At 54.1% G+C, this 115,343-nt stretch carries 103 protein-coding genes (2 of these 103 running past the window's edge); 54 read left to right on the top strand and 49 right to left on the bottom strand.

The window, feature by feature from the left end:
- Positions 1 to 808 carry the 3' portion of an NAD(P)/FAD-dependent oxidoreductase gene (locus tag DOQ08_RS06755; RefSeq protein ID WP_227537536.1) on the top strand. 302 nt of this gene lie to the left of the window's left edge, so only the last 808 of its 1,110 coding nucleotides appear in the window; the start codon falls outside the window, past its left edge; it ends in the stop codon at positions 806 to 808.
- Here DOQ08_RS06755 and DOQ08_RS06750 read toward each other — a convergent pair.
- The gene (locus tag DOQ08_RS06750) at positions 805 to 1,533 is read right to left on the bottom strand and encodes a ComF family protein (protein ID WP_114334149.1); all 729 of its coding nucleotides are present in this window, start codon (positions 1,531 to 1,533) and stop codon (positions 805 to 807) included. The two genes, DOQ08_RS06755 and DOQ08_RS06750, sit on opposite strands and share 4 nt — an antisense overlap.
- Positions 1,534 to 1,584: 51 nt before the next feature.
- On the opposite strand from DOQ08_RS06750, the gene bioB reads away from it, so the two are divergent.
- From bioB to DOQ08_RS06710, 8 genes are all read left to right on the top strand, one after another.
- Positions 1,585 to 2,643, top strand: coding sequence for a biotin synthase BioB (gene bioB / locus DOQ08_RS06745; RefSeq protein WP_114334148.1), 1,059 nt, complete (start codon positions 1,585 to 1,587; stop codon positions 2,641 to 2,643).
- A 216-nt stretch (positions 2,644 to 2,859) separates the two neighbouring features.
- Complete coding sequence (bioF, locus tag DOQ08_RS06740) at positions 2,860 to 4,047, top strand: 8-amino-7-oxononanoate synthase (protein ID WP_114334147.1); 1,188 nt, start codon at positions 2,860 to 2,862, stop codon at positions 4,045 to 4,047.
- Positions 4,044 to 4,877, top strand: a complete 834-nt coding sequence (gene bioC, locus DOQ08_RS06735) for a malonyl-ACP O-methyltransferase BioC (protein WP_114334146.1) — start codon at positions 4,044 to 4,046, stop codon at positions 4,875 to 4,877. The genes bioF and bioC overlap by 4 nt, the downstream gene beginning before the upstream one ends.
- Before the next feature lie 5 nt (positions 4,878 to 4,882).
- Complete coding sequence (gene bioD, locus DOQ08_RS06730) at positions 4,883 to 5,587, top strand: dethiobiotin synthase (RefSeq protein ID WP_114334145.1); 705 nt, start codon at positions 4,883 to 4,885, stop codon at positions 5,585 to 5,587.
- Positions 5,588 to 5,638: 51 nt separating this feature from the next.
- Positions 5,639 to 5,884, top strand: a complete 246-nt coding sequence (locus DOQ08_RS06725; RefSeq protein ID WP_114334144.1) for a flagellar basal body rod C-terminal domain-containing protein — start codon at positions 5,639 to 5,641, stop codon at positions 5,882 to 5,884.
- A 16-nt stretch (positions 5,885 to 5,900) separates the two neighbouring features.
- Positions 5,901 to 6,620, top strand: coding sequence for a putative metalloprotease CJM1_0395 family protein (locus tag DOQ08_RS06720; RefSeq protein ID WP_206074800.1), 720 nt, complete (start codon positions 5,901 to 5,903; stop codon positions 6,618 to 6,620).
- 244 nt (positions 6,621 to 6,864) lie between these two features.
- Entirely contained in the window at positions 6,865 to 8,664 is a 1,800-nt protein-coding gene (locus DOQ08_RS06715; protein WP_114334142.1) for an acyl-CoA dehydrogenase C-terminal domain-containing protein, read from the top strand.
- A gap of 227 nt (positions 8,665 to 8,891) precedes the next feature.
- A complete protein-coding gene (locus DOQ08_RS06710) occupies positions 8,892 to 10,682 on the top strand; it encodes an acyl-CoA dehydrogenase C-terminal domain-containing protein (RefSeq protein WP_114334141.1) in 1,791 nt (596 codons plus the stop codon).
- 212 nt (positions 10,683 to 10,894) lie between these two features.
- Here the strand turns inward: DOQ08_RS06710 and DOQ08_RS06705 are convergent, their stop codons facing one another.
- From DOQ08_RS06705 to leuS, 4 genes are all read right to left on the bottom strand, one after another.
- A complete protein-coding gene (locus DOQ08_RS06705) occupies positions 10,895 to 11,530 on the bottom strand; it encodes an endonuclease (protein WP_114334140.1) in 636 nt (211 codons plus the stop codon).
- A gap of 269 nt (positions 11,531 to 11,799) precedes the next feature.
- A complete protein-coding gene (gene holA, locus DOQ08_RS06700; RefSeq protein ID WP_114334139.1) occupies positions 11,800 to 12,807 on the bottom strand; it encodes a DNA polymerase III subunit delta in 1,008 nt (335 codons plus the stop codon).
- Positions 12,804 to 13,382 (bottom strand): LPS-assembly lipoprotein LptE, encoded by a 579-nt coding sequence (locus DOQ08_RS06695; RefSeq protein WP_114334138.1) that lies wholly within the window; start codon positions 13,380 to 13,382, stop codon positions 12,804 to 12,806. The genes holA and DOQ08_RS06695 overlap by 4 nt, the downstream gene beginning before the upstream one ends.
- Before the next feature lies 1 nt (position 13,383).
- Positions 13,384 to 15,969, bottom strand: a complete 2,586-nt coding sequence (gene leuS, locus DOQ08_RS06690; RefSeq protein ID WP_114334710.1) for a leucine--tRNA ligase — start codon at positions 15,967 to 15,969, stop codon at positions 13,384 to 13,386.
- A gap of 153 nt (positions 15,970 to 16,122) precedes the next feature.
- On the opposite strand from leuS, the gene DOQ08_RS06685 reads away from it, so the two are divergent.
- A complete protein-coding gene (locus DOQ08_RS06685; RefSeq protein WP_114334137.1) occupies positions 16,123 to 16,677 on the top strand; it encodes a zinc ribbon-containing protein in 555 nt (184 codons plus the stop codon).
- 3 nt (positions 16,678 to 16,680) lie between these two features.
- On the opposite strand, the gene lnt is transcribed toward DOQ08_RS06685, so the two are convergent.
- The 5 genes from lnt to miaB form a co-directional block, all read right to left on the bottom strand.
- On the bottom strand, positions 16,681 to 18,156 hold the full coding sequence (gene lnt, locus DOQ08_RS06680; RefSeq protein ID WP_406565354.1) for an apolipoprotein N-acyltransferase: 1,476 nt from the start codon (positions 18,154 to 18,156) through the stop codon (positions 16,681 to 16,683).
- 61 nt (positions 18,157 to 18,217) lie between these two features.
- Positions 18,218 to 19,063, bottom strand: a complete 846-nt coding sequence (locus DOQ08_RS06675; protein ID WP_114334135.1) for an HlyC/CorC family transporter — start codon at positions 19,061 to 19,063, stop codon at positions 18,218 to 18,220.
- Positions 19,060 to 19,533, bottom strand: a complete 474-nt coding sequence (gene ybeY, locus DOQ08_RS06670; RefSeq protein WP_114334134.1) for an rRNA maturation RNase YbeY — start codon at positions 19,531 to 19,533, stop codon at positions 19,060 to 19,062. The genes DOQ08_RS06675 and ybeY overlap by 4 nt, the downstream gene beginning before the upstream one ends.
- Entirely contained in the window at positions 19,530 to 20,516 is a 987-nt protein-coding gene (locus DOQ08_RS06665) for a PhoH family protein (RefSeq protein WP_114334133.1), read from the bottom strand. The genes ybeY and DOQ08_RS06665 overlap by 4 nt, the downstream gene beginning before the upstream one ends.
- 433 nt (positions 20,517 to 20,949) lie before the next feature.
- Positions 20,950 to 22,296 (bottom strand): tRNA (N6-isopentenyl adenosine(37)-C2)-methylthiotransferase MiaB, encoded by a 1,347-nt coding sequence (miaB, locus tag DOQ08_RS06660; protein ID WP_114334132.1) that lies wholly within the window; start codon positions 22,294 to 22,296, stop codon positions 20,950 to 20,952.
- A 346-nt stretch (positions 22,297 to 22,642) separates the two neighbouring features.
- Between miaB and trmH the strand changes: the two genes are divergently transcribed.
- The gene (gene trmH, locus DOQ08_RS06655; protein ID WP_114334131.1) at positions 22,643 to 23,377 is read left to right on the top strand and encodes a tRNA (guanosine(18)-2'-O)-methyltransferase TrmH; all 735 of its coding nucleotides are present in this window, start codon (positions 22,643 to 22,645) and stop codon (positions 23,375 to 23,377) included.
- A gap of 163 nt (positions 23,378 to 23,540) precedes the next feature.
- Here the strand turns inward: trmH and DOQ08_RS06650 are convergent, their stop codons facing one another.
- The 4 genes from DOQ08_RS06650 to DOQ08_RS06635 form a co-directional block, all read right to left on the bottom strand.
- Positions 23,541 to 24,557: a nucleoid-associated protein gene (locus tag DOQ08_RS06650; protein WP_114334130.1), complete on the bottom strand. Its 1,017-nt coding sequence runs from the start codon at positions 24,555 to 24,557 to the stop codon at positions 23,541 to 23,543.
- Between the two features lie 273 nt (positions 24,558 to 24,830).
- Complete coding sequence (gene cysN / locus DOQ08_RS06645) at positions 24,831 to 26,471, bottom strand: sulfate adenylyltransferase subunit CysN (protein WP_114334129.1); 1,641 nt, start codon at positions 26,469 to 26,471, stop codon at positions 24,831 to 24,833.
- A 1-nt stretch (position 26,472) separates the two neighbouring features.
- The gene (cysD, locus tag DOQ08_RS06640) at positions 26,473 to 27,387 is read right to left on the bottom strand and encodes a sulfate adenylyltransferase subunit CysD (protein WP_319921910.1); all 915 of its coding nucleotides are present in this window, start codon (positions 27,385 to 27,387) and stop codon (positions 26,473 to 26,475) included.
- Between the two features lie 175 nt (positions 27,388 to 27,562).
- Positions 27,563 to 27,970 carry a PilZ domain-containing protein gene (locus DOQ08_RS06635; RefSeq protein WP_114334127.1) on the bottom strand — a complete coding sequence of 136 codons (408 nt, stop codon included), beginning with the start codon at positions 27,968 to 27,970 and terminating at the stop codon, positions 27,563 to 27,565.
- Positions 27,971 to 28,273: 303 nt separating this feature from the next.
- Here DOQ08_RS06635 and rimO point away from each other — a divergent pair, with 303 nt between their 5' ends.
- Complete coding sequence (gene rimO / locus DOQ08_RS06630) at positions 28,274 to 29,614, top strand: 30S ribosomal protein S12 methylthiotransferase RimO (RefSeq protein ID WP_114334126.1); 1,341 nt, start codon at positions 28,274 to 28,276, stop codon at positions 29,612 to 29,614.
- Between the two features lie 59 nt (positions 29,615 to 29,673).
- Here the strand turns inward: rimO and DOQ08_RS06625 are convergent, their stop codons facing one another.
- From DOQ08_RS06625 to DOQ08_RS06615, 3 genes are read right to left on the bottom strand one after another with little or no spacing between them, the layout of a single operon-like run.
- The gene (locus DOQ08_RS06625) at positions 29,674 to 30,336 is read right to left on the bottom strand and encodes a carbonic anhydrase (RefSeq protein ID WP_114334125.1); all 663 of its coding nucleotides are present in this window, start codon (positions 30,334 to 30,336) and stop codon (positions 29,674 to 29,676) included.
- Positions 30,337 to 30,354: 18 nt separating this feature from the next.
- Positions 30,355 to 32,163: a sodium-extruding oxaloacetate decarboxylase subunit alpha gene (oadA, locus tag DOQ08_RS06620; protein ID WP_114334124.1), complete on the bottom strand. Its 1,809-nt coding sequence runs from the start codon at positions 32,161 to 32,163 to the stop codon at positions 30,355 to 30,357.
- Positions 32,164 to 32,180: 17 nt separating this feature from the next.
- Entirely contained in the window at positions 32,181 to 33,596 is a 1,416-nt protein-coding gene (locus tag DOQ08_RS06615) for an acetyl-CoA carboxylase biotin carboxylase subunit (RefSeq protein WP_114334123.1), read from the bottom strand.
- A gap of 132 nt (positions 33,597 to 33,728) precedes the next feature.
- Here DOQ08_RS06615 and DOQ08_RS06610 point away from each other — a divergent pair, with 132 nt between their 5' ends.
- The gene (locus tag DOQ08_RS06610; protein ID WP_114334122.1) at positions 33,729 to 34,676 is read left to right on the top strand and encodes a LysR family transcriptional regulator; all 948 of its coding nucleotides are present in this window, start codon (positions 33,729 to 33,731) and stop codon (positions 34,674 to 34,676) included.
- 435 nt (positions 34,677 to 35,111) lie between these two features.
- Here the strand turns inward: DOQ08_RS06610 and gatB are convergent, their stop codons facing one another.
- From gatB to gatC, 3 genes are all read right to left on the bottom strand, one after another.
- A complete protein-coding gene (gatB, locus tag DOQ08_RS06605) occupies positions 35,112 to 36,563 on the bottom strand; it encodes an Asp-tRNA(Asn)/Glu-tRNA(Gln) amidotransferase subunit GatB (RefSeq protein WP_114334121.1) in 1,452 nt (483 codons plus the stop codon).
- 22 nt (positions 36,564 to 36,585) lie between these two features.
- Entirely contained in the window at positions 36,586 to 38,034 is a 1,449-nt protein-coding gene (gatA, locus tag DOQ08_RS06600) for an Asp-tRNA(Asn)/Glu-tRNA(Gln) amidotransferase subunit GatA (protein ID WP_264756354.1), read from the bottom strand.
- 68 nt (positions 38,035 to 38,102) lie between these two features.
- Positions 38,103 to 38,390, bottom strand: coding sequence for an Asp-tRNA(Asn)/Glu-tRNA(Gln) amidotransferase subunit GatC (gatC, locus tag DOQ08_RS06595; RefSeq protein ID WP_114334119.1), 288 nt, complete (start codon positions 38,388 to 38,390; stop codon positions 38,103 to 38,105).
- A 394-nt stretch (positions 38,391 to 38,784) separates the two neighbouring features.
- Between gatC and DOQ08_RS06590 the strand changes: the two genes are divergently transcribed.
- Genes DOQ08_RS06590 through DOQ08_RS06560 form a run of 7 tightly spaced genes read left to right on the top strand, consistent with a single transcriptional unit; the run spans position 38,785 to position 47,900 of the window.
- On the top strand, positions 38,785 to 39,828 hold the full coding sequence (locus tag DOQ08_RS06590; protein ID WP_114334118.1) for a rod shape-determining protein: 1,044 nt from the start codon (positions 38,785 to 38,787) through the stop codon (positions 39,826 to 39,828).
- Positions 39,829 to 39,857: 29 nt separating this feature from the next.
- Positions 39,858 to 40,742, top strand: coding sequence for a rod shape-determining protein MreC (gene mreC, locus DOQ08_RS06585; protein WP_114334117.1), 885 nt, complete (start codon positions 39,858 to 39,860; stop codon positions 40,740 to 40,742).
- Positions 40,742 to 41,218 (top strand): rod shape-determining protein MreD, encoded by a 477-nt coding sequence (gene mreD / locus DOQ08_RS06580; protein ID WP_114334116.1) that lies wholly within the window; start codon positions 40,742 to 40,744, stop codon positions 41,216 to 41,218. Before mreC ends, mreD begins: the two co-directional genes overlap by 1 nt.
- A gap of 6 nt (positions 41,219 to 41,224) precedes the next feature.
- Positions 41,225 to 41,827 (top strand): Maf family protein, encoded by a 603-nt coding sequence (locus DOQ08_RS06575; protein WP_114334115.1) that lies wholly within the window; start codon positions 41,225 to 41,227, stop codon positions 41,825 to 41,827.
- Positions 41,824 to 43,305, top strand: a complete 1,482-nt coding sequence (gene rng, locus DOQ08_RS06570) for a ribonuclease G (protein WP_114334114.1) — start codon at positions 41,824 to 41,826, stop codon at positions 43,303 to 43,305. The genes DOQ08_RS06575 and rng overlap by 4 nt, the downstream gene beginning before the upstream one ends.
- 41 nt (positions 43,306 to 43,346) lie before the next feature.
- Positions 43,347 to 47,060 (top strand): YhdP family phospholipid transporter, encoded by a 3,714-nt coding sequence (locus tag DOQ08_RS06565; RefSeq protein WP_114334113.1) that lies wholly within the window; start codon positions 43,347 to 43,349, stop codon positions 47,058 to 47,060.
- 15 nt (positions 47,061 to 47,075) lie between these two features.
- Positions 47,076 to 47,900 carry a carbon-nitrogen hydrolase family protein gene (locus tag DOQ08_RS06560; protein WP_114334112.1) on the top strand — a complete coding sequence of 275 codons (825 nt, stop codon included), beginning with the start codon at positions 47,076 to 47,078 and terminating at the stop codon, positions 47,898 to 47,900.
- A 13-nt stretch (positions 47,901 to 47,913) separates the two neighbouring features.
- Here the strand turns inward: DOQ08_RS06560 and yjgA are convergent, their stop codons facing one another.
- The 12 genes from yjgA to DOQ08_RS06500 form a co-directional block, all read right to left on the bottom strand.
- Positions 47,914 to 48,441 carry a ribosome biogenesis factor YjgA gene (gene yjgA, locus DOQ08_RS06555; RefSeq protein ID WP_114334111.1) on the bottom strand — a complete coding sequence of 176 codons (528 nt, stop codon included), beginning with the start codon at positions 48,439 to 48,441 and terminating at the stop codon, positions 47,914 to 47,916.
- Positions 48,442 to 48,458: 17 nt separating this feature from the next.
- Positions 48,459 to 49,820, bottom strand: coding sequence for a magnesium transporter (gene mgtE, locus DOQ08_RS06550; RefSeq protein WP_114334110.1), 1,362 nt, complete (start codon positions 49,818 to 49,820; stop codon positions 48,459 to 48,461).
- A gap of 86 nt (positions 49,821 to 49,906) precedes the next feature.
- Positions 49,907 to 50,176 (bottom strand): HPr family phosphocarrier protein, encoded by a 270-nt coding sequence (locus tag DOQ08_RS06545; RefSeq protein ID WP_114334109.1) that lies wholly within the window; start codon positions 50,174 to 50,176, stop codon positions 49,907 to 49,909.
- 6 nt (positions 50,177 to 50,182) lie between these two features.
- Positions 50,183 to 51,067, bottom strand: coding sequence for an RNase adapter RapZ (gene rapZ / locus DOQ08_RS06540; RefSeq protein ID WP_114334108.1), 885 nt, complete (start codon positions 51,065 to 51,067; stop codon positions 50,183 to 50,185).
- 42 nt (positions 51,068 to 51,109) lie between these two features.
- Positions 51,110 to 51,580, bottom strand: coding sequence for a PTS IIA-like nitrogen regulatory protein PtsN (ptsN, locus tag DOQ08_RS06535; protein WP_114334107.1), 471 nt, complete (start codon positions 51,578 to 51,580; stop codon positions 51,110 to 51,112).
- A gap of 103 nt (positions 51,581 to 51,683) precedes the next feature.
- Positions 51,684 to 51,986, bottom strand: a complete 303-nt coding sequence (hpf, locus tag DOQ08_RS06530) for a ribosome hibernation promoting factor (protein WP_114334106.1) — start codon at positions 51,984 to 51,986, stop codon at positions 51,684 to 51,686.
- Between the two features lie 71 nt (positions 51,987 to 52,057).
- On the bottom strand, positions 52,058 to 53,593 hold the full coding sequence (locus tag DOQ08_RS06525) for an RNA polymerase factor sigma-54 (RefSeq protein WP_264756353.1): 1,536 nt from the start codon (positions 53,591 to 53,593) through the stop codon (positions 52,058 to 52,060).
- Between the two features lie 176 nt (positions 53,594 to 53,769).
- Complete coding sequence (gene lptB, locus DOQ08_RS06520; protein WP_114334105.1) at positions 53,770 to 54,495, bottom strand: LPS export ABC transporter ATP-binding protein; 726 nt, start codon at positions 54,493 to 54,495, stop codon at positions 53,770 to 53,772.
- Between the two features lie 13 nt (positions 54,496 to 54,508).
- A complete protein-coding gene (gene lptA, locus DOQ08_RS06515) occupies positions 54,509 to 55,030 on the bottom strand; it encodes a lipopolysaccharide transport periplasmic protein LptA (protein ID WP_114334104.1) in 522 nt (173 codons plus the stop codon).
- Positions 55,014 to 55,613, bottom strand: coding sequence for an LPS export ABC transporter periplasmic protein LptC (gene lptC / locus DOQ08_RS06510; protein ID WP_227537535.1), 600 nt, complete (start codon positions 55,611 to 55,613; stop codon positions 55,014 to 55,016). Before lptC ends, lptA begins: the two co-directional genes overlap by 17 nt.
- Positions 55,610 to 56,179, bottom strand: coding sequence for a 3-deoxy-manno-octulosonate-8-phosphatase KdsC (gene kdsC / locus DOQ08_RS06505; RefSeq protein ID WP_114334103.1), 570 nt, complete (start codon positions 56,177 to 56,179; stop codon positions 55,610 to 55,612). The genes lptC and kdsC overlap by 4 nt, the downstream gene beginning before the upstream one ends.
- Positions 56,179 to 57,168, bottom strand: coding sequence for a KpsF/GutQ family sugar-phosphate isomerase (locus DOQ08_RS06500; RefSeq protein ID WP_114334102.1), 990 nt, complete (start codon positions 57,166 to 57,168; stop codon positions 56,179 to 56,181). Before DOQ08_RS06500 ends, kdsC begins: the two co-directional genes overlap by 1 nt.
- Positions 57,169 to 57,371: 203 nt before the next feature.
- Here DOQ08_RS06500 and DOQ08_RS06495 point away from each other — a divergent pair, with 203 nt between their 5' ends.
- From DOQ08_RS06495 to DOQ08_RS06445, 11 genes are all read left to right on the top strand, one after another.
- Positions 57,372 to 58,184, top strand: coding sequence for an ABC transporter ATP-binding protein (locus DOQ08_RS06495; RefSeq protein ID WP_114334101.1), 813 nt, complete (start codon positions 57,372 to 57,374; stop codon positions 58,182 to 58,184).
- Positions 58,181 to 58,963, top strand: coding sequence for a lipid asymmetry maintenance ABC transporter permease subunit MlaE (gene mlaE, locus DOQ08_RS06490; RefSeq protein WP_114334100.1), 783 nt, complete (start codon positions 58,181 to 58,183; stop codon positions 58,961 to 58,963). The genes DOQ08_RS06495 and mlaE overlap by 4 nt, the downstream gene beginning before the upstream one ends.
- Before the next feature lie 21 nt (positions 58,964 to 58,984).
- A complete protein-coding gene (gene mlaD, locus DOQ08_RS06485) occupies positions 58,985 to 59,434 on the top strand; it encodes an outer membrane lipid asymmetry maintenance protein MlaD (protein WP_114334099.1) in 450 nt (149 codons plus the stop codon).
- A 24-nt stretch (positions 59,435 to 59,458) separates the two neighbouring features.
- The gene (locus DOQ08_RS06480) at positions 59,459 to 60,112 is read left to right on the top strand and encodes an MlaC/ttg2D family ABC transporter substrate-binding protein (protein WP_114334098.1); all 654 of its coding nucleotides are present in this window, start codon (positions 59,459 to 59,461) and stop codon (positions 60,110 to 60,112) included.
- Entirely contained in the window at positions 60,109 to 60,426 is a 318-nt protein-coding gene (locus DOQ08_RS06475) for an STAS domain-containing protein (RefSeq protein WP_114334097.1), read from the top strand. The genes DOQ08_RS06480 and DOQ08_RS06475 overlap by 4 nt, the downstream gene beginning before the upstream one ends.
- Positions 60,427 to 60,486: 60 nt before the next feature.
- Positions 60,487 to 60,735: a BolA family protein gene (locus DOQ08_RS06470; RefSeq protein ID WP_114334096.1), complete on the top strand. Its 249-nt coding sequence runs from the start codon at positions 60,487 to 60,489 to the stop codon at positions 60,733 to 60,735.
- A gap of 19 nt (positions 60,736 to 60,754) precedes the next feature.
- Positions 60,755 to 62,017 (top strand): UDP-N-acetylglucosamine 1-carboxyvinyltransferase, encoded by a 1,263-nt coding sequence (gene murA / locus DOQ08_RS06465; RefSeq protein WP_114334095.1) that lies wholly within the window; start codon positions 60,755 to 60,757, stop codon positions 62,015 to 62,017.
- A gap of 30 nt (positions 62,018 to 62,047) precedes the next feature.
- Positions 62,048 to 62,698 carry an ATP phosphoribosyltransferase gene (gene hisG, locus DOQ08_RS06460; RefSeq protein ID WP_114334094.1) on the top strand — a complete coding sequence of 217 codons (651 nt, stop codon included), beginning with the start codon at positions 62,048 to 62,050 and terminating at the stop codon, positions 62,696 to 62,698.
- A gap of 193 nt (positions 62,699 to 62,891) precedes the next feature.
- A complete protein-coding gene (hisD, locus tag DOQ08_RS06455) occupies positions 62,892 to 64,196 on the top strand; it encodes a histidinol dehydrogenase (RefSeq protein WP_114334093.1) in 1,305 nt (434 codons plus the stop codon).
- A gap of 250 nt (positions 64,197 to 64,446) precedes the next feature.
- Positions 64,447 to 65,508, top strand: a complete 1,062-nt coding sequence (hisC, locus tag DOQ08_RS06450; protein ID WP_114334707.1) for a histidinol-phosphate transaminase — start codon at positions 64,447 to 64,449, stop codon at positions 65,506 to 65,508.
- 302 nt (positions 65,509 to 65,810) lie between these two features.
- Positions 65,811 to 66,554, top strand: coding sequence for a Nif3-like dinuclear metal center hexameric protein (locus DOQ08_RS06445; protein WP_114334092.1), 744 nt, complete (start codon positions 65,811 to 65,813; stop codon positions 66,552 to 66,554).
- A 288-nt stretch (positions 66,555 to 66,842) separates the two neighbouring features.
- Here DOQ08_RS06445 and DOQ08_RS06440 read toward each other — a convergent pair whose 3' ends face one another.
- A complete protein-coding gene (locus DOQ08_RS06440) occupies positions 66,843 to 67,277 on the bottom strand; it encodes a YhcB family protein (RefSeq protein WP_114334091.1) in 435 nt (144 codons plus the stop codon).
- 234 nt (positions 67,278 to 67,511) lie between these two features.
- Between DOQ08_RS06440 and zapE the strand changes: the two genes are divergently transcribed.
- The 5 genes from zapE to DOQ08_RS06415 all read left to right on the top strand — a co-directional run bounded on the left by zapE (position 67,512) and on the right by DOQ08_RS06415 (position 76,436).
- Entirely contained in the window at positions 67,512 to 68,609 is a 1,098-nt protein-coding gene (gene zapE / locus DOQ08_RS06435) for a cell division protein ZapE (protein WP_206074836.1), read from the top strand.
- Positions 68,610 to 68,646: 37 nt separating this feature from the next.
- Positions 68,647 to 69,831 carry a thiolase family protein gene (locus tag DOQ08_RS06430; protein WP_114334089.1) on the top strand — a complete coding sequence of 395 codons (1,185 nt, stop codon included), beginning with the start codon at positions 68,647 to 68,649 and terminating at the stop codon, positions 69,829 to 69,831.
- Between the two features lie 465 nt (positions 69,832 to 70,296).
- Entirely contained in the window at positions 70,297 to 72,084 is a 1,788-nt protein-coding gene (locus DOQ08_RS06425) for a DUF1302 domain-containing protein (protein ID WP_114334088.1), read from the top strand.
- A gap of 33 nt (positions 72,085 to 72,117) precedes the next feature.
- Complete coding sequence (locus tag DOQ08_RS06420; protein WP_114334087.1) at positions 72,118 to 73,479, top strand: DUF1329 domain-containing protein; 1,362 nt, start codon at positions 72,118 to 72,120, stop codon at positions 73,477 to 73,479.
- 272 nt (positions 73,480 to 73,751) lie between these two features.
- Complete coding sequence (locus tag DOQ08_RS06415) at positions 73,752 to 76,436, top strand: LuxR C-terminal-related transcriptional regulator (RefSeq protein ID WP_227537534.1); 2,685 nt, start codon at positions 73,752 to 73,754, stop codon at positions 76,434 to 76,436.
- Between the two features lie 25 nt (positions 76,437 to 76,461).
- Here the strand turns inward: DOQ08_RS06415 and DOQ08_RS06410 are convergent, their stop codons facing one another.
- From DOQ08_RS06410 to pilB, 12 genes are all read right to left on the bottom strand, one after another.
- Positions 76,462 to 77,358: an acyltransferase gene (locus tag DOQ08_RS06410; RefSeq protein ID WP_114334085.1), complete on the bottom strand. Its 897-nt coding sequence runs from the start codon at positions 77,356 to 77,358 to the stop codon at positions 76,462 to 76,464.
- A 33-nt stretch (positions 77,359 to 77,391) separates the two neighbouring features.
- The gene (locus DOQ08_RS06405) at positions 77,392 to 78,306 is read right to left on the bottom strand and encodes a glucosaminidase domain-containing protein (protein ID WP_114334084.1); all 915 of its coding nucleotides are present in this window, start codon (positions 78,304 to 78,306) and stop codon (positions 77,392 to 77,394) included.
- A gap of 77 nt (positions 78,307 to 78,383) precedes the next feature.
- Positions 78,384 to 80,591 carry a hypothetical protein gene (locus DOQ08_RS06400; RefSeq protein ID WP_114334083.1) on the bottom strand — a complete coding sequence of 736 codons (2,208 nt, stop codon included), beginning with the start codon at positions 80,589 to 80,591 and terminating at the stop codon, positions 78,384 to 78,386.
- A 122-nt stretch (positions 80,592 to 80,713) separates the two neighbouring features.
- Positions 80,714 to 81,274, bottom strand: a complete 561-nt coding sequence (locus DOQ08_RS06395) for a YfaZ family outer membrane protein (protein ID WP_114334706.1) — start codon at positions 81,272 to 81,274, stop codon at positions 80,714 to 80,716.
- Positions 81,275 to 81,417: 143 nt separating this feature from the next.
- Positions 81,418 to 81,606 carry a DNA gyrase inhibitor YacG gene (gene yacG / locus DOQ08_RS06390; RefSeq protein WP_114334082.1) on the bottom strand — a complete coding sequence of 63 codons (189 nt, stop codon included), beginning with the start codon at positions 81,604 to 81,606 and terminating at the stop codon, positions 81,418 to 81,420.
- A 38-nt stretch (positions 81,607 to 81,644) separates the two neighbouring features.
- Positions 81,645 to 83,999, bottom strand: coding sequence for a response regulator (locus tag DOQ08_RS06385; RefSeq protein ID WP_114334081.1), 2,355 nt, complete (start codon positions 83,997 to 83,999; stop codon positions 81,645 to 81,647).
- A 43-nt stretch (positions 84,000 to 84,042) separates the two neighbouring features.
- Positions 84,043 to 84,792, bottom strand: coding sequence for a tRNA (N6-threonylcarbamoyladenosine(37)-N6)-methyltransferase TrmO (tsaA, locus tag DOQ08_RS06380; protein WP_114334080.1), 750 nt, complete (start codon positions 84,790 to 84,792; stop codon positions 84,043 to 84,045).
- Position 84,793: 1 nt separating this feature from the next.
- Positions 84,794 to 85,891 (bottom strand): hypothetical protein, encoded by a 1,098-nt coding sequence (locus DOQ08_RS06375; RefSeq protein ID WP_227537533.1) that lies wholly within the window; start codon positions 85,889 to 85,891, stop codon positions 84,794 to 84,796.
- Positions 85,878 to 86,477 (bottom strand): dephospho-CoA kinase, encoded by a 600-nt coding sequence (gene coaE, locus DOQ08_RS06370; protein WP_114334079.1) that lies wholly within the window; start codon positions 86,475 to 86,477, stop codon positions 85,878 to 85,880. Before coaE ends, DOQ08_RS06375 begins: the two co-directional genes overlap by 14 nt.
- A gap of 9 nt (positions 86,478 to 86,486) precedes the next feature.
- On the bottom strand, positions 86,487 to 87,362 hold the full coding sequence (locus DOQ08_RS06365; RefSeq protein ID WP_114334078.1) for a prepilin peptidase: 876 nt from the start codon (positions 87,360 to 87,362) through the stop codon (positions 86,487 to 86,489).
- Between the two features lie 122 nt (positions 87,363 to 87,484).
- The gene (locus DOQ08_RS06360; RefSeq protein ID WP_114334077.1) at positions 87,485 to 88,705 is read right to left on the bottom strand and encodes a type II secretion system F family protein; all 1,221 of its coding nucleotides are present in this window, start codon (positions 88,703 to 88,705) and stop codon (positions 87,485 to 87,487) included.
- Between the two features lie 2 nt (positions 88,706 to 88,707).
- Complete coding sequence (gene pilB, locus DOQ08_RS06355) at positions 88,708 to 90,420, bottom strand: type IV-A pilus assembly ATPase PilB (RefSeq protein ID WP_114334076.1); 1,713 nt, start codon at positions 90,418 to 90,420, stop codon at positions 88,708 to 88,710.
- Positions 90,421 to 90,815: 395 nt separating this feature from the next.
- Here pilB and DOQ08_RS06350 point away from each other — a divergent pair, with 395 nt between their 5' ends.
- The 3 genes from DOQ08_RS06350 to DOQ08_RS06340 all read left to right on the top strand — a co-directional run bounded on the left by DOQ08_RS06350 (position 90,816) and on the right by DOQ08_RS06340 (position 95,101).
- Complete coding sequence (locus DOQ08_RS06350) at positions 90,816 to 91,250, top strand: pilin (protein WP_319921909.1); 435 nt, start codon at positions 90,816 to 90,818, stop codon at positions 91,248 to 91,250.
- A 135-nt stretch (positions 91,251 to 91,385) separates the two neighbouring features.
- Positions 91,386 to 93,431 carry a sulfatase-like hydrolase/transferase gene (locus DOQ08_RS06345; RefSeq protein WP_114334075.1) on the top strand — a complete coding sequence of 682 codons (2,046 nt, stop codon included), beginning with the start codon at positions 91,386 to 91,388 and terminating at the stop codon, positions 93,429 to 93,431.
- Entirely contained in the window at positions 93,431 to 95,101 is a 1,671-nt protein-coding gene (locus DOQ08_RS06340) for an O-antigen ligase family protein (RefSeq protein ID WP_114334074.1), read from the top strand. The genes DOQ08_RS06345 and DOQ08_RS06340 overlap by 1 nt, the downstream gene beginning before the upstream one ends.
- A 13-nt stretch (positions 95,102 to 95,114) precedes the next feature.
- Here DOQ08_RS06340 and DOQ08_RS06335 read toward each other — a convergent pair whose 3' ends face one another.
- The 3 genes from DOQ08_RS06335 to DOQ08_RS06325 all read right to left on the bottom strand — a co-directional run bounded on the left by DOQ08_RS06335 (position 95,115) and on the right by DOQ08_RS06325 (position 98,429).
- Entirely contained in the window at positions 95,115 to 95,585 is a 471-nt protein-coding gene (locus tag DOQ08_RS06335) for a pilin (RefSeq protein ID WP_114334703.1), read from the bottom strand.
- A 160-nt stretch (positions 95,586 to 95,745) separates the two neighbouring features.
- Positions 95,746 to 96,132, bottom strand: coding sequence for a glutaredoxin family protein (locus DOQ08_RS06330; protein WP_114334702.1), 387 nt, complete (start codon positions 96,130 to 96,132; stop codon positions 95,746 to 95,748).
- Positions 96,133 to 96,230: 98 nt separating this feature from the next.
- Positions 96,231 to 98,429 carry a mechanosensitive ion channel family protein gene (locus DOQ08_RS06325; protein ID WP_114334073.1) on the bottom strand — a complete coding sequence of 733 codons (2,199 nt, stop codon included), beginning with the start codon at positions 98,427 to 98,429 and terminating at the stop codon, positions 96,231 to 96,233.
- A gap of 151 nt (positions 98,430 to 98,580) precedes the next feature.
- Between DOQ08_RS06325 and DOQ08_RS06320 the strand changes: the two genes are divergently transcribed.
- The gene (locus DOQ08_RS06320; protein ID WP_114334072.1) at positions 98,581 to 100,485 is read left to right on the top strand and encodes a hypothetical protein; all 1,905 of its coding nucleotides are present in this window, start codon (positions 98,581 to 98,583) and stop codon (positions 100,483 to 100,485) included.
- Positions 100,486 to 100,563: 78 nt separating this feature from the next.
- Here DOQ08_RS06320 and DOQ08_RS16225 read toward each other — a convergent pair whose 3' ends face one another.
- A complete protein-coding gene (locus DOQ08_RS16225; RefSeq protein ID WP_406565346.1) occupies positions 100,564 to 100,665 on the bottom strand; it encodes a c-type cytochrome in 102 nt (33 codons plus the stop codon).
- A gap of 113 nt (positions 100,666 to 100,778) precedes the next feature.
- On the opposite strand from DOQ08_RS16225, the gene cysQ reads away from it, so the two are divergent.
- The 14 genes from cysQ to pseI form a co-directional block, all read left to right on the top strand.
- Entirely contained in the window at positions 100,779 to 101,546 is a 768-nt protein-coding gene (cysQ, locus tag DOQ08_RS06310) for a 3'(2'),5'-bisphosphate nucleotidase CysQ (RefSeq protein WP_114334071.1), read from the top strand.
- 14 nt (positions 101,547 to 101,560) lie between these two features.
- Positions 101,561 to 102,040 carry a transcription/translation regulatory transformer protein RfaH gene (rfaH, locus tag DOQ08_RS06305; RefSeq protein ID WP_114334070.1) on the top strand — a complete coding sequence of 160 codons (480 nt, stop codon included), beginning with the start codon at positions 101,561 to 101,563 and terminating at the stop codon, positions 102,038 to 102,040.
- Between the two features lie 455 nt (positions 102,041 to 102,495).
- Complete coding sequence (locus DOQ08_RS06300; RefSeq protein WP_114334069.1) at positions 102,496 to 103,815, top strand: undecaprenyl-phosphate glucose phosphotransferase; 1,320 nt, start codon at positions 102,496 to 102,498, stop codon at positions 103,813 to 103,815.
- 17 nt (positions 103,816 to 103,832) lie between these two features.
- Complete coding sequence (locus tag DOQ08_RS06295) at positions 103,833 to 105,314, top strand: capsule assembly Wzi family protein (protein WP_114334068.1); 1,482 nt, start codon at positions 103,833 to 103,835, stop codon at positions 105,312 to 105,314.
- Between the two features lie 39 nt (positions 105,315 to 105,353).
- Positions 105,354 to 107,840, top strand: coding sequence for an SLBB domain-containing protein (locus tag DOQ08_RS06290; RefSeq protein ID WP_114334067.1), 2,487 nt, complete (start codon positions 105,354 to 105,356; stop codon positions 107,838 to 107,840).
- Positions 107,840 to 108,817, top strand: coding sequence for a Wzz/FepE/Etk N-terminal domain-containing protein (locus DOQ08_RS06285; RefSeq protein WP_114334066.1), 978 nt, complete (start codon positions 107,840 to 107,842; stop codon positions 108,815 to 108,817). The genes DOQ08_RS06290 and DOQ08_RS06285 overlap by 1 nt, the downstream gene beginning before the upstream one ends.
- On the top strand, positions 108,817 to 110,058 hold the full coding sequence (locus DOQ08_RS06280; protein WP_114334065.1) for a lipopolysaccharide biosynthesis protein: 1,242 nt from the start codon (positions 108,817 to 108,819) through the stop codon (positions 110,056 to 110,058). Before DOQ08_RS06285 ends, DOQ08_RS06280 begins: the two co-directional genes overlap by 1 nt.
- Positions 110,059 to 110,097: 39 nt before the next feature.
- Entirely contained in the window at positions 110,098 to 111,096 is a 999-nt protein-coding gene (gene pseB, locus DOQ08_RS06275) for a UDP-N-acetylglucosamine 4,6-dehydratase (inverting) (RefSeq protein WP_114334064.1), read from the top strand.
- 2 nt (positions 111,097 to 111,098) lie between these two features.
- A complete protein-coding gene (gene pseC, locus DOQ08_RS06270) occupies positions 111,099 to 112,262 on the top strand; it encodes a UDP-4-amino-4,6-dideoxy-N-acetyl-beta-L-altrosamine transaminase (RefSeq protein ID WP_114334063.1) in 1,164 nt (387 codons plus the stop codon).
- Positions 112,259 to 112,966, top strand: a complete 708-nt coding sequence (pseF, locus tag DOQ08_RS06265; RefSeq protein WP_114334062.1) for a pseudaminic acid cytidylyltransferase — start codon at positions 112,259 to 112,261, stop codon at positions 112,964 to 112,966. Before pseC ends, pseF begins: the two co-directional genes overlap by 4 nt.
- Positions 112,966 to 114,075 (top strand): UDP-2,4-diacetamido-2,4,6-trideoxy-beta-L-altropyranose hydrolase, encoded by a 1,110-nt coding sequence (gene pseG / locus DOQ08_RS06260; RefSeq protein ID WP_114334061.1) that lies wholly within the window; start codon positions 112,966 to 112,968, stop codon positions 114,073 to 114,075. The genes pseF and pseG overlap by 1 nt, the downstream gene beginning before the upstream one ends.
- A complete protein-coding gene (gene pseH, locus DOQ08_RS06255) occupies positions 114,062 to 114,601 on the top strand; it encodes a UDP-4-amino-4,6-dideoxy-N-acetyl-beta-L-altrosamine N-acetyltransferase (protein WP_114334060.1) in 540 nt (179 codons plus the stop codon). Before pseG ends, pseH begins: the two co-directional genes overlap by 14 nt.
- 9 nt (positions 114,602 to 114,610) lie before the next feature.
- Positions 114,611 to 115,294, top strand: a complete 684-nt coding sequence (locus DOQ08_RS06250; protein WP_114334059.1) for a methionyl-tRNA formyltransferase — start codon at positions 114,611 to 114,613, stop codon at positions 115,292 to 115,294.
- Between the two features lie 9 nt (positions 115,295 to 115,303).
- A protein-coding gene (gene pseI, locus DOQ08_RS06245; RefSeq protein ID WP_114334058.1) for a pseudaminic acid synthase crosses the window boundary here: on the top strand, positions 115,304 to 115,343 show its beginning. The gene runs 1,010 nt beyond the window's last position; 40 of the gene's 1,050 nt are visible here — the first part of the coding sequence; the start codon lies at positions 115,304 to 115,306; its stop codon lies beyond the right edge, outside the window.

The raw sequence follows: 115,343 nt of genomic DNA, 5'->3' as shown, positions 1-115,343 counted from the left end.
TCAGGCGGTGAAGCTGGATGCAATTTGTCGACAGGCACAGACAAATGGCGTTCGCCTACAGCAGGTGACCGGCGATGCCGTTCATGCGCAGTGCCCTGATGTGAAAGCCGCAGCGGGTTTGTGGTCTCCGGAAACCGGGATCATCGACGCTCACGGCTTGATGCTGTCGCTGCTGGGTGAGCTGGAAGATGCAGGTGGGCAGTTGGTGGTGAACAGCCCGGTGTTGGCTGTCGATAGCTCACATGGGGACCACCGTCTCACCGTAGGGGGTAAGGCGCCGGTTACCCTGATTGCCAATGAAGTGATTAATGCAACAGGGTTGGCTGCGCCGGGGCTTGCGGAGGGCTGGGGCGGGCTTTCCGGTTCAGCCAAACCGAAGCAATGGTTGGCCCGCGGCGTGTATTTCGCCTACAGCGGTACACACCCGTTCAAACATTTGATTTACCCCTTGCCCGAGCCGGGTGGGCTTGGCGTTCACCTGACGCTGGATTTAGCTGGGCAAGCCCGTTTTGGGCCGGACGTTGAATGGGTGGATTCGGAGGATTACACCGTGGATCCGAATCGGATTAGTGCTTTTGTTGAGGGCATTCGCCAGTGGTGGCCTTCAGTCGATGCGGGCCGGCTTCAGCCGGCTTATGCGGGTATTCGCCCCAAACTCGCAGGGCCCGATGGCAGCTTTGCCGACTTCCGAATTGACGGGCCCGAGGAGCATGGTCTTGCAGGGCTGGTTCATCTTTTCGGCATCGAGTCGCCGGGCCTGACTTCCTGCCTGGCAATTGCCGAATACGTTAAACAGCAGTTGAGTTAACCGGGCGTGCGGGCCAAAGCCCAGATTTGAATGTCTCGGGCACCAGCTTTCGATAATTCTTTGGCAAGTGCCCGCGTGGTTGCCCCTGTTGTCACCACGTCGTCAACAATGGCGACCCGCTCTGGAATCGGTCTACGAACCTCGAATACCGAGCTCAGATTCCGCAATCGTCCGTCTCGGCTGAGGCCCCGTTGAGCGCGCACTTTGCGTTTGCGCCGAACCGCTTGGCTTCCGACCGGGATTTTGAGGCGTCGCCCCAGGTATTCGGCAATGTCCTGTGATTGATTGAATCCGCGTTGCCATCGGCGCTGCCAGTGCATGGGCGCGGGAATCAGCAGTTCCGGCCGTTCAGAGTCGGTCAGGGTGCGATCCAGATAGTCACTGAAATCCGCGAGCAACGGCCGCGCGAACTTACGTTGGCCCTGATATTTGTAACGGCCGATCATGCTGTCTACAGGGAACTGATAACGCCAGGGAATCCGTGAGCGTGTGAAGGGTGGTGGTTGCGTAAGGCATTCGCCACAGAGCCTGACGGGGCCGGCAAAGGCGAGGGGCAGGGCGCAAGTCTCGCAATGCAATCGGTTGTGGGGAAGGTCGGCTCGACAGGGGGAGCACAGGCCTTGGAAAGCCCGTTTGTTCAAGCAAGTGACGCAGCGGCCGGTGGTCGCCTCTCTGTTAACCAAATGGTCCAATAAGGTTGACAGCGCTTTCAGTCTGTTTATCATCGTGGTTTATCCGTAAACCAAATACCTTGTGAAGGTTAACAGGACTTGAACATGACTGCTACTGCACTGCGACACGACTGGAGCCTTCAGGAGGCTCAAGAGCTTTTTAATCTCCCGTTTAATGATCTCTTGTTCCGCGCCCAGTCGGTGCATCGGGAACATTTTGATCCCAATGAGGTGCAGGTCAGTACGTTGCTGTCTATCAAGACCGGCGCCTGCCCGGAAGATTGTAAATATTGCCCCCAGAGCGGGCATTACAACACCGGCCTTGAAAAAGAAAAGTTGTTAGAGATTGAAAAGGTTGTCGCGGAGGCGCGAGCGGCGAAGCAAAAGGGCGCTTCACGGTTCTGCATGGGTGCGGCTTGGCGCAGCCCCTCAAAGAAAGATATGCCCTATGTTCTGGATATGGTTCAGCAGGTGAAGTCGCTGGGCCTGGAAACCTGTATGACGCTGGGCATGCTGAAAGAGGAAGAGGCCAAGGAACTGGCGGAAGCCGGTCTGGATTATTACAACCATAACCTGGATACCTCCGAGAAGTACTACAACCACATCATTACCACGCGTACCTACCAAGATCGCCTGGATACGCTGGATAACGTTCGCAAGGCCGGTATGAAGGTTTGCTGCGGCGGTATTCTGGGTATGGGTGAGGATGAGGATGACCGTGTGGGTCTGTTGGTTCAGTTGGCTAACTTGCCGCAGCATCCTGAGAGTGTACCGGTGAATATGTTGGTGAAGGTGAAGGGTACGCCGCTGGAAGATGTGGAAGATCTGGAGCCGTTCGATTTCATCCGGATGATTGCGGTGGCGCGTATTATGATGCCGGCTTCTCATGTTCGCCTGTCGGCCGGTCGTGAGCAGATGAATGAGCAGATGCAGTCGCTGTGTTTCCTGGCGGGTGCGAATTCGATTTTCTACGGGGAGAAGTTGCTGACAACCTCTAACCCGGAGGCGGATGCGGATATGCAGTTGTTCCGTAAGCTGGGTATTCGCCCGGAGCAGCGTGAGCAGTGTGCTACCGAGGAACAGCAGGAAGAGGAGTTGGCTGAAGCGGTTGAGTATGAGGCTACGCGGCATATGTTTTATGACGCTACTCGGGAATCTGCCTGATTTCCGGCTTTGGTGGTGTGTGAAGGTCTGACGGTGCTTTTCAGGACACGCTACGAGCACATCCATGTGCGCTTGTTTCAGGCCGTCCTTGGCCTTCAACAGTCCCGAAAAGCACCGCCAGACCTTCACGCCGAATTTGTTCGGGGAGTCAGTCGCCAAGTCTGACTCCTTTTTGTCCGGTTTATCTTTGCCCTGACCTTGTGGTGTGCCGTCTTTATGCGCGATTTTGCACTTGAGATTGAACAGCGGAAACACGCGGGACTGTATCGGACCCGTCGTTTGGTCTCTGGCCCGCAACAGCCGGAGTTAACCGCAGATGGTCAGGCGTTGTTGTCGTTTTGTAGCAACGATTATCTGGGCCTGGCCAATCACCCCGACAATATTGAAGCGCTTAAGAACGCCTTGCCCGAGACCGGGCTGGGTGGGGCTGCGTCTCATCTTGTGTGTGGTCATCACGACGCTCACCACCAATTGGAGCAACGGCTGGCCGAGTTTACCCGGCGCAGTAGCGCGTTGTTCTTTTCCACCGGTTACATGGCCAATTTGGGTGTGATTTCGGCGTTGGTGGGGCGGGGCGATACGGTTTTTTCAGATCGTCTGAATCATGCTTCGATCATCGATGGCTGCATTCTCAGCCGGGCTCGGGTTCGGCGTTATGCGCACGGGGATGTGGCGGCGTTGGAAACCATGTTGGCCGACACGTCGGGTCACAAGGTGGTGGTGACCGATGGTGTCTTCAGCATGGACGGTGATGTGGCGCCGTTGAAGGCGTTGGCTCGGGTTTGTAAGGCTCACGATGCCTTGTTGGTGGTGGATGATGCCCACGGTATCGGTGTCCTTGGTCCGCAGGGGCGGGGCAGTGTGCTGGAGGCGGGGTTGTCCGAGGACGAGGTGCCGGTTTTGATTGGTACCTTGGGTAAGGCTGTTGGCACCAGTGGTGCCTTTGTGGCTGGGCCGGAGGTGTTGATGGATTATCTGGTTCAGAAGGCCCGAACGTACATTTACACGACCGCGATGCCGCCTGCGATGGCGATTGCGACTTGTGCCAGCCTGAACTTGATTGAGTCCGACGATCAACGGCGGGCCCACTTGAATGAATTGATTGTCCGTTTTCGTGAGGGCGCGCAAGCGCTGGGGTACGAGTTGATGCCGTCTTATACGCCCATTCAGCCGATCATGATCGGGGGTAATGAGGAAGCTTTGGCTCTGAGTCAGGCTTTGGAGCAGCAGGGCGTGATGGTTACCGCCATTCGGCCGCCAACGGTACCGGAAGGGCAGGCTAGATTACGGGTGACTTTGAGTGCAGCGCATAGCCACGAGCACGTTGATCGTTTATTGGGGGCCCTTTCGGAGTGTCGGACGTTGCGGGGTTTCAGAGATTCGGAGCAGGTAGCGGCGCTATGAACATGTTTAATGACTTAACCATCGCTACTGGCGCGGATGGCGGTACCGGGACCAAAGCGTCGATTGCCTCGGGATTTGGCGGCGCGAGCCAAACGTATGACAGTGCGTCTCGATTGCAAAAGACGATGGGCGACACCATGTTGTCGCGCATTCCGGATGCTTTCAAAGCGGAGTCGATTCTTGATTTGGGTTGCGGTACCGGTTGGTTTACCCGAAAGCTGGCAACACGTTATCCCGCGGCTTGTGTAACCGGAGCTGATTTGTCTCCGGGCATGTTGGCGCAAGCGGAGGCGGCTACAGAGTTCCGTGGTGTTAACTGGCTGAATGCCGATGCGGAGCAGTTGCCGCTGGCGGACGAGAGTGTTGATTTGGTCTTCAGCAACCTGATGGTGCAGTGGAGCCAGAAGCCCGAGGCTGTGCTGGCGGAATGTAGCCGAGTGCTGCGCCCGGGCGGTTTACTGGTGATGTCTACCTTGGTGGATGGCACTTTACGAGAGCTCAAGCAAGCGTGGGCGAAAGCAGACCCGGGGCAGGCGCACGTGAATCGGTTTGTTCCGGCAGAGCAATGGCGCAGCCTGACGAGCGCGGTGCTTGCAGGGTCGGCGCTGGATTTGGCGCCGATACGTTTGCGCTATGAGACACCTATGGCGCTCAATCGGGAACTGAAGCATTTGGGAGCGGTATTCAAAGGGGAAGAGCGGCGTCGGACGGCGACCGCACCGGGCCGTTTCCGGGCTATGTGCAGGGCTTATCCGGGCGTGCGCTCTGGCCAGGTTTTCGCGACATACGAGGCCGGTTGGTTGAGCTGGCAAAAGCCCATAGCAGGATAAATACCATGGCAAAGAAAACGTATTTCGTAACGGGCACTGATACAGAGGTGGGCAAAACCATCGTCAGCGCTTCGATCCTCGAGGCCGCCAAGGCGCTGGGTAAACGCACCATTGCCATGAAACCGATTGCTTCTGGTTGTGAGCAAACACCGGAAGGGCTTCGGAACGAAGATGCGCTGATGCTGCAAGCTGCAGTCACAGAGTCCATTGCTTACGATGTGATTAATCCAGTTGCCTTGGAGCCCGCGATTGCGCCTCATGTCGCGGCGGTTCAAGCGGGTAAGCAGATCAGTGCCCAGCGTTTGATCGGTTTTTGTCGCGGTCTGCAGATGCAACCCGCGGACGTGATGCTTATCGAAGGGGCTGGAGGTTGGCGGGTGCCGTTAAATGATCGCGAAACCTACGCGTCGGTGCCCCGTGAGATGGGCTTGGGCGTGATCATGGTGGTGCCGCTGAAGCTTGGCTGTATCAATCATGCCATGCTGACGGCAGAAGCTATTCGTGCAGATGGTTTAACCGTGGCTGGTTGGGTCGCAAACCACCCCGAAGCCGATCCGATGAGTTGTGAAGAAGAGACCCTCAATTATTTGGTCACGCATCTTGAGGCGCCCTGTTTGGGTATTTTGCCCTATGTTGACGAGGTGCCGGTGGCCGATATGCCAGCCGTTTTGGCCAGATACCTAAATGTGTCTCCGTTGTTTGAAAATTGACCAGATATATGCGTTAATTGAGTCAATTGTCTGCCACGGGGACTCTCCTCCATGATCAATAACACTCTCGGTATCGGTATTCAGGGCATCCAGGACGGCATGGCCGGGATGGATAACGCCGCTCGAAAAATCGCGCGAGGTGGTGTTGATGGTCCGCAAGGCAGCGCAGAGGGCGCAGGCAATCTTGCTGAGCCCATGATTGAGCTGAATCTTTACAAGCGAAGTGTCGAGGCTTCGGCGCAAGTTGTTAAAACGGCGGATGAGACGATAGGCACTCTGCTGGACATCATGGTCTGAGCTGCGGATATTGCCCGTGAACATATCTCCCTCAGTTTCTTCTGTTTTCCCGTCTTTGGGCAGTGTCTCAGGGGCCGGGTCTGTTGGCCCTGCGGTCACGGGCTCTTCAAACGTGCCGGGGGAAGCATCCCCGAGCGGTGAAGGAGCGGCGGTGCGGGCTCCGGAGCAAACCTCCGAGGATAAATCCGCAGGCTCATCGAGCGAAAACCCAAGGCAAGAAACAGAGAATCCCCAAGGGTTGACCGAGTCCGAGCTGAAAGAGCTCTCCGAACTCAAAGCCCGCGATCGTGAGGTTCGTGCTCACGAGGCTGCGCACCAAGCGGTGGGTGGGCAGCACGCCGGAGCTATTTCCTATTCCTATGAACGTGGCCCCGATGGCGCTCAATACGCAGTCGGGGGCGAAGTGCCCATTGATGTCTCTCCGGTGGCCGGAGATCCTCAGGCAACGATCGAGAAAATGCGCGTTGTTCGTGCTGCCGCTATGGCACCAGCACAACCCTCATCACAGGATCGTGCGGTGGCCGCGCAAGCGATGCAAACCATGTTGCAGGCTCAGGTAGAGCTGAGTAGTGGTGACAACGAGAACGCCAATATCGACGGCGGTTCTGATGAGGTCGGGCAAGATCGAAATGCCCAAGACACCCCGTCGCGTCAAGCCACAGAAGCCTATCAAAATGTGTCCGCTATGCAGGGTTACGGGTTTGACTCGGATTCTGCCACTTCAATTTTTGTGTGATTCCTTCCTCACGTTAAGACCCTGAACGCGAAAGGCATATCGGGTTTTCTGATCTGTTTTTGTTACGTTTGAGAACACAAAGCACGACAAAATTGACGCAATTCTCTTGACAATTCTGTGCTCCAAAACGTATGTTTCAAACAAGTGTTTAATTAAGGCTGTGAAGCGCAAGCTTCATGGTGTCTGAGCAAACCACGGTATAGCTGCAACAACTTCAGCTGCAACCAACATTGAGGTGGATTCAATGCCTGAGTACAAAGCGCCCCTGCGTGATATCAAATTTGTAATGAACGAGCTGCTCGACAGCGAGACCCACTACGCCAATTTGGAAGGCGCTGAAGACGCAACTCCGGATATGGTTGATGCCATCATCCAGGAAGGTGCGAAGTTTGCTGAACAGGTACTGTCTCCGCTGAACGCGGTAGGTGACCGTGAAGGTTGTACCTGGAGCGAAGACGGCGTTAAAACGCCGACTGGCTTCAAAGAAGCTTACGATAAGTACGTAGAAGGCGGTTGGCCATCACTGGCGGCTGACGCTAACTACGGCGGCCAGGGCCTGCCTGATTCCCTCGGCATCGTGATGAGCGAGCTGAACGGTACCGCAAACTGGTCTTGGGGCATGTACCCGGGCCTGAGCCACGGTGCGATCAACACTCTGGAAGCGCACGGTACTGAAGAGCAGAAGCAGACTTACCTGACCAAAATGATCAGCGGTGAGTGGACCGGCACCATGTGCTTGACCGAAGCTCACTGTGGTTCTGACCTGGGCACCTTGCGTACCAAAGCAGAGCCTAACGCTGACGGTTCTTACAGCATCTCCGGCACCAAGATCTTTATCTCTGCCGGTGAGCACGACATGACCGAGAACATCGTTCACATCGTTCTGGCTCGTCTGCCGGGCGCACCTGAAGGTACCAAGGGCATCTCCCTGTTTATCGTACCCAAGTGCCTGCCGAATGAAGACGGTTCTGCCGGTGAGCGTAACGCTGTTTCTTGTGGTTCCATCGAGCACAAGATGGGTATCCACGGTAACGCGACTTGCGTGATGAACTTCGACGGTGCCAAAGGCTGGTTGATCGGACCTGAGAACAAAGGTCTGAACTGCATGTTCACCTTCATGAACACCGCCCGTATCGGTACGGCTATCCAGGGTCTGGGTGCTGCCGAGCTGGCATTCCAGGGTTCACTGGCTTACGCCAAAGACCGTCTGGCGATGCGTTCACTGAGCGGCGCGAAGAACCCGGAAGGCATTGCCGACCCGATCATCGTTCACCCTGACGTGCGTCGCATGCTGCTGACTCAGAAAGCGGTAGCTGAAGGTGCTCGTGCTCTGATTTACCTGACTGCGCAGAAGGCCGATCTGGTCGCTCGTGGCAAGACGGACGAAGAGCGCAAAACAGCCGATGAAGCGCTGGGCTTCCTGACCCCGATCGCCAAAGCGTTCCTGACCGAAATCGGTTACGAAGCTGCAAACCTGGGTATGCAGGTATTCGGTGGCCACGGTTTCATCTCCGAATGGGGCATGGAGCAGAACGTACGTGATGCCCGTATCGGCATGATTTACGAAGGCACTACCGGTATTCAGGCGCTGGACTTGTTGGGCCGTAAGGTTCTGATGACTCAGGGCGAGTCTCTGAAGACCTTCACCAAGCAGGTGCACGTATTCTGCAAAGAAAATGCCGACAACGAGCAGCTGAAGCAGTTCATCGAGCCGCTGGCAGCGATCAACAAAGAGTGGGGCGACCTGACCATGAAAGTGGGCATGGCCGCTATGAAGAACCGTGAAGAAGTGGGTTCTGCTTCCGTTGACTACCTGATGTACTCCGGCTACGCCGTGTTTGCATACCTGTGGGCCCAAATGGCCAAGGTTGCTCAGGAAAAGCTGGAAGAAGGCACCACTGAAGAAGCGTTCTACACTGCCAAGCTGCAGACTGCACGTTTCTACTTCACCCGCATGCTGCCGCGTACCAAGACTCACGCAGCAACCATGTTGGCCGGTGCAGACACTCTGCTGGATATGCCGGAAGAAAACTTCGCCCTTTAAGGCTGAGGTTGCTATCTGATTGATAGTGCAAAAAAAGCCCGTTCTCTGTGAAGAGGCGGGCTTTTTTCATGAGTTTGAGGTCGGTATTAAGGTAGAATACCCACCACAGAATAATAACCTTTATATGGACACATTGCCGATCGGGCGCATATAGCTGAGCCTTCCGCAGAAGGCCATAGTTCAAGCGTGCCCCCGAAGAGACTGACTGATTTTCTGGAGAGTTATACATGGCTGATTATCAAGCCCCCCTTCGTGATATGAGTTTCGTGCTGAACGAAATGTTTGATGCGCCTGCTTTGTGGGCCTCGCTGCCAAGAATTGCAGAAAACGTCGATCCGGAAACGGCCGATGCCATTCTGGAAGAAGCTGGCAAAATCACCAGCGGCGTTCTGGCCCCTTTAAACCGCGAAGCCGACGAGCAAGGCTGTAAGTGGGACGAAGGCGAAGTGACAAGCCCGGAAGGCTTCAAAGAAGCTTACCAAACCATCGTAGAAGGTGGATGGAACGGACTGGGCGGTAATCCGGAATTCGGCGGCATGGGCATGCCAAAAACTCTGGTCGCACAGTTTGAAGAAATGATGCAGGGTGCCAACATGGCTTTTGGCCTGGCTCCCATGCTGACAGCGGGTGCCTGCCTGGCGTTGAACGCCCACGGCAGCCAGGAACTAAAAGAAAAGTACCTGCCGAACATGTACTCCGGCGTTTGGTCTGGCGCGATGGACCTGACCGAGCCGCACGCCGGTACTGACCTGGGTATCATCCGCACCAAAGCTGAGCCAAACGACGACGGCTCCTTTAACATCACTGGCACCAAGATCTTCATCACTTGGGGCGAGCACGACATGGCGGAGAACATCATCCACCTGGTGTTGGCCAAGTTGCCGGATGCGCCTAAAGGTCCGAAGGGTATCTCCTTGTTCCTGGTTCCGAAGTTCATGGTTAACGATGACGGTTCTTTGGGTGAGCGTAACCAGTTCAGCTGTGGCTCCATTGAAAAGAAAATGGGCATCAAAGGTTCCGCGACCTGCGTCATGAACTTTGACGGCGCCAAAGGCTGGTTGGTTGGCGAAGAAAACAAAGGCCTGAACGCCATGTTCACCATGATGAACTACGAGCGTCTGGGTGTAGGTATCCAGGGTGTTGGTGCTGCGGAAGCCTCCCTGCAAAGTGCTCGTGAATACGCCAACGAGCGTATCCAGAGCCGTGCGCCGACTGGTGCCCAGCAGCCTGAAAAAGCCGCTGACCCGATTCTGGTCCACCCAGACGTGCGTCGCATGCTTTTGACCATGAAGAGCTACGTTGAAGGCGGTCGGGCTTTCTCCACCTACGTGGCCAAGTGGTTGGACATCTCCAAGTACTCCGACAACGACGAACAGCGCAAGCACGCGGAAGGCATGGTGGCTTTGCTGACACCGGTTGCCAAAGCGTTCCTGACCGACCGTGGTCTGGAAACCACCATCATCGGACAGCAAGTCTTCGGTGGCCACGGCTTCATCCGTGAGTGGGGCCAGGAGCAATTGGTTCGTGACTGCCGCATCACCCAGATCTACGAAGGCACCAACGGTATCCAGGCAATGGACCTGATGGGCCGTAAAGTTGTAGCAAGCCAGGGCAAGCTGTTCGAACTCTTCGCAGAAGATGTAAGCGCATTCATCGAAGAAAACAGCAGTGACGAAGCCTTGCGCCCCTACCTGGAGCCGCTGGCGGCTTCCTTGGAGCGACTGGCAGATACCACCGAACACGTGATCAAGCAGGCTGCTGAAAACCCCAACGCCATCGGCGCTGCGGCAGTGGACTACCTGGACATGTTCGGTTACACCGCACTGGCCTACATGTGGGCGAAAGCGGTTAAAGCAGCTGCACCGAAAGCAGAAGGCGACACTTCCGGTTTCTACACCGGCAAGCTGAAAACAGCACGTTTCTACTTCGAGCGTCTGTTGCCGAAAGCTGTGTCACTGGCTGAAGGTATCCGCAGTGGCAGCGATGCCATGATGGCGCTGGATGCTAACGAAATCTAAAACGATTTCGTAAGTTCAGAAAGTGAAAAAGCAGGCCCTGGTGGCCTGCTTTTTTTTTGTGGGCGCAAAGAACGCGGTATGGGCGAGGGTGCGAGGTACAGCTCTCCGAAACCTTGCGAAGCCATGGATGGCGAAGCAGAGCGTACAAGGACGTATTCACAGCGTGTTTCGGAGAGCTGTACCTCGTGCCCTCGCGAACTCGCAAGCTAAAATCAAAGGCGGTTGATCAGGTCCGGATTGGTCACGAACGGATTCTCATTACCCTGAATCTCTGCAACTCGACGGTGCCTAGTCAGTTCCTTATCATCTGGCGGATCAAGCTGGCTCCAGCTCTGGAACACCGGAGTCGCCCCCAGCCACGGCAAGCCGTAGGTCTCCACCATGTAAGCCATCGTGCGAGCTACATCACCCTTGATTCGCTCAGCCGGCTCAAAGAACTGATTGTTCGTGCGAATACCGCACTCATCCCTCTCGAGAGTCGTACTCAAATTCTCATAACGAGCCGTCCGCCGCTTCAACTCCACCCGGCTGCGAACCGGCACCATATTGTGTAAATCCGACGCAATCTGGCGATAGCGATTGTCGCGCTTGCACTGAGATGTCGTTCCGCAGTCCAGCGCGGTGCGAATATCCGCGAGCGGATAAATATGCCCGTCGGTCATCACAAAACCTTTGGACTTGAACGGCTCGTCACAGAAAAAAGACGAGCCGCCGTTTGCATAGAGATTGCCCCAAAACTCATTCTTCACCACCGATTCAGGGTCACTGAACCGAGTGTTTTGAGCAATCACCATGCCGGCTGAAAGGGCGATAGCAAGTGTCGTGGGTATGGCTATTGTTTTTTTCATGGTCCCTGTGCCTCACATCGTACATCGAGTGCCTGGGCCAATTGGAGAACTGGCTGATGGCTAAATGATCAGGTCGCCGAAATTATGACAGTGTGATCATTTATTAATGTGAAGTATGACACAGTGGCAGTTTGCTGGAAGCGTGTTTGGCCTGATTAATGTGTATGTTTGTTACACGTATTGCTAAGAGTGACAGCACGTTGCGGTCGGTAGTAATTCGTGACAGGGGCGTCAGAAAAGGTCGTATACCGGTGTTTTGGAAAGTGGGATCAGCTGGCGCCGGCAAGCAGAGCAGATAAATCCCTGAGGTGATGCCAGGCTGGCAAGTCTCCGTAACCCTTGGCGGCTCGGTCGGTGGTGCTGCATAGCTGAATGGCGCGGTGTAATTGCGCGAGGCTGAGCCGACGCGCGGCCTGTTGAATGGCACCGGCGCGCTTGGGCTGGAACACCCCGCGTTTTTTAAGAAAACCTGAAGGATTATCGCCGGGGGGTAAGGCTGTTTTTAGTTCGATGATCAGGTGCAGGTCACGAACCAATACGCTCAAAAGTCCCAGGGGATTTTCGCCTTCCTGTTGCAGGATGCCGATGATCTTTCCAGCATGTGCTGCTTTGCCGGCAAGCAGTTCAGTAACCAGCTCGAAACCGTTGAACCGGGCGCTGTCTTGTACCGCCATCTCGATGGTTTCTTCATCGATGGTTTTGCCATCAGACAGCAGGGTCAGTCGGTCCAGCTCTTGGCTCGCGGCAAGCAGGTTGCCTTCCAGGCGTTCGGCCAACATCGCCAAAGCGCCACGGGTAATGTGCAAGCCCTGATTGCTGGCCCGCTGTTGCAGCCACCCGGTAAATTTGTCCGAATCGACAGGCCAAACTGGCACATGCACACCATTGGCCTGTAAATCTTTGTACCACTTGCGCTTGGTTTCCGCAGCATCAAGTTTGGCGCTGATCAGCAGCAGGATAACGTCTTCAGGCGGGGACTGGAGAATCTGCTCCATCACCTTTCGGCCATCACCGAGCTTGCCTGTGGGCAAGTGGATTTCGATGCGCCGTTTCTCGGCAAACAGAGACATGGCATTGCATTCGTTAGCCACCGAGCCCCAGTCCAGTTGTTGGTCAGCGTGGTAGGTCAAGCGGTCATGAAAACCCGCACTCTTGGCGGCCTTGCGTATTTGGTCGCAGCATTCCTGAACCAACAGGGGTTCATCGCCCGAGACAAGGTAAACCGGTGCAAGACCCTTTTTTAACGTTTGAGGGAGTTGGCCGGCTTGAATCTTCATGGCGACTCGGAAGGCTTTTGGTTGGCTGCGTGAGCTTCGAGGGCCGCGTCGATGCGTTCTTGAGTCATCGGTACTAACCGGAAAATAACCTGTTGGGCGAGTCGGTCACCGAGTTGCTGTTGCAGTTCTTCTTCTTCTCGCTGCTTGGCGAGTACGTTGGTTTCATCGTAGCGATATGTTTCGCTAGCCGTCAGATCCGTCGCAGCGATGAGCGGGATTTGGTTTGCCGTGAGTAATTCGATGGTCACACTGTGGCGCAGAATGTACTCGGCGGCAGACGCCTGGGCGGTGATGGCCGAGGCCCGACGATCCTGACTGTAATCCCGAAGCGTCAGCACGTAATCCGCTGACTCTTTGGGTTGCAGCTCAATACCGCCCAATGAAAGTTGCTCGCGAACTGACTCGCAGAAACGGGCAGGTAAGGCGTTTGGACAATCAACGGCCAGCGGCTGTAACGCCGCCGGTACCGGCGAGGTGCCCCGTAGCTGAAACCCACAGCCGGAAACGACGGCGGCGGTCAGTGCCGCAAGAAGCGGCAACCGAAGCGTTTTCAGTGTCAGAGGCACCCATCTCATATCAGTTAGCTACCACGTTTACGAGCTTGCCGGGAACAACAATCACTTTACGAACGGTTTTGCCTTCCGTGAAGCGCTGTACGTTTTCGTTCTCTAGCGCCAGCTTTTCGAGATCGTCTTTGCTGATGTCGGCCGGAACGCTCTGCTTGGCGCGCACCTTGCCATTGACCTGCAGCACCACTTCGATCTCGCTGCGCACCATAGCGCTCTCGTCGGCCACCGGCCAGCTTGCGTCGACCACCGTCTCGCTATGACCAAGTGCGTGCCAGAGCTGGTGGCAGATGTGCGGTACGATCGGTGACAGTACCAGCACCGCAACATCCAGCGCTTCCTGGCGAACCGCACGACTCTGCGGTTCATCATCGCCAAGTTTGCTGACTTCGTTCAACAGTTCCATCGTTGCAGCAATGGAGGTGTTGAAGGTCAGGCGGCGGCTGATGTCATCGCTGACTTTGGCAATGGTTTCATGAGTCTTGCGGCGCAGGTCTTTCTGCGCATCCGTCAGACTCGCGACGTCCAGAGCCGGGGCTTCGCCCTTGCTGGTGTGCTCGTGAACGATACGCCAGAGGCGCTTGAGGAAGCGGTGAGCGCCTTCAACGCCACTGTCAGACCACTCCAGAGACTGTTCCGGGGGAGCCGCAAACATCATGAACAAGCGAACAGTGTCGGCGCCATGCTCATCGATGATCGACTGCGGGTCAATGCCGTTGTTCTTGGACTTGGACATCTTGGTGACGCCACCAATCTCGACCGGCTGCCCATCAGACTTCAATACCGCGCGCACTACCTGGCCTTTGCCGTCGCGTTCGACAGTGACTTCGGATGGGTTGTACCAGGACTTACCGCCGTTGTCTTCGTTGCGGTAATAGGTTTCAGCCAGCACCATGCCTTGGGTGAGCAGGCGCTTGAACGGCTCGGAGCTGTCCACCAGGCCGACATCACGCAGCAGTTTATGGAAGAAACGCGCGTATAGCAGGTGCAGGATGGCGTGTTCGATGCCGCCAATGTACTGGTCTACCGGCAGCCAGTAGTTGGCCGCGGCCGGGTCCAGCATGCCCTGATCGTAGTTGGGGCTGCAGAACCGGGCATAATACCAGGACGACTCCATGAAGGTGTCGAAGGTGTCGGTTTCCAGCGTTGCGGGCTGACCGTTGAACTCGGTCTTGCACCATTCGGTATCAGCTTTGATAGGGGACTGAACACCGTCCATTTCCACATCCTCCGGCAGGCGTACCGGCAGGCGATCGTCCGGAACCGGCATCTCGGTACCGTCTTCCAGAGTCATCATCGGAATGGGCGCGCCCCAGTAACGCTGGCGCGAAACGCCCCAATCGCGCAGGCGGTAGTTCACCGTACGCTTACCAATGTTGTTTTCTTCCAGGAAGGTCGCAATTTCTTCGAAAGCTTCGTCGCTGGTCAGGCCGCTGTATTTGCCAGAGGAAACCAGAATGCCTTTCTCTGTGTACGCTTTTTCCTGTACGTCGATCTCTTCGTGATCGCTCGGGGCGATGACTTGCTTGACCGGTAGCTTGTATTTGAGCGCGAACTCATGGTCACGCTCATCGTGCCCAGGAACCGCCATCAGGGCGCCGGTGCCGTAGTCCATCAGCACGAAGTTGGCGACCCAAACCGGAATTTCTTCCTGAGTCAGCGGATGAATGGCCTTGAACCCGGTGTCGATGCCTTTCTTTTCCATAGTGGCCATTTCAGCTTCAGCCACTTTGCTGTTACGGCATTGCTCGACAAACTCGGCCACATCCGGGTGACGCTCGCTGGCTGCTTTGGCCAGTGGGTGCTCGGCCGCAACGGCCATGTAGCTCACGCCCATCAGGGTGTCCGGACGGGTGGTGTAGACGGTCAGGCCGTCCTCACGATTTTTCAGCGGGAAAGTCAGCTCGGTACCGGTGGATTTACCGATCCAGTTGCGCTGCATGGTCTTGACCTGCTCGGGCCAGCCGTCGAGGTCGTCCATATCGTTCAGCAGCTCTTCCGCGTAATCGGTAATGCGGATGAACCACTGGGGAATTTTCTTCTGCTCAACCAGTGCACCGGAACGCCAGCCGCGGCCATCTACAACCTGCTCGTTGGCCAGTACGGTCTGGTCAACAGGGTCCCAGTTAACGGTGGACATTTTTTTGTACACCAGGCCTTTCTCGTAAAGGCGGGCAAAGAACCACTGTTCCCAGCGATAGTATTCAGGATCACAGGTGGCCAGTTCGCGGCCCCAGTCGTAACCGAAGCCCAGCTGCTTGAGCTGATTCTTCATGTATTCGATGTTCGAACGGGTCCACTTGGCAGGCGCTGTTTTGTTGGCAATGGCGGCGTTTTCAGCGGGTAGGCCGAACGCATCCCAGCCCATGGGCTGCATAACGTTTTTGCCCTGCATGCGCTGGTAGCGGGAGATCACGTCGCCGATGGTGTAGTTGCGTACATGGCCCATGTGCAGTTTGCCGCTCGGGTACGGGAACATAGACAGGCAGTAGTACTTGGGCTTGCTCGGATCTTCTACAACCTTGAAGGTTTCGTTTGTTTCCCAGAAGTCACGGGCGGTCTGTTCTACATCGCGTGGATTGTATTGCTCGTCCAGTCCTGCCATTACCAAAATTACCCTGTGTCAGAATGATGTTCGAAAAGGCCGAACATTCTAACGCACCCGCGGCTTAACAGGTAGTCTGCCAATTTGTCGTACTTGTGCCAGACTTCCTATTGTTGGGGTTTTTCCACAGATGAGAGGTCGAACATGACAGAACCAGAGCGCAATCATCTTTCCGGTAAGGCTTTAGAAGCCTATGACAGAATGCTTGAGCGTGTGCAGTCCCGTTTGCATGTGTTCCAGGAAACCTCCATGCAGACACTGGAAGAAGAGGTTCAGAAAGCCGTCGAGTTCGAATACGAACTGGAGGAAATGACTCGCGAAGAGGCCGATTTATTGGGTGCTTACCTGAAGCGAGATCTGGAGCACCTGATGCACTTTGTCGAAGAAACCGGCGAAGGCTTGAAGGAATGGCTGCAACTGGATATTTCCTTGCTGGAGCAGACCCTGACCGATCGACTGTTATCAGTGGCGGACCAGACTCTGGTGGACACCCTGGCATTGAAGCAGAAACTCGAAAACGAGGAAGTAGGGCAGTACATTGCGGGGGAAGTGGCTACGGCAGGGATGTTTCGGTGCCTGAATTGCAGTCACATGTTGTGCCTGACTAAAACCAGTCATCTTGAGCCCTGTGAGGCGTGCGACTCCCACTATTTTGAGCGGGTGACGAGCCGCTGGCCAAACAGGGCTGACAAGGACTGAGGGTCAGGTTTTCGGTATCACACGTTCACGAACGAAAACGATGAGCACCAACGCCAACGTGAGCACCGGCCAAGAGCCGGTTTGCATGTATGGGGTGCTGCCGGTGGCTGTGAACACCTCTCCAGTCAGAACGGTCCGCTTGAACTGCGGAACACGTTCCGTCATCTGGCCTTTTTCATTGATGATGGTGGTAACGCCGTTGTTGGTGCCACGGAGCATATAGCGGCCGGTTTCCAGTGCGCGCATTCGGGCTAGCTGCAAGTGTTGCAGCGGGCCGATGGAATCGCCGAACCAGCCATCGTTACTGATGGTCAGCAACAGCCCGGAGTTGCGGGCATTGAAGGCCACAAAATCCGGGTAAGCTACCTCGTAACAAATGTACGGCATCACATTGGTGCCATTGGCCTGCAACGGCGACTGGTTGTCCGGGCCGGGGGAAAAGCTGCTCATCGGGAGATCGAAAAAGCCGATCAGGCCTCTAAGCAGTCCTTCCAATGGAACATATTCCCCGAATGGCACCAGTTTCTGTTTGTGATAAATGCCTTCACCGTTACCCATCGCCATGATGCTGTTGTGGAAGGTATTGCCGGCTTTCTTTTCGCTGTAGCCATACCAGGGAATTCCAGTGATCAGTGTGCTGCTCTCGCCCAGTCGTTCCTGAATGTGGGCGATGATGGGGCCAGCCTGGTCCTGGGGGATCGGAATGGCTGTTTCGGGCCAAAGGATGATGTCGGCTTGCCAATGCTCTTCAGTCATTCCGAGGTAAGTGACGATCTGGTCCCGAAGGAAGTCCGGGTCCCATTTGATCTGTTGAGGAATGTTGCCCTGCATGGTGACAAAACTGACGGGTTCATCACCGATCTCGGTCCAATCGATTTGGTTCAGTGCGGGTGCAATACCCCAAGGCAAGATCGCAACGACGATCGTCGCTACAGCGGCTTTAGTGCGGCCGGCTCGTAGCAACCACCAGAATGCATAGGCAGCAGCGGCTGTGGCGGTTACCCAGAAGGTGATTCCGTGAACGCCGGTCAGTGGCGCGAGGCCCGCAAGAGGGCCGTCGGTGTGGGCGGTGCCCAGATAGAGCCAAGGGAAGCCGGTGAGCAGCCAGCCTCGTAACCAGTCGCCGAGCACCCAAATAGCGGGGAACAAGATCAGGCGGCGGATCAGATTTTGTTTTGCAAGCTTGCCCCAGAACCAGAACGCCAGTCCATGGAACAAGGCGAGGCCCGCTACAAACAACACCATTAAAATAACAGCGACCGGGATAGGCGTGTTGCCGTGCTCGCTGATGCTGATGTAGATCCAGCTGGCGCCGGAGCCAAACAAACCTAGCCCCACTAACCAGCCTGCGCGGAACAGTTTTTCAGACGGTTGATTCAACGCAACCAATAGAATCAGAAACGCGGACAGGGGCCCAAGCCACCAAAGATGGAACGGCGAAAACGTCAGCGTTTGAACAGCGCCGGCGATCAGAAGGATCGCCGAGCTGAACCAGGGGTTGGCTGTAAACTTGAGGTTTAGCGGGTGGCTTAGGGTTGGCTCATGAGTCACTTCGGGTTACCTGCAGCAAACGGATGACACGGTTATCGGCGTTGGCAATGGTAAACTGCAAGCCGCCGAATTCAACCGTTTCACCGCGTCTGGGCAGGTGGCCAAACTCTTTCAGAACCAATCCACCGATGGTGTCGAACTCTTCTTCGTCCATGCCGGTTTCGAAGAATTCGTTGAAATCATCAATCGGAGTAACAGCTTTTACCGCATAGGTGCCATCGCCTCGGGCCTTGATGTGGGTTTCTTCGTCGAAGTCATGCTCGTCTTCGATTTCGCCCACAATCTGCTCAAGAACATCCTCAATGGTGATCAGGCCGGCCGTTCCGCCGTACTCATCGACCACCATTGCCATGTGGTTGCGGTTTTCTTTGAACTCTTTGAGCAGCTGGTTCAGGCGCTTGCTCTCAGGCACAAAGGTTGGCGGACGAAGTATGCCGCGAATGTGGGACCAATCCAGATTATCGTCCAGGGCCAGCGGCAATAAATCTTTGGCCAGCAGTACACCGAGAACGTCATCAGGGCTTTCACCAATTACCGGAAAGCGACTGTGAGCAGAAGCGATGATATCGGGAAGGAACTCTTTGGGGTCCTGAGAGGCTTTGACGGTGATCATCTGAGAGCGTGGAATCATAATTTCTTCCACACGCATATCAATCACTTGCATCGCACCTTCAATGATACTCATTGAATCGGTATCGATGATTTCCTGGGATTCTGCATCCCTCAGGATTTCCAGTACGTCCTCTACGGACTCCGGCCCACTGGAAAAGGCCTGTGAAATACGCTCCAGCCAGGACTTGTTGCCCTGACTGCGACTCGACTGATCGTCGCTCATGAGTCTTTTTCCGTTTCCTCTGCTTCGTAAGGGTTAGCAAACCCGAGCTGCTCAAGCAGCTGGATTTCGAGGCCTTCCATAACCTCGGCGTCACTGTCTTCAATATGGTCGTAGCCCTGAAGATGCAGCATGCCGTGTATGACCATGTGAGCCCAGTGGGCCACAGGTTCTTTATGCTGCTCCCGGGCTTCTTTTTCAACAACCGGCGCACAAATAACGAGATCTCCGGCCAGAGGAAATGTTATACCCGCTGGTGCTTCAAATGGAAAGGACAAAACATTGGTGGGTTTGTCCTTTCCACGGTACTGAAAGTTCAGAGATTGGCTCTCTTCCACGTCAACGATGCGGATTGTAACCTCTGAATCCGACTCGCCCTGCCAGGCAAGCTCAGCCCAGGTTTGAAAACTGGCCTCGTTGGGCAGGCCTTCGCCTTCAAAGGCATTCTGGAAATCGACCGTCAATGAACTCATGTGCGCGGACCACTTCCATCGTTGAAGGAATCATAAGCTTCAACGATACGCTGAACCAAGGGGTGGCGAACCACGTCTTTTGATTCGAAACGGGTAAACCCGATGCCTCGCACGTTGCTCAGGACGCTGGCAGCATGAATAAGCCCCGAATCCTGACCGCGCGGCAAATCCACCTGCGTGGTATCGCCGGTGATCACCGCGGTAGAGCCAAAGCCGATACGGGTGAGGAACATTTTCATTTGTTCCCGGGTGGTGTTCTGGCTTTCATCCAGAATAATAAAAGAGTTATTGAGTGTACGGCCACGCATAAACGCCAGCGGCGCAATCTCGATCACGCTTTTCTCGATCAACCGGGTGGTTTGTTCAAACCCGAGCATTTCGTAAAGCGCGTCGTACAGCGGGCGCAGGTAAGGGTCCACCTTCTGTGCAAGATCACCCGGCAGAAAGCCCAGCTTTTCACCGGCTTCGACTGCGGGGCGTACCAGCAAAATGCGCTTAACCTGCTCATCTTTCAGCGCTTCCACGGCACAGGCAACAGCCAGCCAGGTTTTACCGGTACCTGCAGGCCCAATGCCGAAGTTGATGTCGTGGGTGCGAACGCTGTGCACATATTTCTGCTGGTTCTGGCCCCGGGGCTTGGCGGTCAGCTTGGGGGTTTTGATGACGGTAATTTGCCCTTCGTTGTATGGCACGTCATCTGGCAGTCTTTCCAGCCCGGTTTCTCGAATGAACAGGTGCACGGTATCCGGCGGGATATCGTCCACGGCTTCGGTTTCCCGGTACATATGGCGAATGACTTCGGTGGCGGCAGCAACGTTTTCAGTTGGCCCCTCAACCCGGAAGTGGTGGCCGCGACGGCCGACTTTCACCTGCAGTCGCTTTTCGATCATCTTCAGGTGTTCATCAAATTGCCCGCACAGCGTGGTGAGTCTTCGCTGGTCTACGGGGTGCAGGTCAAATTGTCTGCTGTCTTGAGTGTTCAATCTTACTCCGTATTGGTTTACTCCCTCTCGATTTTTATGGGGAGTTAGCATTTCTATGTATGTGAATTGGCTCAGGGTTGGTAAGGCTTTCCAAAAAACGCCACGTAAATACGTCCCTGTAGGGCTTCGTCGCGCCATCCTTGGCGCTCCAGATTTTTGGAAAGCCTTACCAATCCTGAACCGCTCAAATAATGTGCAGGCCCGATAGTGAAAAAACAAGTGTTGGCGGATTCAATTTTGATGAGTTTACATCGTTAATTTTCTTGAATGCCGCTGTGAAGTTAGAAGGAGGTGGGTCGGATGGGCCTCCCAAAAATTTCGTAGGCCATGGATGGCCGGAGAGAAGCGCACATGGATGTGCTCGTAGCGGTTTTTGGGAGGCCCATCCGGCCCGCCTCCCATCACCGCACTAACATCACATGGCGGCCAAAATTTAGTACATCGCCGAATCCACAGGCTTACCACGCAAAGAGTTCGCGTAGGCTTCGACAATCTCCACATCGACAAAGTGCCCAACGATCTCTGGGTTGTCGTGACGGAAGTTTACAATCCGGTTGTTTTCGGTACGGCCTGAATACTCGCCAGGATCTTTCTTCGAAAGCCCGGTAACCAGAATGCGCTGAGTGGAGCCTACCATCTTGCGGCTGATGTCCATCACCGTCTGGTTAATGCGATCCTGCAGAATCTTCAGACGCTGCTTCTTCACTTCCATCGGCGTATCGTCAGGCAGGTCGGCTGCCGGCGTACCCGGACGGGCGCTGTAAATGAAACTGAACGACATATCGAAACCGATGTCGTTGATCAGCTTCATGGTGTCCTCGAAATCTTTGTCGGTTTCGCCGGGGAAGCCAATAATGAAATCAGAAGAGAAACTGATGTCCGGGCGAATCTTTCGCAAACGGCGCAGCTTGGATTTGTACTCCAACGCGGTGTGGCCACGCTTCATGGCCGCCAGAATGCGATCGGAACCGCTTTGTACCGGCAAGTGCAGGTGGCTAACCAGCTCGGGTACCCGTTCATACACTTCGATCAGCGAATCGCTGAACTCCACCGGGTGGGAGGTGGTATATCGGATGCGGTCGATGCCATCGATGGTGGCGATCATTTCGACCAGCTCCGCCATGTCCATCACATCGCCATCGTGGGTTTCGCCGCGATAAGCATTTACGTTCTGGCCCAGCAGGTTAACCTCACGCACGCCCTGACTGGCCAGGTGAGCAACCTCTGCAATCACATCATCCACTGGGCGGCTGACTTCTTCGCCACGGGTATAAGGCACTACGCAGAAGGTGCAGTACTTGCTGCAGCCTTCCATGATAGAAACAAACGCGGACGGGCCGTCTGCGCCGGGGTCTGGCAGGTTGTCGAATTTTTCGATTTCCGGGAAGCTAACGTCAACCACGCCAACGCCATTACCTTTGGCGCGCACTTCGGTGATCATGTCTGGCAGGCGGTGCAGGGTTTGCGGGCCGAAGACCATATCGACAAAGGGAGCCCGGTCGATGATCGCCTGACCTTCCTGACTCGCTACGCAGCCACCGACGCCGATGATGGTGTCGGGTTTGTTGCTTTTGAGCTTTTTCCAACGGCCGAGTTGGTGAAATACTTTTTCCTGGGCTTTTTCCCGGATGGAGCAGGTGTTCAGCAGCAGGATGTCGGCGTCCTCTGGTGAGTCGGTCATTTCGACGGGCTCGCCAGTTTTGAGTAGGTCTGCCATGCGGGCGGAGTCGTACTCGTTCATTTGGCAGCCGTGGGTTTTGATGTACAGCTTCTTGGCCATGGGTCTCACGCGGTTTGGTGTATGTTGCGCCGGATGTGGTGTTTTTGGCGCTGGCAAAAATTGGACGGCACATTATACCGGTGTGATTAAACTTCAACCACCGTTGTCTCGGTATTCCTTACCTAACACTGTGCTATTATTTGCGGCCTTCATGTGCTGTGCATGAAGGTTTTTGGCGGAGGCTTTCCAAAAACCGCTCCTGGCGGCACATCCATGTGGCGCTTCTGCTCCGCCATCCATGGCTCCGCACATTTTTGGAAAGCCTCCGCCAAAAGCCTTCTCTAACTGTTGGAGCTGGAGTCCTTACGACATTTGATCGCTCCGTAAACTGAACGAAATTTTAAACATGACCCCCGAACGCCTCGCTCGAATCAAACACATCCTCGACACCCGCCAACCAGACCTTCGGGTGCTGACCGATCAGGTGCACAAACCCAGAAATCTCTCCGCGATTATCCGTTCCTGCGACGCCTTCGGCCTGGCCAATATGCACGTGGTATGGCCGAAAGAAGGTTTTCGGGCGTTCAGGAAAACCGCCGGTGGCAGCTATCACTGGGTCACCACCCACACCCACCCGACCATGAAAGACGCCGTGGCCGAGTTGAAAGGGCAGGGGCACAAAATCTACGCCGCGCAGCTGTCAGACCGAGCGGTTGATTTTCGGGACGTGGACTTCACCGTGCCCTGTACGATCGTGATGGGCAATGAAGTGGATGGGGTGAACCCCGTTACAGCCGAGCAGGCAGATGAACACATTGTGGTGCCGATGATGGGTATGGTGGAATCACTGAACGTATCGGCAGCTTGTTCAATCATCCTCTCCGAAGCCCAGCGGCAGCGGAAACTGGCAGGAATGTTTGACCAGCGGCGGATGCCGGAGGATGAATACAACCGCCTGCTGTTCTCCTGGTGCCAGCCCACGGTTAAACGATACTGCGACGACCGAAACCTTCCGTACCCACCGATAGACCACGAAACTGGGGATCTGATAGACGGCGTAGGCTGGATGCAAGAAGTCAGAAAACTAAGAGCCAACCGCCCCAGATGGGACGATGAAAAAGAGCCATTAACAGAAGAGTAAGCAGCAGCGAAGCCAACGCAAAAAAAGTTCTGTTTATAATATTTCTCTTTAAATCAGTATCCCAAAAAGTTCTGTCGGTGTGGGGTGAGGATTCTTTTTTCCAAGGAAAAAAGAATCCTCACCCCGCAACCCGCCCCCAAACCTTCAGGCTACAAAAAACAGATCAGTCCTCACGAGCCTCAAGATACCGCTGCAACTGCTCCCGCAAAGCCTTAGGCAAACGAGTAATCGTCAGCGCATCCTTGTCGCGGTCGTAATACACAGCCTGATTCACCAAGTCTGAAGAAAAAGAAACACTCATACCCCCGCCAGAGCCAGCAATACGCACCAACTTTTTAACCTTACGGTGGTCCGGGTGCAACACGCCGGTTTCCGGCATCTCCACAGTCTTGCTGGCGAATTCCTTAAAGCGCTCAGGCTGGCTCTCGTCTAAATAGCTGGACAAAGCCTCAATCGCCACCGGCTCACCCAAAGCGTGCTGGTCTTTGCAGAATTCGTACGCCTTGGCACGCACTTCACCGGCTTTCTCCGGCTCACTGGTTTTGGCGAAGGCTTCCACCGCATCCAGGAACGTGGTGGTTTCTTTCTCCACATCCACGCTGTTGGTAAACGCACACAAACGAATAAACAGCTCACCGGGATCACCCGTGCCACGGGCGTGCACCAGAGTCATGTAGTTATCGCCGTCTTTGCCGTCACGCCAATCGTCCAGCTCAATGCGCACAGCCAGATTCAAACGGGACAAGCTCAGAACGTCCGTAGCATCCAGCTTCTGGCTGCCATCGAAACGCATCGCGCTGTCGGTTTCCAGAACGAACAGATACACCACTTCCGAGTCGGCCAGCGCATCGTGCACAACCATCAAGTGTCCATCGAACTCTTCCTGACTGCCGTTCAGCAGCTCCTGCCACTGGCCGAACAACCGGTCAGTCATCGCCGCGAAGGTTTGCTTCTCTTCCAGATAATCTTTCAGCCAGGCACTGAACGGGCACTCCCCGACATCATCAGAGAAACGGCCGTATTTTTTCCCCGGCTTGCTGTTAAACAAACGCTTCATCTGCTTGTGCAGTGCTTCGTAATCGCCACCGGGCTCCTGCAAAGCCTCACCTGCAACAAGGCGAGCGGGTTGGCCCGGCTGGTATTGGCTGGCAAAAGCGGTGCGGAGGTGTTTGATGGCCATATTACGATCCTGTCGGTTGTACGAGATTCAGATGGCGCAGATGATGCCACGGATCGAAAAGGGATTCATTTGTAGAATGTACGGAGTAGAGCAGTTTCACAGCTGAAGCGGAAAAGGTAGACCGACGTGAACACGAGCGTTCGACGGCGCTGGGGTGGGGGGAGTTTTTTCTGCCGGAAAAAGATGTCTGAGCGAAGCGAGTTATTTTTCCAAAGAAAAAACTCCCCCCGCCTCAGCAGCCTGCCCGCCAAGGAAGGGGAATCGTGAGTTAGATCAAAGCGCCCGAAGTAATCCAGAAACCGCCTCAGTAATCTCGGCTTCGCTATCAGCCGTAACGCTGGTGTTAGCAATGTCAGTACCCAGATTCACCGCCACAGCAATCAGCCCGTGAGCGGTAAGCAACTGCGCAACACGACGGCGTTCATCCGCATCACCGGTGTTTTCTTCGGAAACCACCACCGCCGTACGCCCTTGATCGAACAAAGCGCGCTCCACAGCCAAGGCCAAGGCAGCAGCTTGCTTGCCATTACAGGCAATGATCGTCGGCTTCTGAGCCAAGCGGCGCTCGCGCTCTTCCGCAGTGACCGGGTCGAGCGATTCCAAACCATCGGCCAGACCAGCGATCATCCCCGCACCAACCGTAACGTTGGTCAAACGGTCAATCACGATGAAACTACCGGTCGCGTGATTGCGCTGGTAAGCATCAAATGCGACTGGCTGGTTCAGGGTCAGTTCACACAGGCCAATCTCGTTGAGCTGAAGCTGGCTCGGATTCGGGTTCTGCTCCAGCGAGTTTACATCGGTCTGGTGATGAATCTTCTTCACCGTGCCGGAAGTAAACGTAGGCCCAAGTTTGATGTCATACAAACGGCCGGTTTCCAGTGGCGCATCGGTCATCCAAACGATGTTAGCGTTAAAGCGGTTACCCACTTCCGGTTCATCGTCCGCTTTCACCAGCATATCGCCACGGCTGATGTCGATTTCGTCTTCCAACGTCAGCGTAACGGCCTGATCGATATAGGCTTCGTCCAGATTGCCGTCGAAGGTCACAATTTCTTTAACCTTGCTGGTACGGCGTGAGGGCAGAGCCATCACGGTTTCGCCCGGGCGGATCACGCCGGAGGCGATGGTGCCGCAGAAGCCCCGGAAGTTGAGGTTCGGGCGCGTGACGTATTGCACCGGGAAACGGAAGTGCTCCAGGTTCTTGTCTCGGGACACTTCAACGGTTTCAAGGATTTCCATCAGCGGCTGGCCGGTGAACCAGGGCGTGTTTTCGCTCCGGTTCACGACGTTGTCGCCATCCAAAGCCGAAAGAGGCACAAAACGAATGTCTTTGAGGCCCAGTTTGGAGGCAAACGCCAGGTATTCTTCGCGGATTTCGTTGAAGCGCTCTTCGCTGAAGTCCACCAAGTCCATCTTGTTCACAGCCACCACAATGTGGCGAATACCCAGTAACGAGGCAATGAACGAGTGACGGCGGGTCTGGGTCATCACGCCGTGACGGGCGTCGATCATCAGAATCGCCAGTTGGGCGGTTGACGCACCGGTGGCCATGTTGCGGGTGTACTGCTCATGGCCCGGGGTATCGGCAATGATGAACTTGCGCTTGTCGGTACTGAAGTAGCGGTAAGCCACATCAATGGTGATACCTTGCTCACGCTCGGCCTGCAAACCGTCTACCAGAAGGGCCAAATCCAGCTTCTCGCCGGTGGTGCCCATCTTGGCGCTGTCGGTTTTCAGGGTGGCCATGTGATCTTCGTAGATCATCTTGGTGTCGTGCAGCAGGCGGCCGATCAGGGTGCTTTTGCCATCATCAACGCTGCCGCACGTCAGCAAGCGCAACAGTTCTTTGTTCTCGTGCTGTTTCAGGTACGACAGAATATCGTCGGCGATCAGTTCAGACTGGTGTGACATCTTAGAAGTACCCTTCCCGCTTTTTCTGTTCCATGGAGCCAGCTGAATCGTGGTCAATGACCCGCCCCTGACGTTCAGAGCTGGTGGCTAGCAACATTTCTTGAATGATCTCTGGCAACGTATCCGCTTCGGATTCGATGGCACCGGTGAGGGGGTAACAGCCCAGCGTACGGAAGCGCACCGACTTCATCATCGGCTTCTCACCTTCTTTCAAAGGCATGCGGTCATCGTCCACCATGATCAGAGTGCCATCGCGTTCGACAACCGGGCGCACGGCTGAGTAGTACAGGGGAACGATGTCGATGTTTTCCAGATAGATGTACTGCCAGATATCCAGCTCGGTCCAGTTTGAAAGCGGGAAAACCCGAATGCTTTCGCCCTTGTTGACCTTGCCGTTATAGGTGTTCCAAAGTTCCGGGCGCTGATTTTTCGGGTCCCAGCGGTGGTGCTCATCCCGGAATGAGTAAACGCGTTCTTTGGCTCGGGATTTTTCTTCGTCCCGGCGTGCGCCACCGAAGGCCGCATCGAACTTGTACTTGTCCAAAGCCTGTTTCAGGGCCTGGGTTTTCATCACGTCAGTATGCTTTGCGCTGCCATGAGTAAAGGGCCCGACGCCTTGTTTTACGCCTTCTTCATTGGTGTGCACGATCAGGTCCAGTCCGTACCGGCTGACCTGCTTGTCGCGAAATTCGATCATCTCCCGGAATTTCCAGGTGGTGTCTACGTGCATCAGAGGGAAGGGCGGCTTGCCCGGGTAAAACGCCTTCAGGGCAAGGTGCAGCATGACAGCAGAGTCTTTGCCGACGGAATAAAGCATGACCGGGTTATCAAACTCGGCCGCGACTTCCCGGATTATGTGGATGCTTTCGGCTTCCAGCTGTTTCAGATGGGTGAGGTTGTATGTGGTCATGGTCATCCGTTGCCGCAGAGGGGCTTTTAATGGCTGTAATCAGGATGACAACTATATCAGGGCTCCATAGGGTATAAGAAGATGCTGGTTAAGACTTTTCGGTTCTAATGATATGGCGGGTGATCGAACAAAAAGGCGTTATCAAGAAGGTAACGCCTTTGATGTGGTCCGTGCGGCAGCGTCAGTTTTGCCGGGATTCGTCAAAGAGTTTGCCAATGTATTGGTCAATGTACACAAAACCGTTGCCCTCAAAGCTTCGGAACTGCAGGCCGATATGGAATTGGTCGCGGGCGATACGGCGGATATAAACGACGTTGCTTTCGGCCACAACGGTTACTGGCTGAGCAGGGATAACCGGCACCTGGAACCGGGCTGTAAGTTGAACAGGGTTTTTGGGTGCAGGTGGCACCATGTTTGGAATCAGAGCTTTGGCGGTTTGAGCATCACACTCAATCATGGCCCCGGTACGAGACAAATTAGCGATTTCACACTGAAACTGACATCCGCCTGGTTTCTCGAGAGTGATCGCGGACGATACGTCTACCCGTTGTTGATTTCTTAAATTAGGTTTTGCATCGAGAGGCTTCATATTGACTCTTCTTGCGTTGAACGTATCCAGCGAGGTTGCGTGTCCCATAATGCCTTAGATCTTGGTTTAGTGTATTCTTGTTTGATTGAAAAATGATCAAGTTCAATTGTGCCGCAGAGTGTGACACATTCGCAACACAGAATATGAACGAGGTGTCACAAATCTTTCAATCCGTACGCCTATCCGGTGTATGTCCTTTAGATAAAGTGTTGCCGGTTAAGGCTGCAGTTGGTCAGTCGCTGATGTAAAATCGCGCCCCTACATTCAACAGGAGCTTTGCTCCGGGATTCCTGAAGAAACGTTATGACCGAGAAGACAGAAAATGCCGCCCAAGGCGGAAAAGTTGGTTTTATCAGCCTTGGTTGCCCGAAGGCGCTGGTTGATTCCGAGCGCATCCTGACCCAGCTTCGTCTGGACGGTTACGATGTGGTGCCAACCTATAACGACGCTGATGTGGTCGTGGTGAATACCTGCGGGTTTATTGATGCTGCCAAGCAGGAATCTCTGGATGCGATTGGTGAAGCAATTAACGAAAACGGTAAGGTCATTGTAACCGGTTGCATGGGTGCGGAAGCCGATACGATTCGTGAAGCCCATCCCGGCGTGTTGGCGGTGTCTGGCCCTCACGCCTATGAAGAAGTAGTTGGTGCCGTGCACCAATACGTGCCCCCTAAAAAGAATCACGATCCGTTCGTGGATCTGGTGCCGCCACAAGGCGTTAAGCTTACGCCACGGCACTATGCGTATCTGAAAATTTCCGAAGGCTGCAACCACCGTTGTACCTTCTGCATCATTCCATCGATGCGCGGTGATCTTGTTAGTCGTCCGATCGGGGATGTCATGGACGAAGCCCAGCGTCTGGTGGATGCGGGCGTGAAAGAGCTGCTGGTGATTTCTCAAGATACCTCAGCCTATGGCGTGGACATCAAATACCGCACGGGTTTCTGGCAGGGCCGCCCGCTGAAAACCAAAATGCAGGCGTTGTGTGAGGCCTTGGGTGATTTGGGTGTTTGGGTGCGCTTGCATTACGTGTACCCGTATCCCCATGTAGACGACATCATTCCTCTAATGGCCGAAGGGAAGATCCTGCCGTACCTGGACATTCCGTTCCAGCACGCCAGCCCGAAAGTGCTTAAGGCCATGAAGCGCCCGGCTCACGACAGCAAAACCTTGGACCGCATCCGCAAGTGGCGTGAAATCTGTCCGGAGTTGACCATTCGCTCGACTTTCATTGTTGGTTTCCCGGGTGAAACCGAAGAAGACTTCCAGTACTTGCTGGATTGGTTGGATGAAGCGCAGCTTGATCGTGTGGGTGCGTTCACCTACAGCCCGGTTGAAGGCGCAACGGCGAACGAGCTGGAAGGTGCTGTTCCGGAAGAGGTCAAAGAAGAGCGTCTTGCGCGTTTCATGCAGAAGCAGGCTGAAATTTCAGCGGCTCGTCTGCAGGCCAAGATCGGTAAGACCATCGACGTGCTGATTGACGAGGTGGACGAAGAAGGTGCCATTGGGCGATCGAAGGCCGATGCCCCGGAAATCGATGGTATGGTTTACCTGAACGACGTTACCGATGTGGAGCCCGGTCAAATCGTGAAAGCGGTGGTTGAACACGCCGACGAGCATGATTTGTGGGCAGCGTTGGTGTGATGCGTTGAGATGATACAAAAAGGCTCCGACACGTCGGAGCCTTTTTGTTTGTGCCGGAATTATTCGCTGATTTTAGCGATGTAATCCGAGTAGTACTGATCGAAATCCTTGAATTCCATGCTGTCACGACCGCAGCAGCGAATGTTGCCGGATTTGATGTCGTAGACCCAACCGTGGATTTCGATCTTGCCGGTGGCCAGTTTGGCGGCGACCACAGGATGGGTGCGCAGGTGCTGTACTTGTTGCAGTACGTTTTCCTGAATCGCCTCGTTCAGATATTTTGCATCCACGCACTCGTCGTTCGAGATGCTGTGCCGTTCACGTACGATTTCCATCGCTGAGCGGCAGTGTCCCAACCACTCTTTGACGTGTGGTAGCCCCTTCAACGACGGAATGTCTAAAGCGCCTTTAATGGCGCCGCAATCGGTATGACCACAGACAATGATGTGGCGAACGCCAAGCACGGCAACGGCGTATTCGATCGACGCCGTCATACTCCCGGTTTCATTGCTATGGGGAGGGATAACGTTACCGGCGTTGCGGCAAATGAACAGGTCGCCCGGGTGTGAGCCGGTCACCATGTTCGGGTCGATGCGGGAATCCGAACAGGTAATAAACAGCACATCCGGATTCTGGCTGTCAGCTAAAGCGCCAAACAAATCCTTGTGCTCCGGGTAGACGTTTTTGCGGAAGTTCAGTACGCCGCGAACAATGTGATCCATAATAGTTCCTCCTGCCGGTCAGGCAATTTCGATTAATACTTCTCCAGGGGTAACCCGGTCACCCTTGCTGACGTGAATCGCTTTTACGGTGCCGTCAACGCTGGAATGAATTTCGGTTTCCATTTTCATGGCTTCAGTAATCAGGACAGCCTGGCCGGCGGTAACAGGATCGCCTTCCTGAACCAGCACATCCACAACATTACCGGGCATGGCGGTACTGACGTGGCCGGGGTCGGTGGCTCGCTTACGGCCTTTGCCGCCGGCTTCAGCCACGTATTCGTTCAGGGATTCGAACACTACTTCTTCAGGCATCCCGTCCAGTGACAGATACAACTTGCGCTTACCGGGCTCGGTGTTGCCTACGCCTGTGACGGCCACTTCGTACGTTTCACCGTGGACATCAATGCGGAATTCAGTGGCCATGGCTGAGCCCAATCGGCCTTGGCCGGATTGCTCTGCGGGTAAAAGCTCTTCCGGTTTCAGCGTGCCATCCTTGCGCTGCTGAAGGAATTCACGGCCGAGGTCCGGGAACATGGCGTATGTGAGCACATCTTCCTCGGAGTTGGCCAGACTACCAATGTCTTGTCTCAGCTTGTTGAGCTCTGGGGCAAGCAGGTCAGCGGGGCGACCTTCGTTGACCGTTTCATTGCCGATCGCTTTTTTGCGAAGGCCCTCATCGACCTCTGCGGGCGGATGACCATAGCCGCCTTGCAGGTAGCGCTTCACTTCATTGGTAATGGTTTTGTAGCGCTGCCCGGCCAGGACGTTGTATACCGCTTGGGTGCCGACAATTTGGGATGTAGGCGTGACCAGTGGTGGATAGCCAAGGTCTTTTCGAACCCGCGGAATTTCATCGAAGACCTCATTGATTTTATCGAGGGCGTTCTGCTCTTTCAGCTGATTGGCCAGGTTCGACATCATGCCGCCTGGCACTTGGTTGATCTGGACCGAGACATCCTCGCGAGTAAACTCGCTCTCGAACTGATGGTACTTCTTGCGCACTTCCCGGAAGTAGTCGGCGATCTCGCTGATCAGTTCCAGGTCCAGACCGGTGTCATATTCAGTCCCTTTCAGTGCTGCGACCTGTGATTCGGTAGCGGGATGGCTGGTGCCGCCGGCGAAGGCTGAAATCGCGGTATCGATGCGGTCTGCGCCGGCTTCGATGGCCTTGAGTTGGCACAGTGGCGCAAGCCCGGCCGTGGAGTGACTGTGGATCACCAGCGGCAGATCTACCGCAGATTTGATGGCTTTGACCAATTCGTAGGTTGCATAGGGCGTTAGTAAGCCGGCCATATCTTTAATAGCAATGGAATCGGCGCCCATGGCCTTTAGTTGCTCCGCTTGCTTCACGAACAGCGCGGGGGTGTGCACCGGGCTGGTGGTATAGCAGATGGTTCCCTGAGCATGTTTACCGGCTTTCTTGACCGCTTTCATGGCGGTTTCAAGGTTTCGAAGGTCGTTCAAGGCATCGAACACCCGGAATACATCAATGCCGTTATCTGCTGCTTTCTGCACGAAGGCTTCAACCACGTCATCTGCATAATGGCGGTAACCGAGCAGGTTTTGGCCACGAAGCAACATTTGCAAGCGGGTGTTGGGCAGCGCTTCGCGCAACTGGCGCAGGCGCTCCCATGGGTCTTCTTTCAGAAAACGCACGCAAGCGTCAAACGTAGCGCCGCCCCAGACTTCCAGCGACCAGTAACCGACCTGATCCAGCTTATCGCAAATCGGCAACATGTCCTCTGTGCGCATGCGAGTGGCAATCAGGGATTGATGTGCATCCCGCAGGATAAGGTCGGTGACTTCGATTTTTTTCGCGTTACTCATGTTCACTCTCCTCTGGATTACCAGCCAGCATGGGCTGCGATGGTGGCGGCAATCGCCAGCGCTACGGCACTGGGGTGACGTTTTTTGGAATAGTTCAGAAGTTCCGGGTGGCTGGGCACGAAGCTGGTATCAAATTTACCCGCCCGGAAATCGGGGTGGTCCAGAATCTGCTGGTAGTAATTAGCGGTGGTGGTAATGCCGTGTAGCCGCATGTCGTCCAGCGCACGTTTACCACGAGCAATCACTTCGTCCCACGTTAATGCCCACACCACGAGCTTCAGGCACATGGAGTCGTAGTAGGGCGGGATCTCGTAGCCGGTATAGATGGCGGTATCCACCCGCACACCGGGGCCGCCCGGTGCGTAGTAATGAGTCACGCGGCCGAAGCTCGGCAAGAAATCGTTCTTGGGGTCTTCGGCGTTAATCCGGAACTGCAAGGCGTAGCCGCGGTAGGAGATGTCTTCCTGTCGGTAACTCAGAGGTAAACCTGCAGCGATCCTGAGTTGCTCACGAACGATGTCTACCCCGGTAATGGCTTCGGTGATGGTGTGCTCCACCTGTACCCGTGTGTTCATCTCCATGAAGTAGACTTCATTGCCCGTTAGCAGGAACTCGACGGTGCCTGCGTTCTCGTAACCCACAGCCTTGGCCGCTTTGACCGCCAGGCCACCGATGTACTGGCGCTGCTCAGGCGTGAGTTGGGGGCTGGGTGCAATCTCGATCAGCTTTTGGTTTCGGCGCTGAATCGAACAGTCCCGCTCGAACAGGTGGATGGCGTTGCCCTGGCTGTCACCGAGTATTTGCACCTCAATGTGGCGGGGGTTGACGATGCACTTCTCCATAAACACTTCGGCTGAGCCGAAAGCTTTGGTCGCCTCGGAAATCACTCGCGGGTATTGGGTTTTCAACTCTTCGGCCGAGTCGCAACGGCGAATACCCCGCCCGCCACCGCCAGACGTGGCTTTGAGCATGACCGGGTAACCGATTTCCTCGGCAAGCTTGAGAGCTTCGTCAAGGTCCGCGAGATTGCCTTCTGAGCCGGGCGTGATCGGCACGCCGGCTGCACGCATGCTGTCCCGAGCTTGGGTTTTGTCACCCATCTTGTGGATAACGTCAGACTTGGGGCCGATAAAGGTCACCCCGTGCTGTTCGCAAAGCTGCGCGAACCGCGCGTTCTCTGACAAAAAGCCGTAACCGGGATGGATGGCGTCGCAGCCTGTTTCCAAGGCCAGATTCACGATACGGGCAGGGTCCAAATACCCTGCAATCGGATCTTCGCCAAGCGAGTAGGCTTCATCGGCTCGCTTGACGTGCAGGCCATATCGGTCCGGTTCGGTGTAGATAGCCACCGAGCGGACGCCCATCTCTGCGCAGGCGCGAACAATCCGCACTGCAATCTCGCCTCGGTTGGCGATCAAAACTTTCTTCAACATGGGAGATTCCTCGTTTCGTCGTCCCGAATGAAGGTCTTAAAAGAGTAGCGGGGATCACTGATCAGAAAAAATTGATATTATTTCGTTTGTGTATAACTAATAACTTATAGATCATCGGGAGAGGGCGAACTCATGCCGCTGAGTATCCAAAAACTGGCCAACCGGCTGACCTTTCGACAGCTTCAAGTGTTTAAAGCTGTTCACGATTTGAAGAGCTACAGCAAAGCCGGCGAGCTGCTCGGATTAACCCAGCCTGCGGTTAGTAGCCAGGTGCGCCATCTCGAGCAGGCGCTGGAAATGCCGATGTTCGAATACGTGGGGCGTAAGCTGTATTGCACGGCAGCCGGGGAGGAGATGGCGGCCTGCGTGCGCTCGGTATTTCACGAGCTGGCGGATATGCAGAATCGTCTGGCGGCCCTTGAGGGTAGGGTGGCTGGTGATCTTCGATTGGTGGCGGTGAGCACCGCTCAGTATGTGGTGCCTTATCTGCTTCGTTCGTTTCTCGAGCAGAACCCGCAGGTCAACATCTCGGTGGCGGTCGTCAACCGCGCAACTGCGTTGGAGCGATTAAATGAAAACAGCGACGACTTGGTCATCATGGGCATGGTGCCGCAAGGTAAGCCGTTAACTTCGTTGCCGTTTCTGGATAATGAGTTGGTGCCGGTTGTGCCCGCTGGTCATCCTTTTCTTGAGCAAGATTCCGTTAGCCCTGAAGAGTTTCTTGGTAGCCAGCTTCTGACGAGAGAATCCGGTTCCGGCAGTCGGTTGGCCTTAGAGGTGTATTGCCAGAAACATCGCCTGAAAATGGAGCCGGTGATGGAATTGGGCTCGAACGATGCGGTTAAACATGCGGTTCTGGCTGGCTTGGGTGTGGCGGTGATACCCAAGCTGAGTATTTTGTCGGAGTTGGCTTTGGGTTCTCTCACTGCCCTTGATATCAAGGGTTTTCCGCTGCGTCGCAGTTGGTGTGTGGTGCACCCCCAGGGACGGCATCCCACTCCGGCTATGAAGGCATTTATTGATTACATTCAGAGGAATATCGCCGAGTTCGACAGTTTGTTTCGGCGGCTGGGTTCCTGACTTTGGTGCTGTCGGTTTGGTTTTGGCCTTAGCCTGCTGGATTGGGGGATAGGTGATGTTTGGGGCCCCTTCCCAAAAACCGCTACGAGCACATCCATGTGCGCTTCTCTCCGGCCATCCATGGCCTCCGAAATTTTTGGGAAGGGGCCCCAAACACCACCATTCAGGTTTGGCAGCTATAGTCCGGGGTTGTCGAGCGAGCGGTGGCGGATGCTAGTGCGGAGTTAGAAAGCGTTGGCGGGAGGCTCCTCCCAAAAATGTGCGGAGCCATGGATGGCGGAGCAGAAGCGTCAAATGGATGTGCCGAAGGAGTGGTTTTTGGGAGGAGCCTCCCGCCAACGCGTCCCCGCAAACCTGGCAGGCCACGAGTAAGGCCGCAGCCCAAAGCTAAAAGGCTAGGGCCGGAGTATAACCCCCGACCCAAGCCGGTCCCCATTAACCACCAAGCTTACGCAGAAGAATCTCATTGAACAGCTTCGGGTTGCCCTGACCTTTTGAAGCCTTCATCAACGGGCCCATGAAGCCGCCGAGCATCTTCTTGCGCTTCTTCGGATCTTCCTCGCCCTGGAACTGAGCAACCTGATCCGGCATGCCGGCCAGAACCTCATCTACCATCGCTTCCAGTGCACCAGAATCCGACACCTGCTTCAGGCCCTTGGTATCGATGATCGCATCCACGTTATCGTTCTCGCCGGTCCAAAGTGCTTCAAACACCTTTTTGGCGCCCGACGAAGACAGCGTGTTATCGGCAATACGAGTCACCAGCGCGCCCAGTTGAGCACCAGTGATCGGAGCCTCGGCTACTGACTTCTCTTCTGCATTCAAGCGAGCAGAAAACTCACCCTGAACCCAGTTGGAAGCCAGCTTCGCGTCTTTACCATGTTCCACCGTTTCCTCGAAGAAACCGGCCAGTTTGGCATCGGCAGAGAGGATGCCTGCATCGTAATCGTTCAGGCCGTACTGCTCCTTGAAGCGAGCACGACGAGCATCGGGCAGCTCCGGCAAGCGGGCGCGGGCCTCTTCAATGAAGTTGTCGTCGATTTCGACTGGCAGCAGGTCCGGGCAAGGGAAGTAACGGTAATCGTTGGCCTCTTCCTTGCTCCGCATGGAGCGGGATTCGTCTCGGTCGCCGTTGTACAAGCGGGTTTCCTGAATGATCTCGCCGCCGTCTTCCAGAATATCCATCTGACGCTCAACTTCGTGCGCGATGGCCTGTTCCATGAAACGGAAAGAGTTCAGGTTCTTGGTTTCGGTGCGGGTGCCGAGGGTGTCAGAGCCCTTGGGTTTGAGTGAAATGTTCACGTCGAAACGCATGGAGCCCTGAGACATATCTCCGTCGCAGATACCCAGTGAGGTCACCAGGCTGTGCAGTTTCTTGGCGAAGGCGACGGCTTCCTCGGCGCTGTTCATGTCTGGCTCTGTGACCACCTCGATCAGCGGCGTTCCGGCGCGGTTCAAATCGATGCCGGACATGCCGTGGTAGTCCTCGTGCAAGGATTTACCGGCGTCTTCTTCCAGATGAGCATGGTGAATGCGTACCCGCTTGGTGCTGCCATCGGACAAGTCGATATCGACATGGCCCGGCCCCACAATTGGCTGGGCCAACTGGGTGGTCTGGTAGCCCTTGGGCAAGTCCGGGTAGAAGTAGTTCTTGCGCTCGAACACCGAGCGACGACCAATTTCCGCATTGGTGGCTAAGCCAAACATCACGGCATAGCGGAACGCCTGTTCGTTCGGAACCGGCAAAGTGCCCGGCATGGCCAGATCAACGGCGTTGGCTTGGGTGTTGGGCTCGGCGCCGAAGGCGGTGCTGGAGCCAGAGAAAATCTTGGTTTTGGTGGCAAGCTGAACGTGAATTTCCAGCCCGATCACGATATCCCACTGCATGTGTTCGTCTCCTTATCCGGGCTTATTGAGGTTCACGCTGGTGCCAATCGGTCACCTGCTGGAACTGATGGGCGGCGTTCAGCAAACGCGCTTCAGAGAAATAATCCCCGATGATCTGCAAACCAACTGGCAAACCGTCCACAAAACCGGCAGGCACAGACATAGCCGGAATACCGGCCAGGTTGATGGCGATGGTGAACACATCTTCCAGGTACATAGTCACCGGATCCGTCGTTTTCTCGCCCTGAACAAAAGCGGGTGAGGGCGATACCGGGCTCATCATCACGTCCACTTCTTTGAAAGCATTGATGAAGTCCTGCTGAATCAGGCGGCGAACCTTCTGAGCCTTCAGGTAATAGGCGTCGAAATAACCGGCTGACAACGCATAGCTGCCCACCAGAATCCTGCGCTTAACCTCGTTGCCGAAGCCTTCCGCCCGGGTGCGGGTGTACATATCCATCAGGTCTTTCGGGTTTTCGCAGCGGTAGCCATAACGTGCGCCGTCGAAACGGGACAAGTTGGCGGAGGCTTCCGCCGGTGCAATCACGTAGTAAGCGGCAATGGCGAGCTTGGCGTTTGGCAGAGAGACTTCCTTTACCGTGGCGCCCAGCTTCTCGTATTCGCGCACAGCATTGCGAACCTGCTCTTCCATAGCCGGCGACAACTGCTCGCTGAAGTACTCCTTTGGCAGGCCAATCTTCAGACCTTTCAGCGGCTCGTTCAGGGTGGCGGTGTAATCCGGCACTTCCCGGTCGATGCAGGTGGAATCCTTCGGATCAAAACCCGCCATCACATTCATCATCAAAGCCGCGTCTTCTGCCGTGCGCGTCATCGGACCGCCTTGGTCCAAGGACGAAGCAAACGCGATCATGCCGTAACGGGATACCCGGCCATAAGTCGGTTTCAAGCCAGTAATGCCACACAGCGCCGCAGGCTGGCGGATAGAGCCACCGGTGTCAGTACCCGTGGCCGCAGGCACCAAACGTGCCGCAACAGCCGCCGCCGAGCCACCAGAAGACCCACCCGGTACACGCTTATCGCCCCAAGGGTTGGTCACCGCCCCAAAGAAACTGGACTCGTTAGAAGACCCCATGGCGAACTCGTCCATGTTGGTCTTGCCCAGGCACACTGCACCGGCGGCTTTAAAGTTTGCCGTTACCGTGGCGTCGTAAGGCGGTACAAAATTCTCCAGCATCTTCGAGCCACACGTTGTGCGAACGCCGTTGGTGCAGAAAATATCTTTATGGGCAAATGGAACCCCGGTCCAGGCCGTCGCTTTACCGGCCGCACGCATCTCGTCGGCTGCCTTGGCCTCGGCCAGCGCCTGCTCATCGGAGATAGTAATGAAACTGTTGTACTTGCCGTCTTCGCTCTTCAGACGGTCGAGGAACTGTTGCGTCAGCTCCACGCTTGAAATCTTCCCGCTCTCCAGCTCTTTGGAAAGCTCTGCTACGGATTTGTTATGCATCATCAATCCTGAAAACTATGATGGTCAGAAAATTTGCCGGGTAAAGGCAGCGGCTGCTCAGTTGGGCAGGTTCAATCAATAACCTTGGGAACCAGATACAGCCCATCCTCGGTTGCGGGTGCAATCGCCTGAAACGCCTCCCGCTGATTGGTCTCGGTAACCTCATCCGCACGCAAGCGCTGAACCGCATCCAACGGATGCGCCATCGGCTCCACTGCATCGGTATCCGCAGCGCTTAATTGATCAACCAGATCCAGAATATTGCCCAGATCTTTCTCGAGAGCCGAAACCTGCTCGTCATCGACTTTGATGCGGGCGAGCACGGCAACTTTTTCAATGTCCTCGCGGGAAATGCTCATGTTGCCTCCAATAAAGCATGTGTGAATACAATTTAATGCAATGATGTTCGGACACCTAAAACGGGCTGTTTCAAGCACTCCTGCGATGTCCGGGGATGCCTTGGGGAACTGCTTTCCAAAAATTTGCGCAGCCATGGATGGCGGAGCAGAAGCGCCACATGGATGTGCCGAAGGAGCGGTTTTTGGAAAGCAGTTCCCCAAGGCATCGTTGCACCTGATGAAAACAAGCCGGATATATTAGCAGAAACCCATCAGAGATTGGCCCCGAAACAACCTATAAAATGTGCAATTAGTAAGCCGGCCACCCCGATGGCTCCTTGCCTGCACAGGGCCCCGCTGATAAAGTTGCCGCATCCTTCTTAGCAACCGCAACTCTCAGGTTGAAACAACACGAATGTTAATCAAAAGACTCCGAGGCCTATTCTCCAGCGACCTGTCCATTGACCTGGGCACCGCCAACACACTCATCTATGTGCGGGGTCGTGGCATCGTATTGGACGAACCGTCCGTGGTCGCCATCCGAACCAGCAACTCCCAGAAAATGGTGGCTGCTGTCGGCGCCGAAGCCAAGCGCATGCTGGGCCGAACGCCAGGAAACATCACCGCCATTCGGCCCATGAAAGACGGCGTGATCGCCGACTTCGTTGTCACCGAAAAAATGCTCCAGCATTTTATCCACAAAGTGCACGAAAACAGCTTCATCACACCAAGCCCGCGCGTATTGGTGTGTGTGCCGAGCAAATCAACCCAAGTAGAACGCAAGGCCATTCGCGAATCTGCCCTCGGTGCCGGTGCTCGTGAAGTCTTCCTGATTGAAGAGCCAATGGTGGCCGCCATCGGTGCCGGCCTGCCGGTAGAAGAAGCCAGCGGCTCCATGATCGTTGATATCGGCGGTGGTACCACCGAAATCGCCATCATCTCCCTGAATGGTATCGTTTACGCCGATTCCGTGCGCGTAGGCGGCGACAAGTTCGACGAAGCCATCGTTACCTACGTTCGCCGCAACTACGGCAGCCTGATCGGTGATTCAACCGCAGAACGTATCAAGCATGAAATCGGCTGCGCCTACGAAGGGCTCGAGCTGAAAGAAATTGACGTTCGCGGCCGCAATCTGGCTGAAGGCGTGCCCCGTGCATTTACGCTCAACAGCGAAGAAATTCTCGACGCGCTGCAAGAGTCGCTGGCCCAGATCGTACAGACCGTTAAAAGCGCGCTTGAGCAATCACCGCCTGAACTGGCCTCTGACATCGCCGAGCGCGGCATCGTACTGACCGGTGGCGGAGCACTGCTGGCCGGTTTGGACAAGCTGATCAGCGAAGAAACCGGACTGCCCGTAATCATTGCCGAAGACCCGCTGACCTGCGTCGCCCGTGGTGGCGGTAAAGCGCTGGAAGTGATTGATCGCAGCGGCATCGGAATGTTCTCCCAGGAGGGTTAATCCCGTGGGGGGAAGTCACCATTAAAACAATCTTCGTTCAGGGGCCGATACCCGGCTTCAGACTCCTCCTCGTCATACTGTTATCGGCAGCGTTAATCGCTGCCGATAGCCGTTCTGACAGACTGTCGATCGTACGCAGCACTATCGAGACAGGGTTGGCCCCCATCTACTGGTTTGGCAATTTGCCAGCTCGGATGGGTGATTGGCTAGACGGCTCGCTTGAAAGTCATGACGATCTGCAAAAGAAAAACGAAGAACTGCAAACCCGCCTTCTGATACTGGAACGAAGGGCACTGAAATACGCAGCCCTGGCTTCTGAAAACAACGAACTCCGCCGTTTGATGAATTCCGCCGAAGTGTTGGATGACCGAGTCATTGTCGGCGAAGTGGTGGGCATTTCACCGGATCCGTATACCCACGAAATCGTCATCAACAAAGGTCAGAGTGACGGTATTACCGTTGGGCAGGCCGTGTTGGATGCACAAGGCTTGATGGGTCAGGTGATCCAAACCAGCCAGTTTACCTCTCGCGTGTTGTTGGTGTCTGACAGCAGCCACGCCGTGCCTGTGGAAGTGCTGCGTAACGGCTTGCGTGCAATCCTGCTTGGCAGTGGCCAGCCCGATACTCTGGATCTGGTGCACGTGCCGGATACTGCGGATATTCGCGAAGGCGATGTGTTGGTCAGTTCCGGTTTAGGCGGGCGTTTCCCTTCTGGTTATCCCGTGGCTGAAATCACCGAGATTGTAAAAGAACCGGGCGAACCCTTTGTCACCATAGGCGCAGCACCGAAAGCAAGATTGAATCAGAGCCGTCTGGTGTTGGTCGTGTTCCAGCCAAAATCCCGGCAAGACGAAGCGCCGGAGGAAGAGCCAGAGAGTGAGGCGCTGGCTCAGGACGAAGGGGAGACACCCTGATGTTGTCGGTCATTAGTTATCCACTGTTTTTGATTTCAGTTCTGGTGTCGCTGGTCCTGAGTATTTCCTTGTTTCCTGTCGGTTGGTTCGAATTTCGGCCAGAGTGGTTGGGCCTGGTGGTGTTTTACTGGACCTTCCGGGCACCGGCGCAATTCGGTGTGATTCTGGCGTGGTGTCTGGGCTTGTTGCTCGATACCCTCGAGTCTACCCCGCTGGGCGTCAACGCGATGGGTATGGCGCTGATTGCCTTTTTGGTTTTGACCGTACACCAGCGCCTTCGCATGTACCCGCTGCCGCAACAATGTCTCATGGTATTTTTGCTGTTGGGCATCAACCAAATGTTGGTGCACTTCATTAAACAGCTGGTTGGCGCCGAGAACACCGGCTTCAGTTATCTGTGGCCTGCCGTAACCAGTGCCTTGATCTGGCCGTTGTTCAGCGGTGTGCTGGACCATATCAATCGAAAACTGGGATAAAACCATATGCCTGATCTGATTCTTGCCTCCGCTTCCCCCCGGCGCGCTGAATTGCTCCAACAGATAGGCTTAGATTTCCAAGTACAGCCGGCAGATATTGATGAAACGCCCGCATCACTCGAAACACCGGAGCATTACGTTGAACGTCTGGCACGGGATAAGGCGCTGAGTATCGCCCGGGAACATCCACACAAGCTGGTGCTCGGTTCTGATACGTCGGTTATCCACAATGAAGAAATTTTGGGGAAACCCGAATCCTCCGAGCAAGCCGTGAGCATGCTTCAGGCACTGTCAGGAAGCTCTCATCAGGTGTTAACGGCAGTGGCCTTGGCCAAGGGTACGGAGTGCTGGTCGCGGGTTGTGGTCACCGATGTGACCTTTCGTGAATTGGAAGCCGCTGAGATCAGTGCCTATGTTGCAAGCGGCGAACCCATGGATAAGGCAGGAAGCTACGGCATACAGGGGCTGGGCGGCATTTTTGTCAGTTCGATCAGGGGCAGTTACAGTGCGGTGGTGGGTCTTCCTCTTCAGGAAACTGCAGCATTGCTCGCTCAAGCAGGCCACCCAGTGATCCAGTTCTGGCCGAGCACTAAGGAGAGTCAACGATGAGTGAAGAAATCCTGATCAACGTAACGCCTGTGGAAACCCGGGTGGCGCTGGTCGAAAACGGCATGTTACAGGAAGCCTACATCGAGCGGACCAGCCGCAAAGGCATCGTCGGCAATATCTACAAAGGCAAAGTGGTTCGGGTGTTGCCGGGTATGGAAGCTGCATTTGTTGATATCGGGCTTGAGCGAGCGGCATTTATTCATGCCTCGGATGTCGTGGCCAGCCAACCACCAGCGGAGGACGAAGCCGACGGCCCGCGAGTGGTCCCGGATATCCGCACGCTACTGCGGGAAGGTCAGTCATTAGTGGTCCAGGTAACGAAAGACCCAATTGGCACCAAAGGCGCGCGCCTGACCACGCAACTGTCTGTGCCGTCCCGGTATTTAGTATTCATGCCGGGCGTGAAACATATTGGCATTTCCCAGCGCATCGAAGACGACACCGAACGGGCCCGTCTGAAATCCATTGTTGAAGAAGCCGCTGCAGAGCATCAGGAAGTGGATGGCGGCTACATCATCCGCACCGCAGCCGAAGGTGCGCTGGCGGAAGAACTCATCGCCGATATGGTGTATTTGCACCGGCTGAGTCAGTCGGTGCACGAACGCATCAACAAAGCGCCGGCACCGTCTGCGGTGTATCAGGACCTGCCGCTGTTTATCCGCACCATTCGCGATTTGATCCGCCCACAAACCGAGAAGGTGCGCATCGACAGCCGGGAGAGTTATCAACGGGTGATGGAGTTCGTACATGAGTTCGTCACCGAGTTTGCGAACAAAGTAGAGTATTACCCCGGCGAACGGCCCATCTTTGACCTGTACTCCGTAGAAGACGAAATTCAGAAAGCCTTGAGCCGCAAGGTACAGCTTAAATCCGGTGGCTACGTGATCATCGATCAAACCGAAGCGATGACCACGATCGACATCAACACCGGGGCTTTTGTCGGGCATCGTAATCTTGAAGAAACCATTTTCAAGACCAACCTGGAAGCGGCTCGGTCGATCAGTCGCCAGCTGAGGCTCCGCAACCTCGGTGGCATTATCATCATCGATTTCATCGACATGGATGACACAGAGCACCAAAGGCAGGTGCATCGCATGCTCGAGAAAATGCTTGAGCGCGATCATGCAAAAACCAAGATCACCGGGGTTTCAGAGCTGGGCTTGGTGGAAATGACACGAAAGCGCACCACCGAGAGCTTAGGGCAGGTGTTGTGCGAGCCGTGCCCGATCTGCGATGGCCGTGGTTTTCTGAAAACCGCTGAAACCGTCTGCTACGAAATTTTCCGGGAAATTCTTCGGGTGAACCGGGTATACGAGGCAGAGAGTTATCTGGTGATGGCATCCCAAAACGTGGTTGATCGGCTGCTCGATGAAGAATCGGACAACGTGGCGGACCTGGAGACCTTCATCAAAAAGACCATTCGATTCCAGGTTGAGCCTTTTTACAGCCAGGAACAGTATGATGTAGTACTGCTCTGATACCTGAGCGGCTGAGTATTTCAAGGGGCTGACCGATAACGATGTCGATCCGCGACGAAGGCAGTGTTCAGGCAGACCCACCACCCGGAGGACTGATAGGCCGAGTTTTGGCCGGCATTGCCTCGTGTGTGTGGTGGGCGTTGCTGGTTTTTCTGGTGTTACTCGCCTTATACGCGGGCATTGGCCGGCAACTTACCTCGAATATTGATCAATTCTCGGACCGAACCGCTCGCATCCTCTCGGAAGAAACTGGCCTGGACATCAGCATTGGCCGCCTGTCATCTTCCTGGCAGTGGCTTAACCCCTCTGTCACTGCCAATGAAATCATCGTTCGCCATCCGGAAACCGGGAAAGTGGTGGCGGATCTTGAGTATCTGAACGCCAAACTGGATTTTCTATCGTCGTTGATGCGCTTTCGCATTGTTTTCGAAGACTTCGAAGCAGACGAGCTTGTACTTACGCTGACACGATCGGCCGTTCCCGGTGATGCGAATCCCGTTGAAGAGTTACTGCAAAACCCGATGAAAGAGGGGCGCAGTCTGCAAAAGTGGCTGGATTATGCGGGTACTTGGCTGTCAGACCCGGAAGTCAGAATTACCCGGGTCAGCCTGACCGTGGATGATGGCAAAGACCATTTGCGCCACATTGATATTCCCCAGCTAGATTTGCTGTACCGCCGCGGTCTGTTTCAGGCGGCGGGCCGCGCGATGCAAAGTGGGACCGCGACGCAGTTGGCAAGCTTTGCGTTGGTCGGGCAGCACTTTTTTCGCGGTGATTTTACCGGGCAGCTTTATCTCGATGTCGATTCCGGCCGTTTGTTTGACGGGCTGGTGGATGACCTGAGCTGGAAAGGTATTCGCGTGGAAGGCTTCGATGTCGGCGGCAAGGCCTGGCTGACCTTTGAAGAAGGCGAACTGGAACAGATTCAGGGGCAAGTAGAAACACCGTATTTGCAGTTGGGTGTAAACAGTCAGTCGCTGGCACCACTGGAACACATATACGCACGGTTCGGCTGGAAGCGGAGCGAGGCACTCATGTTTCAGCAACTGCAGTGGCAGTGGGCCGGAGATGTGGTGCAACCGTTCAGTTTCAGAATTCAGCCCGAAGACTATGGCACGGCCCTCGTGGCCGATGCCTTGCCGCTCGACCCACTCCGAAGGCTGATATTGAATCTGCAGCTGTTACCGGAAGTGGCCAATCAGGCGCTGGAGCATTACCGACCTCAAGGTTATGTGGATGACATGCTGTTGCAACTGCCTGAGCAGGCCGGAGATTTCAGCTTGTCTGGGCAGCTGAGAGAAGTCAGCGCGCAGGCCTGGCAAGGTGCGCCGGGGGCAACGGGGCTTGCCGGGTATTTCGAGTTGTCCGCGCAAGGCGGTTTTGTCGAATTAGATGCCACGGATCCGGTTACTCTGGGTTTTCCTTCCTTATTCGTTGACGAATGGGCTTTTGACTCACTGACAGGGCGGGTGTCCTGGTTAACGGATGGCTCTGTAGTTCGGGTCTTCGCCGATGATCTTGAGTTCGGGTATCAGCAGGACACGGTGATCACCGGCGCGTTCGACCTGAAACTCGACGGACAGGGTGAAGACAACCTTGGTTTGCGAGTGGGTGTCAAAAACGGCACCGCTGACATGCTGGCGGCCTTTGTGCCTGCCTATGTGGTGGATGAAGGGCTTTACCAGTGGTTGTCTACCCGAATTGAAGAGGCCGATGTTCTTGCCGGTGAATATTATGGCCATGGCCGCATTAGCGCCGACGCCCCGGAGGGATCCTTCGTGTCGTCTATGTGGTATGAATTCGAAAATGGCAGGGTTCGCTACGATGATCAATGGCCGGTAGTTACCGACGCGGCTGGCAGGGTCGAGGTTCAGAATGGCGATACCTTGGTAACCCTCGAAAAGGGAATTACCGGTGGTTTAGCGGTTGACCAGGCAAAGGTGCGGGTGGTGCCCGGCCAGATGGGTGACCCTGCTCGAATTCGTATAGCAACCTCGGCGCCTGTCACTGGAGATGCCGTGTCATGGTGGCTGGACAAAAGTCCGCTTGGTGAGATGGGTGGGGAAGCGCTGGCAGATGCGGACATTCGCGGGCAGTTCCAGTTGGGCCTGAACATTGATTTACCCTTGAGCGACGCGCCACCGGTTGTTGAAGCGAACGTGCAAACCGATGGTGCCGGGTTTGCTTTGCCTCAAACCGGGTTGGCGTGGCGCAATATCACCACGAACCTGACGTACCACACCGAAGCTGGTTTCTCCGGCGGCCCGGTCAAAGCTGAGTTCTTACAGCAACCGGTCAACCTTTGGTTTGGCCACAGTGGGCAGGGCAGTGCTTTGCACATCCAACAGACTGGCCGTGTCAGGTTGCCGGATTTTTTGAAACAGTTTGATCTGGCGGGCGGCAGCTCATTGGGGTTGAGTGGATCGATGGAATACAGCGCAGGACTCACCATTGGGGAAGAGGGTGTGTCCCCGATTTCGGTATCGTCCGATCTGTTCGGATTGGCCGTTGACTGGCCGGAACCCCATGGCAAAGAGGCTTTGGACACCGCGCAACTCGATGTGCAGGTTAATCCCTTTGTGGATGAAGGCGTGCAAGTGTCCGGTGAGTGGGTGAACAGACTGGCGTTCGACATGAATCTGAGAGAAGGCGCCGTCGATCTGACCTTCGACCACTTGTACCTTGGCGACAATCGCCTTTCCGATATCCAGGTCAGCGCACTGGATTTAGGCGACCGCTGGGTGGTGAATACCGAGTCCGAACGGGCGGTGGGGCGCGTGGTTATTCCAGACAATGACGGCACGGTTGAAGTGGATCTTCAGAGCCTGACGCTGACTCGGCAGAGCGACGATGAAGAATTAGATGAGCCAGAACTTTTAACGCTTGAACAACAACTGGAAGCGTTTCGGGAACTGGATATTGGCAGCTGGCCGAACATAGACGGCCGAATAGCTGCGTTGACCGTTGGTGATAAACCGGCCGGGCGCTGGGCGTTTAAGCTTCGCCCGGAGGATCACCAGTTGAATGTCACCGAGATTGAGGGGCAAGTCGGCTCGTTAACGCTGACTGGGGATATGATTTGGCGCATTCTGGACGGTCGGGAGGTGACCCTGTTTAAGGGGCAGGTTGCAGGTGGAGCACTCAAGGATCTGGAGCCTATTACCGGTGGCTCCATTCCGTTGAACAACGATGAGACGAGCATAGAACTGGACCTGGACTGGCCCGGCAGCCCTGCGCATTTGGAGCTTGGCAAGCTCAGTGGTAACGTCAGTGTGCGGTTAGATGACGGTGTAATTCTCGAGCAAAACAACTCGGCGCAACTGTTCCGGATATTTAACCTGCTGAATACCGATACCTTATGGCGGCGCTTGAGTCTGGATTTCTCGGATCTGTATGAAGCAGGGGTTGCCTTTGATGCCATCTCGGGCAAAGCGGTTATCACCAGTGGATTGCTCAGTCTGGACCCCGAACTGCAGTTGGTAGGCCCGTCGGGCGCTTTTAAGATCAGCGGCAACACCAATATGGCGACTGAAGATCTGGATATGCGTTTGGTGATGGTATTGCCGATCACCCAAAACCTGCCCTTGGCGGCACTTTTGATGGGGGCCAGTGCGCCCATTGGGGGGGCTTTGTTTGTGTTGGATAAGATACTGGGAGACCCTCTCAGTAAACTGACCAGTGCCACCTATACTGTGACAGGTAGCTGGAGCGATCCAAAAGTTGAGTTGAAAGGTGTGTTTGATACAGGCGAGTAATTCGGGAGACTGGTTATGACGAAGGTTGCTGCAATTCAAATGGTCAGTGGTCATGATCGTGCCGTCAATCTGGCAGAAGCTGCCCGCTTGCTGAAAGAAGCTGCCGAGCGCGGCGCCAAGGTGGCGGTGTTGCCAGAGAACTTTGCGGTATTGGCCACCAGCCAAATGCGGGCCTGTGGTGAGCAAGAAGTGGGCGACAGCCCCGTGGTGAGGCGTTTTCTTGCGGAACAAGCCAGATCGCTCGGGCTTTGGATTGTCGGGGGCTCCATGCCTTTGGCCAATCGGCCGGACGGCTCGGCCATTGCGGACCGGGTGAGGGCGAGTTGTCTGGTTTACGACGACCAGGGCCGTGAAGTTGCGCGTTACGACAAAATTCATCTGTTCGATGCCATGGTCGAAGACGCCCACGGCCAATACCGGGAATCCGATGCCTTCGAACCCGGTGATCAGGTTGTCACTATTGATACGCCTGCGGGGCGATTAGGGCTGGCAATCTGCTACGACCTGCGGTTTCCGGAGTTGTTTCGTGCCCTTCGGGAGCAGGGTGTCGATTGGGTGTGTTTGCCCAGTGCATTTACCTGGCAAACCGGAGATGCCCATTGGCATGCTTTGATTCGCGCCCGCGCCATTGAGAATCAGATATGGGTGGTGGCACCGGGGCAGGGTGGTCAGAATAGTGAGCGTAGACGCACCTATGGCCACAGTCTGGTTTGCGATCCGTGGGGCAAGGAGGTTGTCGAAATCGAAGAAGGGCCGGGTGTGGCGCTGGCAGATGTTAGTCTGGAACACTTGAAACAAGTGCGGACGCGCATGCCGGTGTGGGAACACCGGCGCTTATAAAGGGCCGGCAGCGTTAGCGCTGCTCGGCTTCGTCAATCCATTCCCGAAGCGCGCGGAATAGCTTGCGAGACTGGCCGGTATTGGCTTGCTTTTCGACTTCTTTGCGAGCGTTCCGCACCAGATTGCGCAGGTGCTGAACCTCGGCGGTCGGGCAGTAGTCGATAAACTCGCCAACCACCGAATCCCCTTCCGAAATCATCTTGTCGCGCCAGCGCTCAGCCAGGTGATGGCGACGCGTATGCTCTTCGCTGCCCGCATAGAACGCATCAATGGTTTTGCTGATGGTCTCGGGATCGTCTTCTTGTCGAATGATCTTGCCAATGTATTGCAGATGCCGGCGGCGGGCTTCACGCTGAGTGATGCGGCGTGATTCCAGAATCGCCCGTTGCAGTCTGTCGCTGATCGGAAGCGTGGCCAGCTGGTCGTCATTCAGCTCCAGCATGCGCTTGCCGAGATCCTGCAGTTCGTGCATTTCTCGCTTCAATTGCGATTTACTGGGCCCCAGATATTCTGGAAGTTGGTCGTCAGTATGATCAGTCATGTTGTTTATCGGTTCTGTCAGGCGTAAAAGAGGGTGGCCAATCCCAGAAAGGCCATGAAGCCAACAACATCGGTCACCGTTGTCAGAATAACACCGCCGGCAAGGGCGGGGTCAATGTTACGGGACTTCAGAAATAGGGGCAGTAAGGTGCCAGTCACCGTGGCCGCCACCAGATTAATCACTATGGCGGCCGCTATCACACCGCCGATCATCCAGTCGCCGAACCACAGAATGGCCGCAGTGGCGACGACGCCCGCCCACAAAAGTCCGTTAAGGATACCGGAGAGCAGCTCCCGATTCAGCAACCACGCAACGTTAACGCTGCTGATTTGCCCTACAGCCATGCCGCGAATCACCAGCGTTAGCGTTTGACTGCCTGCAATGCCGCCCATACTGGCGACAATGGGCATAAGAACGGCCAGGGCAACCACCTTGGCAATGGTTTCTTCAAAGAGCCCGATCACTGCCGAGGCGGTGAATGCGGTCAACAGATTGATGCCCAGCCAGACCGCACGGCGGCGGGTGGTTTTCATCACCGGGGCGAAGGTATCTTCATCTTCATCCAGACCGGCCAGACTCATCAGAGAGTGGTCGGCATCTTCACGGATAACGTCGACCACGTCATCGATGGTGATGCGGCCCAGCAGCTTGTTTTGTTCGTTAACGACCGGAGCTGAAATCAGGTCATACCGTTCGAACAGAGTGGCCACTTTGGTGTCGGATAAGCTGACCGGAATCGGCTCAATATCTGTGTCCATGACTTCCCGGACCGTAGACGCAGGGTTCGATACCAGCATCCGGGTGATGGCAAGGGTGCCGATAAACTCGTCCCGCCGGTTAACCACGATCAGGCTATCCGTCATCGGGGGCAGGCTACGGTGGCGGCGTAAATAGCGCAGTACCACGTCGATACTGATGTCCGGGCGCACCGTAATGGTGTCCGTGTTCATCAAGCCGCCGGCGGTGTCTTCGGGATAGGACAGGACTTCTTCGACCCGTTGCCGATCCTGTTCGTCCATGGTTTCCAGGACTTCCAGAATCACCGTGTCCGGTAGCTGTTGAAGCAAATCGGCAAGGTCGTCCGATTCGAAGTCTTCAATGATGTCAGCCAGTTCCTGAGCGTTGAATTTACTCAGGAAGTAGCCTCGGATATCGTCACCGAGGTGCTGGAGAACTTCGCCTTCCAGTTGCTTATCAACCAGGTTCCACAGCAAAGCCCGCTGGCGCGGCGGAGAGGATTCAAGCAGGTGGGCGATATCGCTGGGACTGAGGCCGCCATTCAGGATGCGGGCAACCTGCTTCAGCGCGCCACTATCCAGAGCCTCACTCAGGGAGCGGAGTCTCTGGTGGGCCTGACTTTGTTCCAGAATATCAGACATGGATCCACCTACGGTCAGAAAACCTCCGTATTATAGCGGAGTTAGCGAGCGTCGGTGAGGGGGAGTTGTAGGTGAATTACGAAGAATCAGCCGCCTTCGCCGAAATAATCTGCAATCAGATCGGTGAGTGCGTCGATGGCTTCTTGTGCGTCCGGCCCGTCTGCAATGAGTTCAACGGTTGTGCCTTGGCTGGCCGCAAGCATCATGACTTGCATGATGTTTTTGGCATTTACCTTGCGGTCGTTGCGGCTGATCCAGACCTCGGATTCGTACTCGGAGGCGGTAGCGACCAGTTTCGCGGTAGCCCGGGCGTGCAACCCGAGTTTGTTGATAATTGTAACGGTGCGGCTGATCATGGCGAATCAGATTTCCCCTCGTGCCTGCAGGTGAGGCAGCTCGGAGTGACGAACCTGTACGTTACGGTACTTTTTCGCGAAGTGTTTGGTCAGTTGTTCGGAAACGTACACCGATCGATGTTGGCCGCCGGTGCAACCGATGGAGATGGTCATGTAGCTTCGGTTGCTGTCTGCAAACGAAGGCAGCCAGGAGTCCAGAAATCCGACGATGTCGCTCACCATTTTCTGGCTTAACGGTTCGCGCTCGAGGAAGTCGATGACCGGTTGGTCGATGCCCGTGTACTTTCGCAGGTTGGTGTCCCAGTAGGGGTTGGGGAGGCACCGTACATCGAATACGTAATCGGAGTCCACTGGGACACCATGCTTGAAGCCAAACGACTGAACCAGCAACGCTAATTCCTGATCTTTGCGGCCGGCGACCCGTTGCTTGACCATGTCACGCAGCTCGTACATGGACAACCCTGTGGTATTTATATACAGGTCGGCCAACCGGGACAGAGGCTCGAGTAGGGTTTTCTCGTAAGACACTGCTTCAGGAAGAGAGGTTTTGTCATCGCTGAGCGGGTGTTTGCGACGAGTCGCGTGGAAACGTTGAAGCAGGGTTTGCTCATCGGCATCCAGAAAGATGATCTCAACATCGATGCCAGTGCTCTTGAGTTGGCTGTAAATCGCCTCGAAATTCGCCAGCTCACCCGACAGGTTGCGCGCGTCAATGCTGACCGCCATTTTCCGCAGGCGAGTGGTCGCCTCCTGGGGAGCAGCTTCTTGGGTCAGGGGGAAGAGAAGCCCAATGGGGAGGTTGTCGATGCAGTAGAACCCCAAGTCTTCCAGTACATGCAAGGCGGTACTTTTACCTGAGCCTGAGCGGCCGCTGACGATGATCAGCTTCATAACAGTTTTCCTCTCATGCTGCGCGCGTTTGCTGAACCCGTATCAATTCTGATTAGAAATCATGGTCTTGTGCAGGCTGTCGGTATCCTGGCACTGGCGCAGTTTTTCGCAAAAAGAGCTTTCATTAAACTTTTCAGCGAGCTGGCTGAGTAGCTCCAGGTGTTCGCTGGTTGCCTCTTTCGGCACAATCAGGGCGAAAACAATATCCACCGGCTGGTTGTCGATGGAATCGAAATCGACCGGTTCGGCCAGTGTCATCAATACCCCAATGACTCTGTCCAGCCCGTCCAGACGGCAATGGGGGATTGCGATCCCATCGCCGATGCCGGTACTGCCCAGGCGCTCGCGCGACACCAGGTTGTTGAAAATATCTGTATCGTTGAGACTTTCATCCTGTTGGTGAATGTATTCAGCGATAAACTCCAGTACTCGCTTTTTGCTTGACGCTGCAACACGGCACAGAGTCAGTTCTGGAGCCAGAATGTTGTCGATGGTCAGGGATGAATCGCTCATAGATCGACTTCATTTCCGTAAAAAAAAGGCTGCGGCCGGATCATACTCCTGCCGCAGCACGTTTTATTGAAACGCCCGGTTCGGTTTCACGCTAAGAGGCGCGTTAACCGTTACCTTGCATCCGGGCAACTGTCTTTTCTTTATGTTTGAGGATTTGTCGGTCGAGTTTGTCGACCAGACCGTCGATGGCGGCGTACATATCCTCGTTCTCAGCCTTTGCGTGAATTTCGCCACCAATCACGTGGAGGGTAGCTTCGGCCATTTGGCGAACTTTCTCAACTTGCAACGTCACCTGACAATTACTGATGTGGTCGAAGTGTCGCTGAAGCTTATCAAACTTGGTGCTTACGTAATCCTTTAGTGCGGGAGTCAGTTCTACATGATGGCCTGAAATATTGAGTTGCATAGGCTTCTCCTGTTGTCATATAGCCGGCTTTTGCCGGACTGAGTGTCAGCACCTCTTGTACTGACGAATCCTTAAACCAAACGCTTACGCTCGTTCGAGGGAGGGATGTGCATCGCCTCTCTGTACTTGGCTACCGTACGTCGGGCAACATTGATCCCCTGTTCTCCTAGCATGGCTGCTATTTTGCTATCACTCAATGGCTTTTTTGGTGTTTCGTCCGCAATCAGTTTTTTGATCATCGCACGAATCGCCGTTGAGGAACATTCTCCACCCTCGGCAGTGCCCACGTGGCTGGAGAAAAAGTATTTAAGTTCAAAAATACCCCGCGGTGTATGCATGTACTTTTGAGTGGTGACCCGCGATATGGTCGACTCGTGCATATCTACCGCCTGGGCGATGTCCGACAGAATCAGTGGCTTCATGGCTTCGTCGCCATGATCCAGAAAGCCTTGCTGGTATTCAACAATACGGGTGGCCACTTTAAGCAAGGTCTCGTTCCGGCTCTGCAGGCTTTTGATAAACCACTTGGCTTCTTGCAGCTGGTCGCGCATGTAGGTGTTGTCTGCGCTGCTGTCTGCCCGGCGTATAAGTGAAGCATAGCTCGCGTTCACGCGAATGCGCGGGGCAATTTCCGGATTAAGTTCAACTCGCCAGCGGCCTTGGTGTTTGCGCACGATAACATCCGGAATGACATAGTCCGGTTCTGTGCGATCGATACTGTCGCCGGGTGTCGGATTCAGGCTGGTGATGAGCCCCAGCACTTCTTTCAGCTGGTCTTCTTTCAGGCGGCTACGACGAAGCAGCTGAGCGTAGTCACGATTGCCCAGCAAGTGCAGGAACTGGGTAACGACGAGCTTCGCTTGGCGTAGCCAAAGGGTGTCTGGCGGCAGCTGGTTCAGTTGGATCATCAGGCAGTCTTGCAGATCCTGGGCAAATACCCCGGGCGGATCAAAATGCTGAAGCCTGCGCAGAACCGCCTGAACTTCGTCGAGTTCCAGCGGATCGTCTTCCGAACCTTCGAATAAACCGGAGTGAATCTCTTCGATGGAAGACGTTAAGTACCCTCGGTCATCGACGGCATCGAGCAGGGCGTGTGCAATCGCCTGATCCCGTTCGCTGAGCGGTGTCAGGTTCAGCTGCCACTCAAGATGGTCGTGTAGCGTTTCACTCGGGGAATTTCGGGTTTCGAAATCGGAGTCGTGTTCGTCTTCACCCCGGCTGGCCGGGGCCGGGGCCGATTGGTAGATGTCATCCCAGGCGGTATCGACAGGCAGATCGTCAGGAATGGTATCCGGCGTTTGGTCTTCCGCCGACCAGTCGGGGGCGGCTTCCGATTCGTCCCAATCCGAACTTTGCGAGTCGGTGTTTTGCTCTTCCTGAGCCGAAGCTGTCTCGTGCTGGTCGTGGCTGTTCTCTTGCTGGTCGTTTGAGTCCGCCTGATCGTCGTCCTCGGAGGTTTCCAGCATCGGGTTGGAATCGAGTGCTTGCTGGATTTCCTGCTGCAGGTCCAACGTGGAGAGCTGCAGCAGCCGAATGGCTTGTTGCAGCTGGGGTGTCATGGTTAGGCTTTGGCCCATTTTAAGCTGTAATGAAGCTTTCATAACCATGGCTCAATATCCATAACGTGCTTGTATCCTGATCAAAAGCATTGCTTGCAAATATAAAAAATTGTTGTGCGCTGGTGACTTACAGTGCGTGGTCAACAATATAAGCAAGTACCCTGCCGAGTTTACTTGCTCGCGTTCAGCAAAACAATCAGCCCGGTTCTCAGGTCTACGATTGTCTATAGTCGGAACTCGTCTCCCAGATAAACTTCTTTCACTTGCTGGTTGGCAAGAATGGCATCTGCATTGCCCGATGCAATGATGTGGCCACCCGAGACAATGTAGGCGTTTTCGCAAATATCCAGGGTTTCGCGAACGTTGTGGTCGGTGATGAGAACCCCGATGCCTTTGTCGCGCAGGTGCCGGATGATGTGTTTAATGTCGCTGACCGAAATGGGGTCTACACCCGCAAAGGGTTCGTCCAGAAGGATGAACGCAGGTTCCATCGCCAAAGCGCGGGCAATCTCTACCCGACGGCGCTCACCGCCCGAAAGTGCCATGCCCACGCTGTCGCGAATGTGGGTGATGTGAAACTCTTCGAGGAGTTCTTCCAGTTTGGCTTCGCGATCTGCTTTAGAAAGCGATTTGCGGGTTTCCAGGATGGCCATGATGTTGTCGCGCACGGTCAGCTTGCGAAAAACAGACGCCTCTTGTGGCAAGTAGCCGATGCCTTTTCTGGCCCGTCCGTGCATGGGCAGGGGAGTAATATCATTGTTGTCGATGGTGATGCGGCCGTGGTCAGCCGGAACCAGCCCGACAATCATGTAAAAACAGGTGGTTTTACCGGCTCCGTTGGGGCCCAGCAAACCAACGATTTCGCCTGAACGAATCTCCAGAGACACGTCCAGAACCACTTTTTTCTGCTTGTAGCTTTTGGCCAGATTGCTGGCCCTGAGAACTGCCATCAGAACCTTCCTGTTATTGACCTGAGCTGCGGGGCTGAATCACCATTTCTACGCGGCCAGAGTTTGTGCCCTCAGAGCTGCCGCCTTCTGCCGTAACCACTCGATTCACGGTGTCGTAGTGAATGATGTCACCGCGGAACGTGCTGCCACCTTGTTCGATTAAGGCTTCACGTTCAAAGGTCAGTTGGCTGTCTTTGGCAGACCAGGTGATATTCAGTGCTTCGGCATTAATGACCGCCGTTTGGTCTTGGGAAGGCTGGCTGTATACGGCGGGGGAGCCGCTCGCTTCAATCCGGCTCAGGCCTTGTGGGCTGCGATACAGGACAACCCGTTCCGCGTCTAGCTTTACGTTGCCTTGCACCAGTTCTACGGCACCGGTGTAGATGGCTGTGCCAGCGCTGTCATCCAGTCGCGCTGAGTTGGCGCTGACTTTGATGGGCTCGTCGGAGTCCAGCGTGAAGGCGGCTGCCGGGGCGGCCAAAAAGGTGGCTGCCATGATCAGCGGAAAAAGAAGTCGGTTACCTGATGGGATCATAATGCCCTTCCACTTGGGAATTGAGTTCCAGAATTCGGTCGTCCAGCCAGGCTTTCATGCCTGTCGCTTTGGTGGTGCCGTGTGGTTCGGTGATGGTCACCGGTTGGTCGGTGTACACGGTACCCTCGGTATTATTCAGGGTTAGCTCGTCGGTTTTGAAGGTGGTGTCAGAGCCTTGAAACTGGCGTTGGATCACCACGTTGCCGTTCAGATTCACCAAGCCGTCATTTTGCAAAAGGCTACCTTGATCCGCTTCGATATTCCACGGTACCGGATCGCCTTCTCCGTGCAGGGTGGCGCGGGGCTGCTCCATGGCAGCGAGGTTGTTGCTTTCGAACTGTTCGATGCGCGGGCTGGTCATGCGGATTTTCGGGTTGCCCTGAGCGTCCCAGGTTCGGTAATCCGCTTGAATGATAAACCCGTCCGGTTCGGCCGGGCCGCGCAGTTCCTTGGCTTTCTCTTGACTGCCCGGCGGTTCGTCGCTTTGCCACATGAGAAATAAGGTGGCCGCAATTGTGCCGCCCAGAGCCAGTGTCCGGGCCCAAGCTTTGCCTTTTCCGGGGCTGAACAGTCTCGCGATCACGATTCGGTGCTCACATAAGGCTCGAGAATTGTCGTAAGCCGGTCTTGTGACCAGAGAATCAGGTCGCAGGCTTCTCTCACCGCGCCGCAGCCACCGGCTACTGTGGTGCAGTAATCGGCATGGTGTCTGACCAGCCAGTATCCGTTCGGCACGGTGATGCCAAGGCCGGCAAATTGTAGTGCAGGAAGGTCGGGCAGATCATCACCCATGTAAGCGATTTGCTCAGGCGTGATATCCATGTTGGCTACCAGCTCTTGCAGGGCGACTTTTTTATCTTCCCGTCCTTGCATGAGGTGAGTGATGCCCAAATCGTTCATGCGCTTTTCGGTTAGGGGAGAGCGCCTACCGGTGATCACGGCCACAGTGATACCGGCGTTCATCAGTTGCTTCAGCCCCAGGCCATCGAGGATGTTGAAAGTTTTCAGTTCATCGCCACTGGCGCTGAAGTAAAGTTTTCCATCGCTCATAATGCCGTCCACATCAAAAGCAACAAGCTTGATGGCAGAGGCTTTGGTCAGGAGTTCGTCGTTCCAGTGTTGGCTGAGGGGTGGAGTGAAATCTGGCATCAGATCACCCCCGCCCGCAACAAGTCGTGCATGTTGATGGCTCCCACCAGGTTGCCTTCGCTATCCGTCACCGGCAGGGCGTTGATTTTCAGCTCTTCCATAATGTTGAGCGCATCGGCCGCCAGTTGGTCAGCCTGAATGGTTTTGCCGTTGCGTGTCATCACCTGATCGATATTGGTCGTGTGTACGTCCACGGACTTGTCCAGCGTTCGGCGCAGGTCGCCGTCGGTAAAGATGCCGGTTAATTCGCCAGAGTCGTTTACTACGGTGGTCATGCCCAGACCTTTGCGGGTTATTTCGAGCAGTGCGCCGCTGAGGGTGGTGGTTTCAAGTACCTTGGGCACCTTATCGCCCGAGTGCATGATGTCGGAAACGCGCAGCAAAAGGCGTCGGCCAAGGCGACCGCCGGGATGGGAAAAGGCGAAATCTTCCGCGCTGAACCCGCGAGCTTCCAGTAACGCAACGGCTAAGGCGTCGCCCATAACCAAGGTGGCGGTTGTGCTGGATGTGGGGGCAAGCCCGAGCGGGCAGGCTTCACTGGCAACGCTCACATCCAGATTGGCTGCCGCTTCTTTCGCCAGTAACGATTCCGGATTGCCCGTCATGCTGATCAGGGGCGCGCCCATTCTTCGAATTAAAGGTAGAATGGTGACAACTTCGCTGGTACTGCCGCTGTTAGAGATGGCGATAACCACGTCTTGCGGGGTGATCATGCCGAGATCACCGTGACTGGCTTCCCCCGGATGCACGAAAAAAGAGGGTGTCCCGGTGCTGGCCAGAGTGGCGGCAATCTTGTTTCCGATGTGGCCGGATTTACCCATCCCGGTCACCACGACACGGCCTTTGCACGCCATGATGATGTCACAGGCACGTGTGAAGTCGCCGTTGATACGGTGTTCAAGTGCTTCGATTGCATCCCGTTCAATCTGGATGGCCCGAACGGCGGAGCTGCGGTAATCCCGGGAACTTGAAGTGTTTGAATCTGTCATCTCGGCTGGCTTTACTCGGTCGGTCTGTGAACCCGGCCCGGTTATCGGGACGGACGACTATGGCGGAAAGTATATCACTGATACCCGGTAGGGCTGCCAATGTTCAGGGGATCTGAACGTTGCCATCAGTACATTTTAATAACCTGAGATTGAGGTCCGGCGACGCTTATCTTAATGTAGGCGCTCCTCGAAAAGGATGAATTATGGAGTCATCTGCATACATAACGCTAAAGGATGTGGTGTTTTCCCGCTCCGGTCGGCGCATTTTTGACGGCATTACCCTGGACATTCCAGTGGGTAAGATCACCGCTATTATGGGGCCAAGTGGCACCGGCAAGACGACGCTGCTGCGGGTGATCGGCGGACAGCTGAAGCCGGATTCCGGTCAGGTCATCATGGCAGGCCATGACGTTCCGAAGCTTAAACGGAAGGCGCTTTATCGTCTGCGGGAAAAGATGGGCATGCTGTTCCAGAGTGGCGCACTGTTCACGGACATCAGCGTGTTCGAGAACGTGGCGTTCCCGCTGCGCGTCCACACCTCCCTGCCGGAAGACATGATCCGCGACATCGTGTTGATGAAGCTGGAAGCGGTGGGGCTGCGCGGCGCCCGGGATCTGATGCCCTCCGAACTCTCTGGCGGTATGACTCGCCGAGTTGCACTGGCCCGAAGCATCGCGCTGGACCCTGAGCTGATCATGTACGACGAACCCTTTGCCGGACAAGACCCTATCGCGATGGGTGTACTGGTTAAGTTGATCAGAGATCTCAACAGTTCGATGGGGTTAACCAGCGTGCTGGTGTCTCATGATGTGCCGGAATCCCTAAGCATCTGCCATTACGCTTGCATCATTGCCGATGGCAAGGTGATTGGCACGGGTACACCGGAAGAATTGCGTAACCATCCCTCGGAGCTTGTCCAGCAGTTTCTAAGCGGCAAGCCAGACGGCCCGGTGCCTTTTCATTACCCGGCTAGCAAACCTGTTGATGACTTTGGCATTAAAGGAGTATCGCTATGATGGATTATGTAGCGGGCTTCGGTCGAAGAAGCATGGAAGTCGTGGGCTCGTTGGGGCGCGCCACCCAGTTTTTGGTGGGTGTTCTCGTTGGTGTGCCAAAGCCGGCGACGGGCTTTCCGCTTCTCATTAAACAGCTTTACTCAGTGGGTGTTTTGTCGCTGGCGATTGTTGTGGTGTCGGGCCTGTTTATTGGCATGGTGTTGGCGCTTCAGGGCTACACTATCCTCAGTGATTATGGCTCAGAGGCCGCAATCGGTCAGATGATTGCGCTAACCTTGGTGCGAGAGTTAGGCCCCGTGGTCACCGCGCTGTTGTTCGCCGGTCGGGCAGGCTCTGCACTGACCGCAGAAATCGGTTTGATGAAGGCGACCGAGCAACTTTCCAGTATGGAAATGATGGGCGTTGATCCCCTGCGGCGCGTGGTAGCGCCCCGCCTGTGGGCCGGGTTTATTGCGATGCCGATATTGGCGATGATCTTCTCGGTAGTCGGCATCTGGGGTGGCATGCTGGTGGGTGTTGACTGGCTGGGTGTGTTCGAGGGTTCTTTCTGGGGCAACATGCAGTCATCGGTCGATTTTCTGGACGACGTGCTCAACGGTGTCATTAAGAGTGTGGTGTTCGGGTTTGTCTGCGCCTGGATTGCCGTTTATCAAGGGTACGACTGTGTGCCTACGTCAGCAGGTATCAGTTCTGCGACGACCAAAACAGTTGTGTATTCATCACTGGCGGTGCTCGGCCTCGATTTCGTGCTGACCGCTGTTATGTTTGGCGATTTCTAATAAGGATTTCAGGGCCCTGTTATGGTGCAAAGAACAACGGAAATAGTGGTAGGTTTTTTCATGATCGCCGGATTGGCAGCGCTGCTGTTTTTGGCGCTGCAGGTGAGCGGTCTGTCACCTAAGTCGGCCTCGTCGACTTACACTCTCTACGCTAACTTTAACGATGTGGGTGGGCTGACTCCGCGCGGTAAAGTTTCGATGGCGGGTGTGACGGTGGGTTCTATTGAATCCATCAATCTGGATAAAAACACGTTTCAGGCCAAAGTAACCATGGCTATTCGCTCGGATGTGGATACCATTCCGGCAGACAGTGCAGCGGTTATTCGCACGTCCGGCCTCTTGGGTGAGCAGTACATCGATATTTCAATTGGTGGGGACATGGAATCTTTGAACGAGGGTGACACGTTTTATTCCACCCAGTCTGCGATGAATCTGGAACGATTGATCAGCAATTTTGCCTCTGGCCGCTGATGCCGAACAGGACAGGAGATTAAAATGTTAATGTTCAAGCGAAAGCTGTTTGTTGTATTTGCTTTGTTGATGCTGGTTGTCGGTCAGGCGTCGGCGGGTGTCGAGGAAGATCTGGAGCAATACGTCAGCGAAAACACCCAGATGTTGGTGCAGAAACTGAACTCTGAGAAAGGTCTGTTTGAAAGAGATCCCGAAGCTTTTTACCAGAGCATGGATGATGCCCTGTCGGATTTCGTGGATTTTCGCCGGATAGCCGCCCGGGTGATGGGGCGCTATGCCCGCCAGACCACTCGTGCACAGCGCGATGAGTTTGTGGCCAAGTTCAAACGCAGCTTGTTTGATAGCTATGCCAAGGCTTTGGTGACGGCCGATGAGTTCCGGATTGAAGTGCGTGAAGCGGAGATTCTGCCGCAGAATGAAGGCCGGGCATCGGTGCAGTTGGTGGTGATTACTGCCTCGGGCAATCGTTACCCTGTGACTTACTCCATGTATAAAAACGACGATGGTCGTTGGTTGATGGAAAACGTGATCGTTGAGGGCGTTAATATCGGTTTGGCCTTCCGCGACCGTTTTGCTCAGGAAATGGAAGAAAATCGCGGGCAGGTGCAGGTTGTCATTGATGGCTGGACCGACTCGGTAAAGTCGTTGAACCTGGAAGAAGATGTTAACGCCTCATGAGCAACTCCCGTCCGGTTGTTAACCTGGAAGGCTCCGTGTTGAGCGTTGTCGGCAAGGTCGATGCAAACAGTGTTCTTGAGCTCCGCAAACAGGGTGAGAAACTTGTGAGCGGTGCTCAGGGTTCATTAACCGTTGACCTTACCCGGTTGCAAACCGCTCACTCCGCGGTGCTTTCCATGTTGATGTGTTGGCAGCGAATGGCGCAATCCAAACAGTTGGCGCTCTCTTTTGAGGGTGCCAGCGAGCGTTTACAGTCGCTGGCCGCATTAAGTAATTTAGACGCCCATCTGCCGGGATTTTCCGCGCATAGCTGACCGCTGCCCGGGAATTGGTTACAATTCCGCTCCTGATTTAAATAAAGCTGAGGATTTTTTATGGACGCCGCCCAGGTTACCGAACTTGTGAAAGAAGCTCTGCCTGATTGTGAGGTTCAGGTGCAAGTCGATGGCAACCACTACATGGTCGTTGCAGTGGGTGACGTATTCGAAGGCCTGCCTACCATTAAAAGACAGCAGATGATCAACAAGGTACTGTTCCAGCACATCATGGACGGCACCATTCACGCTCTTCACCCGAAAGCCTTCACTCCGAGCGAGTGGGCTGCGCGTCAGGCCAACGGCTAAACAGAACAGGATTACTATTGTGGATAAACTTCTGATCCGAGGCCGAAAGCCTCTGGATGGCGAGATTCGGATTTCCGGCGCCAAAAACGCGGCTCTGCCGATTCTGGCATCAACGCTGCTGGCTTCTGAACCGGTTACCGTTGGCAATCTGCCGCATCTGAATGACGTCACCACCATGATCGAGTTGCTGGGCCGAATGGGTGTCGAGCTGCTGATTGATGAAAAAATGAGTGTTGAAGTACACGCCAACACCATCGAGCACTACCACGCGCCTTACGAGCTGGTAAAAACCATGCGCGCCTCGATCTTGGTGCTGGGGCCGTTGGTCGCACACTTCGGTGAGGCACAGGTGTCTTTGCCGGGTGGTTGTGCCATTGGTACGCGGCCGGTCAACCTGCATATTCACGGCCTCGAGATGATGGGTGCGGATATCAAGGTTGAAAATGGTTACATCCACGCCAAAACCAATGGTCGCCTGAAGGGCGCACACATCTTTATGGATACCGTCACGGTTACCGGTACGGAAAACCTGTTGATGGCGGCTACCCTGGCTGAGGGTAAAACCATTCTGGAAAACGCGGCCCGTGAGCCCGAAGTGGTGGATTTGGCAGAATGCCTGATCGCCATGGGCGCAGACATCAAAGGCCACGGCACGGCAACGATTGAAATTAACGGTGTTGAGCGTTTGCACGGTTGTCACCACAACGTTCAGCCAGACCGTATTGAAACCGGTACTTATCTGGTTGCTGCTGCGGCCACTGGCGGCCGGGTGAAGCTGAAGGACACTCGCGCTGACATTCTGGAAGCGGTGCTGCTGAAGCTGGAAGAAGCGGGTGCTCACATCACTACGGGTGAGGATTGGATCGAGCTGGACATGAAGGGCAAGCGCCCGAAGGCCGTGAGCATTCGTACCGCGCCTTATCCAGCGTTTCCTACCGACATGCAGGCCCAGTTCGCGGCTATGAATGCCGTAGCGGAAGGCACCGGCACCATCGTGGAAACGGTGTTCGAAAACCGTTTCATGCACCTGCAGGAATTGATCCGTATGGGTGCTGATATCACACTGGAAGGTAACGCAGCCATCATCAAAGGTGTGGATCATTTGACTGGCGCGCCGGTTATGGCCACAGACCTTCGTGCTTCGGCCAGTTTGGTGATTGCCGGCTTGGTCGCGGAAGGCGATACCATCGTAGACCGTATCTATCACATTGACCGCGGTTACGAATGTATTGAAGAGAAGTTGCAGCTGTTGGGCGGAAGTATTCGCCGTTTGCCAGCGTAATCAAATACCAACGGGAACCCGGAAAGATCCATGACAGATTCCATCACCATCGCCTTGTCGAAGGGACGAATTCTCGAAGAGACCCTGCCGCTGCTGGCGGAAGCCGGCATTGAGCTGGTAGACGACGTGAAAAAGTCCCGCAAGCTGGTGTTCCCCACCACGGATCCGAATGTGCGCGTGCTGATCCTGCGCGCAACAGATGTGCCTACGTATGTTCAATATGGTGGCGCAGATATTGGCGTGACCGGCAAGGATGTGCTGATGGAGCACGGTGGGGAAGGGTTGTACGAGCCGCTGGATTTGAATATTTCCCGTTGTCGTTTGATGACGGCGGGTAAAAAGGGCGAGCAGCCTCCGGCCGGGCGTATTCGGGTGGCGACGAAGTTTGTGAATATTGCTCGCCGTTATTATGCGGCGCAGGGTCGGCAGGCGGATATCATCAAGCTGTATGGTGCGATGGAGTTGGCGCCGATTCTGAATCTGGCCGATGAGATTGTGGATATCGTGGATACCGGTAATACGCTGAAGGCGAATGGCCTTGAGGCGCGGGAGTTGATTGACGATATCAGTACGCGGTTGGTGGTGAATCGGGCGTCTATGAAGATGCAGCATGGGAAGATTAATCCGATCATCGAGATGATGGCGGCTGCTGTGGAGCGTCGTCGCGGTTCTTCGGAGTAAAGTTTTTTACTTTGGATGGGCAGCCATTGGGGCGGCCCTTCCAAAAACCGCTACGAGCACATCCATGTGCGCTTCTCTCCGGCCATCCATGGCCTACGACATTTTTGGAAGGGCCACCCCAATGGCTGCTTCCGGCTTTTGAGTAGGGAAGCCTCTCTACTTAATAATTTCAATCCAAAGCAGGATTTGAGTTATGACCGATAAGATCACCAGACTTAACACCACCCAAGGCGACTTTGAAAGTGCGCTGGCCAAGCTGTTGGCGTGGGATGACAGTGTGGATCATCAGGTGAACGAATCGGTGCGTCATATCCTGCATGAGGTGAAGACCCGTGGCGATGCGGCGGTTCTGGAGTTTACGGAGAAGTTTGACCGTCTGAAGGTTGGCTCTATGGCCGAGCTGGAGATGGGGCAGGATCGTTTGCAGGCGGCGCTAGCGGCGATTCCGCAAGATCAGCGTGAGGCGCTTGAGAAGGCGGCGGAGCGGGTTCGGGATTATCACGAGCGGCAGAATCAGCAGTCCTGGCAGTATCAGGATGAAGACGGAACGGTTCTGGGGCAAAAGGTAACGCCACTGGATCGCGCTGGTTTGTACGTGCCGGGTGGAAAGGCAGCATACCCGTCGTCTGTGTTGATGAACGCGATTCCAGCCAAGGTGGCGGGTGTCGGTGAGTTGATTATGGTGGTGCCTACTCCGGATGGGGTGGTGAACGATATGGTACTGGCGGCAGCCGCTATTGCCGGAGTTGACCGTGTGTTTGCCCTGGGCGGAGCGCAGGCAGTCGGTGCTTTGGCTTACGGCACGGAAACGGTGCCTGCGGTGGATAAGATTGTTGGCCCGGGTAATATTTTTGTGGCGACCGCCAAGCGGGAAGTGTTCGGTGTTGTTGGCATCGACATGATCGCCGGTCCGTCCGAGATTCTGGTTATCTGCGACGGCAAAACCGATCCGGACTGGATCGCCATGGACTTGTTCTCACAAGCTGAGCACGACGAGCAGGCCCAAAGCATTCTGGTCAGCCCGGATGCCGATTTCCTCGATGCAGTGGAAGCGAGCATCAACAAGCTTCTGCCCACCATGGAGCGTGAAGACATTATCCGCACATCCATGACAGGCCGAGGTGCACTAATCCACGTGGCTGATCTGAAAGAAGCAGCGGAAGTATCTAACCGCATCGCTCCCGAACACTTGGAGTTGTCAGTAGAAGATCCTCAAACCATGCTGGAAGACATCCGGCACGCCGGCGCGATCTTTATGGGCCGTTATACAGCAGAAGCGCTCGGCGACTATTGTGCCGGCCCGAACCACGTCTTGCCGACAAGCGGTACTGCGCGTTTCAGTTCGCCTCTGGGTGTTTACGACTTCCAGAAACGTTCGTCGCTAATCGGTTTTACTCCGGAAGGCGCGGACCGTATGGGGCGTGTGGCTTCGGTTCTTGCCCGTGGCGAAGGTTTGACTGCCCATGCTCGCTCTGCCGAGTACCGTATCAAAGACTGATTGATTGTTTCGGCAGCAAATGCCTGTCGCGGCCCATCTTAATAGTTGTGAGTTGGGTTGGTTGTACTGAAAGTCTGAAGAGTGGGGCGGGTAGTGCTTTCCAAAAATGTGCGTAGCCATGGATGGCGGAGCAGAAGCGTCACATGGACGTGCCGAAGGAGCGGTTTTTGGAAAGCACTACCCGCTCCGCGAAAACTCCCAAATCAAAACAACCAAACCGACTCCCGCACCAATCTGGAGTGCAGAAATCATGAGTAAATACTGGAGCTCACTGGTCAGCGAGTTACAGCCGTATGTGCCAGGCGAACAGCCCAAGATGGCTAACTTGATTAAACTGAATACTAATGAAAATCCCTTCGGGCCATCCCCGAAGGTGATTTCAGCCATTAAGTCGGAGCTCAACGACAACCTTCGACTGTACCCAGACCCCGAAGGCCACGCTCTGAAAGAGGCTATCGCCTCTTATTACATCGATTTTGGTATAGAAGAGAACCAAGTATTCGTTGGCAACGGTTCTGACGAAGTGCTGGCCCACATCTTCCAAGGCCTGCTGAAACAGGATAAACCAATCCTGTTCCCGGACATCACCTACAGCTTCTATCCCGTGTACTGCGGTCTGTATAAAGTTGAAAGCAATATCATCCCGTTGACTGAAAGCTTTGAAATCAACCCGGACGACTACAAACGGGACAACGGCGGCGTTATCTTCCCGAACCCGAACGCCCCCACCGGACGCTACATGGGCTTGCAGCATGTGCAGGCCATTGTAGAAGCGAATCTGGATAGTGTTGTGGTAGTGGACGAAGCCTACATCGATTTCGGTGGTGAAACTGCGATTCGCTTGGTTAACCAATACCCGAACCTGGTGGTGTGCCAAACGTTGTCAAAAGCGCGTTCGCTGGCGGGTTTGCGAGTCGGATTCGCCGTCGCCAATGCAGAGCTCATTGAAGGATTGAACCGAGTCAAAGACAGCTTCAACTCCTACCCGCTGGATCGCTTGGCGCTGGCTGGTGCCGTGGCCGCATTCGAAGATCGCCAGTGGTTCGAAGACTCCTGCAACGGCGTTATTAGAGAGCGTGAAAAAGTCACCAAAGGCCTCGAAAAACTTGGTTTCGAAGTGCTGCCTTCAAAAGCCAACTTCGTGTTTGCCCGTCACCCTGAACACAAAGGTGCCGATGTTGCTGCGGAGCTCAGAGAGCAGGGCATTATTGTCCGCCACTTCAATAAACCGAGAATCAGTGAATTCCTGCGAATCACGATTGGCACCAGTGACCAAAACAACGCGTTGATCAAAGCTTTGGATTTTCTCTAAACGCGCGAGAAATATGATCGCCAAACCAGCGCGCACCCAAGTTTAAAGGTTGGGGCTGGGCGGGCTTTCCAAAAATGTGCGTAGCCAGGGATGGCGGAGCAGAAGCGTCACATGGGTTCAGCAGAGCGTTTATGAAGCAAAAGCTTCATGCGAAAGCTGAACGACCGCAATCTGTGATTGCGGGCCGGACCCCACAGGGGTGCCGAAGGAGCGGTTTTTGGAAAGCCCGCCCAGTCCCATCCCGGCACCCCAAGTCAAAGCGCCGATCCAATCTCAAAAGTCTGAAGGAAGGGGTAGACTCCATGGCAACTCGCAACCAGATACTGACGAAAATAAACGAATGGCTTCAGCCCGAAAACTTCCAAGACTACGCCCCAAACGGCCTGCAAGTTGAAGGCAAAGAAGAAGTTCAGACCATTATCTCCGGTGTAACCGCCTCCCAAGCGCTGATCGACGCCGCAGTAAAACAAAACGCCGACATGATCCTCGTGCACCACGGTTACTTCTGGAAAGGCGAAGACCAAACCATCCGCGGAATGAAAAAACGCCGCATCAAACAGCTACTGGAAAACGACATCAACCTCGTTGCCTACCACCTGCCATTGGACGACCACCCCGACTACGGCAACAACCGCCAATTGGCCAAAGTACTAGGCATCCAAAACCCACGCCCCGTAGGCGGCTTAGTTTGGCAAGGCGAACTGGCCGAGCCCATGACCCCGGAAACCTTAGGTCGTCACATTGAAACTGCGCTTAACCGACAGCCACTCCACGTAGGCGAGGGCGCAGACCTGATTAAAACCGTCGCCTGGTGCACCGGCGGAGCTCAAGGGTTCATCACCAAAGCGCTCGAACTCGGCGTTGACGCCTACATCAGCGGCGAAATCTCCGAACCAACCACCCACACCGCTCGAGAATCCGGCATCCACTACTACGCCGCCGGCCACCACGCCACTGAGCGTTATGGTGCGAAAGCTTTGGGGGAAGCGCTAGCGAAAGAGTTCGGAGTAAAGCACCAGTTCATCGACTGTGATAACCCGGTATAATTGAACGGAATTACTGCAGAAATGGGGTAGGAGCGGGACACTCACAAGTTTGCAAGATCAGGGTGGGGCGGCTTTCCAAAAATGTGCGCAGCCATGGATGGCGAAGCAGAAGCGCCACATGGGTTCAGTCGAGCGGTTATGAAGCATAGCTTCATGCGAAAAGCTGAACGACCGCAATCTATGATTGCGGGCCGGACCCCGCAGGGGGGCCGAAGGAGCGGTTTTTGGAAAGCCGCCCCATCCTGATCTAACTGAAAGCTCTGATCAGCCTACACCGTTTTGAAAGAATCAAGCAGGCCGCTTCTCACCCTTAGGCAAACCGAAATCTTCAGAAAGCGTACCTTTCTCCTTAGGATCAGCCTTCGGTGCATAATCTCGAGGTGGCTCAGACGAATCAGAATCCGAGTGCTCAATACGCCCAGACACATCCTGCCCCAGCGACTCCGGCCACTCCTCATCATTACACAAACGATTCGCCCCACGCGCCATATGATCATTCACATCGCGATAGGCACTATTAAACCGCTCCAACAACTGCGCAGATTCCAGAAAATGCTCATTCACCTGAGCCTGATAGCGCGTAAATTCACCCCGAAGCTCATCAATCTTCTGCTCAGCCCTCCGCTGACGCAAAGAAGCACCCTGCCCAGAGCGCCCAAAAAGAACCCCAATGATAATGCCTACTACCAGCGCGACTACAGCCGCAATAATCAGGTTCGTCATATAACAATCGTCCTAGTCAGTACATGCGAGAGAGCGAAAACCTATAAAAAGAGTATACCCCTCCGAAGCACCAGCGCACATGCCGAAACACTGCGCCAATCGTCGTATTGCTCCACAGCCTAAGTAACATGGCCAAAAAGCACGAAATAAGCGACAATACCGCGCCCAGAAATCCACCCAGATGGCAGGAAAACCCTGATGACAGAAGCCGTGTCCACTGAAACTGTTGCGAACCTGACTCCTTGGCAACGTTACCAAAAGGATCTAGAGCGCCCGGATTTTCACAAGGACCCGGCGCAGGAAGATGCCGTTCGTCGCTTACAAGCACTGTACGACAAACTCGTAGAAGCTGAAAGTGAGCGTAGCAAAGGACTCAAAAAATTACGCCGCAAGCTGAAAAAAGGCAAAGAAACGCCGGTAAAAGGCCTGTACTTCTGGGGTGGGGTAGGGCGCGGAAAAACCTACCTGATGGACACCTTCTTCGAAGCTCTGCCCTTCGAGCGCAAAATGCGTGTGCACTTCCACCGCTTCATGCAGCGCGTTCACGCTGAGTTAAGAAAGCTCAAAGGCGAGAAAAACCCGCTAGAAAAAGTAGCCAAAACCTTCGCCGGCGAAACCCGGGTTATCTGCTTCGACGAATTCTTCGTATCAGACATCGGCGATGCCATGATCTTGGCAACCCTGATGGAAGAATTGTTCAGCCGGGGCGTGACCCTGGTTTGCACATCGAACATCGTACCCGACGGGCTCTATAAAGATGGCCTGCAACGAGCTCGCTTCCTGCCCGCCATCGCGCTCGTCAAGCAACACACCGACGTCGTTAACGTAGACGGTGGTGTCGATTACCGGTTGCGCACACTCGAACAGGCCGAGTTGTACTACTATCCGCTGGACGAAGGCGCGGATGCCTGCTTGCGTGAAAGCTTCGACGCGCTGGCCGTTGAAGCAGGCAAGCACAGTAAATCGATGGAAATAAACGGCAGAAAAATCCCGGCCCAAGCCCACGCCGACGACGTCGTCTGGTTTGATTTCCTGGACGTATGCGACGGCCCGCGCAGCCAAAACGATTACATCGAAATGGCCCGCCAGTTCCATGCCATCATCGTCTCCAACGTGCCGGTCATGGGCGTAGAAAAAGACGACCAGGCTCGCCGCTTCATCAACATGATCGACGAATTTTACGATCGCAACGTAAAACTCATCATCTCCGCCGAAGCACCCATCACCGAACTCTACTCCGGTGGCAGCCTGAGCTTCGAGTTTGAACGTACCGAATCCCGCTTGCTGGAAATGCAATCCCAGGAATATCTGGAAGCACCGCACAAGCCTTAAACAAAACTAGAAAGAACGAAACCAGAGAGGTCACAACATGAGCCAAGACAACGTCGTTATCGTCAGCGGTGTACGTACACCCATGGGCGGATTCATGGGCAGCCTAGCCCCGATCACCGCCCCGGAACTGGGCGCCATCTCCATCGCCGAAGCCGTCAAGCGTGCAGGCCTTCAGCCTGCTGACGTGCAAGAAGTCATCATGGGCAACGTACTGCCCGCCGGCCTGAAGCAAGGCCCGGCCCGCCAAGCAATGCGTAAGGCAGGATTGCCAGATAGCACAGGCGCAACCACCATCAACAAACTGTGCGGCTCCGGCATGAAAGCCACCATGTTCGCCCACGACCTGATCAAAGCAGGCACCAACGACATCATGGTTGCCGGCGGCATGGAAAGCATGTCCAACGCCCCGCACATCCTGCAAGGTGCCCGCCAAGGCTACCGTATGGGCCCAGGGCCTGCCCCGCAAGACCACATGTTCCTGGACGGCCTTGAAGACGCCGAAACCGGCCGCCTGATGGGCTCCTTCGCGCAGGAAGTGGCTGACAAAAAAGGTTACACCCGTGAAGAAATGGACGAATACGCCATCCGCTCATTGAACCGCGCCAAAAAAGCCATCGAAGACGGTGTCCTGAAAGACGAAATCATCCCGGTGACCGTCAAAACCCGTAAAGGCGAAGTGATTGTCGAAGACGACGAACAGCCCCACAACGCCAACATCGAAAAAATCCCAAGTCTGCGCCCCGCGTTTGCCAAAGACGGCACCGTCACCGCCGCCAACGCCTCGTCAATCTCAGACGGTGCTTCTGCACTGGTCCTGATGCGCGAATCCGAAGCCGAAAAACGCGGCCTCAAACCACTGGCCCGCATCGTCGGCCACACCACCCAGTCCCAGTTACCGGCAGAGTTCACTTGCGCACCCGTAGGTGCGATCGAAAAGCTCTTCGCCAAAACCGGCTGGACCAAAGACGACGTTGACCTGTTTGAAATCAACGAAGCCTTCGCCATGGTCGCCATGATGCCCATCAAAGAACTGGGCCTGGACCCTGAAAAAGTAAACGTCCACGGCGGCGCCTGCGCCCAAGGCCATCCTGTCGGCTCCACAGGTTCACGCCTGCTGGTCACCTTGATGTACGCCCTGCAGCGTTACGGTAAAAAGAAAGGCGTAGCGGCCCTGTGCATCGGCGGCGGCGAAGCCACGGCTATGGCTATTGAAATGATCTAACGGGATTTCTCTCGTTTTATCTGCCCGGACGTAAAGTACATAGTCTGGGCGAACAACGCGGGGCTTCTTTCTGGAAATTTCGTAGGCCATGGATGGCCGGAGACAAGCGCACAGGGACGTGCTTGTAGCGGTTTCCAGAAAGAAGCCCCGCGTTGTTTGCTTACTGCGTGCCAAAGTCTCTCGAGAGAGTTAGTTGTTCCTCGAATCCCCCTCCAAAACCCTCTAAAGCTTTAGCCTAAAACCGCCCGTCCCAAAGTGGTTGCATCCCGGAATCTTGTCTATAGTGATGAGGTGCGAGAAAGACGGCTAACGAAGAGTGATAGCAAAATCATACTTTTGACTGATCAAAGCCGCGAGAAGCCTTAGCTATAGTGCTAGCATCACGGCAATGTCTACACGGCCGACGAACACCAACCAACAGAATAATCGAGCAGCGACTCAGAACAACAACGGAGTAGCCTTCCAATGACAAGAAAAAATCAACCCTGGCAGCGCTGGACCAAGTTACCACTTGCCGTCGCCATCGCCGCCGGCGTATCCAGCCCGGCCTTTGCTATTTCGTACCCCCTAGGGGATGCCGGGCAAGTCCAGTTTAATACCACGCTATCAGCCGGGGCCACATGGCGTACTGAAGATGCCGACAAGCGCTTGCTCGCGCCACATGATGGCCGTGGCACAGCATCTACAAACAACTACGACGACGGCAACCGAAACTTTGACAAAGGCGACATGGTGTCCAACGTCGTCAAAGGCAACAGTGAACTGTTCCTGGATTACAGCGTAGATTCCGACTATCTCACTCGCGTAGGTGCCTTGGTACGTGGTCGTTATTGGTACGACTTTGAACTCAAAGACGGCGACCGTCGCTATGTTGAACTGAACGATAAAGCCAAAGACAACGCCTCGGGTGGCGAAATCCTTGATGCTTATGTGTTTACCGATTGGTACCTGGGCAACGTGCCCGTCAGTGCCCGATACGGCAAGCAAGTCCTGAGCTGGGGTGAGAGCACCTACATTCAAGGTGGCATCAACACCATCAACCCGGTAGATATTCCGGCTTTCCGTGCACCCGGTTCACAATTGAAAGATGCGTTGCTTCCGGTAGAAATGTTCTATATGTCAGCCGGTGTAACCGAAAACGTCACAATTGAAGGTTTCGTACAGACCGATTGGGAAAAGATTCGGACTGATGATTGCGGCACCTTCTTTTCAACCGTTGATTTCGTAGCGGATGGCTGTGGACCTGTGTTTGTGACAGGGGCACTCTCTGAGGCGGCTAACCAGTCAAGTGGACTTGTGATCGCGCGTGAAGGCGATAGAGAGCCAGATGCTAAAGACCAGTTTGGTGTGGCTGTGCGCTGGTACGTTCCCCAATTGAATGATTCCGAACTGGGTTTCTATTACATCAAGTACCATAGCCGACTGCCGTATATCAGTGGTCGGACCAATGATCCTTCAAATGGTAAGCCGTTCCCGAATTATTTCATTGAATACCCTGAGGCTATCGATCTGTACGGCATCAGTATCAACACAACGACACCGGGAGGCTGGTCACTGGGTGCGGAGTACAGCTACCGGGACAAAATGCCGATCCAGTGGAACGCCTTCGAATTGATTTATGGTGGATTGCAGGCTCCGTATAGCCTTCTTTATGCTCGGGATAAAGACAAAATCGCGGCAGAAAATAATGGCAATACTGACGGGGTGGCTGTATCCGGTAATGACCGCTACGGCGTATCTCAGGCTCAGATGACGTTGATTAAGTTCTTCGACCAAGTTATGGGGGCCAGCCGCATGTCCTTGGTAACTGAGATTGGAGCAACCTACATCCACGATCTGCCGGGTAAAGACGAGGCCCGTTACGGTCGGTCAGGAACCTTCGGATTGGGCGCGACTCCGGGTAGTACCGCTTGTGAGGATAACAACCTCAACCCCGAAAACTGCACAAACGACGGCTTCGTAACTTCATTCTCCTGGGGCTACCGTGCAAACCTGGCTTGGGAATACCCGAATGCGATTGCGGGTATCAATCTGACGCCCTCCGTTTTCTGGGCGCATGATGTGAAGGGGTATGCCCCTCAGCCGGGTGGCGCCTTCAACGAAGGTAGCAAGTCCATTGGTTTGTCTTTGACGGGCGTTTACCAGAACACCATCACTGGCAGCATCGATTACACCAACTATTTTGGTGGCAAACCCTATAACGAGAAGACTGACCGTGATTTCGTGAGTGCTAGTGTTTCTTACTCATTCTAAATCGGACAGAATTTGTTCAAAGAGGTAATTTAAATGAAACTGAACAAGAAACTCTTAGCTACAGGTGTTCTGGCCGCAAGCATGTTTGCTGGCCAGGCCTGGGGTGCAGTTTCTGCCGGCGAAGCGGCCAAGTTGGGTGATACATTGACCCCGATCGGTGCTGAGAAAGCCGGCAACGGCGGCGCCATCCCGGCCTGGACTGGCGGCATGACAACGCCGCCCGCAGGCTATAAGGGCGACGGAATCTACGTTAACCCGTTCCCGGATGAAAAGCCTGAATTCGTGATTGATCAGAGTAACGTTGATCAGTACGCCGACAAGTTGTCGCCGGGCCAGGTTGCGATGATTCGTCAATACGCTGATTACAAGATTCCGGTGTATCAAACCCACCGGACGGCGACTTATCCGAAAGACGTTATGGATAAAACCGTCGAAAACGCCACCACGGTAGAGCTTATTCAGAACGGTAACGGGCTTGGCAACTATGAAAGCGCTACGCCGTTTCCCGTTCCGCAGAATGGTCTAGAGGTTATCTGGAACCACATCACCCGTTATCGTGGTGGTTCGGTCGCACGTAATGTAGGGCAGGCAACGCCTACCGCGAATGGTGCTTACTCCATCGTGCGATTCCAGGACGAGATTACCTGGAACAGCGCATTGACGGATTATAAGAAGGGGCAAGACGACAACGTTCTGTTCTACTTCAAGCAGGCCATTACCGGGCCGGCACGTTTGGCGGGTAACGTACTCCTCGTCCACGAAACCATCGACCAGGTAAAAGAGCCGCGTCGTGCCTGGGTTTACAACGCGGGTCAGCGTCGTGTTCGTCGTGCGCCTCAGGTAGCCTACGACGGCCCGGGTACAGCGGCGGATGGCATGCGTACCAGTGACAACTTCGATATGTTCAACGGCGCTCCAGACCGTTACAACTGGGAGTTGCTGGGCAAGAAAGAGATGTACATTCCGTATAACTCCTACAAATTGGTTGATCGTGATCTGAACTATGATGACATCATCAAAGCCGGGCACATTAATCAGGATCTGACGCGCTATGAATTGCACCGGGTATGGCACGTTCGCGCTACTTTGAAAGAAGGTGAGCGTCACGTTTACGCTCAGCGTGACTTCTACATCGACGAGGATTCATGGCAGGCCGGGGTAATTGATCATTACGATGGCCGTGGAGAGCTGTGGCGTGTAGCCGAAGCGCACACCATGCAGTTCTACGATAAGGATGTGCCCTGGTACGCCGTCGAAGTGTTGTACGATTTGCTTTCTGGCCGCTATTTGGTGTTGGGGCTGACCAACGAAGAGAACAATCCTTACACCTTCGGTGCTGAGCGTCATTCGCGTGATTACACGCCGGCTGCTCTGCGAAGAGCTGGCACGCGTTAATTCCGCAATTAATGTGGTTGAAAAGGCGAGCCTCTGGCTCGCCTTTTTTGTGGATGTAAATATTTGCCGAAAATGTGATTCAAATCACGCGCCTATATTGCAATGTCGGAAAGGGTCATTTTTTGCTAATGGCCTGTTATTTGGTTTACCCTCTACCCTTAATCTCATACTAAAGGCGACCCCTATGTCGGGCGCCAGCGCTTAAATACCTAAGCGAATCATAGTTGTACCAGGCTGTTTGCAACCTTGCCTGGTTTTGAATGGGGCAGAGCGTGAAACCTTTAAGCGACGGCTGTGCAGCTAACGACGAATTTCAAATTGCCAATGCCGGTGTTCAGCATGGTGAATTGGTTCGTGATCTTCTTGAACATCGCCTACAACTTCCATCGATACCCGCTGACCGATTGCGTCGGCCGGAACTGGAGCAAGCCCTGCGGGAAGCGTTGAACCCGGGGCACGTGCTAAGCATTGAAGCCCCAGGTGGGTACGGCAAAACCCATGCGTTGGTCAGCGCTCTTTCTGCTTCCGCCGAAGGAACTGAGCTGGCGACCGTACGTTGGATCTCCTTGAGCACCGGTGACAACGCACCCTCGCGATTTCTATCCGTGTTAACTACGGCGTTAAAGCTCCCCGATATGGGGAAGGGAACCAGCGAAGCCTTTGAGGATCATCTCGCATTGATGTTGGTGTCTAAGGCGCGCCAATCGCCCACGCAACCGGAAGTGTTGGTTCTGGACAATCTCCAGCATGTCACCAATCCGGCCGTAATCGGACTGCTTCATTATCTGGTAACCCACATACCGGGAAATCTGGCGATTGCGCTGGTATCTCGCTTGCCGCTTCCGTTTGCCAGCCACACCTTACAACTCAATGGAAATTACCGTCGAATCGGGTCGGACCGCCTTGAACTAACGCGCTCCGAAACCTTTGAATTCTTCCAGAAGGCCAATGCCGAGAGCCAGATTACCAGCGTTTCTATTGACCATCTCTATAATATGACGGAAGGCTGGCTAACGCCGTTGGCGTTATATCGTCGGGAGCTGGAAACTTCCCAAGATCGCCGACCTATTCAGGAAAGCCCCTACGTGGAACGCTTTCTAAAAGATTCCGTATGCCAGCCGCTGACAACAACGCAAATCAAATCTCTGAAAATCGTCGCAGAACTCGATAGTTGCTGTGATGAGCTGTTTTACGCAATCGGCGGTCATGATAGCGACAATACATTAGCCCCGTCACAGGCGGTTGAGCTCGGCCTGCCCATTAAACTGATCCCGGGTCGGGGGCGGTGGTTCCGCTTCAATCCTTTGTTACAAGCCTTTTTGCAAAGCCATCCGGTGGCCGGGCGCTCAGCGCGTATGCTTCGGGCCAGCCAATGGTTTGGTCAACGAGAGCAGTTCCCGGAGGCGTTGAAGTGTGCAGTATTGGCCGGTGACAACGACGAAGTCGTGCGTATTGCATCAGAAGGCACGGAAGCGCTGCTGTTGGGCCAAGACACGGCGTCACTGCTCATGCTTCGGAAAAACCTGCCGGAATATTTACTCGAACGCAGTGCCAGATTGAGGATTGTTTACGGCTGGGTGCACGCCATCGGAGGCCAGTTTCGCCAGGCGCGCCAGTTGCTGGAAGGGTTTGCGCCGGAAGGCTGGAAAGATCACGAATCACGAATCTTCGCTCTGAAAGCATTTATCCTGAGAGGCGAAGGGTTTGTGCAGCCAGCCCTCGCAATGGCGGATAAAGCACTCAGTACCGGTGGTCTGTCTGCTCAGGCGCAACTGGTCACGTATATCTTACGTTCCAACGCTTTATGCGCCGCCGGGCGCTTTCAGGAAGCCCGGGAAGCAAACCGTCAAGCGTCGAAGCTCGCTAGAGAAGCGGGAGATTCCGGGTCGGAAGCACTTGCGGTTTATTCGCACGCTCGAATCGAGTTGAGCAAGGGCGCGTTAGGGCACGCAGAAAACTTGCTGCGCACCGGCTTGGATACATCGTTACAGGAATTGAGCCGACCCGCCCGAATTGGCGAGACTCGCTTAGAGTTAAGCTTGGTGCTGGTGCTGTGGCATCAAGGCCGATTGAAAGAGGCAGATCGCTTGCTGGTGCGTTGCACGCGTCACGCGGAGCAAACACGGGATTTGGGGCTGTTGCTTGCCATGGCGCTACGGGTGTTTATGTGTCGCAGCCAAGGCATGCTAGACGAAGCGTTTGTCTGGATTGGTCGGGCGGAGCGCACCATGCACGCCTGGCAGGTGGATGAGTCGCTATACGTTCCTGTCCTTGAAGCGCTCAAAGCCAGTTGCTGGCTGGCATGCGGCCAAATCGACAGCGCCAAACAGGCGATTGCTAAGCTGGAGCCCTATCGCCAGGACGGCTGTGTGCCTGAGTTGTTCCCTACCATGCCGGGGCTGATGGATTGCCTGCAGGTGCGGGAGGCGATTGCGTCCGGTGACCTTGTGCGGGCCAGAGAAAATCTCGAAAGCATTCACCAGCGATATGGCGACGCGCTTCCGTGGGGGTTGCAGCTTCACGTTGGCTTGCTGAATTCCGTGCTTCTGCTGTCTGAAAGAGGCGTTCAGGCGGCAAGGAAACAGCTGGAAGTGGTGGTCGTGCAAGCTTCTACAGAGCATTTCATCAGCCCATTCCTGGAGTTATTCAAAGAACTGACACCGGTAATGGATAAAGTGTTTTCGCTTTTGCCCGAAAATGAGTTTACCAAGGCGCTTGGTGAGCTGTTCGGGTGTGAGGCTGGGGCCTTGGTAGGGCAGTTGGCTGAACCGATTAGCGAGCGGGAGCACGGCGTGCTGGAATTGATTGCCAAAGGCTTGTCGAATCAGGCAATTGCCGACAAGCTGCATATTTCGTTGCATACCGTGAAAACGCACGCCCGCCGAATCAATGCCAAGCTGGATGTGAAGTCCAGAACCCAGGCCATTGTGCGAGCCAGAGAGCTGGGGCTGCTTTAAGCCCCAACTCTCTGTTGTTTGTGTATCAGCCTTCCTTCTTCAGCTGATCAATCAGGGCATCTTTCTCGGCCCAAATACCGCTGACCCAGCGCTGAAACTCTACCCGTTTTTCCCGGTCGCCTTCATAGTCCATGCCCAGGAACTGCGCCGGGACTTCGCGGGTGCGAATGTCTACGATGATCTTCTTCACCCGGCCGCACATATAGTCCCAGATCCCGGGTGTGCCGCCGGGATAGACAATTGTTACGTCCAGCATGGTGTGAATCATCTCGCCCATCGCCCCGAACACAAAGGCGGTGCCTCCGGCTTTGGGTTTCAGCAGATTATTGTAGGGCGAATTCTGGCGCTGGTGTTTCTCTGGCGTAAACCGGGTGCCTTCCATGAAGTTGAAAATTGTCACCGGCGTATAGCGGAACTTCTCGCACGCAGCTTTGGTGGCTTCAATGTCTTTGCCCTTCAGCTCAGGACGTTTGGCGAGTTGTGCTTTGGTATGGCGGTGCATGAACGGGAAATCCAGCGCCCACCAGGCAATGCCCAGCAGCGGGACCCAGATCAGTTCTTTTTTGAGGAAGAACTTCAGCAAGGGAATTTTACTGTTCAGTACGTATTGAATGGCGGTAATGTCGGCCCAGCTTTGGTGGTTGCAGGTTACGAAATACCAGTGGTCTTTGCTCAGCGTTTGGGCGCCACGGACATCCCACTCCACTCTGTGGAAAATCCGCATCAAGGTGTTGTTAAAACCAATCCAATACCACGCGATGCCGTTGATCACGATGGTGCAGCCCTTACGAATCAACATAACCGGCAAAATCAGTTTAATAATGGCAAACAGCAGCAAAAACGGCAGGAAAATAACCGTATTCAGAACGATGAGCAGCAGTACCAGAACCCCTTTGAGAGGGGCGGGCAGGAAATTAAGCATATCGCAACGTCTCTGTTGATTCAGTTTAAGGGGTTAGTGTTCAGGCGCGTTAACATCACTGGATCCGGGCAAAAGAGCTTCGGCGTTGGATGCAGTGGCCAGCTTTAGCAGGTGTTCCGGAGATCGGTCTGCAATTAGGGCCTGGAATTGTTTGTCGTAGAATTCCAGGTTGTTATAGCGGATCATCGCCCGGATTTCTTTAACGTAGTCCTCGCCGCGCTCCGAATAGCCGAGCAAACCGCTGGCCATAGCAACACCTGATAGCGGATTGCCGTTTCGACGTGCTTTTTGCCGTACATCCCGAACCCGTTGGTAAGTCGGGTGACGGTTCAGGTTGGTGATATAAGCACGAATAGAGCCATAGGGTGACGCGAACTTGGCGACCTCGTGGCTGGCTCCGGGAACTCGGCTGAGCGGCACCAACCCGCAGCCTTTCGAAAAGCACCACTGGCCGAACAGATTGTTGCCCTGGGTGGCAAAGCGTGAGGTGCCCCATGCGGATTCGTTCGCAGCTTGGGCAAGAATGAGTGAGGGGGGGATCACCCCGATACGTTTCTCTAAAAGAGCAAACTGGGCCTTGCTGCCATTTGCCTCGTCAATACGAAGCCGCGCCGCGTGTTCGGCCAGCCACTTCAATTCCGTATCGGAAAGCTTGGTATTGCTGCGCAGAGATTCAAGATACTGGCGCTCAATCAGAATACGACTGTTGGCCAATACAATGCGCGGATACAAAAAGGAAAAGAACGCTGCTTTTCGCTCGGTGGTGTCGCGAATGGTGGAGAAATCCGGAAGGGGGGTAGCGGCCCAAGAAGGCAGTTTGGGCAACGAACTGAGGGCAACGTCGGCCTCATCCTCTAGCTGACTCCCAAAGGGCGTGTAAAGCGCGCCAGCGCCGGCAAATAAAATCAGCGGAACGCAGAGTAACAATGCGCGAGAAACAGCCGTCATAAATCCCTCTCTAAAATCGATATGGAGGGAATTATAACAGGTTATAAGCCTTTTTCCGGCTTCAGGGATGTCTTGGCCTATTCAGGAATGAGCGTGGCGAACAGCAGGCCCGTGCGAGGGCTGACGGCAGATGCATCTTTAACCGTCAGGAAAATTTGGTCGGCCTCACCGGTATAGAAACCCTCCAGTTCGAGCCCCGATGTGGTGGAGATAAGTGTAATGCCGCCCTCTGGGGTGGTTGTGTAATTAAATACTTCCGAGATTTCGGAGCCTTCCGGACTACTGACCTGGCCATCGCTGACGCTATGGCTCACATTGAAGCCGGTAGCGGTGAGCTGTGCTTCGGTGTTGCTGGTGAAGGTCAGTATACCGCCATTCAGCTGCTGCAGATCATTAGAGCTGGCGGTCATCGCTAGAATAGAACCTTGAAGACGGTAGCGACTATTGGTTTGAAGGCTTGCAGAAGGCGCTTTACCGGCCACTAAAAGCCCGTCACCCCAAATGCTGTCATCAAGATTAAAGGCCAGCAGTGAGCCGTCTGGTGAAGCGGCGCCTTGGCCGGTATCAGGTTTCGTGTAGTCTGTGTCTGGGCATTCAGAACATAGGCTCAAACGGCCCATAAAACGGGTTCCGTCACTCAGTTTTGAGCGGCGGTTGGCAATCGTCAGTGCTTCAGATTCAGTGTCCGGAGCCGGGAACACTGAACCGTTCGCGGCGCGAGACACCCTAAAGGTAGTGGTAGTAATGTTGGCTGAAAGCTCGTTATTGGCTGCAGCCCCTGTACTGAGCGTGCCCACCCCCGATTCAAAGGCAACCGGATCGCTGTTGCCGAAGCTGCCAGCGAAATACACCATATTAAAGTTACCCTCGGCGTTCGATAAATCGAAATCGTTGCTGCGCAGCAAGTGCAGCTCGAATGCTGACAAGTAGTGGTTTTCCAGCGTACCGCTTCGCTTTAACTGAGTCCCCTGAGTGTTCAGGGAAATCGCCTTACCTGCCGTAAAGTAACTCGCCAGTACCCGGTCAGGACCGGTTTGCGCGTTGATGGGCTTGGTGGTAAAGGCGTCGAAATAATACGGATTTCGGGTCCAGCCAATGGTTCGACTTTCAGACGGATAGGTAATGGTTTGGTAAAGGGCCCGGCCGGCCAGCAACCGCGCGGGCTTGGGGGCATCGGCGGGCGACTTCGGGGTGAGTGTCGCTGCGCCGGGGGCGCTGGAATGGCTATTCGGTTGCCATAGTGCGGTATTAAACTGATTATCCGGCGATTGGCTTATGGTCTGCCGATGATAGGGTATGTCCGTGGCCAAAGAGGTCACGCTCAAACCAAACGCATCGAACGTGGTCAGCGTTAGTGCAGGGTAAAGAAATGCACCGCCGTTGCCGCCGGTCAGATCTACTTCCTGAGTGGTGCGCAAGCCCCACAGTCCAGCAGACGACGCGCCTTCCTCCTGTGCGGTAGCCCCCAGTTCCAGCCCGAAAAACACCGAATTATAGTCAGCGGAGCTGGCTTTGATGCTGCCAGATGCGCTTTCGTTAAGCAGAGCGTATTCTGCAACATCATCCACATAGCTCGCAAAGTCTACCCGCGTTTTCAGGCGGTCGAGTGCCGACGACACGTTTGCGTTGTCGGGAATATCGATCTCGAAATCGTGTACCTGATCGGCAAGCGTCGACCAAACATACTTGTTCAGGCACAAGCCGCCGCCCGTGTCGTTCACGCAATCCATCACGGTTTGGAAATCGTTGGCCTGGTACTTCTCACCGAGGATTTCCTGAACCACATAGTGAGAGAAGGGATTTACCTTCACATCCCGGTCGGAATCGGCAGCCAGTGCTTTCATGGTGATGCCGCCATTGCCATTCCAGGTGGCTTCGATGACAACGTCAGGGCCAGTGGGGAGGCCGTTTTTGAAGCCAACAATGAAGTGCCCGTCGTCGCCGGTGTCGATGGTGTGCTCTACGTCATCCAGCACTTGCAGGGAATGGTTGGTTCTGTATACCTGAATACGGTCGGGAACCACTATGCGCAGGTTGCGGCGCGTGGCTTCTCCGTTGGGGGCGTAATTGGCAGGCACTTCCATGGTAACGCGCACTTGGTTTTCTTTCAGGCCTTTGGCGTTGCTGGAATCGCCTGTACTGCCGGGGCTGAAATCGTCAAGCGCGTTGATGGTGCTGCCAAACCGGTTGGGAGCATTGCGTGCGCCATCTATGGCACTGTCGCCACCGCCACAGGCAGTTATCAGCAAAGAAACGGAAAGCAGGGAAGCAAGCTTGAATGTCATGCCAGGGCCTATCCAAGTACAGAGTATTGGGAAAGCCTAACAGGTAAAGCGGGGAAGGGGCGTGAAAGGGTGCACGGTTGGGCTACCCGGAGTTGCTCGGGTAGCCCATTAAGACTGAACGCTTAGAAGAAAATTTTCATGCCCGCCAGAATGCCTTCGTCCAGATTCACATCCGGGCTACCGGCAAAATCCAGCTCGGTGTTCAGGTAACGGTAACCTGCGAACACTTCGGCGTTGCGAATGACGCGGTAGCTTGCACGTAACTCAACGCTGGTCATCTCGTCGGAATCACCGAATGAGAGAATGCTGGGTGCGTAATGCAGGCTGCCGCCAAAAGACAGGCCTGGCACGTCTGGAATATTCACGGTTGCGAAGCCACCTACGCCAACAGCGCCGCCGTCGAGGTGATCGTCATCCCAGCCAATACCGCGCAGGCCGATACCCGCAGTTGTTGGCAGGTTGCCGAGAGCCGTGCGGCCTTGGGCATGAAAATCGACGTTGCCGATGTGGCGTCCGCCTTCGTGGTAGGTGTATCCAGCACCAACTTGCAACTCGTCCTGAGTGCCAAAGAAGTTCACCTGGCCTTTCACCGAGTCAGACGTCAGGCTCAGGTCGAGATCAGAGGCCATAACCGGAGCTGCGGCTAAAGAAAGTGCCAAAGCAGAGATGCGGGTAATCTTCATGTATACACCTTTGTAGCTGTCGTTATTAAATGCAAAGCGCCGATCGAATGCTTGCATCCGCGATGATATTGACCGAGCAGGATGGTAACACCTGTTGCACGCAGTACAACTTAAAAGCCTGTAAGCCGGTGGAAAGGCGGGAGTCAGTGAAGCTGGCCGTCGTGGCCCTGATCCAGGTCTTCAGGTGATACGTTTTCAGCGGGCACGCGGTATTCTTCATTTGCCCAGGCCCCAAGATCGATCAGTTTACAACGCTCGGAGCAAAACGGCCGCCATGAGTTGGCTTCAGACCATTCAACGGGCTTTTTGCATGTGGGGCATTCAACGTTCATGGGAATCAATCCGGGCTGTGTGTGTGAGCTGCCGGCTGTCAGTTGTCGGCAGGTGCGTGACAGTATTGTTCCAGCACTGCCCGTAACATTTCAAGGTTGACAGGCTTGGCAACGAACACATCCATGCCTGCGGCACGACACAGCTCTTCATCTTTTTCCATGGCGCTGGCCGTGAGCGCCACCACCGGTACCCGTAACCGGTTGTTCTTCTGCTCCCAGGCTCGCAACCTTCTTGTGGCTTCGAATCCGTCCATCTGAGGCATCAGGCAATCCATGAAGATCAGATCAAAGGTTTGCTGTTGCCAGAGTGCCATGGCCGCTTCGCCATCGTTGGCCGCGGTGACTTCGCAGCCCAGTTTTTCAAGAAGCCGTTGGGTAAGAATGCGGTTGACCGGGTTATCTTCAACCAAAAGCACGTTCATGCGCCCGCACGGCAGTTCGTAACGGGAGGTGCTGGCGTCGGTTAAACCTTTAAGCGAGAAACGGGTGAGAAAACGCCGCTCTTGTTGTTCGATATCGCTGAACAAGTGGTTAAGAAGCGGGATCAAGTAGGACTCCCGCAGCGCCTTGCTTAAAAATGCATCGGCGCCAGCTTGCCGGAAATGCTCGGCATCACCGCGCTGGGGGTTCGAAGACAAAATCAACAGGCGGGTGTCACGCCACTGTGCGTTGCTGCGAATTTGCCGGCACAGAAGGTCGCAGTCCATATCCGGAACAAACCCATCCAGAATGATGGCATGGAACGGATCGCCGGCATCGCAAGCTTGTCGCAAAGAGGTGAGGGCTTCGCCTGCGGATTTAACGGCTTCAATCTGCAAGTCGAAACGAGACAGCATTTCCAGTGTAATCTTGCGCGACAGCTCATAAGAATCCACGACCAGAATGCGCCGGCCACGCACCATGCTGGAGTCAGGGCGTATACGGGTTGCGCTGTCGCTGACCTCTTGCAGATTCAATTCAACCCAGAAGGTAGAGCCTTCACCAAGACGGCTTTCAACATCCAGCGCGCCGCCCATCCGGTCAACCAATTGCCGGCAAATCGTCAGGCCCAGACCAGCCCCGGGCAACTGCCGGGTGAACCGTTGGCCCAGCTGTATATAGGGTTCGTAAACCAGTGGCAGCTCGTCGGGATTAATGCCCTCGCCAGTGTCTTCCACAGCCAGCCGCAAACGAACTTTGTTATCTTTGCGGCCGAGTACTTCAACGCTCACCAAAACGTGACCGGAATCGGTGAATTTGATGGCGTTGGCCAACAGGTTAATCAACACCTGCCGGATACGCACCGGGTCGCCCACCACCGCCCAGGGCAGGCTTTCATCCACCCGCATTTCCATCGCCAGGCCTTTTTCACGGGCTCTGGCGCCCAGCATGTGCACCAGATCGTTCAGCGTTTCGCGGAGATCGAACGGGATTTCTTCCAGCTCCAGCTTGCCCGCTTCCATGCTGGAAATGTCGAGCAAATCATTCAGGATGGAAGACAGGTTTTCAGACGCATTAATCAGCGTGCTGACGTATTCCGTTTGTTCCTGATCCAGCGGCGTATCGGCCAGCAAGTGGGCGTAACCGAGTACCGATTGCAGCGGTATGCGCAGTTCGTGGCTGACGTTGGCCAAAAACTGATTCTTCGCTTGATTTGCTCGCACCGCTTCGTCCCGTTCACCGCGGGTTTTCACGGAGATCTGGCGCAGGGAACGGGTGTCTTCCAGAATCTGCAGGCGCATTTTGTTCAGCGCTTGTTCCAGTTCCGAAAGCTCATCCGGCTGTGCCGGTTTTTTCCGGCGCAACTCTAACGGAGCCACCAGTGCATCGAGATTGAGTTTGGCCGCGTAGTCGGCCATGGCTTCCAGGTGCCGGGAAAGGGCTACCCGCACGATCAGCAGCAAGCCCAAGGTGCCCAGCATCACGATAATCGACTGGTACAGCAGGTTGATCAGGGCGCTGGCCAGAATTTCCTGGTAAATACTTTCAACAGAAGAGACTACCGTGAGCTGGCCCACCCGTTGGGGCTCTTTTAAATGGCTGCTTTTGAAGTCCAGAGGAAAGGTTTGGGAAATCGCTCGGCCGACCGGATGAGTGCCTGAACTGAATTCTTGGTCGGTAGAGGTTTGTATGCGTGTGTATTGGATGTAAGGAACGTTGCGCAGGTCGTCGAGGTTGGCGGCCACTTCGCTGTAGTTCAGCACCCACAAGTTTGAACTTAAGGAACCGGATATCAGGCCAACCGCCCGGCTCTGGCTGGCTTCTAATCGCGATTTTTGGCGTTCGAACTCGCCGATCATCTGCACGCCCGTGGCCACCAGCGATAAAACAAGGCTGTACAACAGCACCCACCCGAGTAACCTCAGGGCCAATGGGCGAACGCCCCAGCGCTTTAAAAACGGGTTTGAAGGCAAGTCACGAATTCCCTGTGTCGACAACAATTTAACGGCTGGCAGTTTAGCAGATGGACAGCACTTCTACACGCACCTTTCCGGTATCGGTGACGAAGCGAAAACGCACGTTCAGATCGTACAAATGGGCGCCGTAAATACGGTCTTCATCCCGGCCCCGGCGGAACGAAGGGCGAGGGTCGTAGCTGACGACATCTTCGATCAAGCCCCGCAGGTCTGGGTAGTCAATGGGGGACAATGAGGCCAGTTCGGTTTCGGCTGCGGGGCTGATCACCACTTCGACACGGTCTACCGGCGGCGTGTCGGCCCAGCCCAAAGATGCATCGGCAATGGCATCGGCAAAAGGCAGGTAGGGTTTGATATCGAGAATCGGTGTGCCATCAATCAAATCGTGGTCGCGAATTTTCAGAACCAACCGGCCGTTCTTTCGTTCAAGCCCCTCGTTTCTAACCACCGACAACCCGAGACTGTTAGGGCGAAACGGCGAGCGGCTGGCGAAAACACCGACCTTTTTGTTGCCACCTAAACGGGGAGGGCGCACCACTGGCCGCCACTCAGCGCGCACCGCTTCATGGAACTGAAACGTTAGCCACAGATGGCTGGCGGTTTCTAAACCCCGAAAGGCATCTTCCCGATCAAACGGCGGTTCAATTACCAAATCCGCATGGGCGTGGCGGGTGAGCCCCGGTTGGCGTGGCACGCCGAATTTATCCTTGAAACAGGAGCGAGTGTAAGCGACCGGGGTAAGGGTTAAGGCTTCGGTTGCCGGTTTGCTTTTGTGTCTGGGTCGGGTCATGTCAGTCTCTATCAATGGTGCCGGCAAAGTACATTTCGATACGGAAGATCACCGAAGCCTGGTCTTTAAAGCTCTCCTCACGGGGGAATTCTAACGCGGGAATAAGCTCGGCAAACAGCCAGTCTTCATACACCCGGTAGCGCCAGGTCACATCCGCAAAATACGACGTGGTCTGCCATAACGGCTGGCTTTCGCCAAGGATACCGATTCTGGGCGAAATCACAGAGCGGGAGCTGGTGCGCTTGCGCAGACTAAAGAGCTGCGCGGCTTCGAATTTCCGGTCGCTGTGTACCCATTCCAATTCCGACGACGTGAAGAAGTGCCAGCCGTTCCATGCTGGCCGGTCTGCGCCGAACCAAGAGCGGGAACCCCAGCCGGAGGTGTGGTAGTAATAAACCCGTTGCTTAACCCCGATACGCCATTTGTCCGGGGCCAGCCAGCGCTTGTCGGCCTCTAGCCGCCAGAACATTTCGGGTGGAAGCCTAAGCCTGCCACCCACATCCATCGACAAGTTGATGGCATCGCCCACGTCGGTTAAATACCGCAGAGCTCCGGTGGTGTCGGTATCAGTGCGTTCCGGTTCAGTCAGTTGACGATCCCGCTCACGTTCGCCCAGCGGAACCAGTTCGTCGCTGTCGCTTTCGATAACCAGTCGCAGTTTCTTCTTTGTGGTGGGCAGATCAAGCCTAAAACGTACCTCCGGTTTAAATTGTGCGGGATCGCTGTATTCGGATTCTGCCGCAAAGCCTAACCGAAGATAACTTTCGTTGTTCGGCAGCCCGTGTTCAGAACCGGATAAGGTTCGGTCTGCCCAGTTGCCAATGCCTTGAACCTTGCTGCCGTGCAGGCGTTCCTGGTGAATCACCCAGTTACTGGCACTTAACCACCAGGAATCCACCGGTTCCGCCCAGTATTCGCTGGGCTCCACGGTGTAAAACGACGCGGGTAAACGGTAGGGAGAGAACTTATCCGCTAGGGAGTCTTCTTCAACGGTAATCTGGCCGGCGCTGCGGGCGTGCGGTGAGGCGGCCAATAGCAGTGGCAAAAGAAGAGCATAGAACGGGAGGTAACGCAGAAAAAGCCCCTTAACTGAATTCAAGCATCCACTGATTATGCAGCTCGGCAACCTGCCGCTCAACCTCAACCAAAGGCTGGTTGTTATCAATGATCGCGTCTGCTTTGGCGCACCGATCTTCCCGAGCCATCTGAGCGGCCATAATGCGCTCGACCTGTTCGCGGGAGTTATTATCCCGAGCCATGGTCCGCTCCAGCTGGACGGACTCCGGCACATCAATAACGAGGATTTTGTTTGCCAGCTCGTGCTGATCGGTTTCCAGCAATAAGGGCGAAACCAGTAACGTGTAGGGTAGGGTGTAATTGGCAGGCTGAAGCTGGCGGATAATTTCATCGCGAATAATCGGGTGGAGCAACGCCTCAAGCCAAGCCCGCTCCGCTGGCTCTGCAAACACTTTTTGCCGTAACCAGGCCCGATCAAGCGCCCCATCGGCTAACAGCACCTCATCCCCAAAATGCTCGGCAATCGCTGTCAGCGCAGGCATACCCGGCTCAACCACCTCCCGAGCCACATCATCCGCATCCACCCAGTGCACGCCCAACTCCCCAAACAGCCGCACCACCGTAGACTTCCCGGAACCAATACCGCCTGTTAAACCAACAATCGCCAAACCTTCCTCCTAAACCCCAAGAAACCCATACCAAGCCGTAATAATCTCCCCCCCAAACCACAAACAAATCACCCCGGCCACCGCCAAATAAGGCCCAAACGGAATCGGCACCTCCCGCCCATGTTTGCGGAACACCATCAAGCTGATACCCACAACCGCCCCAACCAACGACGACAACAAAATCACCGCCGGCAACACCTGCCAGCCTAGCCAGGCACCAAGGGCTGCAAGCAACTTGAAGTCACCATGGCCCATACCTTCTTTGCCGGTTAGCAGTTTGAACAGCCAGTACACCGACCAGAGCGATAGATAGCCCGCCACGGCGCCCCAGAATGCGCTGTCAAAATCTGTGATTACACCGAAATAATTCAGCACCAAACCCAGCCACATTAGGGGTAGCGTAATGCTGTCTGGCAGCAGCTGAGTGTCAAAATCGATCACCGTTAAGGCAACCAGCGCCCAGATTAACAGCAACGCCCAAAGGGCGGCTTCTGTTGGGCCAAGCAAACAAACTGTGATCACCGAAGCGGCAGCTGTAAACGCTTCAATTAAAGGGTAGCGGGGTGAAATTCGGGTTTTGCAGGAAGAACATTTGCCGCCAAGGATCAGCCAGCTGATTACAGGAATATTCTCCCACGCACGAATCTTGTGGCCGCAGGATGGGCAGGTGGAGGCTGGTTTTGAAAGTGTTACTAGCGTTTCGTTTTTGCGCTGCTCGTCCGGAACGTCTAGAAACTCTTCACATTGGCAACGCCAGTCTTGGTGCATCATTTTGGGCAGGCGCAGGATGACTACGTTTAGGAAGCTGCCGATGCATAGGGAGACTATGGTGACTGTGGTGTAGAGAAGCCAGGGGGTTGATAGGAAGGTTTCTAGTGATGGCATTGGGGGCCCGTTGTTGAACTTTTCGCTCCCGAAGGAGGGTGAATCGGGTTTTCGAGTCACCCTCTCCCACTGCGGGGGAGGGTGAGAAGACTGGAGGTTGTGTCAGTCAGTGACGAATTCAGTTAGCCGACAACCTGACCCATCTGGAAGATCGGAAGGTACATGGCGATAATCAAACCACCTACCAGTACCCCGAGAACCGCCATAATCATGGGTTCCATTAGAGCAGTTAGGTTATCCACCATGTCATCAACCACGGCTTCATAATGGACGGCAACTTTCTCAAGCATCTCATCCAGATTACCAGACTCCTCACCGATAGCAGTAAGCTGAACCGCCATCACGGGGAAAACGTCTTGCTGGCGCATAGATGCTTGTAGCTGAGTGCCGCTGGAAACATCGTTTTTGATGTTCATGATGGCGTCGCGATACACAGCATTGCCTGTCGCGCCGGCTACGGAGTCTAGTGCATCAACCAAAGGTACACCCGCTGCGAAAGTGGTCGATAAAACACGTCCGAACTTCGCGACTGCAGACTTGTCGAGAATTTCGCCAACAATGGGTAGCTTTAAGACGTATTTGTCGACTATGTCGGAAAACTTTTGCGATTTCCGTTTTGCTTCCTTGAACAAAAAGATCGTTCCGACAATCCCGATGAGCACCACAAACCACCAAGATTGCATCCATTCAGAAAGCCTGACGACCATCTGAGTAAATACGGGCAGTTCAGCGCCAAAGCCTTGGAATAAACTTTCAAACTGAGGAACTACCTTCACAAGCAGGATTGCTGTTACCACGATCGCTACGACAATAACCGCTATGGGGTATGTCATGGCTTTTTTGACTTTTTTCTTGAGCAGTTCTGTTTTTTCCAGGTAGGTTGCAATCCTGTCTAGCATAGCCTCCAAAGCACCTGCCTGTTCGCCCGACTCCACTAAGTTGCAGTAGAGATTGTCGAAATGCTTGGGGTGTTTTCGCAATGCAGCGGCAAAGCCAGTACCGGATGAAATATCATTCCGTATCGACATGACTAGCTCTTGTAACCCTTTGTTCTCGAGACCGTCAGCTACAATGTCAAAACTCTGCACCAAGGGCACACCCGCTTTCATCATGGTTGCTAACTGGCGAGTCAGCATGGCGATGTCGAAAGCGGTAATCTTTTTACTACCGCCAAACAGCGGCTTCGGTTTCTTCTTAACCTTGTCAGGAATAACGCCTTGTTTGCGAAGCTGTGCTTTAACTAAAGCCAGACTAACGCCGTTCATCTCGCCCTTCGTTTTATTGCCCTTTCTGTCTTTGCCTTCCCAAACGTACGCTTCCAGCTTTTGCGATTTTTCTGCCATGCTTAATCCTTCGTCACGCGGTTGGCTTCTTCAAGGCTGGTCACGCCCTGAATTACCTTCATCAGGGCAGACTGCCTAAGAGTACGGAAGCCCTCGGCCTGCGCTTTTTTCGCTATTTGAATCGAACTGGCCTCTTCCATAATCATGCTGGCCAACTCGTCTGTAATCTTGACCACCTCGTAAATACCAACGCGGCCTTTGTACCCACCACTGCATTTATCACAGCCCTTGGGGCGGAACAACGTGAACCCTGTATCAATTTGTTCCTGTGTGAACCCTTCGGCTAAAAGCACGTCTTTTGGTACGTCCGCGGCCTGTTTGCAGCTGCACAGACGCCTGCCGAGGCGCTGGGCAATGATCAGGCTTACGGAGGTCGCAATGTTGAAGGCGGGAACGCCCATGTTCATCATTCGGGTCAGAGTTTCCGCAGCGCTATTGGTGTGCAGGGTTGATAAAACCAAGTGGCCTGTTTGAGAGGCTTTTATCGCAATGTTGGCCGTTTCCAAGTCCCGTATCTCACCGACCATTATTACGTCTGGGTCTTGCCGCAAGAAGGCGCGCAGAGCTTCGGCAAAACCGAGGCCGACTTTCGTGTTTACGTTTACTTGGTTAATACCTTCCAAGTTGATCTCGGCCGGGTCTTCCGCGGTCGAGATGTTGCGCTCGTTGGTGTTGAGAATGTTCAAGCCTGTATAGAGCGAAACCGTTTTGCCGGAACCTGTCGGACCGGTGACGAGAATCATCCCTTGTGGCTGTTCGAGAGCTTCCAGGTAAAGTTGCTTTTGGTCCTCTTCGTAGCCAAGAACATCGATGCCGAGTTTTGCCTGACTCGGGTCAAGAATCCGCAATACAATTTTCTCGCCCCAGAGCGTCGGCAAGGTGTTTACCCGGAAGTCGATAGCCTTGGTTTTAGACAGCTTCATCTTGATCCGGCCATCTTGAGGTACTCGGCGCTCGGAAATATCCAGCTGCGCCATAATTTTCACGCGAGCAGAAATTTTAGGTGCGAGCTTTATGGAAGGCCGAGAAACCTCTTTCAAAATGCCGTCCGTCCGATAGCGAACCCGATAAGTTTTTTCGTATGGTTCGAAGTGAATATCCGAGGCACCACCACGAATAGCGTCGAGAAGCATTTTGTTGACGTACTTTACGATAGGAGCATCGTCAACTTCAGTGGTGGATGCGCCATCGTCATCATCTCCGTCCCCGCCTTCGGTTTCTACGCCTTCGAGGTCGGCATCGTCAAGATCTCCCATCGTTGAGTCTTGGGACTCAAGGTATTTGTCTATTGCTGATCGAAGCTTTGCATCGTCAACTAGGACAGCGTCGGTGCTAAGGCCTGTATTGAATTTGATCTCATCCAAAGCTTGGATATTTGTCGGGTCAGAAACCGCAATGAACAGCCGATTGCCCCTTTTGTAGAGGGGAAGCGCGTTGTGCTTACGGATCAGCTTCTCGTCTACGGACTTCTCCGGCATCATTTCCGGCAGGAACGAATCGAGGTCGAGAACAGAGATGCCGAACTCCATAGCGGCGGAAAATGCTAGTTTGGAGCTATCAGCTAGATCGTTCTGCGTGAGGTAGGTGATCAATGGGATGCGGTTTTCGGATGCCTGGATGAAGGCATCTTTCGCGATGTCCTCGTCCAAAAGCCCGTCATCGACAAATCGACGGGCCAAGCCCGTTAGCGTTACGTTTCGGTTGTTGCTCGCCATAAGTGCTCTGAGAAAAGTCTTGTAAGTGGCTGAATCACGTCTCTATGAGCACAGAGTTTAGATGTAGTGGTTGAATTTGGAAAGGTTGTAGGGTCTAAGGTCCCACTTCTCATTATGGTTCTGTGAGGTCGTATTCAGATTGACCAAGCAGCGTGCAGAGGTTTGGTGACGAAAAATGTCACTCATGGCCGTTTCGCGACTAAAGTTGTACTCAGTTAGTTGTGTGATCTAAGTCACGCACTTGCTTTAACTGATTGAGTGGGCGTTGTTTTTTTATGTTATCTTGCATTTGGCACGGGCGATGCTTAACTTACACCAAGCTCAAAGCGGTCACGGGGTAATGCTCCACCGCCCCGGAGCTACTAAGAACCAAAAGACGACATAGAGGTCGAATTATGCAAAAGATTCAAATGAACAAAGGCCAGCAGGGTTTTACTCTGATTGAATTGATGATCGTTGTTGCGATCATTGGTATTTTGGCGGCTGTGGCGATTCCTGCTTATCAGGATTATACTGCGCGTGCCCAGGCATCTGAAGCGGTAAACCTGTTGGGTGGTTTGAAAACTCCGATTGTAGATTATTATCAGACCAATGGTTCTGCGCCCGGTATTGCAGAGCTCGGTACTTTTACTAGTTCCGGTAAATATGTTTCCTCTATTTCTGCATCTAGCGGTACTTATACCGCGACGTTCAGTAATTCTGGCGTAAACAAAAATCTGCAGGGCAAAACTGTAGAGCTGGTTTTCAATACAGGCACTGGGGCCTTTACTTGTCAGAAAGGGTCAAGCAATGGTGTTGATGATAAGTTCCTGCCGGCAGGCTGTAAGTGATTAGCAGTTTTTAGCGTGTGAAAGGGGCCTGTTGGCCCCTTTTTCATGTATGTGTGTCAACTATCCTTATTGAGATAAATTAGACAATAAAAGTCAGAAGATGGTTCGTATGCCATTATGTATAGCGAGATCTAGATGTTGTTTAGACGAGTTTTGATTCACTCCTTGGCGTTAACGTTTGTTTTTTTGCTTGTCTTTCTTCTATGGCAGTTTTTTATGTCCTGGAGTTACGCCGCTGAACAGGCTGGATTCGCCTCCGATCTGTTCGGAGACTTCTTTAGTAGTCCTGGTGCCATGCTGGATTTTATGGCATTTATCATATCTTTGTTGGTTCTTCATTTTATCTTTGCGTTTCTCGTTGCCTTAGCTTTTTTTCCTTTTTCCTCTTTTGCTGCCGAGCGTGATATTTTCAATTCTTCATTGGTTTTTGTGTTTACATTGTTTGTAGTTGGTGTGCTCGTTTGGGTGTCCATCTATTTTCCACGAATCCTTTCGGGGTTTCTGAAGCATTCTCCGTTGTCAAGCTGGAAAGTGGCTGTGGCTCTTAGCGGTTTTTGTGTTGTTTTGGTGTTTTTTGGGCTTTTTAGTTTGCTTCGAAGTCGCCTTTGGAAGACTGCGGGCGCGGCTTTTTTTACTTTAGCGTCTCTGTCTGCACTTGCTTTTCAAGGGATTGATTCCGAGTCCTCTTCTATAGGCGGTGCTAATAATAAAGGTAGAAGTTACGACCATCCTAATGTTGTTATTATTGGTATTGATGCTCTCAGACCTGACCATCTGGGGCTCAATGGAAACGCACTAAATCTCACACCTAAAATTGATGAGTTTCTATCTTCGGGAGTTTATTTTGAGGAGGCTTTTACTCCCATTGCTAGAACCTATACTGCCTGGTTCTCCATGTTGAGTGGGAAGTCACCAAAAACAACGAGTGTTAGATACAATTTACAGCCGTTTGAGTCAGATCAGATTGTGGGTTCCGAGCTGCAGAATCTCCTTCGAGAAGGGGGGTACCATACAATCTATGGGATGGATGAAAGACGGTTTAATAATATCGACGAGCGTTATGGTTTTGATGAAACTGTTGGTCCAGATTTTGGTGCGGCCGATTTTGTTTTGTCTCATGCGGCCGAATTGCCGTTGGTGGCTCTAGTGTCAAATACTCCATTGGGGAAATGGCTTTTTCCGATGATATATTCGAACCGGGGAGTGTATGGGACCTATATGCCGGAAACGTTCACGCGAGAAGTTATAGATGCAGTAGCTACGCGTCCCGATAAACCATTATTTCTAGCATTGCATCTAACTTTGCCGCATTGGCCGTTTCTATATCGTGAGTTTGAGCGTGATGATAGTATTCCGTATTCTCAGGATCGCCACTATCATTACGCATACCAGTTGATGCTTAAAAAAGTAGATGCACAGTTTGCTGATATTATGCATGGTCTTGAGCGTCATGGAGTTTTAGATAACTCACTTGTCTTTCTGGTATCTGACCATGGGGAAGGTTTTATGTTGGAGTCTGACAAACTGATATCCGGAAACTCCGATATTGAATTTCCTACAGCCGCTCACGGACATGGCACCAGTGTTTTAGATGAAAAACAATATCACGTTGTTCTGGGATACCAAGATAGACGGTTGTCACGACGTACCGATTATAAAGAGGGAAACCGTGTGCACACGGTTGCATCGCTTCTCGACATAGCTCCAACAATAACTAATGCATTAAATATTTCCGATGCTGGATTTGACTTCGAAGGGCGTTCTTTATTCGATCTGGAGCGATGTGAGGATTGTGAAAATCGAAAGATTTTTGTCGAAAGCAGTATTGCTACTGGTGCGATGTTTGAGGAAGACCTGGATATGGTCAAAGTAGTTTCTGAAGGGCTTGGCTATTATACGGTGTCAGAAGATGGAAGTGTGGTGGTAAGAGACGAGGTAAAGCACTTGCTAGCCCTTAAGCAAAGGGCCGTAATCGATAAGCAGCATATCGTAGCTCTTTACCCAGGTTTGGAGCAGGATTTTCTGATTGTGGATCGGAAAGAGGGAAAGTGGTGGCCATCTAGCCGATATGGTGGAGATAAGCCGAACGAAGTATTAGATCTGATGATTGATCTTTGTAATTACTACAAGAATGATGAGCCGTTTGATAAGAATGGGTTGTGCTCAGGGGTGTTTCAGTAATGGCGTTTGATTCAAGACCAATTGAGTGGAGCTGGACCTTGATTTTATCGGTATTGCTTGTCGTGGGAGTTGTGACGATATCCCTCTTTGGCCAATATCTTATGGGGCCTCCTAATATTCACTCGGCGCGTGCGCTTGTTATGCTATTGGAGGTCTCCGGTCTGATATTGTGGTTGGTTAATAAGCCACAAGCTCTTCTAGTCGGCGCATCAATGGCGATTCGTCTTTGTGGAGTGTTGTTGCTTGTTACAGGGACTGCGGGAGTTTTTTTCGCTGCGCACAATTGGGGCGCAGCTATTATTGGGCAGATTGAGTGGATTGCTCATTTTCTTGTGTTGGTAGCCTTGGTGGATGTATACGCAAGGGGGCGGCTTTCTCTCGAGGGTGTTTTGCTTGGAATCTGTGTCGCGGGTCTATTGGCGATTTCTTTCTTTGCTTTTCGTTGGATACAAATGGAAAACCCAGCCGACTTTAACTGGTTTTGGGGCGCTTATCCGTTTTTGCATATCCGGCACTTTGCGTTTCTTATTTTGCCTGCGGCGATTTCGGCTTTTTATTTCGCTGTTTCCGCTGAGCGTATTGCCAAATGCTTTGGGATTGTGTCGATGACTGTACTGCTAGCGGCTCTTTTTTGGGCCGGTGGTAGAGCTTCGGTTGGCGCAGCATTAATCGCTTTGTTAGTGGGCTTGCTTTTTGTGGCCACGACGGCCCATAGGGGAAGTTTTTTTAAACTATTGCTGCAGGTTTTGATCGTTACAAGTGCTGCCGCTGCTATTTCAGAGTTGTTTTCGGTCAACCATCCTGGCATGGGGTTGTCTTTTAATCACGGCAGGGAGGTGGCTGACACTGTAGATGCTGTCTCTAGTGGTCGACTGAGTATTTGGTTTTCAGTTGTAGATAATATGACATGGCAGCAGTGGTTGTTTGGGCATGGTGTTGATAATTATCGTTATTTACCTAACCGTTACGATGAAACTGTTCATCCGCATTCTTGGTTTTTCCAAGCATTGTCCGCATGGGGTGCTCTGGCAGCTGTAGTTCTAGTTGGCGGTTTGTGGGCGTTAACCCTTCGAGTGATATATATGCAGTTTCGGATAAAAGACAGATCAAAGCCTAACGATCTTCTGTTTTTTAGTGGCTTAATTCTTCTATCCTACCTTGTTCTCAGTCTTGTAGATGGTAACTTCTATCATTCATGGGGGGTTCTGCTACTTTTACCGCTATTAGCTGCATGTTTTTGCAATTTTTATAGAATAAGTGCTACCACCGCTCAGTCGAAGAGCTTGGCGTCGGGCTGGTTGTATGGTGTGGCTGCAATTATTGTTGCTGTGGTGGTCCAGATCGTAAATGTAACGACTATTTTTAGAGGGAGCGTGCCAGCTCCAAACGATTGGCGCTCTCAAGTTGTCCTAGCAGTTCCCTATAATACGATTCTTGTTGCTAATTGGTTAGAGCCGTGGCAGCAAGTTGACCAAAATGAAATGCTTCGCCTATTGCGATGGCTTCAAACCTATAGCGCGGACAAATATCGTTTTATGCTAATTGAGTCTGAAATGCTTCTGCAGGAAGGATATAAAGAAGCCTCTCTCAACATGTATGAGAAAGCTGTTAATAGTGCCCCAGCTCGAGCAAAGAAGAAGTTGATCGAGTTGGGGCCGCCGGAATTATAATTGCCTTGGTCGCTTAACGGCAGGCAGGCGGTAAATATTTGGATTCTAACGTAGTGCCTATCGACGCAGTGCAAGCTATTTTGATTCCTGTTTCTGACCCTTGATATTGAAAGGCGACCGTATTTTTTGAGGGGCTTCCTGTCGATGCCCCTAGATTTTTTACCTCAAACCCCACGTTGAGTTTTGAGTTGTCGCCAGAAGTTGAAGCGGGTAACGTTTTAAGAACCACCGTCGAATTTGAAAGTTCTGCGTAAAGCGTGTTTACGAGAGGGGAGTTCGCGGCAGGCATAATACCTTTCGAGCTGAAGTGGTCTAAAATTGCAGCTTTTTTTCCGGATAGGATAACGAACGGTTCTGTCAGCTTTGCCTTGACAACATAGTCTTGATACGCCGGCACGGCAAATGCTGCTAGGATACCCACAATAGCCATAGCGATCATGAGTTCTATGAGTGTAAAACCATCGGCGTAACTTGGCTGCTTCATTCTTTGTTCCGTAAGATGAATTAGTATAGATAGAACAAAGCAGGAATCGTGCCCGAATCTACGAGTGCTCTGTTTGCGGGTCCTCTATTTGGTTTGACGGTATTTTCTGTAACCAATAAAGGGCAGTATCTGCCCCCTATCGGCAGAGGCGAGTCCTACCTCAGCTAAACTCCCTCCCCAGCCAATCATTAATATCCCCAGACTCATACAGCCACCGCTCTTCACCCTGCTCATCCCTAATCAACAAACAAGGCACCTTAATCGCCCCACCACCCTTCAAAAGTGCTTCCCGATGCCCCGAATCACGCTGCGCATCCCGCCGCTCAATCTTCAGCCCTAACCGAGCCATCTCCTTCCGAACCTTGATGCAAAACGGGCAAGCACGGAACTCATAGAGCGCCAGGCTTTCGGTGGCTTTATCAACTTCAGCCTGCCGCTCAGGCGAGCGTTCGATGGCCTTAGGCGTACTGAGTTTCTCTGAAAGCAACATGAACGGTGTCAGTGCCAAGCGGAGCAGGCGGAAAAAAGCCCGGATAATCATTCGCATAATAGAACCTAAACTGTTTGAAATGAGCGTAACTAATGGAAATAGGGCGGCAAGGATATCATGGCCGTAGAATAAATTGGGGGCTGACCCGTTCACGATCAAACCTCGCTTTGCCCGCGGCGCTCCAGGTATGCGGAGCCGCTGCCGCCTTCGCCTTCCATTTGCACACTGATCCGCGGCGCAGCCACGTCGATGTAGCGTTCTTCCATTTTCCGCTTCAGCAGTAAGTTGAACGCGCGGGATACATCCCACTGGTACTCGGGCTTGGTACGCATGCGCATCCGCAGAACCGGGCAGCCTTCTTCGAAGGCATGAATGCCCTGCATTTCCAAAGGCGACCAGATCAGCCAGCGCATGTCGGGTTGCAGGCGCAGGTCGTCGGCGGTTTCGTTCATGAGGAGGATGGCGTCGTCGATGGGCAGTTCTCGCGGGATGCGGATTTTCAGCAATGCGATGCCGAACTGGCGCGACATGTTGTGAATGGAGCTGATCTTGCTGAACGTAATGTGATGCACCACGCCTTCAAGGTCCCGCAGGCGCACGGTGCGCAGGTTGAAGCCTTCCACCGTGCCCATAAAACCGTTGATCTGCACGAAGTCTCCCACCGACATGGAGTCTTCCACCACAATGAACAGACCGGTGATCAAATCCTGCACCAGGGTTTGCGCGCCAAAGCCCACAGCAAGGCCGATAATACCGGCACCGGCCAGAAGGGGTGTCACGTCTACACCTAGGGTAGACAGGCTCACCAATGTAGCGATGATCAGAAGGGTGATCAGCAGAGTGTTGCGCGCGATGGGCAGAATGGTTTGTGCCCGGGCGGCGTTGATGCGTTTTTTGCGGTCGCCCACGCCCAAGGCGCGTTCCAGCAGTTCGTCGATAAAAATCCACGTTAGTTTCGCGATCAGTAGAACAATGGCGACGCCTAGTAGGCTGCCGGTAATGTTTTTGCTGATCGGCGGTTTGCCCGCGAGACCGAATAGCGACAAACCCCAGATTTGCAGGGTCAGTTCGAAAAATACGAACCAGGCTGCCGCTTGAATCAGGTTATACCCGAAGCGCACCAGTCTGCGGCTGAAGGTACTTAGAGAGCGGTGTTTGGGGCGGTTTTGCTGGATGCCAAGTAGGCCTTGCAGGGCAAGCGTAAGTGCCAGAAGCAGAGCGCAAATCATGGCTTTACCCAGAGCGGCATCGGCTTCGCCGCCATTAATGAACACCGCTATCACTGAGGCGCTGATCGCGACCAGTAAGGGGATGTGCCAAAGCCGTGCCAAGAGCGCAATCACTTCCCGCGACACGCCTTCGTTTTTGCGCTGGTTGTAGGGGCGGTTACGAATGAGGTGGGTCACAGGGCGCCGGTTGCGAACAATCAGGTAGAAACTCATTAGCGCCGCAACCACACTGAAAACGAGCGCCAGTGCACTGGCCAGTTCGGAACCAAGTTTTGTCGTCAGTTCGGAGGTGCTTAAGGCATCTTCAAGGGCGAAAAGTGCGCCTATGATAAACAACGGCAACAACATGCGTCTGCGAAGTATCATCACGGCAGGTAGCCGGTGGCCGTTGGAGAACACGGAAATCATCACGTCGAATAACGAGGTTAATATGCGGGCGCTAAGGCCCGTGTATGCCAGTATTCGCACCGTGGTTTGTGCCGCTTCAGACATACCGAATGTTGGTAGCCCGGCTAATAGCGCGATAAAGGTTAGCAGCCAAGGCAGAATACGCCGGATAAAATGCACCGCCAGAAGCCAAGGCTTTGGGTTGCGTGGCATTTGCAGGGGCCAGTCTCGCCAGATAAAAAACACTCTGAAAAGACGGGTCAGTCCCCACAACACTGCAAGCCAAGCGGCCAGCCCCGCAGCGGTTTCTGCCAGCACGCGAACGGATGCGCTGTTCAGTAAGGTACGGGCCGCGATGTACGCATTCTGAAAATGCGTTTTCCAAATGGAAAGGTAGCTTGGTGGGGTATCGTCGGTGCTATGGTCCTCATCGAACAAGACAGCAAGCGCGCCCAGCAAACCTTCGTTTGCGGAGGTCTCGCTTCTGTCTGCCACAGATTTGGCTTTCAGCCCTTCCTGAATGGTTTTGAGTTGCTGCACCAGCTCCGCACGTTGTTCGTCGTTCTCCAGAGCCTCAATGGTCACATCCAAAGAGGCTTCAAGCTCTTTTGGTGAGGCCTCTTCCTTCTCTCCCTGCCCGGAAAACCCCGGAATGCCGGGCAGAGAAAAAGGATTTGCCTGGGCCGAAGCGCAAAAAAACAGTAAAAACAGCCCAAATAAGGCAGCGGAACGTCTCAAGCTTTTACCTCTTCAGAATCAGGAAATAATGAATTCGGCTATTTTTGCGTATTACCGTACCACACTGCATGATTCGCTCCCCCATCTTCCTGGCTTTGCGATAAACTTTCACGGTCTTAAAAACCAGAAAAATTCGTTAAGGAACTGATGCATGGCGTTCGAATACGGTACCCAGAAACTCAATATCCGGAACCCGTTCCGGTTTGAGGGGTTAGTGCGGTCTATCCGGGGCTTGGTGTTAACGGCAATCGGCGTGTACCTCTTGTTGCAGATTCAACCGTTGCTCTCTATCGATAAAACTCATGCGTGGCTCAGCTTGGCCATTGGCAGTGTGTTTGTCATTGGTGGTTTCAAAGCGCTGGGTATCGGGCTCTTTCAGGTAATGCGCTTTTTCGTGGGTCGGGCGGCGCCGGCTTCTCTGGCGAAGAATGTCGCGAGGGAAGCCGTTCAGGAAAAAGAGCCTTCGCTTTATACGGCTCAAACGATCCACAACATGTTGATGAGCAAAAGCAACCCTACGTTCACAGAGCCTCAGGGTTGGTTTGCGCGTGCCGTGCATTCGCTTTTCCCGGGCTTGATTGTTACCCCGTGGCCTATTCGGAATGCGGCGCAAACGCTGGTCATGAAAATAACAAGAAGCCTCATAGCATTAGGCGCATTTTTAGTGGCGTCTCTGGTTATCATGATGGTATTTGCGGGTTCAGAGGGTGGTGAAGCCGGAGGTGCGGTGATTACGTTGGCGTTTCAGGTCGTGTTGCTGGTGTATCTCGGCCTTGTCTGGGTGAAGCTGGGCAACCCGCTGGCGCGTGAGAACATGACTAAACTGCATAGTTATTCCAGTGGGGGGCTAGCCCTCGTGGTTGTGGGTACCATCGTTGTTCCGGTGTTGATGGCACAGGGCTGGCTCGCGATATGGGCGAATGTGGGCTCCCGGGATAGGGCTGCTTTTGTTGAATTGCTGCCGGTTCTTGAGCCCATCTTCAGAACAGGAACGCTGTTAACGCTGACCATTGTCTGCGCGGCGGTGGTTGCTGCCGTGGCGGTGGTGTTGATTCGTGCACGCATCCGCATGGTGGAAATCAAAACCAGCAGCTCAGAGAAAAACAGCAGCTGGCGGTTCGATCTGCACCCACGACAAATTTTCACAACCCTGAGAGACCTGGTGCTGATGCAGCGCCGAGAGCAGGAATTGCCTAACCGTATGTATCAGGATACCAACGATACAGGGCAGGCAAACCGTGATAACGAACAGTTTAACGGTGATTTAATTACTGAAATTCAGCCTGTGGTTGAAGAGGTTTCTGAGTCTGCGGCCATGCGGTACGCGCGGATTGCAGGTACGGTGACGGCACAGATTCTCATGTTGATCGGTGCTGTGCTTTTTTGGCAAGGTGCCGAGAATGTGCTGTTCCACATGAACGCGTGGGACCAGCTGATCGCTCAGCGTGCGAACGTTGAATTGTTGCTCAACCAACTGTTGATTCCCGCAGGCGGTACCGTTGCTATGCTGCTTGCTTCGCTTCTACTGATGGGCTTTGGCCGGACGCTGGACAGAATCTGCCATATGTTCTGGGCTGAAATTTTCTTCCGCTCCAAAGTGTTTGATTTCCACTGCGAAGGCACCGTCATGCGCGCGACACACTACCGCGGGGCAGATCGGCACAGTGCGTCCAGCGAGCAGGACGTATTTACCTTTGATGCGACCTATTTTGCGTTGGCTGCCGAGTTCGTCAGTTCCACCTTTGCGGTGTCTGGTCAATACAATCTGGAACAGCCGCGCTACGTTTTGTCGATGAGCCCCTGCGATGGTTTTATGAATGGCGTTATGGGCGATTTGGAGGATGAGTTCCGTCGCAGAGATGACGAAATCCAGAGCGATAAGCAGGCGGATAAAGCGCAGCGGCTAGACTATATACGCCAGGAGCAAGAGGCTCGTCGCACCGGGGATTTGGCAGCTCAGGGTTTGACGTCTCCGCAGCAGCGGGCGATAGAGTCTGAGATGCCGGCTGATACGGAGCGGGAGAAGATTAGTCGTTGGGAAGGTGAGGCAGACTAAGATGAGCTCTAGGGAAGGCTAGGCGCTCATTCGGGTGGGCTGCGCAATGATTGTGCCGTGTTTCAATCATTGCGCGCTTTACTGTGTCGTCAAATAGGCGGCAAGCGACTCAATATCTTCGTCAGACAACACCGTCGCAATCCCCAGATGCTCCGCAGGCTGCCCCGCCAATCTTGGCATATTCTGAAAACCCTGAGCATTCTGGCCCTGACACCCCGCACAGAAAATGCACTGGGGTCTGGCTTAGCAAAGTTTGGTAACATGGGCCTCAGCCAAGCAGGGAGCGAGTGATCATGCATTACAGTTCAATACTACCGGATGTGATAAAAGTGGCGGATGAAGCCAGCGAGCGAGTGCTCCACATCTACCAATCCGATTTCAAAGTGCAGTATAAAGAGGATCACTCGCCCATCACCGCGGCGGATATGGCGAGCCATGAGATTATTGTGAAGGGGCTATGCAGTATCAGCCGCGATATCCCCGTTCTCTCGGAAGAGGGCGAGCAGGTGCCGTGGGAAGAGCGAAAGCAGTGGCGGCGGTTTTGGTTGATCGACCCCATCGACGGCACCAAAGATTTCACCCAGCGCACCGGCGAATTCACCGTAAACATCGCCTTAATTGAAAATGGTGAGCCAGTCATGGGCGTGGTTACAGCTCCAGCGTTAAAAGAAGCGTTTTGGGGGCTCAAAGGCGAAGGTGCATACAAGCGTGATCGCACCGGGCGAACGCATAGAATTCACGTGGCCGAGCCAAAAGACGTCAAACGGGTGGTCGCCAGCAAAAACCACCTAAACGACGACACCCGCGCCTTTATCGAAACCCTGGGCGATCATGAAACCCTCCAAGCCGGCAGCTCCCTGAAATTCTGCCGAATCGCCGAAGGCCACGCCGACATCTACCCCCGTATGGGCCTAACCTGCGAGTGGGACACCGCCGCCGCCCACGCCGTACTCTCAGCCGCAGGCGGAAAAGTGCAAACACTGCACAACACCCCACTGCAGTACGGCAAAGAAGACATCCTCAACCCGCACTTCATCGCGGCAGGCAACTGGTACTTTTAAAGGTTAATGTCTTTATGACTTGGTACGCGCTTCAGCACAAACCGGCACAGGGTGACCGGGCGGTTCAACATTTGCAGAATCAGGAGATTGCCTGTTTCTACCCCAAGGTTGAGGTGGAGAAGATTAAAGCGGGTAAGCGGTCTAAGCGTTTAGAACCGCTGTTTCCGGGTTATATCTTCGTGAACCTTGAGCAAACCGACCCTATGTGGGCGAAATTGCGTTCTACGAGGGGAGTGCTGCGCATTGTCAGTTTTGCTAATAAACCAGCGCCCATTACGGATGAGGTGATCGAGCACATCAAGGCTAGTATGGGCAAAGTGGCAGAGCAGGGCGGTATCAAAGCGGGCCAGGCAGTAGAGTTAGACGACGGCCCATTCAAAGGCCTAGCGGCTATTTTCCAAGCTTACGATGGCGAAGAGCGCGCGATTGTACTGATCAACTTTATGCAGAAGCAACAGCGGGTGAGTGTGCCGGTGTCGGCAATTCGGTCTTAAGCTAAACGTAGGTCTGGGTGCATTTAGAGCTATCAAATGTATGGGGGGCTGACCCCATATTGGGCCTTTTACAAAAGTTTACGTTGGTAACTCATTGATTATTTGCATGCAAAAGTAATTGTCACTTGTTTGTCACGCAGCTTCTAGTAGAATCCCTCACCGCTTCGGAATAGTAATTTTTTCAGAAACCTGACAGGGATCACGTTAGGGCCTTCCCTTCTTGGCTTTTCCCTGTTTATCAGAAGTTTATTCTATGACCTTAAAACACTGGGCCCTGGTCGGTGGGGCGGTAGCGTGCTTAATAAATGAACGATCTATCTAGAGTTAACTTCAGTTCTTCGAGCCAGCTTCCGGCACGCTTACGGGCCAGGTATGAATCTCCAGTGGCGCCTGCTGCAAGCGGGTCTGCTAAATACCTATTTTGGGTACAGTGGCTAGCAACAACGGCCATTCACATGACCGTCTTGCTCGTGCTTGCGTGGGATAAAACGGACGATGTCTCGTCGGCCTACCGCGTGTTAGCTGTTTTGTCGTCTGTGCTGTCGGTTCCGATTTACGCAAGCTTTAGGCCCTTTACCGCGCGAACAGGTTACTTGGTTGGTTTGGCGCGATTGCTAGCCGCATGGGGGGCATTGGCAGCAGCGCTGCTTTTCATCGCTTTCGTTACAAAAACAACCGAAATCTTCTCGCGAGGCGTGATATTGCAGTGGCTGGCTTGGGGGGGGGCGTTTCAAGCGTTGGTATACTTACCTCTCCATAAATTTGCCCTGCAACTGGAAGGTAAGCTCGGCGCATCCGGAGCCTCAATTATCATCGGAGGTGGGCAGCTTGCGCAAAATCTCGCCAGCAAGCTTCGGTATGAGCGCAGGGAAGATATGCAGGGGTTGGTTGTTCTTGATGATGAAGAAGATGACCAGGGGGCGGACAACCCCGCTTACTTCCCGATTCTGGGGCAAGTTAGTCAGCTTAGGGCAATACTGAAGGCCAACAACGTCCGTCGCGTTTACATAGCGTTACCTGCACGAGAAACTGATCAAATTGAAGGGCTATACGTTGATCTACTTGATGCGAATGTCGATGTTATTTGGGTGCCGGACTTTGCGAACCTGAAGTTGTTGAATCACAGTGTTCACGATTTGGGCAACATGCCGGCGGTACATCTCAATGAAAGCCCGCTGACTTCCTACCCGGGTGGTGCGTTGATGAAAGAGGTCATAGATCGGTCTCTTGCTGCCGTAGGCCTCGTGTTACTTGGGCCAGTATTTTTCACCTGTGCTCTGGCCGTAAAGCTTTCATCGCCCGGCCCAATTTTGTTCCGGCAAAACCGGCATGGGTGGAATGGGAACATTATTGAAGTTCTCAAATTTCGCTCGATGAAAGTGCATCAGGACACCAATGTGCAGCAGGCCCAGAAACGGGACCCTAGGGTGACGCCTGTAGGGCGGTTTTTACGAAGAAGCTCGCTAGATGAGCTCCCCCAATTAATTAACGTATTGCGGGGGGATATGTCGCTGGTGGGCCCTAGACCTCATGCAGTTGCGCACAATGATTATTACGCCGATAAGATTCTCGCTTATATGGCTCGCCATCGCATCAAGCCCGGCATTACCGGCCTTGCGCAGATCAGCGGGTATCGTGGCGAGACAGAAACCCTTGAAAAAATGCAAAAGCGCGTAGAGTTTGATCTGGAATATATTAATCACTGGAGCTTGTGGCTTGATCTCAAGATCCTCATAAAAACGCCCTTCACGTTGCTTTCAAAAAACATCTATTGAGTCGGTGGAGTCACGGAATGGCTGGATTCATTCATAGTCGAGCAATTTTTACTGCAATCGCACTTTTATCGTCACCCATTGTTGCGGCAGCGCCTTGGCTAGAGCCAGGTGATGCAAGAGCTAGGCATTCACTTCAGAAACTTTCAGATCGTGGGCATTACCAGCGGGGTGTAACGACTTGGCCGGTTATGTGGGCAGATGTCGACAGCGGCATAGGTAATTCGATAGCAAATGACGCCAGCTCTATCGGTGCGCAAGCAGCATACCTAAGTTTTGAGCAAAAACAGCTGGGTAGCGAAGGCGCACGATTTGAGGTGAGATTGGCCGGCAGAACAGAAACGTCCTCAGTTCAGGGGTTCTCGAATCAGCCACGTGACAAAGGTGAGTTGTCAGTTAATTTGCAGTGGCAAGGTGATTATCTGGCCATAGGGCTAAAGCCCGTTGCTGTGGCTAATGCTTCGGATGATGAAACGTTTCGGGCCGATGGCTCATATCTAGCTGCCACGCTCGGAAATTGGGTGGTTGGCGCTGGCGCTATAGAGCGCTGGTGGGGCCCCGGCTGGCAGTCTGCGATGGTGCTGTCCACAAACGCCCGACCCATTCCGGCGGTTTGGATGAACCGCAAGAATACGTCGGCCCCCGAATCAAAATGGCTCAACTGGATAGGGCCTTGGAATTTCACGGTCTTGGCGGGTGAAATGGAAGATGAGCGAGTTGTTCCAAACGTCCGTCTGGTAGAAATGAGGTTTAACGTGCGACCGTTGCCGGGCCTGGATCTTGGTTTTACGCGAGCTATCATGTTTGGGGGTGATGGCTTCCCGGGTGGGTTTTCTACCTTTCGGGATGCCTTTGTTGGAAACGACAACTCTTACGATGGCTCCGACCCTGGTAACCAGCTCGGCGCAATCGATATACGCTATGGTTTTCCGGTTGGTGAGCAATCCATGAGTGTGTATATGGAAATGCTCGGAGAGGATGAGGCCGGCTACCTGCCGTCGCGGAAGTCTTGGCTGCTTGGGGTGGATTGGACCAGCCAGCTCTTGGATGAAGACCAGCAGTGGTTTTTTGAATATACGAACACAATGGCGGACGATCTCGTCGGCGACGCTATTCCGAATTACGCATACTCTCATGGGCGTTATCGAACGGGGTACCAGTATCTTGGGCGAAATATGGGCTCAAGCTTCGATGGTGACTCTGAAACCCTTACATTAGGTTTCTTTCATTTCCTTTCTGGCGGCAGCAACGTATCCCTGTCGTTAACCCATGCGGATCTTAACGGTGATGACGGAAATCGGGTTAATCAACCCGACCATGATATCTTTTACTTCGCCCCGGATGGCGCCCAAAAAGTGGCAATTTTGAAGGCAGGCTACGGCACCGAAGTGTTAAAAGGTTGGCTAGACCTCAACCTTCAGGCAACTGATAAAAAGATCAAGCTCATTGGCGGGGAGCAAGACCAGTGGGCAGCCAGCGCAAGCTGGACCTATAGATTCTAAACATTCGCACTACAAACTCAGAACCGGAATATTCTTACCGTGAACCTGAAACATCGCTTACTCGCAATCCTTTTGCTATTGCCCATGATGGCATCGGCTCAATCGATATCTTCTGCTCAGATAGCCCAGTTCAAAAGCTTACCAAAAGCTCAACAAGAAGCGCTTGCGAGCCAATACGGAGTTGATCTTGATGCGTTGATGGGAAGTGGGCATGCATCCAGCCGCCCGCAACCAGTGCAGGTTGTAGAGCCAATCAGCCAGAAATCCGAGCAGGAGGCTGCTGAAACCAAAGCTGAGTCGGATGCGGAGAACGGGGATGCCAAAAACAGCTTAAAGCCGTTCGGGTACGACCTGTTTGCGGGCAAGCCGACTACTTTTGCTCCCGTTACTGAGATTCCGGTACCGGCTGAGTACACGATTGGGCCAGGGGATGTGCTTCGTGTTCAGTTGTGGGGCAAGGAAAATCAGAATCTGGAATTGCCCGTCAGCCGGGATGGCAGTATCAGTTTCCCGGACTATGGCCCGCTAAGTATTGCAGGGCTTAGCTTTGACGAAGCTCGTGAACAAATCAAAACCCGAGTTTCAGAGCAGTACATTGGAGTGCAGGCGAGTGTATCGCTAGGCGAGCTGCGTAGTATCCGAGTATTTGTGCTTGGTGAGGCCCGCAACCCAGGCTCCTACACTGTGAGCTCTCTGTCTACTCTTACCAACGCCCTGTTCGTGTCTGGCGGCATTGAAGCCTCGGGTTCCCTGCGTAATATCCAGCACAAGCGTAATGGCAAGTTAGTAGGCACACTGGATCTATACGATCTGCTGCTTAAGGGCGACAGCAGTGCCGACAATCGCCTGCAGCCAGGCGATGTTATTTTCATCCCGCCGGTGGGCAAGCGTGTTGGCATCGATGGCGAAGTCTACCGCCCGGCATTGTATGAGTTGAAAAGCGAAAACCGGTTGGCGGAGTTAGTGCAGGTCGCCGGCGGCCTGACGTCTCAGGCTTACCCGCAGCGTGTCAACATCGAACGCACCAACAATGACTTCCTGCGGGTGATTGTCGAAGCCGATTACTCCCAACGCCAAGGCCGAAATGCCCTCGTTCAAGCGGGGGACACCATAACCATTCCCTCGATTTCCGATATCACCGGCCAGTATGTGGAAATTCGCGGTGCGGCTGCCCGTGCTGGTAAATTCGCTTGGATGCCGGGTATGCGGGTGAGCTCGATTATTCAGAATCTGGACACCGACCTGGAACCCACGGCCGACAAACGCTATGCAGCCATTGTGCGCACGAACCCGAAAACCGACGCTGTGGCAGTATTGAACTTGCGCCTGCGCGAAGCCATCACCCAGCCGGGCAGCGAATACGATCTGCAATTGGAAGAAAAAGACAAAATTTTGGTGTTCTCGGATGCCGGTAAAGTCAGTGCTGGCGAAAGCGGTGGCAACTATACTCGCGAAAACCTATTCGCCCCTGTGCTCCAGCGCCTGAAAGCCCAGGCCAAACCGGGTGCGCCAGAGCAAACCATCCGCATCAGTGGGCCTGTGCGCTACCCCGGAGAATACCCGCTACCAGCCACTCGCAGCCTTGCGGATGCAATCTTTGTGGCCGGTGGTTTGAAAGACATCGCATCATTGAAACAAGCCGAGGTGGCCCGCTACACCACGGATGAAAAGGGTATTGGCCAAACGCGAATCATTGACCTAGACCTAGCGGACGCTATGGCAGGCAGCAGTGCCGTCAAGCTCCACAGCAGGGACACTATTCTAATCAAATCCATACCACAATTCGCCCAGAACAGAACCGTCAGTCTTAAGGGGGAAGTGAACTACCCGGGGCAGTACACCTTCCGAGATGGCGAAACCTTGAAAGATGTGCTTAAGCGAGCGGGCGGTCTAACGGGAAATGCGTTTCCTAAGGGCGCCGTATTCACTCGAGAAAAGCTTCGCCAATTGGAAGCGCAGCGTCTGAGAGAGGCAGAAGAGCGGTTGCAGGGTGACTTGCTAGGAGTTCAGCTAGAAGGTAGTAGCTTTGGTGGACAAAACGCTGAACGCGTGAAACAAGTGGAAAATTTATTGGATGATGTACAAAGCAGTCGCCCGGTTGGGCGCATGGTCATCGATCTGGCTTCTGTACTTAGCAATGAAGATTATCAATCTATACGCCTGCAAGATGGCGATACCTTAACCATACCGACTATTCCTCAAGCCGTGTCCGTCTTCGGCGAAGTGCAATTCCCCACCAGCCACCTTCACCAGCCTGGCTTAAGTGTGGATGATTACCTTGAACGTTCCGGTGGCCCGACCCGGCAAGCTGACGAAGACAGAGTGTACGTGGTCAAAGCGGATGGGTCCGTCATGCTACCTGAGCGCAGCCGTTGGTTCGGTGGTAGAGACCAACAACTCGAGCCCGGCGACACCATCATCATGCCGATTGATTTAGACCGCCTGAATCAGCTTGAGCTCTGGACTAACGTGAGCCAGATCGTGTACCAGATGGCGCTGGGCGCCGCAGCAGTGGGGAACCTCTGATGAAGGAGACAGCACCACAGCCGACGTACTACCCTGACGATGAAATAGACCTGCGTGAACTGTTCGCGACCCTCTGGCGAGGCAAATGGATAATCATTCTGACGACACTGGTATTTGCAGCCGCCGGTGTTGGCTATGCAATCTACAAACCCAACATTTACCAATCCAGCGTGCTGCTAGCGCCGGCGCAGGAAGAGGGTGGTGGCCTGGGTGGTCTGGCCAGTCAGTTTGGAGGTTTGGCCAGCCTCGCTGGTATTAACTTGGGCGGTGGAGGTTCCAATCAAACCGTTATCGCAAAAGAGGTCTTGCAGTCCCGAGCTTTTCTGACCGGCTTTTTCCATCGCCACGACATGCAGGTTCCTTTGATGGCTGTGGAAGGCTGGAACGAGAGCACCGGAGACTGGGTTTACGACCGAGACAAGTACAATCCCGAAACGGGCGAATGGCTGCCCGACAGCGATGGTGACAGCTATAAACCTACCGATTGGGAAATGGTAGAAGCCTTCCGGGAAGACCACTTCAGTGTTAGTGAAGCCAAAGACACCGGCATGATTACGGTGAGCGTGAAGCACTACTCCCCGATTCTGGCAAAGGAGTGGGCGGAAAAGCTGGTGCAAGATATCAACGAGCACATGCGCAAGCAGGATGTGGAAGAAGCCGAAGCCCGGATAGCGTACCTCGAGCAAAAACTGGACGAAACCAACATCGCGGGCATGCAGCAAGTGTTCTACCAGCTCATCGAGAATGAAACCCGTACAGTGATGCTGGCCAATGCGCAGAAAGAGTATGTATTCAAAACGGTCGACCCCGCGGTTGTGGCCGAGGAAAAGGCCGAACCGAAGCGGGCGCTCATCTGCGTAATTGCAACGCTTCTGGGTGGCATGCTCGGGGTATTTATTGTGTTTATCAGAGCCTTTATCAGAGGTTCCGATGGTGAGAGCTCTAGCCAGAACAATACCGGCGATACAACCGCGTAATGAAGCAGCTGGTCATCAGGCTCACCAACCTCGGCCTGCGGGGCACTACCTTGGTCAGCAAATTTCTGCTGATTTTCATGCTGGCGAGGTTTTTGGAGCCCGCCGAGCTGGGCTTATACGGCCTGCTGACGGTAACCATCAGCTATGGGCTCTACTTTCTGGGCTTTGATTTCTACATCTTTACCACCCGTGAGATCCTGAAAACAGAGCCTGAAAACCGAGGTCAACTGCTCAAGAGCCAGGTTGCTCTCAGCATTATCTTGTACGCGGTGTTTCTGCCGCTCTCAGTTGGTTTGTTCGCTCTGAAGCTGCTCCCTTGGTGGTTGCTCCCATGGTTTCTGGCCATTCTGGTATTGGAACATATAACCCAGGAGCTGAACCGTCTTCTAGTGGCGCTGCAACGGCAACTGGTCGCTAGTTGGGTTTTGTTCTTCCGCGCCGGCGCCTGGTGTGTTGCAGTGGTCGCAGTTATGTTCCTCAATGAGCCCAGCCAGGAACTGCCAACCGTACTTACCGGTTGGATAGCCGGCAGCAGTATCGGGGTGTTGATTGGTGTTGCCGTGTTATGGCGAATACCGATGGGTGGATGGCTTAAAAGCGTAGATTGGGGGTGGCTGAAAAAAGGCCTGAAGATTGCGATTCCCATGCTGATTGCCACACTTGCATTGCGTGGCATCTACACCGTGGATCGGTACTGGTTTGAAGCCCTCGCAGGGCTGGATGTGCTCGGGGCGTACGTGCTTTTTATTGGTATGTGCATGGCGTTGCTGGGCTTTATGGATGCGGGCGTGTTTACTTTTCTCTACCCGGCTATGATCGCCGCCCATGCCAACAACAATGCCGCAGAGTTCCGGAAAAAGTACCATCAGCTGGCCTGGCAGACGATAGCCCTTACTGCACTGTTCTCTGCGTGTGCGTGGCTGGCGGCCATGCCGTTACTGCAGTGGCTGGATAAACCGCTTTATCTTGAGCGTATTGATCTGTTTGCCTGGTTGCTTCTCTCCACCGGTCTGTTCGTTGTCGGCATGATCCCGCATTATGGCTTGTACGCCAGGGGCAAAGACAAAGCGCTGATTGTCGCTCATATCGCCGGATTCGTGGTTTTCCTGGCCAGTACTGCGGCCCTGGCGTCGATAGCCGGAGAACTAGCAGTGCCTTTTGGGCTGATCTCAGCCTTCGCATTTATGCTGGCCTGGAAAACCTTCCAGTTCTACCGATTAACACCCGCCGACTGGCGGTGATACCATTCATCTTTACCGTAAAACCCAGAGAAAGTGACTATGCTCGAAAATTCCACCATCCTCGTCACCGGCGGCACTGGCTCCTTCGGCCACAAATTCATTCCAATGACCCTGGAAAAGTACAACCCCAAGAAAATCATCGTGTTTTCCCGGGATGAAATGAAGCAGTGGGAGATGGCGAAGTTGTTCCAGGGCGACGACCGCCTGCGCTTCTTTATTGGTGATGTCCGGGACAGAGACCGCTTATATCGGGCGCTGGATGGTGTGGACTACGTAGTGCATGCAGCCGCCACCAAAATTGTACCCACCGCCGAGTACAACCCGTTCGAGTGCGTTAAGACCAACATCCACGGCGCCATGAACCTGATCGACGCCGCCATCGATAAAGGCATCAAGGGCGTTGTGGCTCTCTCCACCGATAAAGCCAGTAGCCCAATCAATCTGTACGGTGCCACCAAACTGGCTTCTGACAAGCTGTTTGTTGCAGGTAATTCCTACGCGGGTGGCCACCAAACCAAGTTCTCCGTGGTACGGTATGGCAACGTAATGGGTTCCCGCGGCTCAGTTATCCCGTTTTTTATGTCTATCAAAGACAAAGGCGTACTGCCCATTACCGACCCCCGTATGACTCGTTTCATGATCAGCCTGGAGCAGGGCGTGGAGCTGGTATGGCATGCCTTTGAAGACATGGTGGGCGGCGAGATCTACGTGAAGAAAATTCCGTCCATGAAAGTGACGGATCTAGCCCGCGTTGTCGCCCCAGAAGCCGAGCAGGAAATCGTAGGTATTCGCCCGGGCGAGAAGCTGCATGAGCAGATGATTGGTGCCGAGGATTCATACTTCACCTACGAGTACCCCGAGCATTTCAAAATTCTGCCCAACATCAATGATTGGGGAACGTGTAAAGAGCGCATCAAAGACGGCAAGCCGGTGCCTGAAGGCTTTGTGTACGCCAGTGATAACAACACCGAATGGATGACAGACGAAGAGCTGCAATCCTGGATTGATCGCCACAACAGCGAAATTGGCAAGATCTGACCATGATTCCCTACGGTAAGCAGGACATTAACCAAGCGGATATCGATGCAGTACTGGAGGTGCTGAAGTCAGACTTCCTGACTCAGGGCCCGATGGTGCCGAGATTCGAGCAGTCTATAGCCCAGCATGTCGGCGCTAACTACGCTTTGGCAGTTAACAGTGCCACTTCAGCGTTGCACATTGCCTGCCTGGCATTGGGCCTGGGGGAGGGCGACTGGCTATGGACCACGCCTGTTACCTTTGTAGCCTCCGCTAACTGCGGGTTGTATTGTGGTGCGAAGGTCGATTTTGTGGATATCGACCCCCAAACCTACAACCTGTGCCCGGTTGCGCTAAAGAAAAAGCTTGAACAGGCAAAGCAGGAAGACCGTTTGCCGAAAGTGGTGGTGGCGGTTCACTTGTGCGGCCAGCCCTGCAACATGGAAGCGATTGGTACCCTCGCGAAAGAGTACGGCTTCAAGGTAATTGAAGACGCATCCCACGCGATTGGCGGCAAATATCAGGACGAGTTCATCGGCAACTGCCGTTACAGCGATATCACTGTGTTCAGCTTCCACCCGGTCAAGATTGTGACGACGGCCGAGGGAGGTATGGCGGTAACCAACGATGCGCGGTTAGCGGAAAAAATGAATCTGTTGCGCAGCCACGGCATTACCCGAGACCCAGCCTTGATGACCCATGAACCTGACGGGCCCTGGTATTACCAGCAAGTGGATCTGGGCTTTAATTACCGGATGACAGAATTGCAGGCAGCGCTGGGTGTAAGCCAGATGCAGCGGCTGGATGCGTTTGTGGCTCGTAGGCACGAGTTGGCAGAAAGGTATAACCACCTGCTGGCGGATTTACCCGTCGTGCTGCCTTGGCAACACCCGGACAGTTACTCAGGCTTGCACCTTTATGTGATCCGTTTGAAGTTAGACTGTATCTCCCGTACGCACAGAAAGGTCTTTGAATCTCTGAGGGCACAGGGAATTGGCGTCAACCTGCACTACATTCCCGTGCACACGCAGCCGTACTATGAGTTGATGGGTTTTAAGCCAGAGAGTTTTCCGCAGTCCATGGCCTATTACTGGGAAGCCATCAGCTTGCCAATGTTTCAGGGCCTGACCGACGATCAGCAAGACGAAGTGGTTTCGGCGCTTCGCAATGCGCTGGCGGGAGAGTGATAGTGAGTGCTGTAGCAATCATTCCCGCCCGCGGGGGCAGCAAGCGAATTCCACGCAAAAACATTAAAGAGTTCTGCGGCAAACCGATGATTGCCTGGTCTATTGATGCCGCGCTGGAAAGTGGCTGTTTTGACCGGGTGATCGTGTCGACGGACGATGAGGAAATTGCTGCGGTTGCCCGGCAACACGGGGCTGAAACCCCCTTTATGCGCCCGGCCCAACTCTCAGACGACTACACCGGAACCATCCCCGTCATTCGGCATGCGGTTGAATGGCTGGCCGACAATGGCTGCGCGGTGTCACAAGCTTGCTGTATCTACGCGACCGCCCCATTTGTTTCCCCTGAAGATCTGAATCGGGGCCAGCAACTGCTGGAAAGCGAAGTCTGCAGCTATGCCTTTTCGGTAACCAGCTACGCTTTCCCTATCCAGCGTGCCATTCGCATCACAGGTAGCGGGCGAGTAGCCATGTTCAATCCGGAACACTTCCAGACTCGATCCCAGGATCTTGAAGAAGCCTGGCACGATGCTGGCCAGTTCTATTGGGGAACAGCCCAAGCCTGGAAAGAAGAACGCCTCATCTTTTCGGAGGATGCCGCACCTGTAACGCTCCCGCGGCATAGGGTTCAGGATATCGATACACCGGAAGACTGGGTACGAGCCGAGTGGCTGTTTAAAGCCATGCAAGAGCAGGGCACTGAATAATGCGGATAGCATTCCGGGCAGATGCTTCCGTTCGAATTGGCACCGGCCATGTTATGCGCTGCCTTACCCTGGCGGACGCGCTGCGTGCTCAGGGGCATGAATGCCTCTTTATCTGCCGGGATCATCCGGGATGTCTGTCCGAGCTGATTACTCAACGCGGGTATGAGCTTCATCTGTTGACTCATAAGATTCCGACCGATCTGGAGAATGAAAGCGATAATCTACTTACGCATGCTGAATGGTTGGGGGTTCCATGGCAGCAAGATGCGGAACAAACAAATAGAGTTCTGTCCGGTCAAAAAGTCGATTGGTTAGTCGCCGATCATTATGCGCTGGATTCGCGGTGGGAGCGACAAATTGCCAGTAAGGTTAAACGTATATTGGTGATTGACGATCTGGCTGATCGAGAACATCAGGCAGATATTCTTCTGGATCAGAATGCGCTGGGAAATCAGATAAAGGAGCGGTATCAGGACTTAATAAACCGGGATTGCCGTCTGCTCTTGGGGCCCCAATATGCTCTTTTGAGCCAGGAGTATCGAATATTAGCCAGCGCTTTGCCGCAGCGTGATGGATGTGTGTCGAGAGTTCTGATTTTTGTAGGGGGGAGCGATCCGCACCATCTTACGGAACGGTATCTTGAGGCCCTGGCCTGCCCCTCATACAAACGTCTGTCGATAGATGTGGTCATTGGAAATAATCACCCCTCGCCCGATATCGTTCAGAAGATGGTAGATCGCCAAGAAGGGGCAAGGCTCTATTCGGGACTCCCCAGCCTGTCTGCACTGATGGTAAGAGCAGACCTGATGCTAGGTGCCGGTGGGGCAACGAACTGGGAGCGAATGTGTTTGGGGTTACCCGCAATTGTAGTGAGCGTGGCGCGTAACCAGGAGAAAATAAACCAGGAACTGGGCCGTCTGTCGCTCGTCCATTTTATGGGACCTGCCGAAAAGGTAACTGTTGACGACATCAGCAGATCTTTGGCAAGTATGTTGAAAAATACACACTGCACCTCCGCTCAATCAAAAGCAATGCGAGCCATTGTTGACGGCAATGGAGCATGGCGACTGGTAAAAGCGATGGAGCAAAGTTTACATGCCGCTGCGTAAGATTGAGGAAGCAGATCTGGAGCTGATGTTAAGCTGGCGCAACCATCCGTCGATTCGGCAGAGCATGTTTTCGCAATCCGTTATTCTGTTTGATCAACACCGGGCATGGTTCCGGCGTCAAGCTCAAAAGGATGACTGTTTGTGGTTGATTTACGAAACGCACGAAAACCGCCCCGCAGGAATCGTATATTTCACAGATATGGACCACGCCTCAAAAAACGCATTTTGGGGCTTCTATGCAGACCCTGAGGCGCAACCGGGCACTGGGACGAGAATGGGTATAGAGGCGATTGATCTCTACTTCAGGGAGTTAGATTTCCACAAACTCAATGCAGAAGTACTGGAGAAGAACGAAAGGAGTCTTCGATTTCACCGGAAACTTGGGTTCGAAGTGGAAGGGGTCTTTCGGGATCAATATCTCGGTGAAGAAGGTTTTCAGTCAGTGACTCGTTTTGGACTGCTTGCCGCTGAGTGGGCCGAGCATCGCAAAGTATTGACGGCAAGCTCATCGAACAACAGCTTATAGGCAACTCCCTTGAACACGAATACCTACATCCTCGCCACCTCAAAACCGTGGCATCACTCCCAGGCTGCTGACCTGCTTCCTGGTAAGGAACGATACGTATGGGCTAACAACCCTGCTGAACTTGAAGAAATCATTGGTAAAGGGCAGAACATTCGATACATCTTTTTTCTACACTGGAATTGGCTGGTACCCGAGCAAGTGTGGAAGAATTATGAATGTATATGTTTTCACATGACAGATGTGCCCTATGGCCGGGGGGGCAGCCCGCTCCAGAACCTGATCGTTCGAGGGCATACTTCAACCAAGTTAACAGCGCTGCGAATGGTTGAGGAAATGGATGCTGGGCCGGTTTACACTAAGAAGGATATGTCTCTCAGCGGCACCGCAGCAGAGATTTACAAACGGGCCGGAGAGTTAAGCTTTGATATCATCAGGTGGATGATTGAAACTCAGCCTAAGCCCACCCCTCAGCAGGGTACCCCCACTATCTTTAAACGTAGAAAGCCTGCTCAAAGTGAATTGCCGATCGACGGCAGTATTCACGACCTATACGACCACATACGAATGCTGGATGCGCCAACCTACCCGCCTGCTTTTATCACTTGCGGCGAGTTTGTTATTGAGTTTTCAGACGCTGAAGTGGGCGAAAAAGAGTTGAAAGCATCTGTGCGAATTACAAAGAAATCTAGGTAAGGAACAGTTATGAAAGATGTTGTTATTGATGGAGTGAAGATCGGACCAG

The organism is Marinobacter litoralis (assembly GCF_003336705.1).
In the GTDB taxonomy this organism is placed as follows: Bacteria; Pseudomonadota; Gammaproteobacteria; order Pseudomonadales; family Oleiphilaceae; genus Marinobacter; species Marinobacter litoralis.
This window is presented reverse-complemented; position numbering and strand designations above follow the sequence as displayed.

Excerpts from the sequence above, each read along its gene's own strand:
- DOQ08_RS06750 (WP_114334149.1), bottom strand. The coding sequence starts at position 1,533 with ATGATAAACAGACTGAAAGCGCTGTCAACCTTATTGGACCATTTGGTT.
- DOQ08_RS06565 (WP_114334113.1), top strand. The coding sequence starts at position 43,347 with ATGTCGATCCGCGACGAAGGCAGTGTTCAGGCAGACCCACCACCCGGA.
- rng (WP_114334114.1), top strand. The coding sequence starts at position 41,824 with ATGAGTGAAGAAATCCTGATCAACGTAACGCCTGTGGAAACCCGGGTG.
- DOQ08_RS06345 (WP_114334075.1), top strand. The coding sequence starts at position 91,386 with ATGTTGTTTAGACGAGTTTTGATTCACTCCTTGGCGTTAACGTTTGTT.
- DOQ08_RS06445 (WP_114334092.1), top strand. The coding sequence starts at position 65,811 with ATGGCAACTCGCAACCAGATACTGACGAAAATAAACGAATGGCTTCAG.
- DOQ08_RS06560 (WP_114334112.1), top strand. The coding sequence starts at position 47,076 with ATGACGAAGGTTGCTGCAATTCAAATGGTCAGTGGTCATGATCGTGCC.
- DOQ08_RS06440 (WP_114334091.1), bottom strand. The coding sequence starts at position 67,277 with ATGACGAACCTGATTATTGCGGCTGTAGTCGCGCTGGTAGTAGGCATT.
- pseH (WP_114334060.1), top strand. The coding sequence starts at position 114,062 with ATGCCGCTGCGTAAGATTGAGGAAGCAGATCTGGAGCTGATGTTAAGC.
- mreD (WP_114334116.1), top strand. The coding sequence starts at position 40,742 with ATGTTGTCGGTCATTAGTTATCCACTGTTTTTGATTTCAGTTCTGGTG.
- DOQ08_RS06625 (WP_114334125.1), bottom strand. The coding sequence starts at position 30,336 with ATGGATCACATTGTTCGCGGCGTACTGAACTTCCGCAAAAACGTCTAC.
- mlaE (WP_114334100.1), top strand. The coding sequence starts at position 58,181 with ATGATGGATTATGTAGCGGGCTTCGGTCGAAGAAGCATGGAAGTCGTG.
- DOQ08_RS06320 (WP_114334072.1), top strand. The coding sequence starts at position 98,581 with ATGGCGTTCGAATACGGTACCCAGAAACTCAATATCCGGAACCCGTTC.
- cysN (WP_114334129.1), bottom strand. The coding sequence starts at position 26,471 with ATGTCACACCAGTCTGAACTGATCGCCGACGATATTCTGTCGTACCTG.
- hpf (WP_114334106.1), bottom strand. The coding sequence starts at position 51,986 with ATGCAACTCAATATTTCAGGCCATCATGTAGAACTGACTCCCGCACTA.
- DOQ08_RS06475 (WP_114334097.1), top strand. The coding sequence starts at position 60,109 with ATGAGCAACTCCCGTCCGGTTGTTAACCTGGAAGGCTCCGTGTTGAGC.
- DOQ08_RS06545 (WP_114334109.1), bottom strand. The coding sequence starts at position 50,176 with ATGATCAGCCGCACCGTTACAATTATCAACAAACTCGGGTTGCACGCC.
- hisD (WP_114334093.1), top strand. The coding sequence starts at position 62,892 with ATGACCGATAAGATCACCAGACTTAACACCACCCAAGGCGACTTTGAA.
- ybeY (WP_114334134.1), bottom strand. The coding sequence starts at position 19,533 with ATGAGTTCATTGACGGTCGATTTCCAGAATGCCTTTGAAGGCGAAGGC.
- rimO (WP_114334126.1), top strand. The coding sequence starts at position 28,274 with ATGACCGAGAAGACAGAAAATGCCGCCCAAGGCGGAAAAGTTGGTTTT.
- DOQ08_RS06400 (WP_114334083.1), bottom strand. The coding sequence starts at position 80,591 with ATGACATTCAAGCTTGCTTCCCTGCTTTCCGTTTCTTTGCTGATAACT.
- DOQ08_RS06470 (WP_114334096.1), top strand. The coding sequence starts at position 60,487 with ATGGACGCCGCCCAGGTTACCGAACTTGTGAAAGAAGCTCTGCCTGAT.
- mlaD (WP_114334099.1), top strand. The coding sequence starts at position 58,985 with ATGGTGCAAAGAACAACGGAAATAGTGGTAGGTTTTTTCATGATCGCC.
- bioC (WP_114334146.1), top strand. The coding sequence starts at position 4,044 with ATGAACATGTTTAATGACTTAACCATCGCTACTGGCGCGGATGGCGGT.
- rapZ (WP_114334108.1), bottom strand. The coding sequence starts at position 51,067 with ATGAAGCTGATCATCGTCAGCGGCCGCTCAGGCTCAGGTAAAAGTACC.
- rfaH (WP_114334070.1), top strand. The coding sequence starts at position 101,561 with ATGACTTGGTACGCGCTTCAGCACAAACCGGCACAGGGTGACCGGGCG.
- DOQ08_RS06500 (WP_114334102.1), bottom strand. The coding sequence starts at position 57,168 with ATGACAGATTCAAACACTTCAAGTTCCCGGGATTACCGCAGCTCCGCC.
- DOQ08_RS06410 (WP_114334085.1), bottom strand. The coding sequence starts at position 77,358 with ATGCTTAATTTCCTGCCCGCCCCTCTCAAAGGGGTTCTGGTACTGCTG.
- DOQ08_RS06330 (WP_114334702.1), bottom strand. The coding sequence starts at position 96,132 with ATGCGAATGATTATCCGGGCTTTTTTCCGCCTGCTCCGCTTGGCACTG.
- DOQ08_RS06710 (WP_114334141.1), top strand. The coding sequence starts at position 8,892 with ATGGCTGATTATCAAGCCCCCCTTCGTGATATGAGTTTCGTGCTGAAC.
- DOQ08_RS06610 (WP_114334122.1), top strand. The coding sequence starts at position 33,729 with ATGCCGCTGAGTATCCAAAAACTGGCCAACCGGCTGACCTTTCGACAG.
- DOQ08_RS06350 (WP_319921909.1), top strand. The coding sequence starts at position 90,816 with ATGCAAAAGATTCAAATGAACAAAGGCCAGCAGGGTTTTACTCTGATT.
- DOQ08_RS06675 (WP_114334135.1), bottom strand. The coding sequence starts at position 19,063 with ATGAGCGACGATCAGTCGAGTCGCAGTCAGGGCAACAAGTCCTGGCTG.
- DOQ08_RS06425 (WP_114334088.1), top strand. The coding sequence starts at position 70,297 with ATGACAAGAAAAAATCAACCCTGGCAGCGCTGGACCAAGTTACCACTT.
- DOQ08_RS06420 (WP_114334087.1), top strand. The coding sequence starts at position 72,118 with ATGAAACTGAACAAGAAACTCTTAGCTACAGGTGTTCTGGCCGCAAGC.
- DOQ08_RS06615 (WP_114334123.1), bottom strand. The coding sequence starts at position 33,596 with ATGTTGAAGAAAGTTTTGATCGCCAACCGAGGCGAGATTGCAGTGCGG.
- gatB (WP_114334121.1), bottom strand. The coding sequence starts at position 36,563 with ATGCAGTGGGATATCGTGATCGGGCTGGAAATTCACGTTCAGCTTGCC.
- miaB (WP_114334132.1), bottom strand. The coding sequence starts at position 22,296 with ATGGCCAAGAAGCTGTACATCAAAACCCACGGCTGCCAAATGAACGAG.
- DOQ08_RS06635 (WP_114334127.1), bottom strand. The coding sequence starts at position 27,970 with ATGAAGCCTCTCGATGCAAAACCTAATTTAAGAAATCAACAACGGGTA.
- kdsC (WP_114334103.1), bottom strand. The coding sequence starts at position 56,179 with ATGCCAGATTTCACTCCACCCCTCAGCCAACACTGGAACGACGAACTC.
- bioD (WP_114334145.1), top strand. The coding sequence starts at position 4,883 with ATGGCAAAGAAAACGTATTTCGTAACGGGCACTGATACAGAGGTGGGC.
- DOQ08_RS06715 (WP_114334142.1), top strand. The coding sequence starts at position 6,865 with ATGCCTGAGTACAAAGCGCCCCTGCGTGATATCAAATTTGTAATGAAC.
- DOQ08_RS16225 (WP_406565346.1), bottom strand. The coding sequence starts at position 100,665 with ATGCCAAGATTGGCGGGGCAGCCTGCGGAGCATCTGGGGATTGCGACG.
- gatA (WP_264756354.1), bottom strand. The coding sequence starts at position 38,034 with ATGATGCATAACAAATCCGTAGCAGAGCTTTCCAAAGAGCTGGAGAGC.
- cysD (WP_319921910.1), bottom strand. The coding sequence starts at position 27,387 with ATGACCATGACCACATACAACCTCACCCATCTGAAACAGCTGGAAGCC.
- DOQ08_RS06365 (WP_114334078.1), bottom strand. The coding sequence starts at position 87,362 with ATGCCATCACTAGAAACCTTCCTATCAACCCCCTGGCTTCTCTACACC.
- bioF (WP_114334147.1), top strand. The coding sequence starts at position 2,860 with ATGCGCGATTTTGCACTTGAGATTGAACAGCGGAAACACGCGGGACTG.
- DOQ08_RS06725 (WP_114334144.1), top strand. The coding sequence starts at position 5,639 with ATGATCAATAACACTCTCGGTATCGGTATTCAGGGCATCCAGGACGGC.
- lptA (WP_114334104.1), bottom strand. The coding sequence starts at position 55,030 with ATGATCCCATCAGGTAACCGACTTCTTTTTCCGCTGATCATGGCAGCC.
- gatC (WP_114334119.1), bottom strand. The coding sequence starts at position 38,390 with ATGAGCATTTCCCGCGAGGACATTGAAAAAGTTGCCGTGCTCGCCCGC.
- DOQ08_RS06525 (WP_264756353.1), bottom strand. The coding sequence starts at position 53,593 with ATGGTTATGAAAGCTTCATTACAGCTTAAAATGGGCCAAAGCCTAACC.
- DOQ08_RS06650 (WP_114334130.1), bottom strand. The coding sequence starts at position 24,557 with ATGGCCATCAAACACCTCCGCACCGCTTTTGCCAGCCAATACCAGCCG.
- DOQ08_RS06590 (WP_114334118.1), top strand. The coding sequence starts at position 38,785 with ATGTTAATCAAAAGACTCCGAGGCCTATTCTCCAGCGACCTGTCCATT.
- DOQ08_RS06285 (WP_114334066.1), top strand. The coding sequence starts at position 107,840 with ATGAAGGAGACAGCACCACAGCCGACGTACTACCCTGACGATGAAATA.
- holA (WP_114334139.1), bottom strand. The coding sequence starts at position 12,807 with ATGAAGATTCAAGCCGGCCAACTCCCTCAAACGTTAAAAAAGGGTCTT.
- hisC (WP_114334707.1), top strand. The coding sequence starts at position 64,447 with ATGAGTAAATACTGGAGCTCACTGGTCAGCGAGTTACAGCCGTATGTG.
- DOQ08_RS06705 (WP_114334140.1), bottom strand. The coding sequence starts at position 11,530 with ATGAAAAAAACAATAGCCATACCCACGACACTTGCTATCGCCCTTTCA.
- pseC (WP_114334063.1), top strand. The coding sequence starts at position 111,099 with ATGATTCCCTACGGTAAGCAGGACATTAACCAAGCGGATATCGATGCA.
- DOQ08_RS06685 (WP_114334137.1), top strand. The coding sequence starts at position 16,123 with ATGACAGAACCAGAGCGCAATCATCTTTCCGGTAAGGCTTTAGAAGCC.
- yacG (WP_114334082.1), bottom strand. The coding sequence starts at position 81,606 with ATGAACGTTGAATGCCCCACATGCAAAAAGCCCGTTGAATGGTCTGAA.
- hisG (WP_114334094.1), top strand. The coding sequence starts at position 62,048 with ATGACAGATTCCATCACCATCGCCTTGTCGAAGGGACGAATTCTCGAA.
- cysQ (WP_114334071.1), top strand. The coding sequence starts at position 100,779 with ATGCATTACAGTTCAATACTACCGGATGTGATAAAAGTGGCGGATGAA.
- DOQ08_RS06575 (WP_114334115.1), top strand. The coding sequence starts at position 41,225 with ATGCCTGATCTGATTCTTGCCTCCGCTTCCCCCCGGCGCGCTGAATTG.
- mgtE (WP_114334110.1), bottom strand. The coding sequence starts at position 49,820 with ATGTCTGATATTCTGGAACAAAGTCAGGCCCACCAGAGACTCCGCTCC.
- DOQ08_RS06340 (WP_114334074.1), top strand. The coding sequence starts at position 93,431 with ATGGCGTTTGATTCAAGACCAATTGAGTGGAGCTGGACCTTGATTTTA.
- DOQ08_RS06395 (WP_114334706.1), bottom strand. The coding sequence starts at position 81,274 with ATGAAGATTACCCGCATCTCTGCTTTGGCACTTTCTTTAGCCGCAGCT.
- DOQ08_RS06300 (WP_114334069.1), top strand. The coding sequence starts at position 102,496 with ATGACCGTCTTGCTCGTGCTTGCGTGGGATAAAACGGACGATGTCTCG.
- DOQ08_RS06295 (WP_114334068.1), top strand. The coding sequence starts at position 103,833 with ATGGCTGGATTCATTCATAGTCGAGCAATTTTTACTGCAATCGCACTT.
- pseB (WP_114334064.1), top strand. The coding sequence starts at position 110,098 with ATGCTCGAAAATTCCACCATCCTCGTCACCGGCGGCACTGGCTCCTTC.
- pseG (WP_114334061.1), top strand. The coding sequence starts at position 112,966 with ATGCGGATAGCATTCCGGGCAGATGCTTCCGTTCGAATTGGCACCGGC.
- DOQ08_RS06360 (WP_114334077.1), bottom strand. The coding sequence starts at position 88,705 with ATGGCAGAAAAATCGCAAAAGCTGGAAGCGTACGTTTGGGAAGGCAAA.
- oadA (WP_114334124.1), bottom strand. The coding sequence starts at position 32,163 with ATGAGTAACGCGAAAAAAATCGAAGTCACCGACCTTATCCTGCGGGAT.
- pilB (WP_114334076.1), bottom strand. The coding sequence starts at position 90,420 with ATGGCGAGCAACAACCGAAACGTAACGCTAACGGGCTTGGCCCGTCGA.
- ptsN (WP_114334107.1), bottom strand. The coding sequence starts at position 51,580 with ATGAGCGATTCATCCCTGACCATCGACAACATTCTGGCTCCAGAACTG.
- lptB (WP_114334105.1), bottom strand. The coding sequence starts at position 54,495 with ATGGCAGTTCTCAGGGCCAGCAATCTGGCCAAAAGCTACAAGCAGAAA.
- DOQ08_RS06335 (WP_114334703.1), bottom strand. The coding sequence starts at position 95,585 with ATGAAGCAGCCAAGTTACGCCGATGGTTTTACACTCATAGAACTCATG.
- DOQ08_RS06495 (WP_114334101.1), top strand. The coding sequence starts at position 57,372 with ATGGAGTCATCTGCATACATAACGCTAAAGGATGTGGTGTTTTCCCGC.
- DOQ08_RS06405 (WP_114334084.1), bottom strand. The coding sequence starts at position 78,306 with ATGACGGCTGTTTCTCGCGCATTGTTACTCTGCGTTCCGCTGATTTTA.
- DOQ08_RS06480 (WP_114334098.1), top strand. The coding sequence starts at position 59,459 with ATGTTAATGTTCAAGCGAAAGCTGTTTGTTGTATTTGCTTTGTTGATG.
- DOQ08_RS06280 (WP_114334065.1), top strand. The coding sequence starts at position 108,817 with ATGAAGCAGCTGGTCATCAGGCTCACCAACCTCGGCCTGCGGGGCACT.
- DOQ08_RS06695 (WP_114334138.1), bottom strand. The coding sequence starts at position 13,382 with ATGAGATGGGTGCCTCTGACACTGAAAACGCTTCGGTTGCCGCTTCTT.
- DOQ08_RS06430 (WP_114334089.1), top strand. The coding sequence starts at position 68,647 with ATGAGCCAAGACAACGTCGTTATCGTCAGCGGTGTACGTACACCCATG.
- yjgA (WP_114334111.1), bottom strand. The coding sequence starts at position 48,441 with ATGACTGATCATACTGACGACCAACTTCCAGAATATCTGGGGCCCAGT.
- tsaA (WP_114334080.1), bottom strand. The coding sequence starts at position 84,792 with ATGACCCGACCCAGACACAAAAGCAAACCGGCAACCGAAGCCTTAACC.
- bioB (WP_114334148.1), top strand. The coding sequence starts at position 1,585 with ATGACTGCTACTGCACTGCGACACGACTGGAGCCTTCAGGAGGCTCAA.
- trmH (WP_114334131.1), top strand. The coding sequence starts at position 22,643 with ATGACCCCCGAACGCCTCGCTCGAATCAAACACATCCTCGACACCCGC.